The sequence below is a fragment of the Clostridium amazonense genome, assembly GCF_056431285.1.
In genome coordinates this window covers 1-115,343 of sequence record NZ_JBWKMH010000024.1, presented here as the reverse complement: position 1 = coordinate 115,343, position 115,343 = coordinate 1, and the positions used below count along the sequence as shown (strand labels likewise).

Genomic DNA, 115,343 nt, shown 5'->3' with positions numbered 1-115,343 from the left:
CTATAGTTGAAGATAAATAAGTTGATATATTAATATTACCCTCATATCTATTATTAATTATATAATCATTGTTTACAGCAGAATAATATGGAGGAATAGCTCCTATTATTACTATAGGATGATTTATATTACACTCCTTTACCAACCTAGTTATTAAATATATGCTGCTTTCTTGTAAGTTCATTTGTTGTGAGTTTACTTTATTATCAATTTCTTTATATATAGATGATAATGTGCAATTTATATTCTTCAATTTATTTAAATAAATATTTTTGAATTCTCTATAACTTAAAACCTCTATATGAGGAACCTCTAATGAAGTATCATTAAAATTTTTATATACACCTTTAAGTTTAAATAAATAGTTTTTTACTGTTTCTTTGGAAAGCTCTAGTATTTTATCTAAAATGTTTTCTATAGGTACATTCTTAAAGAAATTCATATTAAAATATGCTGCACTCATTTCAGGTATAGATACATCATAACTTTGTCTTAGATCTTTTACACCCAGAACTGTAGGTGGTGATGTTAAAGAGCCTTTATCACTAAAACAAAAATCTTTATTTAGATCTAATCTATTAACTAATTCATTTAATAATGGTATAGGATTTAAACCAGTAAGTATATTGCTTACATGACTTACTTTTCCCTTAACAAAAATTAAAGGCATTATTTTCCCAACAGAACCACAATGTATATTAAAGGTATTTAAATTTTTTCGCTGATGAGGTTCAGTTAATATAAGTAGTTTGTAATTCAAGTTATATTTTTCTTTTAAATCATAAAGAAGATTAGTTGCACTTCTCATTCCACAAGATATATTTTCTTCATCAGGAACAGAAAGAAATAAGATATTATTTTTTTTACTTTCATTAGTAAGTATTGTATTCAAATTTATAGCAATTCCTGATTTCATATCACAAGAGCCTCTTCCCCAAAGCCAATCATCATTTTGTAAATCTTTTTTTGCTAAATCATCTAAATCTATACTTTTGAGCTCTTTTCTTAACATTTCAGGGTTTAAAGCATACTTAGCAAGTGGACCATAATTGTCTATAGGTGCAGCATCATAATGTGATATTAGTATTATAGTATCTTTAACATAATTATCTTTAAGTGCCCAAACTACATGCCTATTTAAAATATCATTTTCTCCGTATAAACCTAATAAATCAGTATTTTTTGTAAAATAAGGAGAACTTTTTAAAATGTCAAATATATAGTTCTCTATATTACATTCTTTATATGTTCCAGTATCACTTTGTATAGAGATTAAATCTAATAATATTTTCTTTATATCATAATTCATGATGAGTGTTACTAAAAACTATTTAAAATATATGTTTTTGTAACATTTTCACCTCCTTAATATAAATACTTTAAATGTAAATTTATATTAATTTTACCACTTATATCTTTTATAGAATAGTCCATGGTAAAATTTAATATATATATATATTTAATATTAGAAAAGGAGTACAGTTTTTATGGCATATAAAAATTTTAAACAACCTGAAATTATTTATATAAGTGAAAATCTTAGATTGAAAGCATATAAAGATGAGTATGAAATAGCATTATCATGGTATAGAGATAAGGAAGTTTACTATAATTCAGAAGGTATAACTGATATTTTAAAAATACCTGATGAAAACTATGTAAAAAGAATGTATGATTATTTAAAAGTAAATGGAGAATTATATTTTATTGAAATTAAAGAAAATCATAAATTTATACCAATTGGTGATGTTACATTAAAAGAAGAAAATTTACCAATAGTAATTGGAGGTTCCCAGTATAGAGGAATTGGCATTGGAAAAAAAGTTATGGAAGCTATTATAAATCGAGCTAAAGAATTAGGTATAAAACAAATTTATGGTCAAAAGGTTTATAGCTACAATATACCATCTCAAAAATTACATGAATCATTAGGATTTAAATATGTTAAAACAGAAGGAAATACTATCATATATAACTTAAATTTAAACTAAAAGAAAAACAAGCGCTAAGAATTTTGTTTTACGCTTGTTTTTTTACTTATCTTTCACTTTCAATGAGATTTTTCATTGTTTCTTTATCTATAGCACCTGGTATATATTTACTTATGTATCCCTCTTTATTTATTATAAATGTTGTTGGAAAAGCATTTATTCCGTATTGATATACAAGAGGACCATCATTATCAAATATTACTGGGAAAGTATATTTTTCTTTTTTAAGATATTTTGATATTTCGTCAAGTGTACCCTCTCTTCCTAAATTAGGTGAAGCTACACCAAGAATAACTACATCATCATTATTTTCATTGTATTCTTTATATAATTCCTCAATATGAGGCATTTCAGCTCTACATGGTGGACACCAAGTTGCCCAAAAGTTTAAAAATACAGTCTTACCCTTATATTCGCTTAAAGTATGTTTTTTACCATATTGATCTATTAGTGTAAAATCTATTGGAGATATCTTACTTTCATCACTTGAATTTTCAGCTTTGTCATTTGTAGTATTTTTGTCTTGAGTTTCAGTAGAATTATTAGTTATATTACTGCTTTCATTATTAATAAGCAATTTATCATTTATATTTCTAAAACCATTAAAAATCATTATAGCTCCTGCTAATATAATAATAACTCCACTTACCTTTTTTATTTTATCCATATGATGTTTCACTTTGTCAAACTTAGTTAATAATTTACTATAAAATAGTGACGATATTATAAATGGTAAGATAAATCCCAATGTGTAAATTAGAATAAGTAACTTTGAAGTTAAAGCACTTTCTGAACTAGAAGACATTATTAGTACTGATGCTAGAATTGGACCAATACAAGGTGTCCAACCAAAACTAAATGTGAATCCTAGTATAAAAGCTGATAAAGAATTAATTTTATCAGTTTTAAAATTAATTCTTTTTTCTCTATTTAAAATGTTAGATTTTATAATACCAACATAAAATAAACCCATGACAATTATAATAAATCCACCTAAAATCATTATAATATCCTTATTAGCATTAAAAAAGGATGTTAGAATATTCATAGATGAACCTAATATAAAGAAAGTAACTGATATACCTAGTGTGAAAAATATAGTGTTTTTAACAAGTATATTATTTTTAAATTTTGAACTTTTTATATCATCTACACTGCTATTTGCTAACATACTTAAATATATTGGTAGTATTGGAAGGATACATGGTGAAAATATTGAAAGTAAACCTTCAACAAAAACTACAAGTAAATTAATTTTATCCATTTGATACCTCTTTTCTGTAAAGTTTCACTATTATATAAGAAACAATTTTGAATTTGAACCTTTTTAGCTGTAAATATGTTGCCTTCAAAAGAAATGTTTATTTAAAAGGAATTCCAAGATAGTCTAATTATTAAGCATATTCAAGTTTTAAATTTAATTCCTAGCCTTGTATGTAAAACTATTTGACAATTGAAATATGAATGATTTAAAGTTTAACCTTGGATTCCTATGAAAGTTGTATAAGCTTGTTTCACTATATGATAACTAAAATGAATTTGAAAGTTGATGTCTATATGATTATTGATTATTGAATGACTGCCAGTTATCAATTAAATGTGTTTATCACAATTAAGGTTATCATTGCTCCAACAAATCATCTTCTCCATAATTGGAAGAAGTTTAACACCGGAATTACTCAAATAGTATGTTGATTCCACAGTGTTGTTGAATAACTTTTTTTCATTAACTACAATTCCGTTTTCAATTAATAATTCTAATTGTTGCTTTAACATTTTTTTACTACAACCCTCTATACATTTTTGTAATTCTCCAAATCTCATTTTTTTATTATTCATTCTCCAAATTATAGCAGCAATCCACTTTTTACCTAAAATATTTGAAAGTGCCTCTATGGGGCATTGATATATAATATTATCTGCATTATACATATTTATTTCTCCTAATTATTTATAATCCATAATTATACCGTAGTTTATATCTTTTTCAAAGTTAGTATTTATGGTAAATTTATTATTTTCATCCAATTTAACTTTAAAGTATTTATAATAACAGTCTTTTTATATAGGGTTCCAAGTTCAAATTCAAATGAAAAACTTTTTTCTTTACTACTACTATTCTCATTTAATACTTGAATAATTTCATTTTTCAGCTTGTTTTCCTATATTAATTGATAAAGCAACATGCACTAATTGTATATTTGTATGAATACTATATCAAATATCATAGCATACAATCAATTAGGTACTTTTTAGTAACCACCAAAATAATAAGAACCATATACAAATGTATACAGTTCTTATTATTAGTTATTTGATTTCTAATTATTTTATTTATAAAGTTAGATTTTAAATTTATCAACAGCTTGGTTTAATTTTTCTGAGATAGTATTTAATGATGTAGATAAGTTAGACACTTCTTTTGTCATATTAAATTGATCTTCAGCAGAAGCTGTTACTTCCTCAGCTATAGATGAGGTTTCTTCTACTCCATCTACAATTTTATTAATAGAATTTATTATATCATCTTTAACATGATTTAATCTTAAAGATTCGTCTAAAGCATCACTTATATCATTAGATAATGTATTTATTGAACTTATATTCTTTTTAAATATTTCCTCTGAACTTTCAACGGCACTATTTAAATCTTCTACTACGGATTTTACTTCCTTCATCATAATTACTGAGTTTTTAGAATTATCTTTAATTTCTTTTATGAAATTATTTATATCATTGGTAGCAAGTTCTGTCTCATTGGATAGTTTTCTTATTTCATCTGCTACTATTGCAAACCCTTTACCAGCTTCCCCAGCTCTAGCAGCTTCTATAGATGCATTAAGCGCCAATAGATTTGTTTGAGATGATATTGTTTGGATAGCATCTGTAAAGTTTTGTGCATTATTGGCATTACTAACTATTTTATCTATAATGCTTTCAAACTCTATTAATTTATCAATACTCTCATTTTTCTTTTCCTTTAACCCCTGCATTTCATCTAAAGCATTTAAACTACTAGTTTTAGTTTCGGTAGAGACACTATTAACTTCATTAATCTTTTTAGAAATGGTTCCTATACTTGTATCTACATACCCTAGATTTTCGCTAATATTAGAAGCTTTATCTGCTTGTGTTACAGTTCTTGTAGCTAAATTCTCCATAGCATTAACTACTTCTTCTGTTGTCTTAGATGAGTTTGTAGATAGTTTTGTTAAATTTAAAGATCTCTCCTCTAAGTTTAGAGTTAAATCTTTTATATCCCCTATAATAGAACACATATCATCTTTTAATTTTTTTGTAGATTTAATTAATAATGATGTTTCATCGTTTCTATTTGCTATATTTCCATCTAATTCTACACTTAAGTTACCAGAAGCAATTTCATTTAGAACTTCTGATGTTTTAATTATAGGATTTGTTATTTTATATGCTATTATTACTAAAGCTATAAAGGCAACTCCTATAGTTAACAATGCTAAAAATATTATAACTTTATTAATTGTTTTTATTATTCCATATAAAGAATCTTCTTTAATAAAACTTACTAAAGTCCTATCCAATCCATCTATTTTATTACTTTGAACAATATATTTAATCTTATCTAGTTCTGTAGTAAATGTTGAGCTATCTTTTTCTAATGCACTATCGAGATTTTTTATATTTAAATCTTTTATGGATTTAGAGGTGTTTTCTTCACTTGAATCTGCTAATATTACTCCATTTTTATCAAGTAACAGATACTTTTCACTTTCATCATTCTTCATACTTGATAAAATTTGAGAAATTCTATTGTCATAAACATCAATTCCTATAACACCAATAATCTCACCTTTTGAATTTTTAACAGCAGTAGTATTACTTACAACAAATTTATTTTCAAAATCTATGTATGGATCACTTATATTAATTTTATCTGGATTTGCAACAGCATTTGTATACCATTCTCTGACTCTTGGATCATATTTTGAACTTATTGAAGTTTCCGGCCATTGAACATAGCCACCATCTTTAGTTGCTAAATAGACATATTGAGTACCAGAATAAGTTTCTCCATATTTTTTGAAAATTTCATACAATTCTGTTTCTAATCCTCCATTTTTAGAAGGGGTCATTGGAACTTTTTCTTCTGTTCTATTCATATAAGAAGTTATAGCTCCGGTAAGATTTGTAACTTTATCATTTTTAGATAAAAGCATTATATCGTTTTCAAGAGATTTTTGAAAATTAATTAAATTTAACTGAAGAATATTTCTTTGATTATTTAATTTTTCTATGTTTTCTTCTTTTAATATACTTTTTATACTTATATTTAGTCCTAAGCTTATAACAACTGACATTCCAATTAATATAACTAAAACACTTGATATTAATCTTGTTTGAATACCTTTTCTAAACTTGAAATAATTTAAGTTTAAGCCAAAAACACGCATATACTATATTTCCTCCTAATTAATTAATAATATTTAAATTTTCTGCATTTATAAATAAGATTTTATAAATATAGAAAACTTACTATTAGTAATCGAAGAAAAATATAAAAACTTTATAATTTAACTAATAAATTGAAATTATTGTTGAATTTTGTATATAATATAAACATTTACAAAATAAATTCTAACATTAAGTAAAAAAAGCATGTTTTCACATGCTCTCTTATATATATTTAAACTACTAATTAAATTTTCAAGAATAAATCATATTTTATTAATGTATAGCAATTAATTTTTTCTTAAAAAAGTTAAAATTCACATATAATAAAATCTGCATTTTCTTTTGGAGAGCATTCTGAAAAATATATTTTTTCAGCTGGAAAATATCTTCTTTTGTATTTAGATTTAATAGCATTCTCATTACCTATATAGACATCTCTTTTTAAAACCCTCTTTAATCTAATTTCTTGTGGTACATCTATAAAAATCATAAAATCGAAGTATTCCTTTATAATAGGTCTTTGTAAAAATACACCTTCTATTATTAGAATTTCTCCCTGCTTTAAAGATAGAAATTTTTTATTATAGTTGTCATTTTCTTTATTATAAATTTCTATTGTATTTTCAAATTCATTATTTAACTTAATAGGCTTTAATATTTCTTCTAGTAAATAATCATATCTCCATTGAAGATTATAGAAGCAATACCATTCTTCATTTGAATCGTTATATCGAACATTTCTAGGTGTTATAAAATCATCGATATGAAGTATACTGCACTTATAGCCCTTTTGATTTAAGTTCAATTTTAATGATTTCACAAAAGTAGTTTTGCCAGCACCTGTTCCACCATCTACACCAATTACATATATTTTATTAGAAAAATCTTCATTTAAAATTTTGTGTAATATTTTATCCATTACATAATACCTCCTATCAATATTATAGGAATTTAATATTTTTTTGCTGAAATATATATTACAGGCATTTCAAAAACTAAATTATCTTCATCATAAAAATTTTCAAGTGCATCATAAATATCACTTTTAAAAGAATGAAATTTTTCAAGGCCTAAATTTGAAACTGCATCTATTATGTTTCTAAATGCATTAGAGTTCATTTCATTCCACCAATCATCTTTTGTTTTATAGATAACCTTCTCTAAACACTGAATAATTTCTATACTTGTAAATCCTACAGAATTTAATAAATCATTATAATTTGCTACTTTTTTAATATTATTTTGAACATGTAAATATTTGTTAACAATAGCATTTAACCATTGCTGATTTAATTGAATTCCCCAAATACTTATATTAATTTTACCATTGTTTTTTAAAATTCTAAAAATTTCATTTAAATTATTTTCATTTACTTCAATACTAAAACCACATAATACATTATCAAAATAATTATTTGGAAATGTTAAATTATTTATATTCATATTTATAAGTTCTACATTATTAAATTTGTTATTTTTAATATCTTTATATGTTTCCTTTATCATTTCATTTGAAATATCAATTCCAATGACCTTTCCATTAACACCAACTTTTCTTATGGCCGGAAACAAACTAGCACCTCTTCCAAAACCAATATCTAATATTATTGAATTTAATTTTATGTCTGAAAAAGAAACTAACTTTTCACCAAATCTATTCCAATAATCATTACCTGATTTACTAAAACTTGTAGCTACTTTGTCCCAAATTAGAGTTGAATTTGTTTTACTCATAATAAAAATCCCTTCTATGAATCTATTGAAATTGGCTTAACATCTTTTGAATATTTAAGTTTTAATTTAAGCTTCCCTTTTGCGTTCTTACCTACAATTTTAATTCTACTAGTGCCCTTCTTTATGTTTATATCTTTACTTCCAGAAGCACTTTGCTCTAAAATTGTACTAACTTCTTTTTGTGGTGATATAATTACAACTTTAAAATCACCTTTTGAAATTTTGGAGTCATAATCTATAGTTAAAACTGCATCTTTTTCTGCTTCAATTTTCCATCGTGTATCCATACCAGTAAAGTTAAACTTTATATTAGTTGTATTTTTCTTATTTTCACCACGTTCACTTAAATAAGAATAACTATCATAATCTAAAGCTATCTTGCTATCATCATCATATATAAGTAATTTATCATTAGATGAAAAATTCATTCCTGTACTTAAATTGTATCTAATAAGTAAAAATAGAAGTACAATTCCTAAAATTACTATAATAAATTTTATAAACTTTTTCATTTAAATCCTCCAGTTATAAAGTTAATATACTAAATTTTATTACTACAACAATACAATTTAGAACAAGTTAATGTTGAATTCATTTATTTTAATTTTTTAAACTTTAGTAATTTTTCTAAAAAACAAATGAAGCTTGTAAAACTAAAAAGTTACTATGATTTTAATTTAAATTGATTTTTTATAAATATATAATAATCTTTCCTTAGAGCCTTTTCATCTAAATCATTTAACTTTTTTAAATTTCGTAATGCAGCTATTAGGATTATAATTTCAGCTATACTTATATATACATCTTTCATATCAAAAGTAAAAAATCCATGTATTTTTATATAATCCAGGCTACCATTCCAAAATATTTTATCTATAATTGAACATATTGCACCTGAAAAAAAGAAAACTCCAAATAGATTACTAAATAGATTTTCTTTATAACGATAGTTGTAATACATATAAATTGAATACGATACCAATAAAATAAGAACAACCAACAGTGTAGAAAAAATCTTACTCATATCTAAATTTAATAAAGAATTAATGTAGGAATATTTAGAATTCAACGTTGGTGAAAAAGATATTAAATCTTTTATTAGTGGTTTGCTCATATTATAATAATTTTTAACTATAAGTTTAATAACTTGATCTAAAACTATTAATATAAATGTTAACATAATGTATTTCATATTTTTCTTTTTCATAAATCCTCCTTAAAGGTGTTTTTGTATATTTTAACATAATATGAAAATATATAAAATTTAAATTTTATATATTTTACTTATTAAAATTTTATATACAATTTTTATAAAATAGTATATTATTAAATTATAAAATTTGTCATATAAGGAGAATAGTTGTGGAAAGTTGTTTGAATTTATCTTCTTATAAAGATGTAGAAGATTATAAAAATGATATAGATAATGCAATTCAAGATATTTTAAATAGAAATGAGAGATTAACATTTGCTTCAGTAGTTAAGAATGTAGGTATAACTCCTATTACTATAAGTAAGTATCCAGAACTTAGAATGTACATATTAGAAAATATAAAACTAAAAAAAGAAATAAAAGTTATAGATGATAAAATAAATAGAGCTACAAGTAAAATACTTAATTCCAAAGAAAACTTAACTTTTATGGGGTTAGTTAAAAGATGTAGGTTTTCTTTAGAGCTTGTTTATAAAAATCCATATATAAAAGAAAGTTTACTTAAAGTTTTAAAAGAAAATACAATTAGGAGTTAGATGTCCTAATTGTATTTTCTTTTAAAACTAATAATCAAAATAATATGAGTTTAATAAATAGGAACTTTTATATTTTATTGCATATTCTTTTAAAACGTTCTTTACTTTATATAATTCAATTTCATCATTAACATACTTCTCAAGATACATTAAGAAAACGTTTTTATCCTCTTTGGAGGCATTTTTTTTAAAGTACCCCCATATATGTTGTAATGTGTTTATGGACTGACTTTTTACAGGCTCTAGTTTACAAATAGAATATATTTCAGCTGTAAACATATCATATGTATACATATTTAATCCAATGTTTTTACTTATATCCTTATATTTTTTATAGGATCGTTCCATGACAACATATTTATATTTTGACCAAGTAATATCTATATTTTTCCTAGAAACATTTTCATTCAAAATTAAAACCTCCTTAAAATACATTGTTTCAATTTAAATTATTTTACATATTATGTTATAGGGGTTAATTTATACTTATAAGTTAAATACAAGTTAACTTAAAAACATAAACTATATTAGAGTTAACTGTATTTAGTAAACTCTTTTAGGTTAATTATTGTGTATGGAGGAACTTATGTTTTTAACTATGATTTGTGATATTAGAAACTCAAGACATATAGAGAATAGAGAATTTGTTCAGATGGAGATTATAAGCACATTAAAAAAATGTAATAGTATTTTTGAGAAATATATAGTTTCGCCATTTATAATAACTCTAGGTGATGAGTGGCAAGGTCTTTTAATAGAAAACACACCTTATTTAGATATAATCTCATTTCTTGAACAGTCTTTACCACAAAACATTAAATTTTATACTGGAATAGGTATTGGTGCTATAACCATTCATAATTTTGAATTAACAGTAAATCAATTAGATGGTCCATCATTTTATCTTGCAAGGAAAGCTATAAAATACGCTAAAAAGAATAATTGTTCATTAATTATTATGAAAGAATAGTTTACGTATAATTAGCCCCCCTATTAATGCAGTTATAAAACTAATAAAAGTACCTATAATAAAATACTCTGCAAAACTTTCATTTTCCAACTTTTTAAATCGTGCTATAGATTTCGTTGCTAAAACAAAGCCTATTAAAGAGGGTTGATCTATAAATATTATAATTATTATAAATATTCGCTCTAATATTCCGATTATAAATCCACCATGTTCTGCGCCATTATTATTATTTGTATTAGGAATATAAATATTGTTTTTATACAGAAACTTGTACCTTTTAGTGTTTAAAGAGCTTATAAACATTTTTATAAAAATACCAGTAAAGCTTGTACATATTAAAACTATTAAAATTGAAAGTAATACTTTATTATTACAATTTAACATTGACTTAGAATTAATTATGTTCTTGAAAGTAATATTAGGACAAAACACAACTATAACAATTATATGAAGAATTTGATCTAGCACAAATATAATTACACTGCTTTTAAGCCATGAATACTTAATTATAAATAATGATTTTAGTAAATCTATAATAAAATGAAAAATTGAAATTAGTAGTATACTTATATAATAATTTCCTATGGACATTTTAGATAATAAAGAAAAAATCCAAAGCAATAAAAACATACCTAAGCAATGCAAAATACTATGAATAGTATTTCCCTTTAATATAGATATTTTATTATTATCCTTTGGAAATCTTAGATTTATTATGTATTCATTTTGTAGTGTAAAGTCAAAAATACAATGAGAAATTAAAAATATTAACAATACGCTAAAATACATTATTACTCCTCTCCAACACTTGTAAATAAGTTTTAAATAATGATCGTATCATTTTTCTATTATAAACTGTTAAAAAGTAACTACAAGAATTTAATCTTTGAGAAATATTTGATTTAGACAAATTAGAATTTATATCTATCATGTTATTATATGACCCATGTTCTTCATATAATTCTATAAACTCTCTTTGCTTATCTGTAAATTTATTTTCAATAGTTTCATTATTTTCAATTAAGTTATTTATTACTTGGTTTAAAGTTACTACATCAGTATCTTCAGTTGTTACGGCTATTTCATCTAAAATAAACTCATTATAAAAATCTGTTGGTATTTCAAGACCCTTAAAAAATACTTTATTATATTTTGATTTAATATCTTGTCCATAGAATCCTTTAATTTTTTTAGCTATATTTAAGGCTTCTCTTGCATTAATAAATGCTTCTCCATCCATTTCTCTAGTATCTTTTGATAAATTTGTAGATATTCTTCCTATACCTATGCCGCAATAAATATCTATTTTGTTTTTTAATAGATATCTTTGAAAATATTTAAATACATCATAACTTTTTTGTGGAACACTTAAAACAATTTGCCATTCATCACCTAGTGTAAAATTTATAGGTGCAACTAATATATTTTTATATTTTTCATTAGCTATTTTAAAAAACATCTTCAATTTTTCTTGAAGTTCTTCTCGTTTTTTTATTTTTCTAGAACTTACAATATCTATATTTATGACGCTGTACATTATTTTTATCTCCTTCTGAAGTTCAAATTCAAAGAATCATTAAGCTTATCTATATTAAATTCTACTTATAATATTATAATCCTTCATTTACTCACAACATTTATAGTATTACCATATTTATTAAATTATATAATAATATTATAAATTAATCCTATACATATAACTTAGCTTTCATATAGGTTTCCAAGTTCGAAGTTTAAATAACATCTTTATCAAGTTATATTATTGAGTTTACAGTTTATTCTATTATCATGTTGGAAACCAATTAAAAAGTAAGAGTGAAGAGTGAAAAGTTATAGATTAAAACTTAGAGTTAAAATTTTAAGTTGAAACATGAATAACTTTTTTATTTCATCAAGAAACAGGAATTATTTAAATTAGTATTTCTTTAAAAATTGATTTAGAAAATCTTATTAATTTGTGTTTTATTTTCAAGACCTGAACCCAAGGACGGGTTTAGCGACTGCCTAGACAGGACGTCGATTCAGCCGTTTAGTCTTGAAAATAAAATAGCAAATTCATTAGAGTTTCTTTGAAATTTTTATGAATAACGTTTTAAATAATTACTGCTTCTTGGAATAACACTATTCTCATTTAATACTTGAATAATTTCATTTTTCAGCTTGGAACTCTATAAAAATACAATTAGAATTTTAAGTTCTAATTGTATTTTAAAATTATATCATATAATCTTCAAATATGGTTTTAAAATCATTTATATTGAAAGTATCACTTTCAATTTTATATAAATTTTCATTTATACCTATTTGGTTTGTATCAAAAATCGTAATATAATAAGAAACATTATCATTATTGATGAATTGTATTATGAAACTATTGTTGGAATTTTCAATTCTCTTCAAAAATTGTTTGTTTATAACTTGCTTACTTAAATACTCAAAAAGTTCATTTACTTTCTTCTTATCTTCTATAATGTATTTATTAGAAGTTGAAGTTTCACATATTTCAATTGTATTATAATCAAATTTAGTAAGTTTATTTGAAAAAGTTGTATCTATATTATATTCACTAATAATTAGTATGCTAATTATTAGTATTAGTGGGATAACAAGTATTAAAAAATTCTTTTTACTAGTCATATTAAAAAACTCCTAATGTTAATTATATCTTTTTATAGATTCAATAAAATACCTATGTTCAGTACTATATATAGAACCATTAACTTCAATTTCTTTATTAAGTTTTAGTAATTTATCAAAGGTTTTATCTACAGTAAACTCAGGAAATTCCCAAGGAATAATTTTGGCATAGTAAACAAGAGCACCTATGTCATAGAAATATGTTTTAGGGAAAAATTCACCACTAGATAGAACTTCCAAATCACATGTCTTGCATTCATTTAGAATTTCATTTAGACCTAAATCATGGTTGATTATATTTGGAACTTCTCCAAGAAGAAATTTAGACATTTCAATATTGTTTTTCCCGCCAACTTGTTGAGTTATAAATTTTCCACCTGGCTTTAATATTCTAGTTACTTCTGATAAAGAAAAAGACTCATGTTTATTTATGATTAAATCAAAATAATTATCTTCAAAAGGTAAATTATTATCATCAGTAACTTCTCTAACTTCTATATCATAAGGTTTTAATATGTTGGTACAAAGAATTAAATTTGGTTTATATGATTCTGTTGCATAAAATCTTGCTTTTTTTCGATTTAATGATAATAAAAACTCTCCTCCACCAGTACCCATATCAAGAACGGTTATATAATCTTTAATGTTATTTTCAACTATTTCTTTATAATTCCAAGGCAATGTATCTTCACTTATTCTATTATTTATATAGGAAAAATCCCAGCCTTTAAAAGTATGATTTTCTTCATGTTTCCAGTAATTTTTTAAATCTTCTAAATTCATAAATTACACCCCTTCATTTATATTATAAGTTATAAATTTATTGTAGTGTAATGTTTGATAACATTTAAATTTAGCTCGATGTTATATTGCTATCAAATATTACACCGAGCAGTTCCCTGTTTTTAAAAGCATATTAAACTCCTCTTCTCTTTTATAAATATACATTAATTATAATATGAATAAAACATTATATATACATTTATAGGAAAAATTTACATAAAATTTAATGATATATTTAGTTTTTTATATAAAAAATACATCATAGCTAAGCTATGATGTATTAGGAATTTTACAAATTGAATTCTGTTTCTTTTATATTTTCATAAAAATAAGTGTTACTAGTTTTTACATACGGTACAAGCCATATAAAACCTATGCCACAAGTTATTATAGAAAGAATTCCCCAACCTATAAAACTCAATTGTAAGCAAAAATACTCCCATTTATGACCGTCCATCATTTTCTTACTTTTATCAATAGCATCTAATGCAGAAATTTCAGGATTATCTGCTATTATATAAAATGTCATTGAATATTTAATTTCAGCAATAATACCCGGAATTATAAGTAATAGAGTCCATAATGCTATAAATATAGTCATCAGAACTTGTGCAATTAATGCTGTTACATAATTATTAAATCCTTTAAATAAGTCCTCTAAATCAAAATCTCTAGTTCTTATAAACTTTAAAAAACAAATAGCAATACCTAGGTTTAATGGCGCAAAAATAAGTGCCTGTAAAATCCTAGGTATAAAAAATATATCATTAGATAGGTTCAGACCAAATTCAAAGTGATATATGGTAACTTTTCCAAAAATACCTTCTATTGCGCAAGTAAATAAGAATATAATTAGACATACTAAAATAGGCGCCCCCCAATGCCCCTTTAATTGATTTCGTGCTTTTTCTCTTAATGTAGAATTAGCTACATAATTAGTGCTCATTTTATACCTCCAACATTTTAAAATTTTTCATAATATAGTATATTATACAACAAATTTTAATATACTATATAACTTTATAAATATTTTATATTTTAATTTATACATTTATTAATTGATAGTATTAGTAGGAAATTTAATTCCTACTTTTTTATTTGTAATCAGTTTAGAACTATAAGATAATATATCCAAACGTCATTAGACAAGGTTGAAACAATTGCACTTTTCACTTGGTTATCAACATGATAATAGAATAAACTATAAGTTTAATAGTATCATTTGATAAAGAGATTACTTTAAATTTAAGTTTGGAACACTATAGTAATGTAAATTTATATATAATAAAAAAGTGATTTTTAGATATAAAATCACTTTTTTATTAAGCTTAGAATAGATACTTTATTTAATAAGCATATTAGTAGCTCTATTTAAAATACCAGTTATATATGCGATTAAAATACCATAATTAGTTATTGGAACGTTTTGCTCCTTACATAAGGCTATTCTATTTATAATAGTTTTCCTATTTACCATGCATCCACCACAATGAATTACTAAATCATAATCTTTAATATTTAATGGAAAATCACAACCACTTTTAAAATCATATTGAAGTTTAAGATTAGTAAATTTATTAATCATATTAGGTATTTTAATTCTTCCAATGTCTTCATGTGATGTATTGTGAGTACAATTTTCACAAATTAGAACTTTAGATTTATCATTTAAAAATTTTATACTTTTAGCACCTTCTATAAAAGTATTTAAATCTCCTTTTTGTCTAGCAAAAAGAATAGAAAAACTTGTCAAATTTATTGAAGAATTAACTATAGATGAAACTTTTTTGAAAGCTTGAGAATCAGTTATTACAAGCTTAACATCCGTAATATCATTTAATGCATACTCAAGTTCAGTATCTCTTACAACGTATGCTTTTGCACCATAATCTAAACATTCTCTTATACATTGTACTTGTGGAAGTATTAATCTACCTTTTGGAGATTCAGAGTCTATTGGGACTACTAATATAATCTTGTCATTATAAGAAAGCAAATCTCCAATTAAAGGTAACTCCTCATCTAAGTGTTTTAGATTTTCTATGAGTTCATTTTTAAAAATGTCTATACCTATATCTGTAGTAGTTGATATAAATTGGGCATTTCTAAATTTATCTTTTAGCTTCTTCAAATCTTCATCACTTAATTTATCAATTTTATTAAAAACTAATAAGTGAGGTATATTAAATTTTTTAAAATTTAACTTCATTTTTTCATAATAAGACAAATCTATATCTAAAGAATCTATAACATAAATTGCAAAGTCGGTTTTAGTAAGCATTTCTAAAGTTTTATTAATTCTAAGTTTAGAAAGTTCACTATTATCATCAATGCCAGCAGTATCTATAAAAAGTACTGGTCCTATAGGTAATAATTCCATTGCTTTTAAAACTGGATCAGTTGTTGTCCCTTTGACTTTAGAAACTAAAGAAATATCTTGATTTAAGAGTTTATTTATTATTGATGATTTACCAACATTAGCTTTACCATATATGCCAATATGTTTTCTATTAGAATTAGGTGTATTATTCATAAAATTCTCCTTAAATATATAAATCTCTATAACCTTTTTTTAATTTTTCTAAATTAGATTTAACTAAATCTTTAATGTCTTCCCTTTTTATATGATCCAAATTATTTAATATAGTTTTTTCTACTTTTTCAATAAAGGCTTTGTCGCCATAATCTAATGCATATTCCATTAAGGTTGTCATAGCATTAGGTTCGCATACATTTTGTATCTCACCAGATTTTGCAAGGCTCATAAACCTTTCACCAGTTCTACCTTTTCTATAACACGCAGTACAATAACTTGGAATATATCCATCATCTAACAATTCATTTAAAACTTCTAATGGTGTTCTTCTATCTGCAGTTTTAAATTGCTCAACATTTTCCCCATTTTCCTCTTTTTCATATCCACCTACACCAGTATTAGAACCTGCACTGACTTGAGATACACCATATTTAAGTGCTTCACATCTCATACTTTCACTTTCTCTAGTAGAAAGTATGATACCTGTAAAAGGAACTGCTATTCTTATTATTGCAATAATTTTCTTGAAAGTTTCATCATCAACTAAATGAGGAAATTGTTTCAAATCCATACCTTCAGCTTTACGTAATCTAGGAACAGATATAGTATGAAATCCAACATTAAATTTTTCTTCTAGATGTTCATTGTGTATCATTAGTGATAAAACTTCATATTTGTAGTCTGAAAGTCCAAAAAGCACACCACCACCTACATCATCAATTCCACCTTCCATTGCTCTATCAAAGGCTGTTAAATGATATTCATAGTCTGATTTAAGTGAATTTGGATGCATTTTATCATAAGATTTTTTATTATAAGTTTCTTGAAACAATATATAAGTTCCGATATTTGCATTTTTTAGTTTTCTATAATTTTCAACTGTTGTAGCAGCTATATTTACATTAACTCTTCTAATTTCTCCATTTTTATTTTGAGTTTTATAAATAGTATCTAAACACTCAAGAACATACTCTATAGGTGCATTGACAGGATCTTCCCCAAGTTCTAAAGCCAATCTTTTATGACCCATTTTTTCTAAAATTTTAACTTCTTTAGCAACTTCACTTTGACTTAATTTTTTTCTTTCAAATTTATTACATTTTTTATAACCACAATAGACACAGTTATTAACACAATAATCACTAACATAAAGAGGTGCAAATAATACTATTCTTTTACCATAAATACTTTCTTTTATTTCACCAGCTATTTTATACATTTCCTCTATTTGTTTTGAGTCTTTAATTTGAAGAAGTATAGCAATATCTTTATGAGTTAAACCTCTTTTTATCTTAGCCTTTTCTAAAACTTTTTGAATATCTTCTTTTGTTGCAGTTTTAGCATCTTCTAAAATATTTTCTATATAATTATTATTAATAAACATAAAATCCCCTACTTTCAATCTTTAATTTTACTATTACCTATACTCTCATCTATTTCAAATCCGATAGATTTAAGACTATTTTCTATTTCTAATTTACACTCTGCAGATTCCCCATTTGTATATGCTTTATTGTTATATAGTAAGTATTTATTTCTAACTTCTATTGGAGAAAGATTAGGCATAATAACATTTGCACCAGCTTTTATACCTTTTTCTCGTCCAAATTTATCTAATGTACCAAGTGCTGTCGTGGCTGGAAGTAAAATTTTAGGACTTAATAATCTAATTAATGCTAACATTACAATAGTTTTTTCTACAGTTCCAGAGCATTCATTTTTAAGCTCAGTATCTTTATGAGGAATAAAAGGACCTATTCCACACATATGTGGATTAAGCTCTTTTATATATCTTAAATCCTGAACTAAATGCTCATTTTTTTGAAAAGGAAGTCCTACCATAAAACCGGCCCCAATTTCATAACCAATTTTTCTTAAGTTTAAAAGACACTTACGTCTATTTTCAAAACTAGCATCAGGATGAAATCTATTATAAAGTTCATTATTAGCAGTCTCATGTCTCAAAAGATATCTATTTGCACCAGCCTTAAACATTTTCTCATAAGAATCATAACTTCTTTCTCCTAATGAAAGTGTAATGGCAGAATTAGGACACTCTTTCTTTATATTTTTTATAATCTCTATCATTTTATTATCATCAAAGTATGGATCTTCACCACTTTGAAGGACAAATGTTTTATATCCTAATTTATCACCAGTTTTTACAGAAGTCATAATTTCCTCTAAGGATAATCTATATCTATGAGCATATTTATTTGAGCATCTTATTCCACAATATAAACAATTTTTAATACAATAATTGCTAAATTCTATTAGTCCCCTAATATATACTTTATTACCATAAAACTTTAGCCTCGTTTCATTAGCTTTTTTTATTAAAAATTCTATATTTTCTGAATTTAAATTATCTAGTATATATAGAATCTTTTCATCCTCTAAATTATTAGTTTTATATAATTCTTCTACATATTTATTTACTTTTAAAATACTCATTTGGCTTATTTCCTAATTAAGTTCTACTTTTGATATAGATGTTTTAACTGAAACACCATTTATATTTCCAAGTTTTCCAGTAAGACTATTAATTTCATCTAAATCACCAGTTACTACTATAGATATTACAGAAACACCTTCTTCAAAAGGTATGCCCATTCTTCCACGTATGCTTCCTCTAAAATTTGTAATAATTTTATTAAATTCAATTTGACATTCTGTAGGATTTTCTAAAATTGCACTTATTACTGCTATTTTTTTCATATTAATCTCCCCTTAATAAAAAATAAAAAACCTAGTTTTCTTTATTTAAAGAAAACTAGGTTTTGAAATCATAAATAATATAAAATTCCAAGCTTAAATTTAAAATAATCCCTTTATCAAATGATAATTCTATAATCAAAGTTTATTCCTATCATGGCATTTGCAACCAATTAACAATGATGGTTAATATTATTCATTTCTAATTTTCACATTCATTGTCCATTATAAATTTTAAAAAATATAGATTAAAACTTAGCATTAAAATTATCAATTGAAATCTGAATAACTTAAAATTTAAAGTTTAAACTTGAATTCCTATAGATACAACTTTATCCCATAATTAGTTTTCTTTCAGCTTAGAAGTTTCTTTGCTGTTAGATATAGGGAAACAAGCTCGAATTTAAAACTATTTTTTTAGCTGTAAATATATTGCTTTCAAAAGAAATACTTACTGTAAAATGATTCCGAGCTGGTCTCACTCTTAAGGGTGTCCAAGTTTTTGAACTAATAATTATTAAGATGAACTTGGAACCCTATATATAAAACAAATATAAATGAAAATAAACTTATGTAAAAAGAATACTCTCTAAACATATGAATAAAATCATTTTCTGATTTCATAATAATACTTTATGAAATATATGTCAATTATATACATAAAAAATAAATTATAGGTATTATAACTATTAATCCTAACAAATTATATAAAGTAAAAACTTTAATATAATTATTATTTTCATCTTTTATTTCTTTTACATATAGTTTATATGAAATAAGGCTAGCTAAAGAAGCTATTAGGGTACCCATACCACCTATATTTACACCTAGCAATAATTCTTTTGAATAGTTTGTAAAATTTGATATAAGCATAGTTGCAGGTACATTACTTATTATTTGACTAGATAATATACTATAAAAATATGTACTTTTACTACTATTAAATAAATTTTCCATGAAAATTTTTACTTCTTCCATAGAAGATATATTTCCTATGAATATGAAAAAAGCAACAAAAGTTAAAAGTAATGAATAATCAACTTTTTTGAAAAGACTTTTATCTAAAAATACCACAAAAATTATTGTTAAAATAAAAGTAATTTTATAATCAATAATTTTAAATACTGATAAAATTACTAAAAAAAATAAAGCTACTACTAAAAATATTTTATTTTTATCCTTAATTTCTATTTTTTCTACATTGAAATTCAATTTAAAATCTTTTTCTTTAAATATTAAAATTGATAAAAAGACTAAACCTATTAATATTAATGGGAAAGTTGATTTTAAAAAAGATATTATATTCATGTTATAAAAAGAATAAATAAACAAGTTTTGTGGATTTCCCATTGGTGTTAATGCACTACCTAAATTAGCACCTAAAGTTTGAAATACTATAGTTTTTAAAGCATTAATATTTGCCTTTTTACTAGTTATTATGGTAAGTGGAACAAAAGTAATTAGAGCTACATCATTTGTTACAAACATTGCTGAAAAAAATGTTATAAAAACTAAGACTAAGTTTACTTTTCTAGAGGTTGTACATTTTTCTAGCAAAGTAATTGCAATTTTATCTAATACTTTAAATTTATTTAATGCTGCAACAATTACCATTAAATTAAATAGTAAAATTAGTACCTTAAAATCAATATATTCTAACTTTGGCATAGAAATTAATGAAGTTATTAGTGCTAGTAGTGTCGCTATTATTAGAACACATTCTTTTTTAAAAAAAATTATTATTTTATTATTTTTCATAACAGTATCACCTATATACAATTTATTTACATAAGAAAACATGCTTATTATATTTAAAAGCATGTTTTGATTAAAATTATTCTTTATCCTTATAATTTATATTAATCATTTGAGTGTCATCCATATCTTTCTTTACTTCTACAAAATCAGTATCTACTACTTTAGCTTTTTGAGTAAAATATTCACTCTCATTACTTTGTTTATTATAATTTTTATATTTAGTGCCATCACTATTTTTCACTAAATTATTTATAGTATTTATTGCAGATGAAGTTACTTTTTTAGCTACTTCACTTGTGATTTCTACACCTTTGTTAACAACTACTTCTGCTGATTCTCCTGCTTTATCTATATTACTTTTTATTTCAGTACCAAGATTTTTACCTTTTTCTGCAAATTTGTCTTTTTCACCTTCTTGTTTAGATATATTTTCTCTAACAATTCCAAAAACATCTGCAGTAGCTTCTATTCCGATTTTTGAAGCAGTACCAACAACTTTCATACCATTTTTAACAACTTTGCCCAATATAGTCATTTAAATTACCTCACTATCTATCCTTTAATATATAATTATTCATACTTTTTAAAAAAATTCTAAGTTTTTTCTTATATTTTTAATTTTAACTTATTCTTATAATTTTAATCATAATATAGGGTTTTAATTTCAAATTCAAAATGACATCTTTATCAAAAATATAATCCTAGAGTTACAAATTATTCATATTTTCATATTTGAAATCAATTTAAAATTAAAAATTAATATATCCAAATGTTGCTATGCAAGGTTGAAACCTCGCATATATGTGAATTTGCACGTTTTATTTTTCCTTTGTGGCTAAAATGTATAACACCTTAGTAGCTGAGGTTTTAACTTTGCCGGTCTTTGATTTGGATGCAAATAATGAAAATAATATATCCTAGTAACGTTTAGCAAGAATGAATTCTCGCCTACAAAGATGATAATGACATTTAAGAATAGAAATACTTAAAAACTCAATTTTAATATTTACTTTTAATTTTCCATTAAATTAATTACAATTCTCACTTGAAACATGAACAATTTTATTTTCATATTTGAACTCTATATTATTATACATATTTTTATGTACTTATATCAACAAGTATAACTGAATATAATACAAATTTAAACATTAAAATATAGATTTATTGTATAAACTACAAATAAATGTTAGAATTATTGTAAATATACTATAAAAGGAGTGCTAGTTTATGACAAATATTTCTTATAAGAAAAGTGAAAACAAATTTATAAGTAAAACTTTTCTTTATATGGCTATGGGTTTAGTATTAACATTTGCAGTTGCATATCTAGTTTCAATTAATCCATTCTTTATCAATTTAATATACTCTAATGGAATGATCTTATTTACAGTGTGTGCTATTGAAATTGGATTAGTTGTAATTATTAATAGAAAGCTTGAAGATATATCTTCTAAAGCAGCTTTGGCATTATTTCTATTATATTCTGCTGTTAGTGGAATAACCTTTGCAACTATTTTTACAATGTATGCATTAAATTCTATAATAACTGTATTTATAATATCAGCTGTAATGTTTTTTTGTGCAAGTATGATTGGTATAAAGTCTGAAAAAGATTTATCAACAGTTGGAAGAATAGCAATTATGGCTCTTATGGGGATTATAATTGCTAGTATATTAAATATTTTTATAGGTTCTGGAGGTTTGTATAATGCAATAAGTTACATCGGTGTATTCTTATTTTGTGGTTTAACTGCATATGATATGCAAAAAGTTAAGCATATACATATGAACTCATATGAACTAAGTAGTCAAGATGTAAGTAAATATGCAATAATTGCAGCATTAGAACTTTATCTTGATTTAATAAATTTATTTATATATCTTTTAAGAATAATTGGAAAAAGAAAATAGATTTATAAAGAAATAGAGATATCTTTTTTATTAAGATATCTCTATTTTTATATTGGGAACCAGTTGACAATTGAAAATTTACAGTTCTTTTAAATTGGAAATTCAATTTAAAAATTTACTGCCCATTGTTAATTTTAAAAATATAGATTAATAATTAGCGTTAAAATTCTCAACTGAAAGATGAATAACGTTTTAAATAATTCCTGTTTCTTGGAATACTACTATTCTCGTTTAAATTAATTCATCATATTCTTTTCTTAATTGTTCTCTAAAATCAGGATGAGCAATATTAATTAAAAGTTCTGCTCTTTCTCTTAAAGATTTTCCTCTTAAATCTGCAATTCCATATTCAGTAACTATATACTGTACATCATTTCTTGTTGTAGTTACAGCTGCACCTTTATCTAAGCATGAAACTATTCTGGAAATTTTACCTTTAGCTGCTGTTGATGGCATTGCTAAAATTGACTTACCACCTTCAGCCATACTTGAACCTCTAACATAGTCTACTTGTCCACCAACACCACTAAATTGTTTAGTTCCAATAGTTTCAGAAACTACTTGTCCCATTAAATCTACCTGAATACAAGAATTTATTGAAACCATTTTATAATTTTGCATTATCACTTTTGGATCATTTACATAATCAACTGGATATAATTCTACTTCTGGATTATTATCTACAAAATCATATAATTTTTTAGTTCCCATCAAAAATGTAACAATCATTTTATCTTTATGAAGTGTTTTTCTTTTATTTGTAATGACACCTTCATTATATAAATCAACAACCCCATCAGAAATCATTTCTGAATGAATGCCTAAATCTTTCTTATCCTTTAAAAACATTAAAACAGCATCAGGTATAGAACCTATTCCAAGTTGTAATGTTGAACCATCTTCTATAAGTTTTGCACAATTCATGCCAATAGCTTTTTCTACATCACTTATTTTTGAAGGTTTAAGCTCAACTAATGGATAATTAGTTTCTACTAAATAATCCATATCACTTATATGAATAAAATTATCACCAAAAGTTCTAGGCATATTTTCATTAACTTCTGCTATTATAAGTTTAGCATTTTCTGTTGCAGGTTTTGTATAGTCGCAAGAAGTACCAAAACTACAATAACCATGCTCGTCTGGTTTAGACACTTGAAGCATAACTACATCTATAGGCATATGACCTTCTTTAAATAATCTAGGAGCTTCTGAAAAGAAACACGGAGTGAAATCTGCTCTTCTTTCATTTACAGCTTTTCTTGTACTAGCTCCTATAAAAAGAGCATTGTGTCTAAAATGATCTTTCATTTCAGAATTTGTATACTCTCCTGGTCCTAGTGCAACCATATGAACTATCTCTACATTGTGATAGTTTTCATGATTAGTAACCATTGCTTTAACTAAATCTTTAGGTTCTCCAACAGCATGAGCTATAACAACTCTGTCTTCAGATTTTATATGTTTAACAGCTTCACTTGCTGATATTAATTTACTTTTATAAATTTCGCTTAAATTCATAACTGTCACCTTAATAACCCTTTATATTATTCTTTTATTCCAGCTATAGTTTTAGCAAGTTTTTTCTTAGCTTCTAAATTTCCTTGTCTAGAAATCATTATTCTTTGTGCTTGTGGAGAACCAGCTCCATGCATTGATTCAGTTCTATATCCAACAGCGGAAGCACCTAAACACATGTTTTCAATTAATCTTAAAATTCTCATTCTATCTTCTGTAGGAACAGATGCCACACCTTTAAAATATTTTTTGCATATATCTCCTACTTCTGGTGAATTAAAATCTTTTGCAGATGGCATTGTAACCATTAATCCACCGGCTATGTCTTCAGCTAATCTACAAATTTCATATGGGAATCTTGTGACATTTTGCTTACAAACGTTTGCAAGTAACAAATCAATTTCATAGTTACCAGCTTCAGTTTTCTTACCTTCAGCAGAACAAGCGATTCCACAACAATATAGTGTTTCATTTAAATGGATCATTTCTATTAATTTATCTTTAAGATGGCTTGCTTTAGGAACTCCATTATAATCTGCTGCTACTGCTGCTGCACCTATTAATACATCACCAACACCAACTTTACATCCACCGTAGCTTTGTCTATGATATCCTGCAAATCTTTCAACTAACATTCCAGCAAATTCATATTCTTCACAAAGGAATATTCTATCATTAGGAACAAAAACATCATCAAATACAACTAAGGCTTCTTGTCCCCCAAAATTTTTATTTCCTAAATCTACATCTGCATTTTCTTCAAGTTTTCTAGTATCACAAGATTGTCTTCCAAGAATCATTAATAGACCTTCAGCATCTGTAGGAATAGCAAATGATACAGCATATGCTTTATCTTCTTCTTTCATTGCAATTGTAGGCATTATTAAATGTTCATGAGAGTTTATAGAACCAGTTTGATGAGCTTTAGCACCTCTTACAACAATACCATCCGGTCTTCTTTCAACAATGTGTAAGAATAAATCAGGATCTTCTTGTTTACTTGGTGATAATCCTCTATCTCCTTTAGGATCTGTCATAGCTCCATCAACAGTTAAATCGTTTTCTTGAACAAATTTTAAATATTTCACAAAATTCTCATGATAATGAGTTCCATGAGCTTTGTCTATTTCAAAAGTTGTAGAATATACAGCATTAAATGCATCCATACCTACACATCTTTGAAAACAAGTTGCAGTTTTTTGACCAACTAATCTTTGCATTTTAACCTTTTTAACTAAATCATCTGTACTTTGATGTAAATGACAAAAACGATTTACTATTTCTCCTGTAAGATTAGATTTTGCAGTCATTAAATCTTTATATTCATCTTGTTGTGCTAAATCATAAGTCATAGCAACTGAATTTATTGATGGTCTAACAATTGGATGATCTACAAAATTTTCAACCCTTTCACCTAAAACGTAAACTTTTGTTTTTAATTTTCTTAAACTTTCAATGTACTCTGCACCTGTCATTAGTGACATAACATTCAACTCCCCTTTTAACATAATATGTTTTCATGTCACTATAACAAAGCAATTTATATGCCAACCTCATTTACTTATTAAGTATTTTCTTCGCTATATCAATTAATTCATCACCAACACCTTGTGCCAATTTTACACCTTTGATTTCTTTTAGTTCTTCTTTAAGTAGTATAGACACAGTGTCTTCAAGAGTTTTACTAGCTGATGGACAATTAGCACATGCACCTTTAAATCTAATTGTAACTATATTATCATTAAATTTAACTAATTCAGCTTCTCCACCATGATTTAACAATATTGGATTAATTTTTTCATTTAGAACTTTTTTTATATTATTTTCCATAAATAAATCCCCCATTTTTGTTGCAAAATTGCAACTTTTTTTGTAACTATCTTGTAAAAATAAAATTTAATATAATAATTTACATTTTAAGTTGAGATAAACATCATCAAAATATTAAATTTACATGAATATTGTGACTTTTCTTTATTCTAATAGTACATATTATTTTTTAAAATATAAATATTGCAACTTTGCATTTATGGTGCATTTTTGCAACAAGTATATTTTTTACATTTTAATATAAACATTTTAACTACCTCCTATCTTTATATAAAAAATGAAGGTCCTAATTTTACTTTTCCCGTATATATACAAATATGTTATCATTTAAGAATAAATTTATCAATTTTAAAATTTGCCTATTATATTTTTTTTACTTTAGTTAATAATAGTATTAATACATATTATAGTTTTATTAATTTATATAAAATTATAATAAAACTAAGGAGGAATATTTTATGGCAGAAATTTTTAAAATTAATGATGCTCATGGAAACACAGTAGAAATGGAGTTAATTGACAAGCTATTTGTAGATAATAAAGAATACATAATAGCTGGACCTAAAAATGCTAATGAAGCTTATGCTTATAGAGTTACTCATTTAGGTAGTGAAGTTCAATATGATTCTGTAAGCAAAGGACCTGAATTTGATAAAGTGTTGAAGGAATATAATAAAGCTATGTAGTTTTTAAGGAAAGGAAGATTGTTATGAAAAGTCATAAAAAAGTTGTAGAAGAAAATGAAAAATATTATAAAGAAAAATTTAGAAACTCTGGACATCTTCCAGATAAGAATACATTTGAACCAACAAAATTAAATCCGGGAGAAGCACATACAAATATAAATAAAAACTTTTAATATTTAAAGTTACATAAAAACAGCAAAGTTATTAGTTTAACTTTGCTGTTTCTATTTATAAAATATTCTCTTTTATATACTCTACTAAAAAATCATTAAATTTAATTAAGTTTTCAGTGTTTTTGAAAGTACCTTGAGCTATTTTAGGACTTCCACCACCTTTACCATCAAATTGACATATGTTTTCTTTAAATAGATTGCCACAATTAATATTGTATACTCCACTATAATTTAATAATATTTTATTATCCAATTTAGATGATAATATTATTATTAAATTATCTGTATCCATAAATTCTTTATTATATAATTGTACATCTTCAAAGCTTTCATCTTCAAATACAATATTTAAAATATTGCTATCACATTCCTTTAAAAGCTCAATGGAATTCATTTTAATAAATTTTTCTTTTAAAGTTCTTATTTGCTTATTTAAATCTTTTATAGTGTCCATTTGAGTTTTAGCTTTATTTAAAACATCTTCTTGTTTACATTCGAATAACTTTGAAATATCAGAAGCAAATTTTAGCTTATTATTATAATCATTAAAAACTCTATTACCACATATAAAATAAATTCTAGTTCCAGTTTTATTTTTTTCATATTTCAATATTTTAATATTTTCAACTTCACATGTATTTTGAACATGAATTCCACAACACCCACTAAAATCAAAGTTACCTATTTGGACTACTCTTATTGGACCATCAATATTAATTTTTTTTCTTAAAGTTATTTCGTATCTATCTAAATTATCTACAACATATGATTTAATAGGTAAATCTGTTGCAATAATATCATTTGCTAGTTCTTCTACTGATTTTATCTTAGCATCATCAATATATTGAGTATCAATATCTATACTTACGTAATCATCACCTAAGTGAAATGATGTATTATTAGTTCCTAAAATTTGGTGAAAAGCAGCTGATAATATATGCTCACCACTATGTTGCTGCATATAATCAAACCTTTTTTCAAAATTTATTTCACCATTAACTTTTTCATCTACTAATTTTTCATCCATTACATGATAGATTTCACCATCTTTTTCATAAACATAATTTACTTTTAATTTATTAATATATCCAGTATCACATGGTTGACCGCCACCTTCTGGATAAAAAGCTGTTGAATCTAATAAAACATGATATTTACCATCTATAAATTTTATTTCCTTAATTTTAGCATTAAAATGCTTTAAATATGGAGTATCATAATATATTTTTTGTGTCATATTTTAAACCTCGCAATTAATAAAATATTTTTAGTATTTATATAGACTTACAAAATTTACATTTAAATCTTTATTTAAACAAAAGCAATTAAAATATAAATTTTACCTATAATATTAAAATACGCTTTAGATTTTTTAAATTATAGCATATTTTTGAAAAAAACTTAAACATATACTTACTATATTTATTTAATTATATAAGTTACAATATATTTTATATTATAATTCCTTAAGACTTCTAAATCTGTTTTTTATTTTACTCTCATACCCAATTTCAGTAGGTTCATAATATACCTTGTTTTTTATTTTATCTGGAAGATATTGTTGCTTTACATAATGATATTTAAAGTTATGAGGATAAATATACTTTTCTTTATCACCATATAGTCTTTCAGCACCACTATAGCCCTTTTCCCTTAAATGAATTGGAACTTCCCCAATATCTTCATTTTGTACATCATTTAATGCACTGTTTATAGCATTATAAGCTGCATTGCTTTTAGGTGCACTTGCTACATATGTAACAGCTTGAGAAAGTAAAATTCTAGCTTCGGGCATTCCAATTTTAGAAATACCATCTAAACAAGCATTTGCTATTAGTAGTGCATAGGGATCTGCATTACCAACATCTTCAGATGCACATATTAAAATTCTTCTAGCAATGAATTCAATATCCTCACCTGCATAAAGCATTCTAGCTAAATAATGAACAGCAGCATTAGGATCTGAGCCCCTCATACTTTTAATAAATGCAGATATTATATCATAGTGATTATCACTATTTTTGTCATATGTTATATGTTTTTTTTGGATACATTCTTCAATAGTTCCAATATCTATGATTATAACCCCTTCTTCATTTTTATTTGTAGTTAAAACTGCAAGCTCAAGTGCATTTAATGCTCTTCTACCATCACCATTAGAAGATTCAATTAAAAACTCTAAAGCTTCTTTCTTTAATTCTATATTTAAATTTCCAAATCCTCTTTTTTCATCATTTAAAGCTTTTTTTATTAATTTTTTTATATTATCCTTAGTTAATGGATTTAATTGAAATATCATTGCTCTAGATAAAAGAGCTTTATTAACTTCAAAAAATGGATTTTCTGTTGTAGCACCTATAAGAATAATTCGCCCTTTCTCAACATGTGGAAGTAAGGCATCTTGTTGACTTTTATTAAATCTATGAATTTCATCTATAAAAACTATAGTTTTTTTATTTTCCATTTTCAAATCATCATCAGCTTTTTCTATAGTTTCCCTAAGTTCCTTTAAATTACTTGTAACAGCATTTAATGATTTAAAATTACTACTAGTTGATTTTGCAATAACTCTTGCTAAACTAGTTTTTCCTGTTCCTGGTGGTCCATATAGGATTAGAGATGACAATCTATCTGCGCTTATAGCTCTATATAAAAGTTTACCTTTTGATAGAATATGTTCTTGTCCTATATAATCATCTAGGCTTTCTGGTTTTAATCTTTCTGCTAATGGAGCATTAGAAGAATATTCTTTTTCTTCAGTTGGATTTATATCAAAAAGACTAATATTTTTAAAACTCATATTTATAAACCTTTCCTAAAATAAATTATTAAGTTTAAATGGTATAAATAAACATACCATTTATATTTTATGATATGTTTATTATATCAAATTATTTTTCCTTTAGGATAAAAATAATTTAATTAATTATATTAAAATTATTTACATAAATCTGCTAATTATAACTTTTTTATATAAATTGTATAGTCGTTATTTTTAAATTCTACATTGTATAACAACTTTTCAAAAATTTTACATGAACCAATATTGCTATTTCTAACATATGCAACTAATTCATTTACATCTTTAAATTGGTTTTTGTTATCTTTTATATAGTTTTCAGCTAATTTTATAGCATTAAGTCCAAAACCTTTATTACGATAATTTTTATCTATACTATAACTATATACCACTTTAATTTTTTCTTTAGATATTTTTATTTGACCAATTTCATAATTATTATCCATAATTATGAAATGATGTATATTGGGATTTTCAATATTTTTCAAAAAATCAAATTCAAAGCTATGTCGAAAAACTTTTTGAGTATATCTTGCATTCTTTCTTACATCTTCATCATTAATCCATTGAAATAATTTATCAAAATCTTTTAATGTAACCCTTCTTAACTCCATATATTTTCCCCCATCATAGTATTTAGTTTTTCATTTTAACTTTAAATAAATTTTGTTTCTTGACACAATACTATTTAAAATTATAACCTAAATAATTTCTTGTTTTATCATAAATTCTTAAAACATATTAAAAAATTATTTTTCTATATAAAAGCACATTAAGGAAAATAACAAATCAAATATATATTATTTGGTAAGCTATCTTCCTTAACATGCTTAGTGCTTAAAATTAAAATATTTTATTATTCTTGTTCTTGTTCACTTAAAAATTCAGTTAAGTCAGTAGAAGTGCTTTTAGCAAAGGCTAAGAAAACATCCTCATCAATTTCTTTAAATTGTCTAGTATTAACTACAACTAAATCTCTCATTAATAATTTTATGTCTATTTTTCCTACAACTTTAACCATATCAATTTTAGTTAAAGCTCCTAGTATTCCTTCAAACTCTTTTGTGTTTGAAATAACTGCATTATTTGATTTGGGGAATGAAGCTCTATCATCTAATGTAACACATCCGTAAAATTCACCAAATTCATCATATAATTCTAATGCTATATTATTCGTATTTAAGTATCTTTCTAATGCACAAGTTAAATTTAATCCTTGCCATGAAACTTTTTTATTAAATATATTTAAAGTTGCCATTTATAAAACCTCTTTCTTTGGTAATTTACTTTAAGCACCTAATGTAATCTAACATATTTACTAGTAGTATTTACAATTATATTAAATTTAATTTTATAATATACTAGTTATAGATTTATAAGTTTTAAATTTTTATTGAAGCTTTTTTCTGTATAGGGTTCTAAGTTAATTTCTAAATTTATTCATTTTCAAAATTACACATTCTTAATAGTTAATTATGATATGAATTGATTTAAATTTAATAACAAAGTAAAAAAACTATTCTTAAATTCATACATAAAATTTAAGTGAAAGCTTGTTCCCCTATATGCATCATAAATTATCACACTTATATATTATATATAATTTTTCTATATAGTAAAGTAAATTTACATAAATTTTTACTATATAATGCTAATATAATATATTTATATATTATATATAATACCAAAATAATGGCTAATTTTATACGTTGAAAATTTTGGAGTGATAAAAAACTACACTATTTTTAAGTGTAGTTCTATTTCCATTTTTCTAAAGCTTTAATCATAAAACCTTTTATGTCTAATCCATAAACTGATTTTAATTTATGCTCATCTAAAACTTCTTTAGATTTCCCACTAGATATAATTTCTCCATTTTTAATCATAACTATTTCTTCACTAAACATTTGAACTAAATTCAAATCATGAAGTACACCTATTACAGTTTTATTATTTTTTTTAGTCCAGTTATTTATATGCTCTAATATTTCTATTTGGCATTTTAAATCTAAGTGGTTAGTTGGTTCATCAAGTAATATTATATCTGGATCTTGTGCAAAAGCTCTAGCTAAATATACTCTTTGAAGTTGACCACCAGACAATTCACTTATTAACTTATCTTTATAATCCAGTAATCCTACAGTTTCTATGCAATTTAAAATAATATCTATATCTTTTTTAGATAAACTAGCAAAAACACCATCTAAATGAGCATATCTTCCAAGTGCTACAGTTTCATACACAGTATATGGAAAATATATTTGAGAAGTTTGGGTCATAAAAGCAATTTTTTTTGCTAAATCTTTTCTTTTAAAATTTTTAATTTCTTTACCATCTAAAAGTATATTTCCTTTATAGTCTATTAAATTAGCTATAGCTTTTAACATAGTTGTTTTGCCACAACCATTAGGACCAACTATGGATATGTTTTGACCGCGATTTATTTTAATAGAAACATTTTTAACAACATCTATTCCATCATAACCACAATATAAGTTATTTATTTCTAACATATAAATCACCTACTTCTCTTATTAAAGTATAAATAACCAAAGAATGGAGCACCAATTAAAGCTGTTATTGCACCTACTGGAAGTTCAGATGGTGATGCTATAGTTCTAGCTATTAAATCAGTTATTACCATTAAAGAGCCCCCAAAAACTATACACATTGGAATAACAAGTTTATGTTCTGAACCTAAGGTTTTTCTTACTACATGAGGTGTTATTAAGTCAATAAATCCAATTGTCCCACTTAGTGCAACTGCACTTCCAGTTAAAATAGCAGTTGCTATAAATAATATTTTTTTCACTTTTTTTGTTTCTACACCAACAGATTTAGCTTGTTCTTCACCAAAAGTCAAAATGTCCATTTCTCTACAATATCTTAAAACTATTAATATTCCAATTACAAAAAACGGTAATCCAACTAGAACATAAGACCAACCTTTCATGGCGAAAGATCCCATTTGCCACATAGTTATAGTTTTTATATCCTCACTAAATAATGCTGATATAGTAGTTAATATAGCATTAGTAAATAATGAAAAAACCATTCCAGCTAAAATTATAGTACTATTAGATAATCCTTTGTCTACTTTAGTTGAAAACATTATAACAAAAAATACAGTTATAACTCCAGATAAAAAACCTATGAAAGGTAAAGCAAGATTTCCTACTATAGGTATTGTAATTCCTAAAATTATGTATATGCCTACACCTAAAGACGCACCTGATGATACCCCTAATGTATATGGAGATGCTAATGGATTTTTTAATATAGATTGTACAACTGCACCACTTACAGCTAATGCTGCTCCAACTAAAAATGCAAGTAGTACTCTTGGAAGCCTAATAACCCAAATTATAGAAACATCTTTAGGTTTAATACCTTCTATTAATGGTAAATTAAAAAGTTTATTACCAATTATCGATATAATATCTGTTATATTAATATCGGAACTCCCAATGGAAGTTCCGATACAAATTACTAAAAATACTATAGGAATAGATAGTATTAAAAGCATATTTTTATTTTTATTCTTTATATTCATCTGGATAAATATCTCTTGCCATTTCTTTTAGTGCTTTAACTATATTTTGGCTTCCACGAGATGTAGTATTTTTATCAACTAAAAATACTTTATTATTTTTAACTGCATTTACATTTTCAAAACCTGGACGTTTTTTTATTGCATCTGTAGCATTTTCTATGTAACCTTCATTTGTTAATATTACATCTGGGTTAGCAGAAATTACAGATTCTTCACTAGGTGAAATCCATCCTTCTTCTTTAGCAAATACATTTTCAGCACCAATAGTTTCAATCATTTCATTTAGAAATGTTTTGCTTCCAAAACTATATAAACTTGGAGTTGAACCAATCTCAAAGTAAACTTTTTTCTTATCTTTAATTGTACTTGCAGTTTCTTTTATCTTGTCAACTTCGCTTTTCATTTCATCTACTATTTTCTTACCTTCAGATTCAGTTCCAGTTAATTTTGATAAGAAATCTATATCTTCATATATTCCTTCTATACTTTCACTGCTTGGAAGATATACAACTGTAATTCCAGCATCTTTTATTACTTTAAAAGGATCTTCAGAACCTTCTTGATTATGGCCTGATGCAATTACTATATCCGGCTCTAAGCCTATTATAGCTTCAGCATCTGGATTTCTAAAATCTATTTTAGTTATATCCTTATTAATACCTTCAATATCATCTGAGTATTTATCAATAGCAATTAGTTTATCGCCTAATCCTAATCCTACTAAAATTTCTGTATTTGATGGAGCTGTTGAAATTATTTTTTCCATCTTTTTAGGAGTAGTAAATTCATTTCCTGCTCTATCAGTCATAGTTGTAGTTTTACTACCACAACCAACAAATAAAACTGTTGACATAACTACTAATAATAAAGATATTAAAATGTGTTTTAAATGTTTCATATGTAACCTCCGTTTAAATTTTGTAATATTAATCTTAAAAACAACATTATTAATATATACATTTAATATTAAATATATGATTATATATTTAAATTTTATATGAGATACTAATAATTATTATCAATTTAAGCAATAATTATTATATTATTTACATATTATTTTGTCAATTCAAGTAATAAAAAGAAGATTTATGGAATTTATTTATTTCTGCTTAAAATCTTTTTGTAAACTGCTTGCATATGAGGTTCTTTTTTAGTTATGTCCAAAACAGCATTTACATCTATCCATCTAACATCACTATTTTCATCTTCTTTTACTCTTAAATTCTCATTTTCATCAACTTCTAATAAATATACAAGGGATATATGTAAATGTGATGATATAAACTTTCCATTCTTAATATGTGATTTAACTGGTAAAATATCTAAACTTATAATATTTTTATTTACAACACGTATATTCTTAACACCAGTTTCTTCTTTAATCTCTTTTATAGCAACATCTAAAAAATTTTCTTCCCCATCAGCATGACCACCAGGTAATGACCAATTATCATATATATTATGATAAACCATCAAAACTTTATCATGACTTTTATTAAAGGCTAAAGATGAACAAGTTATATGAGCAATAGTATTTTTTCTTGTTAATATATCATCAAAACTACTTAATAAGTTGCACATTGAAATTTTATCTGCTGATTCCTGTTCATTTATTGGTTCATATTTTTTAAGTGATTCTTTCCAATTCAAAATAAATACCTCTTTTCATAATATATAATAAAACCTTTATATTTAATATTTCTATAAAAGTACTATAGGGTTCCAAGTTCAAATTTGAAGTAATGTCTTTTTCAAATGATATTACTAAAATTATATTTTATTCCTATGTTTGTATCGTAAACCAATTAAGAACTAAGAGTGAAAAGTGAAAAGTTATGGTAGCTATTACTCTCTTTGTTCCTAATATCTAAAAATAGAAATGCTTAAAAACTACGTTTTTATATTGTTTTCCACTAATTTGCTCTGAAAATTTAATAAAAAATCATTCTTTTAAATTGGAAATCCAATATTTACATTCATTTTCAACTTTCAATTTTCCATTTTCAATTAAATTAATTAGAATTCTCAACTGAAACATGAATAACTTAAAGTTCCAACTTGGATTCCTATAGCTTTATTTTACTACAATAATTAAGATTACGAAATTCAAAAAAATAATTTTTCAAATGGAGAGATTAGAGATAATACCTTTGAATTTTCAGGAGAAATCAGAAAACTTATAACTAAAATACCATATAAAGTAAATGGAACTTTTGAAGATAACTCCCTAACTGCATTTGCAGATACAAAATATGGGTTATTATCTATAAAGGGAAAAGAAATTTAAAACATGAATTTATTAAATAAAATAGAACTTCACTAAATTTTAGTGAAGTTCTATTTTATCATATTTTCAATTGCTTTCGTTCATTAAAGAAATCTTTATAACATATGTATGTAGCAAGCATTGTTGATATTGATGAAGATGAAAGTATCATAAATGTAACCATTATCTGAAATTTTATTGCTATTAGTGGTGATGTTCCACCTAAAATTAGTCCAGTCATCATTCCAGGAAGTGATACAATTCCTAAAGTTTTTGCTGAGTCTATAGTTGGAATAATGGCTATTTTAATACTGTCTCTTAAAATATCTTTAGAAGCTTCCTTAATATCTGCACCTAAAGATAACTTTACTTCAACTTCTTCCCGTTTATTTTTAAAGTTATTATTTAAGTTTCTATAACTTAATCCAATAGCTACCATTGAATTACTTATAACCATACCAGCTACTGGTATAATTTCATTAGGAACAAATTTTATTGCACCTGATAAAACAAGTATTGTCATTGTTATTATAGTTCCTACTGCCATGGAAACAAAAGATATACTTACTACATTTTTAATGCCTTGTCCCCTTTTTCTTGTGTTTATAGCTGCATTTATCATCATTATTAAAATTAATATTATTGTACATATGGGATTTTTAAGTCCAAATATTAAATCTAAAATGTAACCTACAACTAACAATTGAATAATTGCTCTTAAAATACTTACTATAATTTCTTTTTCCAATCCTAAATGTTCCTTATAAGATATAAAAATTGGAATTAAAATTAGTATAGATGCTATAATTAGTGATATTGTATCCATTACTTAATCCTCTCTATATCTTCAATTTTACCTTCACACATCAATATTCTTTTATTAAATATTTTAGTACTTTGTTCTAAACTGTGAGTAATCCAAAGAATTGTAACACCATTTAAATTTAAATCTTTTATATAAGCTTCAACAAGTCTAGCATTTTCTTTATCTAATGCAGATGTAGCTTCATCTAAAAGCAGTATGTCTGGAGTATAAATTAAGTTTCTTATTATTGAAATTCTCTGCTTTTCACCACCAGATAAAGATTTAATATCTTTTTTTAAAATGCTTTCATCTAAATTAAATTTATTTAGCATTTCTACGATTCTATATCTATCAATAACTGCATTACGTATTTTATATGGGAATGTTAGATTTTCATATACATTATCACCAAATAAATGTGGGATTTGAATGCAATAACTTATATTTTTTCTAAGTTCTATAGGATCATATTCATTATAATTTTTTTCTTTATAGAATAAATTACCTTTAGTTACAGGAATCAAATCTGAACATAATTTTAAAAGTGTGCTTTTCCCACTACCTGAAGAACCAATTATTGATATGCAATCCCCCTTTTCTACATTAAAGGAAATATCATTTAATATTGTTGTATTATCTTTTTCATAGTAAATATTTTTTACTTCAAGTATACTCATCTTAATCTCCTTACTCTAATTATAAGTTTAATTAACTCTACATTTTTATAGTATAAAATTTATAAAAAAATATATCAACCCAAAAGCATAAAGCTGTATTAAAATAAGACAACATTTATTTTAATACAGCTTTAAAACTAGTTTAAATTTTCAATTCTATAACCAATTTCTTTATTTGCAAGTCTATAGCATTCTAATAACATATCTTCTCTTGAAATTGAATTTTCAAAAGTATCTAATGTAAGTTGTTTTCCACCTTTAAAATATTTATCTAAAAGACTTTCTTCTATAGCTAACTGATATGCTAAAGAATAATCATGTAAAATATGTTTTACATGAAAACCTTCTTCTGTTAAAGCTTTACCAACTAATATACTTCGATGACATCTTAAAGGTTCTTGCATAGCACCTAAAAGTGCAATTTTATATCCTTTTTTAATACCTAGTTTTAAACGTTCTACACCATTTTTAAAGTCTATTTCATTTATAACTTTTTCAAAATCAGCATATCCATAACTATTATATGAGGTTTTAGTCTCTCTTTTAGCACCAAATTCCTTAGCCATATAAATATAAGTAAAACCTAAGTTTATTAGTGTGTGTTTTATATTGTCTTTATTATATTGAATATTATACTTAGAATAAGGTGTAGCTCTAATATCTACAATACAATTAATATTATAATGTTTTAACATATCAACTAGACGGGTTAATTCATAATTTGAATGTCCTATTGTATAAATATCCATACACTCACCTTCACTTTTTTAATTTAGTTTATTAAATTTTACATAGATTTATATTCTTTTGCTTCGTTTATATAATGTTGAGCAGAAGTTTTAAGTGATGCTAGTTCATTTTCAGTAAGATTTCTAATAACTTTTGCAGGAGATCCCATACACAAAACTCCAGAAGGTATTTTTTTATTTGAAGTTACAAGACTACCAGCACCAATTATAGTATTTTCACCTATTTCAGCATTATTAAGTATTGTTGCTCCCATACCAATTAATGTATTATCTCCTATTTTACAACCATGTATAATTGCATTATGACCAACTGTTACATTTTTCCCAATTTGTACGCATTCTTTATGTCCTACATGTACTGTAGAATTATCTTGTATATTAGTACCACTTCCTATAAATATTGGATTACAATCACCTCTTAATACTGCTCCAAACCATATACTACAATTAGACTCTATTGTTACATTCCCTATAATATCTGCACTAGGTGCTATAAAAGCACTTTTATCTATTAGGGGATTACTACCCTTATATTTGTATATCATAAAATTCATCTCCTAAATTTCATCATTTGTTTAATTTTATTATATACTAATAAAAATAGTTTTAAATAGAAAACTATTTAAACGGAAAAGTTTAAAAATTCTAATAAAAAAGAATAAATTCAACAAAAATAAATTTATTTTTGTAATTTTTTCAAGTTTTATTGAGAATATGTAAATATTGCAATATAATTAGTTTATTAATTAAAGTATATAATTAAATTTACTTTTTAAAACCTGTGTATTGAGGTGAGAAAAATGTGTTATAAAAATGATTTTTTAAAAAAGGGATATACTTTGGAAGATTTAGAAAGCATATTAGATGCCATTCCTAATGAGATATGGCTTAAAGATGAAAATGGAAATTATAAATATGTAAATAAAGCTTTTGCTGAACAAATGAATAGAAAAAAAGAAGATATTCTTGGGAAAAATGATTTAGATTTTGGTGATAAGGATATTGGAACTAAATCTAATAACAATGATAAAGAAGTTATATTAAGAAAAACACCTACATTTCAAGAATCTAAAATATCTATTAATGGGGTGGAAAAATGGTTTGAAACATATAAAAGTCAACTTTATAGAACTGGAAAAAAATCAAAATGGATTATGGCAATGGCTAGAGATATAACTTTATATAAGAGTATTGATGAACATATTAAGAGAGAAATAGAACAAGATTCTAAAAATATACTTGCTAATTTGGATTTTTCTACTGAACTATATGATATAAAAAAATTTAAAAATACTGATATAGAATATAAAGAAAGAATAAATACAATCATTGTTAATTTGCATAATACTTTAAAATGTGATGAAGTCAGCATTTTTTTATATGATAAAAGTTTACAAAGTTTAGATTTATATCTTAAAACTGGTTGTTATTTAAATTTAGAAGATGATTTTAAATTAAAGCTAGATGATACAACAAAAAATTTTTTTATTAATGAAGATATATGTCATAATTTCACTTATGTAATGAGTAATTTAGGTTATCATACAAATAATGGAGAAGTCATAACTTGCAGTTTAAAATGTAAAGAAAAATTAATAGGTATCATAAATATTTATTATGATTATAATAATAAAACTAATACCAATTATATAAAAGATGATTTCATTAAAAATTGTTGTTACAAACTTGGATTGTTATTTAAAAATAGATTTTTATTTAACAAATCGAAGGATGAATTTGAAAAAAGAATTGCATCAGAGTATGAATTAGAAATGTTTTTAAATACAGCTACAGATTTATGTGCAATTATTGATGAAACTGGTAAATTCATTAAAATTACAGATAAGTGGACAAGTACTTTAGGATGGACTGAAAATGAACTTTTAAAAATGAATATATTAGACTTAGTTCACCCTGATGATTTAGACAATTTCACAAGCATTCATGAAAAATCAATAAAGAAAGAATTGGGTGTATTAAATAAATATAGATGTAAAAATAATGAGTATAAAATACTTGAATGGAGTTGGAATTATATAAAAGATTCTAAATGTACTATTCTTACAGCTAAAGATAAAACTAATCAATTTAAATTAGAAAAGGAAAAAAAATTATTAGAAGATGCTATTGCACTTGAAAGTTTAAAAACAGAGTTTTTTGCTAATATTTCTCATGAGTTTAGGACCCCAATAAATATAATACTTACTACTATTCAATTAATTTCTAAAAATCTAGATAATTGCCCTTGTTTAGATGAAAAAGAAAAACTTTTTAAATATATTAAGAGTATAAAACAAAACTCTTATAGAATATTGAGACTTGTTAATAATTTAATAGATATAACTAGAATAGATGGTGGATATTATGAATTAAAATTAATCAATTGTAATATAGTTTACCTAATAGAAAATATTGTTTCTTCTGTGGTTGATTATATTGGAACTAAAGGACGAAGTATAATTTTTGATACATCAGAAGAGGAAATAATAACAGCTTGTGATCCTGAAAAAATAGAAACTATAATGTTGAATTTATTATCAAATGCTGTAAAGTATACAGAAAAAGACGGTGAAATACTTGTAAATATAGATTATGATAAAGAAAATAGTAATTTAATTGTATCTGTAAAAGATGATGGAGTTAAAATAGATGAAGAACATGCTAAATCTATTTTTGAAAGATTTACACAAACTGATAATTTGCTTAATAGAAAGTGTGAAGGTAGCGGAATAGGTCTCTCACTTGTAAAATCATTAGTTGAATTACATGATGGAACTATATGGTTAAATACTGAATTTAAAGATGGTGCAGAATTTATATTTACTTTACCTATAAAAAAGGTTAAAGATAAAGAAAATGTAGACATTCAATCAAAGGTATTAGATTCTAAAATTGATAGATGTAATATAGAATTTTCAGATATATATTCTGTTTAATAAAAAATTATATATAATAAAAAAACACATATTCAAATTAATGAACATGTGTTTTTTTTGGGTAGTTCAAATATAAAATTAAAATAGTTGAATTATTAAATTACAAATTTGCAGACGATGAGGCAATGTTTATTTACAAATTTGTGTTTTAATTTTATCAATTATTTTTCTTTATATGCATTAATACAGATTTTTGTATAATTTACCTATTTCTTCTTTGCTAAGTTCTACATAGTTATTAGCTAAAAGTCTTTGTTGTGTTTCTATTACACTGTTTGTAAAAATCTCTACTTCTTCTTCTTTCATACCGTAAGAATTTAATTTTTTCTTATTTATTAAATTTTCCAAAAGATTTTCTAGTTCTTCATATACATCTACATTTTTATCTGTTTTCATTACTTCTTTTAATAGTTCATTTACATTTTTTATTTTCCCATTAGGATTCTTTTTATTATAACATTTAAATACTTCTATAAAAAACTGGTAATTAGCTTCTCCATGTGGAACATGATAAGTAGCACCAAGTGGATATGACAATGCATGCACTGCTCCAACTCCAGCATTTCCAAAAGATATTCCTGCATAATTACTTGCAATTAGAAATTCTTCTATTATTTCTTTTCTATATTCTTTACCATTTTCTATTATTTTTTTATATCCATGCAGTATCATTTTAATTGCTTCTTTACTAAACATTTCTGTATATGGGTTTGCTTTTGGTGATACCAATGATTCTATAGCATGAATAAGTGCATCAATTGAACTATATACAAAGAATTCATATGGTAAATTTCTTACAAGCTCTGGTATAAGAATAGCATAATCTGCATATAATTCAGGAACTGCAAGCCCTATTTTAGTTTTTTTAGATTTTATTTCAGCTATAGATATATTTGTAACTTCACTTCCAGTTCCACAAGTTGTTGGTATAATTATAAGTTCTTTTTCTTTTACTATTGGAAGTTTCTTTTCAAATAACTCACAAGTAGTGCCAACTTCTTTAAGTGATAGCACTTTAGATATATCTATTATAGAGCCCCCACCTATAGCTATAACTCTTTTTATATCTTTAGGTGAAATTTCTTTTATTATTTTATCTATTATATCATCAGAAGGTTCTTTTAAATTATAGTCTTCTTGAAAAATATAACAGTTTTTAAGATTTAGATTTTTAAGAAAAGTATCATATAAAAACCTATTAGTAAATATTAAATCATTTTCACATACAGAAAATTCTTCACAAAATTCTTTAACTAAATCAAATTTTAAAATTTTAGGTCTAAGTTCTAATAAATTCATAATTTTATCCTTCTTTCATTAATATCTTATGCCCAAATTTCTTCATCACTTGGAACTTTTGCATCACTATTAAAGAAACCTATTCTTGAAACATTTATTAAGTGTTTGTAATCTAAGTTCTCTGAAATACTGTTATTTCCCCAAGATCCACAGCCTAAAGTAGTTGTTGGCGCAAATCCATTATATAAACTTCCACCTGCTGATGTTGATGAAGGTTGATTTACTACAAGTCGACTAACAGTTAAATGCTTTCCTGCATATTCAATATGCCCCTTATTATTTGAGTGTATTGCACAAGAATGTCCTTTTCCTTCAAAATTTAAATCATTTTGTGCTAATTTAACTGCATCTTCAAAAGTATCATACTCAAAAGAAATCATAACTGGACACATTTTTTCTTTACATAATACATCTTCACGACCATTGCCTCTGGCTTTTAAGATTATTACTTTTGTGTTTTCAGGAATTTTAACACCTGCTAAATCAGCAATAAATTGAGTACTTTGTCCAACTATTTTTCCATTTATAGGTCCATTTTCTGGGAACATTACACTTGCAAACTTTTCTATAGTTTCTGGATCTTCTGTGTAATATGCTCCATTTTTCTTAAATTCTTCTATTATTTCATTATAATTTTCTTTAGGTGCTATAATACTTTGTTCACCTGAGCATATTATTCCATTATCAAATGTTCTTCCTGTTATTATTTTAGGAACAGCTACACTTATATCTACATCTCTATCTATAATACATTGAACATTTCCTGCGCCAACACCATAAGCAGGTTTTCCACTACTATAAGCTGATTTTACCATTCCCATACCACCAGTAGCTATAACTACATCAACTTTCCCCATAAGTTCTGAAGTTAAATCTATTGAGGGTTCTTCTATAGTTTGAATTAAATTTTCAGGTGCACCTAATTCTTTTATAGCTTCATTAAACAAATCTACTACATATTTATTACATTTTTTTGCTCTTGGATGAGGTGCTACTATTATAGCATTTCCACCTTTTAATGCAAACATTGCATTACACATAGGTGTAACTATAGGATTTGTACAAGGTGTAACTGCCGCTATAACTCCTTTTGGTTTAGCAACTTTTATTATTCCTGTACTTTTATCCTCTTCAAGAATTCCTATAGATTTTTTTGTTTTTAGATTATTCCATATAGTTTTTGATTTACCTTTATTTTTACTTACTTTATTTTCATATACACCCATTCTTGTTTCTTCTACAGCCATTTTTGCAAGTTCTTCTGCTCTATCATAAACAACTTTTGCAATTGCTCTAACTATTTTATCTACTTTTTCTTGACTAAATTTTGAGTATTCCTCTTGTGCTAGTTTTGCATTATTTATTAACTCATCAATACATACTTTAGTTTCCATCTTTTATTTCCCCTTTTATTTAATTTATTCAAATTTATATTTTTTTAAATAGCAATATCCACCATATTTATTCCGGCATTAAATGCATCTAAATTTTTATTTATAGTTGATTTTGGAACATTATCGCAAATTGCTTTTTCTATATTTTTATAATTTATTTCTTTAGTTAAAGCTGCCAATATTCCAAGGCATAATATATTTATAGCTTGAGAATTTTTTAATACATTCTCTGTACAGTTAAATATATCGAATTTTCTTACATTTTTTTCATTAGGAGCATCTATACTCTTATCAGTAATTATAATTGTGTTTTCATCTGCGTTTTTTATGAATTTATCAAGTCCACTTTGACTTAAAGCAAGAATGATGTCAGGATTTTCTACTCGTGGGTAACATATATCATTATCTGAAATTATTACATCAGCTCTACAACAGCCCCCTCTTGATTCAGGACCATAGTTTTGAGTTTGTATTGTGTGTTTACCTTCCAAAACTGCTGCTTCTGCTAGAATAACACCTGATTTTACAATTCCTTGTCCACCTAAGCCAGTAAATAATATTTCTTTTTTACTCATTTTAAATTCCTCCTAAACTTAACTAAATATTATTGATGTACTCATTTATATACTCAGGTTCCCTAGTATCTTTTAATATTCCTATTTTATATATGTCAGTATTATTTTTAACTTTTTCTTTAATATCATTTATCATACTAGATGGTGTTTTTAAGGAGTTTCTTCTTCCAAATTGCACTGGACAAGGTGTCAAAACTTCTACTATAGAAAATCCTTTATTATTAAAACTTTTCCTTATCATATCTACCAAATGATTGTAATGTGCAACTGTACTTCTTGCTATGTAAGTTGCTCCAGCAGCTTCTGTTAACTTGCAAATATTAAAATCTCTACAAGTATTTCCTGTTTCAGTAGTTGTTGTTCTTGCATTTAATGGCGTCATTGGTGAACATTGTCCACCTGTCATTCCATAAATATTATTATTGAAAACAATAACATTTAAATCTATATTTCTTCTGCATCCATGTATTAAATGATTACCACCAATAGCAGTACAATCCCCATCACCTGTTAACACAATAACTTCTAATTCTGGATTGGCAAGTTTTATGCCCTCTGCAAAAGGAATTGCTCTTCCATGCAATGTGTGTATAGTATCAAAGTTCATATATTGAGCTGCTCTTGAAGAACATCCAATACCTGAAACTATACATATTTTATCTTTATCTATAGTTAAAGAATCAATAGCTTCAACTAAAGCACTAACTATTATTCCATTTCCACAACCTGCACACCAAATATGAGGAAGATGTTCCTTTCTTAAATATTTATCAATCAATTCTTCCTTCATTTTTAATCCTCCTTTAGTGCATCTTTAATTTCATTAATATTGAAAATTTCTCCACAATATTTGTTTAAAGCTACAACTTTACATTTATCTCCAACAATTGCTTTAACTTCAGATACTAATTGTCCTGCGTTTAATTCTGGAACAATTATTTTATTTATTTCATTTTCTTCTAATATTTTTAATAGTGCTTTATCTGGGAAAGGCCAAATTGTATATGGTATAAATAGTCCTAAATCTTCAATTCTCTCTTCTAAGACAAGCTCTTTACACACTCTAGCTGTAGAACCAAATGTAACAATTAGTGTTTTACAATGGTCCGTATTTATTTTTTTATACATAGAAATATCATCTTTATTTTTTTCTATTTTATTTAACAACCTATCAATTAAATTTTTTGCAATTTCATTTGAATTAGAAGGATAACCCGTTTCATCATGACTAAGTCCTGTTACATGAAATTTATATCCTTCACCAAGTGGTGCCATTGAAGGTACAAAATCTTCTGTTAATTCATGCGAAATAAAGTTTTCTTTACCTTTGGGAATTTTCCTATTTATAATTTCAATGTCATCTTTCAGTTCAACACTTTCCCTCATATGAGCAATAACTTCATCTAAAAGTAAAATTACAGGAACCCTATACTTTTCAGCATAATTAAATGATTTTATAGTAAGTTCATAAATAGTAGCTACACTATCTGGAGCAATAACTATAACTGGATGATCTCCATGAGTTCCCCATTTACTTTGCATTACATCACCTTGAGATACAGATGTTGGAAGTCCTGTACTTGGTCCCCCTCTCATTACATCTACTATTACACAAGGTATTTCTGCCATAGAAGCATATCCTATTACTTCTTGTTTTAATGAAAATCCTGGTCCACTTGTAGCAGTCATTGATTTTATACCTGTTAATGCTGCTCCAACAGTTGCTGCTGCTCCTGCTATCTCATCTTCCATTTGTATAAATCTACCACCCACCTTAGGTAGTTTAACTGAACTTATTTCTGCTATTTCACTTGCTGGACTTATAGGATATCCTGCATAAAACTTCATTCCAGCTTTAATAGCACCTTCAACACAAGCTTCATTTCCTTGCATTAATACTAATTTACTCATTTCTGTCCCCCCTTACATGTATTGCAAAATCAGGACAAATATTTTCACATATGTGACATTTTATGCAACTTTCTTCATTTATTACAATTGCCTTTAATTGTTGTTTACCTAAAACTTTCTTTGGGCAACTGTCTACACATAATCCACATCCCTTACACCATTTTTCATTTATATATATCATGATTAATCCCCCTATCTACAGAACTAGATTTATTTATGAATTTTATAGTAAATAAAATAATCAAATTCTTTTTTAAATCTTTTTTCCCATTCTTCTATAAGTTCTGCTCTAAATTTAGGATGTGCTATGTTAATAAGTGCTCTAGCTCTTTCTTTTAAAGATTTACCTTTAAGTTCTGCTATTCCATATTCGGTAACGATATATTGAATAGCATTTCTTGATGTTGTTACAGCTGTACCTTTTTCTAAAAATGGAACTATTCTAGATACTTGTTCATTTTTAGCAGTTGATGGCATAGCTATTATGGACTTTCCACCATCTGACATATTGGCACCTCTTATAAAGTCAACTTGTCCCCCAACGCCACTAAATTGTTTCATTCCTATAGATTCTGATGCAACTTGACCCATTAAATCTACATGGATACAAGAATTAATAGCTACCATATTCTTATTTTTGCTTATAATATTTGGATCGTTTACATAATCTACAGGATAAGTTTCAATCATAGGATTATTATTAACAAAATCATATATTTTTTTAGTTCCCATTATAAAACTAACTACAATTTTATTTTTATGAATAGTTTTTCTTTTATTAGTAATAACACCTTTTTCTATTAAGTTTAAAACTCCATCAGATATCATTTCTGAATGAATTCCTAAATTTTTTTTGTTTTCTAAACACATTAATACCGCATCTGGTATAGAGCCTATTCCAAGTTGCAATGTAGAACCATCTTCTATAAGACTTGCACAATTCTTACCAATAGCTTTTTCTATATCAGTTATATTACTTTTATTTATTTCTATTAAGTCGTAATTTACTTCTACAATGTAATCAATGTCATTTATGTGTATAAATGAATCTCCTAGAGTTCTTGGCATATTAGGGTTTACTTCAGCAATTACTAACCTTGCACATTCTGCAGCTGGTTTTGTATAATCATTAGATATTCCAAAGCTACAAAATCCATGTTCATCTGGTGATGAAACTTGAATTATAGCTACGTCAACTGTTAAGTAGTCATCTCTAAACATTCTTGGTATTTCTGAGAAAAAACAAGGTGTAAAATCTGCATTTCCATTAGCTATCGCCTCTCTAGTTGTTGGTCCAGCAAAAAATGAATTATGTCTAAAATTATTATTGTTTTCTTTTTTTACATAGTCACCTAAACCCATACCAATCATATGAACAATTTCAATGCCTGAATATTTATCCTTTTCATTAACCATAGCTTCTACAACTTTTTTAGGTTCTCCAGCAGCATGACCTATAACGACTCTACTGCCATTTTTTATTTTTAAAGCAGCTTTTCTAGGTGATAAAAGTTTTTCTTTGTATAAATTTAACCACTCCATTTTTACTCCTTGTAATTACAATATTTTATTTTTAAAATTTAAATTATTTATTAATCAGTTTATAGTATTTTTTATTTTATCCCCCCTCTTACCAGCCCACTTATTTTAAAAGCAATTACTATGCCAATTTTAATTATTAAAAATAATGCTTACTTTTAGCCATTTAATTAATATTAATATAGATATAAATTTAAATATTTGATGATTATTTGCAATCGTTATTTTTTTAACTCTTTCTAAAGTTGTATTTACAATATGTTTACATATGTGTATGCAAAAATGCAATTTTTCATATTTGCAACTATTTGTTCATTTTTATTGATAATGTGAATCAAAACACTTTTTTAAATATGTGTTTAATTAAAAAGAAATAAGACTGATGATATTATAATCAACAGTCTAAATATGTTTATTAAAATAAAATCTAATTAAGATTTATTTTTAAAATATTTTTGCTTTTTCCTAATTAACGTAGATGGATCTATTTGTAGCGCTTTTGCTGCTGTTCTTACATTACCATATCGCTCTAATGCATCTTCTATAATTTCTATCTCAATTTTATCTATTATTTCTTTTAAGCTATATCCTTTTATAGAGTAATTGTTCATACTTAACATGTAATCTTGTTCAATTTTTGTATTTTTTATTTCTTGATCTAAATTTCTCTTGTATATAATATTTGATTCATTCATTATAATTTGCCGTTCCACTATATTTTTAAGTTCTCTTACATTTCCAGGCCACTCATAATTATAAAGACACTCTAATGCATTTTCACTAAAATTACATTTGGTATTATATTTTTCATTTATTTCATTTGTAAAGAAATCTATAAGTAACTTTATATCTTCTTTTCTTTCTCTTAATGGTGGTATTACTATAGGAAAAACACTTAATCTATAGTATAAATCTTCTCTAAATAATTTCATATCTATTAATTTTTTTAAATCTTTATTTGTTGCAGCTATTATTCGTATATCTACACTTATAGATTCAACACCACCAACTTTTTCAATTTGCTTTTCTTGAAGAACTCTTAAAAGTTTAACTTGAGTAGTTAATGGTAATTCGCCTACTTCATCTAAAAATATTGTCCCTCCATCTGCTAATTGAAATAAACCAATTTTCCCACCTTTGTTTGCACCAGTAAAAGCACCTGGTTCATATCCAAAAAGTTCTGATTCTATAAGATTTTCTGGAATTGCACCACAGTTTATTGTTATAAATGCATTATCTTTTCTTTTACTATTATAATGAATATATTTAGCTATTCCTTCTTTTCCTACACCTGTTTCACCTAATATTAACGCTGTAATATCTGTCTTGGATATTTTACTTGAGTTCCTTAAAACATCCATCATCGAGTTAGATTCTATTGACATTCCACTTATATTAAAAAGATTTTTCTTCATAACCTGTAATTCTTTGTCATATTCCATGGAAGAGTCATTATAAAAAGTAACTTCATTATTATCCATATTTCCCTCCATAAATTAAATAAGTTAGCTTTTAAATCCATACCCTAGTACTTCACATATATTGCTTACTGTTATAAAAGCATCTTTATCTACTTCATTTATATAATGCTTTAATTTGCCTACTTCTCTTCTTCCGATTACTACAACTAATATGTTTTTTTCTTTATTTGTGAATCCACCTCTTCCATTATAAAAAGTAGAGCACCTATCTAAATCTTTTATTATAAATTGATTAATTTTTTCATATTCTTTGCTAACTATAGTAACTTCCTTACACATGTTTATACCTTCTAATACTGCATCTATAACAAAACCATTTATTATTACACCTAGCATTGCATACATTGACATTTTTATTCCAAAAGCAAATGCAGCTGCAACTGTTATACTTAAATCAGATAATAATACAGCCTTTCCCAAATTAATATGAAAAAACTTATTTAAAATCTTTGCAATTATATCTGTTCCACCAGTAGATGCATTTTGATTGAAAACAATCCCCATTCCAGCTCCAGATATTAAAATTCCAAATATAAGTTCTAATAATATATCTCCAGTAAGTGAACCTTTTAAGTTTATAGTTTTTTCAAGAATTAAAACTGCAAAAGAAATTCCAAAACTAGCATAAATTGTTTTAACTCCAAAACTGCTACCAATAAATATAAAAGCCACTATAAATAAAACTATGTTAATAACAATCATAATAATCCCAACAGGTACTTTAGGAATGAAGTGATTTATAACTATGGCTAAACCATTTGCTCCACCTGTTGCTAGGTTATTATTCATTAAAAAGAAATACATTCCACATGCAACCATTATAATACCTATGTTTATAAGTAAAAATTCTTTTAATTTTTTTATCATAAAACTCCCCCTCTTATAACTTTTAAAAGTTAAATTATTAACTTATTTTTTTAAAACTAAATACTTAAAATGGTGAGATGCTATAGGGAAACAAGCTCGAATTCAAAACTATTTTTTAAGTTGTAAATATATTGCTTTCAAAAGAAATACTTACTATAAAATGATTCCGAGCTAGTCTCACTCTTAAGGGTATCCAAGTTTTGGAACTAATAATTATGAAGATGAACTTGGAACCCTATATTAAATGTTTAAAGTATTTTAAGTAAAATTTAAAATAAATAAAGCCCCTAACTAAACGTTAAGGGGCTAAAAATAGCACAACTATAAAATATATAAACTTCAATTTATATATATTTGTTGACACCCCCCATCTGCCGTAGAGTATTGGTGTATAAATCAAGGCAGGTCTTCTGACTCTGAATCATAAAATTACTTTAGCCTTCCCAATTTAAATCAGTGGCACTAATTTAAAGTAATTCTCCTCATTACAGCGGCGGGACCGTATAAGACTTTCACTTATTTCCCTTTTAAACAAAGCATAAAACTTTGTACCTTAATCTACTATATTCAATTAACTACGTAATAAAAAACAATTTTTTCACAAACCAAATCAAAATTTTCTTAATTTTCTCACCTATTCCAGTATATACCTTTCTCATATATTTATTCAAGTGCTATTCTAGATTTTTAATAAATATTAATTGCTTTATATAACCATATAATAAAACCTCCTCATTAGTAAATTTAATGAAGAAGTTTTATAAGAATAAACTGTAAGATTAATAGTATCATTTGATAAAAAGATTATTTTAAATTTTAATTTATCGATAAAAAAACTTTTTTTCATGAAGGGGTTGTATCAAAATAACTTAGTTAATAAATTAATTAATAAGTTTAATTTAAAATTATAAACTATATTATTAAATTAATGAAAAATATAAGGCTATTGGTAAACTTTAAATACCAATAGCCTGTTTCTTATAACACTACCATTCTCATTTAATATTTGAGTAATTTCATTTTTCAACTTGAAACCATATATTTTAACAAAAATATTTTTGATACAGCCCCTTGGAATAATACTATTCTAATTTGATAGTCAAAAAATCTCATATTCCTATATAATTTAAAAATTATGACATTCCTATAACCATTCCAATAATATAAGGAATTAACCAAACAATCCATACTAATAAACTAAATTTATGAAATGCTAATTTCTTTTTATCGTCTCCTTTAAATAATACCCATGTTGCCCAAATTGCATGAAATAGCATTAGTATAATAGCTATCATTCCTGTTATTCCATGAAGTGAAATTCCAGAAGCAGCATTACTTACTTCATTTAAAGATGCTATACGTTCCATAGTCAATGTGCCTGTAGTATCAAAAACAAGTCCTAACCAAAATGTAATAACATGCCATTTTCTTAGTGTTTTAGATTTTCTTTCTGAAAAAACACCTATAGTATAAAATACTAAAGCTAAAGTTATTGTGATAATTGCAAATATCAATTTCCCATCCATTTTTATCTATCTCCTCTTATTTTATTTCTTAAATTTAGTAAGTTATTTTTAACTTCTTTTATTTCTTCATCTGTAAAATTTTCAAATACTTTATCAAAGCTTTTATTAATTTCACATCTAAAATTTTTAGCAAATTCTATACCTTTATCTGAAAAAGTAACATATGTATTTCTTTTATCTTCATCATCTTTAATTTTTTTTACATAACCTTGTGATTCAAGTCTTTTGACTATACCAGACACAGTTCCCTTTGCTAAAAACATTTCATCACATAACTGAGATATATTAACCTTACCATTATGAGCTATTAACTTAATAACCATTATTTGCTGATGAGTAAGTCCACTTTCTTTTAAGTTATTACTAACTATTTCAATGGTACTTGCATATATCTCCTTTATAAGCATAGCTATTTCAAAAGAATTATAATTCATATACTTATTTCATCCCCATTCATAAATTAATTTTATAAACTATATTTAGCTTTAGTTTTTTCAAATTTTATAAAACTTATTAAAAATAATACACCAGCTATAAATAACGCAAATCCAAGGCCCATATAAAAGGAACCTAAGTATATAGGATTTACTATTTCTAAATTTCTTATAGTTATTCCAAAGAATATCATAAATCCCATTATGATATAGCTTTTAACATCGAAAAATGAAAATATACAATGTTTCTTTAAATTACTGTTTATAATTCTTTTAGTATGCTTTTCAAACATTTTACTAAATATAAATTTAAAAAATAGATAAAATATTATAGCTGAAAATAATGCACTTAAAATCAAGTTTCCATCATTAGTTTTTATATCACCTACTCCTAAAGTAAATACTCTAAATCCTGCAAACCCCCAAATAAGTCCCACTACAAGTAATAAAGTTTTCTTTTCTACTTTTAAAATATTCATTTTCTTTTCTCCTTATAGTTTGCATGCGAATCATTTAGTTTCTATGCAAACTATTTTATTATGTTATAAACAGCTTGTCAACATGAAATATATGTAAAGACCTCAAATAATACTTTTTATATTACTTGAGGTCTTTAATATAGGATTTCAAATTCAAATTTTCACATTCACTGTCCATTGTCAATTTTTTAAAATATATACCTTACATTTCAAATTGTTTAGAATACATATTATAATATGTTCCTTTTTTATTCATAAGTTCAAAATGATTTCCCTTTTCTACAATTTCACCATTATCTATTACCATTATAGTGTCAGCATCACGAATTGTACTAAGTCTATGAGCTATAATAAAACTACTTCTACCTTTCATAAGTTTTAGCATAGCTTCTTGGATATTAAGTTCTGTACGAGTATCAACATTACTTGTAGCTTCATCTAATATTAATATAGATGGATTAGATAAAATCACTCTAGCTATAGCTAAAAGTTGTTTTTGACCTTGACTCAAATTTGTTCCATTCTCTAGGAGTATTGTATTGTATCCATTTTTCATATGTCTAATAAATGAATGAGCATTTGCTATAATAGCAGCTTCTTTTACTTCATCATCAGTAGCATCTAGCCTTCCATATCTTATATTCTCCATTATCGTTCCTGAAAATAGATAAGTATCTTGAAGCACAATTCCAAATGCTTTTCTTAGACTGTCTCTTTTATAATTTTTTATATCAACACCATCAATTAAAATTTTTCCTTTAGAAACATCATAAAATCTTGATAGTAAATTTATAATTGTAGTCTTACCAGCCCCTGTTGGACCAACTAGTGCAATAGTTTCACCACTTTTCACATGAAAATTTATATTTTTTAAAATTAATGCTTCTTCACTATATCCAAAATATACATTTTCAAAAGTTATATCACCATTAATATTTGAAAGCTCTTTTGAATTTAAATTATCTTCTATCTCTTCATTTTCATCAAGAATTTCAAAAACTCTTTCTGCTCCTGCAAGGGCAGATTGAAGAGTATTAAATATATTTGCAAGCTCATTTAAAGGTCTTGTAAATTGTCTAGAATAACTTATAAAGCTTGCTATAACTCCAACAGTAATCATATTTTTAACAGCTAAAATTCCACCTACACCAGAAGTTATTGTAAAACCTATATTGTTAATAACATTCATAAACGGCATTAAAAATCCTGATAGAGTTTGTGCTTTTATTCCTACATCACAAAGTTTGTTATTTATATCATTAAATTCATTAATAACTTTATCTTCTTGATTAAAAGCTTTTATGACAAAGTTGCCGGATATAATTTCTTCAATATTGCCATTAAGTTTACCAAGTTCTGATTGTTGATTTTTAAATAATACTTTAGTCTTTTTTGCTATAGTTCTTGTTAATAAGAATACTAACGGTATTGTTACAAGACTTGCAATTGTAAGATATATATTTAGTACTATCATCATTATGAAAGAACCTATTATAGTAATGGCACCAGACATTAATTGAATTGTTGATTGAGAAATAGTTGTGCTTATATTATCTATATCATTAGTAAGTCTACTCATAACATCCCCATTACTATGTGTATCAAAAAAAGATATAGGTAATTTTTGAAGTTTATTAAATAATGATTTTCTTAAATTTTTCACAATTTTTTGAGATACACTTGCTATGATATAACTCTGCAAAAAATTTGTTACTGCATCAATTAAATATGAAATTATTAAAACAAAAATTATTATTTTCAATGCTGTAAAATCTACAAGGTTATTTTTAATAGACATGCTATCTATAGCTTTACCTGTTAAAAATGGAACTAATAAACTTATTAATGAAGTTACTATTATAAAAAGAAATACAATTATTAAGGATTTTTTTTCATCTAAAAAATATTCCCACAGTCTTTTGAATGTTCCTTTAAAGTCTTTTGGCTTTATTACTGGAGATGAAAATCTTCTACGTCCACCACCAAATCCATTTTGAAAATTACCTACTGGTCTAGTATTCATATTACATCATCTCCTTGCCAACTTGTGATAAAAGTATTTCCTTATAAACTTCACAATTCTTTGATAATTCTTCATGTGTTCCAATTCCAGCTACACAACCTCCATCAAGCACTAATATTTTATCAGCATGCATAACAGATGTAATACGTTGAGCAATTATTATTGATGTAAGAGAATTAGAATATTCTTTAAGGGAATTTCTAATATTTTCTTCTGTAACTGCATCTAATGCACTTACAGAGTCATCTAATATTAAAATTTCTGGATTTTTGACTAATGCTCTAGCTATAGATATACGTTGTTTTTGCCCACCTGATAAATTTACTCCACCTTGACCTAATGTAGTATTGTATCCATCTTTAAATTCTTTAATAAAATCATGAGCATTTGCCAATATGGATGCTTTTTCAACTTCTTCATATGTAGCAGAATTTTTGCCTATTTTTATATTATCAATGATAGTTCCAGAAAAGAGAACAACCTTTTGAGGAACTATTGAAATTTTATTTCTTAAATCTTTTCTATTTATGTTTTCAATATTTACATTATTTATTTTTATATTTCCTGAATTAGGTTTATAAAACCCCATAATTAAGTTTGCTATAGTACTTTTACCTGAACCAGTAGAACCAATTATTCCTAGAGTTTCAGAAGTGTCTAAAGTAAAATTAATATTATTAAGAACAATATCATCATTTTCGTCACAATAAGAAAATGATACATTATTAAATTCTACTTTTCCTTTTATATTGTTTTCTTCTAATTTTATATTAACTTCATTTTCATCAATCTTCTCGGAAAAAATTTCATTTATCCGCTCACAAGATGCACTAGCTTTTACAAATACTGTGAAAACACGAGATATTATCATTAAGGAAAATAGTATATGTGTCATATAATTTACAAATGCAATTATTTCTCCAACTTGCATTGTTCCATTGTTTACTTTAGTTCCTCCTATCCAAAGTATTAATACAATACATAAATTAACACTAAGAGTAATTAATGGTGAAAATATAGCCATAATTTTTAGTGTTTTAGATGAGATATTCGTTAAGTTTTCATTACACATTTCAAATCTAGATGTTTCATAATCAAATCTATTAAATGCTTTAACAACCCTAACTCCTTGCAAATACTCTCTCATAACAGAATTAACTTTATCTAAAGAATTCTGCACTTTTGTAAACATTGGATAACCAATTTTCATATTAATTGCTATTAATATGAAAATTATAGGTATAATTGCAAAAAAAATTAAAGACATACGCCTATTAAGTTTTATAGCCATAATAAGACTTCCTAAACATAAAATCGGAGCTTTTGCAAATATCCTCATAAGACCATTAACAAAATTTTGAATTTGTGTTACATCATTAGTAAGTCGTGTTACTAATGATGCACCATCATATTTATCTATGGTTTTAAAAGGTAGTTTTTGAATTTTAGTAAAAAGATCAATTCTAAGTTCTGTGCCAAATCTTTGAGATACATTGCTTGCAATAATATTACGCCCAGTGGCACCAATTGCACCTAATCCAGTAATAACTATCATCAACATAGATTTTGAAAGAACAAAGTTCATATCATTTTTTGCTACACCTATATCTACAATTTTAGACATTATAGTTGGTTGAATAAGGTCACATACTGTTTCAAGTATTAAAAAAAATAATGCACTAAAAAACAATTTCCAATATTTTTTAATGTATTTGTTCAAAAATTTCATATGTCATCACCTCTTAAATCTAGATAATATAGGGTTCAAATTTTAAATAACATTTTATAAAATGATAATTCTAGAGTTATAAGTTATTCCTATTTCTATATTGGAAATCAATTACGAACTAAGAAGTAAGAGTGAAAAGTGATGGTAGATATTACTCACTTTGTTCCTAATGTCTAAAAATAGGTTAATTTTTGTACAGTAGTTTAAATGTATCTTTCTCAACTAAAGCATGAATAACTTAAAGTTCTAAATTTGATTCCTATATAATTATATGTAAAATATAATTTATATAATTCTATAAAAAAAATATATATCCTTTAAAATAAAAAATAGAATCAATCTATATTTTGTTTAAATAGATTGATTCTATTAAATTATATATATTATATCTTAGTTTTTATAGTTCTAAATAATTAATTTTTAAATCTAAGTTTCAGGACTTGTTATAAACTTAGATGAATCTGGATAGTTTCTAGCTGCATTTGATACATTTGCATAAGCAGTTAAATAAGTCCATACTACTTTGTTTAAACTTAATGCAGTTTCACTTTTAAGGGCAAGTAAAGTTAATTCTAATGCTACATCCATTTCATTTCTTCCTGAAGAATCCATTTAAACACCTTCTCTAAATAAAATATTTATCACTAATTAATATATAGTTTATTAATATTTTGGGTACTCTATAATTTACATAAACGGAATATTATATTATGCATATTTAAATAAATCTTTAGTGAAAATATTAGTTGATGATATAATTAATAGAAAATAGTGATTTAGATAGGAGTTAATTATTATGAGTGAAAAACTTTACTTTAATGGTGACATATTAACTATGGAAAATGAATTATATGTTGAAGCTTTGCTTATAAAAAATGATAAAATATTTAAAACAGGATCAAAAGATGAATTAATTAAAGTCGCAAGTAAAGAAGTAGAATTTATTGATTTACAAGGTAAAACATTAATGCCTTCCTTTATTGATAGTCATAGTCACTTTTCAGGATATGCAACATCCCTTTTACAAGTTTCAGTAGAAGAAGCAACCAATTTCAATGATATTATAGATTCTATTCAGAATTTTATTAAAAAGAATAATATAAAATCTGGTGAATGGATTTCAGTTAAAGGATATGATCATAATAACTTAACTGAAAAAACACACCCGACTAAAGAAATTTTAGATAAAGCTGCTCCAAATAATCCTGTAGCATTGCAACATCAAAGTGGACATAATGGTGTATTTAATTCTAAAGCATTAGATATACTAAATATCAAAAGTGAAACACCTAACCCTTCTGGTGGAATTATTGAAAAAGAAAATGGTGAACCAACAGGTTATGTTGAAGAAAATGCATATGTAAATAATATTCAAAAAGTACCTATGCCTTCTATGGAAGACCTTTCAACAGCACTAGTAAAAGCACAAGATACATATGCAAGTTATGGAATTACAACAATGCAAGAAGGCATGATAGTTCCAATGCTTGGTGATATATTAGACTTATTAAGAGTAAAGAAATTGCTTAAGCTTGATTTAATTGGATATATAGACTTAAGAGATTATGAAATCCTTGTTAAAAGATTTAATAGTTGTATTAAAAAATATGAAAATCACTTAAAAATTGGTGGATATAAAATTTTCTTAGATGGGTCACCTCAAAGCCGTACAGCATGGATGTTAGAGCCTTATAAAAATGGTGAAGCTAACTACATGGGATATCCTATATATGAAGATAATGCTTTAACTGAAAAGGTAACATTAGCAATAAAAGATGATATGCAGCTGCTTGCTCATTGCAATGGAGATGCTGCTTGTAAGCAATATATAAATGCATATAATGATGCTATTAAAAATGCTCATACTAAAAATGATATAAGACCAGTCATAATACATGCTCAGCTTTTAAGAAAAGATCAGCTAGATGATGTTAAACGTCTTAACATGATACCATCTTTCTTTGTTGCTCATGTATATCACTGGGGTGATATACATGTAGAAAACTTTGGATTTGAAAGAGCAAGTTCTATAAGTTTAGCAAATTCCGCACTAAAAAAAGGAATTAAATTTACATTTCATCAAGATTCACCAGTAATAGAACCTAATATGTTAGAAACAGTTTGGTGTTCTGTTAATAGAATAACTAAAAAAGGTATTGTACTAGGTCAAGATGAAAGAATAGAACCATTAGAAGCATTAAAAGCAGTTACAATAAATGCAGCATATCAATACTTTGAAGAAGATTTAAAAGGAAGTCTTAAAGAAAATAAACTTGCAGATTTAATCATATTAAATGAAAATCCATTAAAAGTAGATAAAATGGATATTAAAAGCATAAAAGTACTTGAAACAATTAAAGAAGGTAAAACCATATTTAAATTATAATAGTAAAAAACTACTCTTATCTCAGGAGTAGTTTTTTACTATTATCTTATAGAAATATATATGTGTATTTCTTGATTTTTTAAATCACTATTTTCATTTTCTTGATATTCTTCAAAGTCATAACTATACATCCTATCTAAATTCATTTTCCATAATTTACACCAAAATAATGCTACTGACTTTTGAATGTCTCCTTTTATTATGAACTTAGCATATTTTCCAGCAGGTATTCTTTTATATACCAAAGGATATTGCACTATAGATTCACTATTTACTTCAACACAAGTTAAAAAATTAAATGGTTTTGTAAAATCTCCTTCATAGTCTGTATATAATCCAATAGTTTTGTTATTAACTTTTCCAGATATTTTTGAATAGTAATTATTATTAAAAAAATTACTCCATAAAGCTCCAATATCTTTAATTGATTTTTCTTCTTCATTAGTTGTATTTTTTATTAACCCAACAATATGCTTTTCATCTAAATTTACTATTTCATAATTCATAAGTATATACCTCGCTTACTTTTTTATTAAAGTATAACGAAACTAATATGACATAAGTATGTCATATTAGGAAAACATACAAAAATAAAAGCTAGATATTTAGTATATCTAGCTAATGTATTTTAATTTATTAATAATCAATTATGCTTTTTTAACAAATTCAGATTTTAAAGACATTGCTCCAAATCCATCAATTTTACAATCAATGTTATGATCTCCATCAACTAAACGTATATTTTTAACTTTAGTTCCGATTTTTATAGAAGATGAAGCACCCTTTACTTTAAGATCTTTTATAACTGTTACAGTATCACCATCTTGTAAAATATTTCCGTTAGCATCTTTTACAACTAATACATCATCAGTGTTTTCATTTTGTGATTCTAAGTTCCATTCGTGTGCACATTCTGGGCAAACAAAAAGACTTCCATCTTCATAAGTGTATTCTGAATTACATTTTGGGCAATTTGGTAAATTACTCATTAAATTCCTCCGTTCATTACGTTAATTATGTTTAAAATTTATAAGACGATTTATATAATAACATATTATTTTTACACTTACAAATATTTTTATAAAAACCTAAGATAATTCCCACTTTATTGTTATTTTTAGATTATGATTTTCCATGGATGAATATAGACTTGCACCTAATCCTTTTGTAAATGATTTAACTATGCTAAGACCTATTCCAGTAGTTTCATTAGTTCTAGAATTGTTTCCTGTATAAAATCTATTGAATATTTTCAAGCAGTCATCTTCTTTTAATGATGGTGCATAATTAATAAATTCTGAAATTATATAATTATTTTCTTTTTTTAAGGATATTTTTACATACTTTTCACCATATTTTAAGCTATTATTAATCAAGTTTGAAAATATTCTATTTAGAGCATTTTTATCAGATATTATAGAATCCATATTATCATCAATATCTATTATTGGATCTATATTTTTTACTATAAAATCATTATAAAATAATGCAATATTTTCACATAAAACATCTTGAATATTAACTTTTTCAAAATTAAATTTATACTCGTCAGATTGAATTCTTGATAAATCATAAAAATTATTAATTAAATTTTGTAGTGTTTTTGTTCTTTTCTCAATAATACTAATGTATTCATTTTTATCACTACAACTTATATTATCACTTTTTATTAACTGCATATATCCAATTATAGACGTAAGAGGAGTTCTTAAGTCATGTGACATATTTGTAACACTAGTTTTTAGCTCTTCTTCTATATTTTTAGATTTAATATTTATCTTTTGATTTTCTTCATATAGTAAATTTATGTTACTTGCAAGTTCATCTATATATTTAAAGGATGTTTTTGTTTTTAAATTTTTGTATTCACTTAAATTGTCTTTAATTTGAGCTGATATATATTTTAAATCTTTTAACATGAGAATAATAAAGGCAAGTAAAATTATTATAATTATTATTAATATATATATTACCATTAAATTACTCACCTCACTTTCTATTTACTTAATATCTTGTTTTTTTAACATGTAAGTTCCCAAAATTAAAGAAATTATAGTTGATACTAAACTTATTACAATACATTTTATAGTTTGACTGTTAGTTGCATTAATTGAAATTGCTACTGCTGAATTATAAAAAGGAGTTAACTCATATATTCTATCAAACCATGTATAACTTCCATAGAAAAATGATGCTATTGTAGGAAGTAAAATAAATATACCAACAGATACTCCTATAACTGCTCCATTACTTTTTAAAATTGTAGAAACTAACATTATAATTCCAACAACAGCACTATATGATATTACTGAAACTAAAAATGTTTTTAAAATTGTGATTAACTGAACAAACTTAAATTCCTCACCCCAACCACGGATAAATGTATGACCTATAGTAGATATACCAACTTGAATAGCTATTACAATTATTACTCCAATAAGTATAGATAAAAACTTTGAAAAATAGAAATACTCTCGCTTTTTACCATAAGCTAATGTGTTTTTTATAGTTCCCTCACTATATTCTTTAGCCATTAACGCACCAACCAATATACCTATAAAGATTTCTATAACACCTGATCCAAAAGATGAATAAAAAACTTCTTTTGATGTAGGGTTAAACTCATCACTCCATGCACTACTATTAAAGCCTAACTGACCTGGATTTATAGGTGTATCGCTTTTTTCTTCTTGTCTTATATTTTCAATTTGTTCAGTTATTTCTTTTTCACTAAGATTTTTCATAGAGCTTTTTGCTAAATCTTCACTTAAAGATACTGACATAGCTAACATTAAAGTTGATAATATTGCTGCTATAATACAGACTACTTTAAAAGATCTATTTTTAAATAATTTATATAATTCTGCTTTAAATAATCTAATCATTTTATTTTCCTCCAACAACATTCATAAAATATTCCTCTAAATTTTCGCCTTCTAATGAAATGTTTTCAACTATTACACCTGACTTTGAAATAGTTGAATTTATCAATCCTATTTCATTTAAATTGCTAAATATTTTTATCATGTTATCTTCTAGAACTTCATAATCCATAATATTTAAATTTCTTTCTAAAATAATTGATGCTTTTGATAAATCATCAACTTTAAGAAGAATATATTGTCTACATATAGCTTTTAATTCAGAATCTGAAATTTCTTTTATTAATTCTCCATTATTAATTATTCCATAATGAGTTGCAAGCTCTGATAATTCTCCAAGTATATGACTTGATATTAATATAGTTGTATTTTTTTCCTTATTTATCTTTTTTAAAAGTTCCCTTATTTCTATTATTCCCATAGGATCTAATCCATTTATTGGTTCATCTAATATTAGAAATTTAGGATTTCCAAGTAGTGCATTAGCGATTCCTAGCCTTTGTTTCATACCTAATGAAAAATTTTTAACTTTTTTGTTCCTACTATTATTTAATCCAACTAATTCTAAAATTTCATCAATACAATTTTTATCTGGAATGTTTCTAACTAATCTTGAAATTTCTAAATTTTCCTTTGCAGACATATTACCATAAAAAGCTGGATATTCTATTAAGCTACCAATAAATGTTCTAGCTTCATTTAAATGATTCTCATTAGTTCCTCCAAATAATTCTATTTCACCTTTAGTTTTGTGAATTAACCCTGTAATCATACGAATAAGAGTAGTTTTTCCTGCACCATTTTTACCAATGAATCCATATATTGAGCCTTTTTCTATTGTCATATTTACATTAGCTACTACATATTGATTTTCATATTTTTTAGTTAAATTATGTGTCTTTAATATTATATCTCTCATTTTATACTTTCCCTCCTTTATTATGATTACATTTTAGATTTGCTATTATAAACAGTTTTAAAGAAAGTATTAAGAAAGTATAAAGTTTGCTATTTTAATTTAAAACCTATGCCCCATACAGTTTGAATGTACTCTTCCTTTGTTAATTTGGATAATTTAGCTCTTAAATTACTAATATGTACATTTACTGTATTATAATCGCCTAAAAAATTATCTTTCCAAACTGATTCAAACAAATTTGCTCTAGTAAAAACTTTATTTGGATTGTTAATTAAAAGATATAAGATATCAAATTCTCTAGAGGTAACAATCATTTCAATTTCATTAACGAATACTTGTCTACTTTCATTATTCAATTCAATTTCTCTATATAAAATTTTATTATTAGAATTTAATGCTGGACTAAAATCTTTATATCGTCTTAATTGAACATTAACTCTAACTAAAACTTCTTCAACATCAAATGGTTTAACTATAAAATCATCTGCTCCAATTTTTAAAGCATTAAGTCTATCATCTTGTTTTGTTTTTGCTGATATAACAATTATAGGCATAAAATTAACTTTTCTTATTTCCTTTATTATATTTTCACCACTGACACCAGGTAACATTAAATCTAGCAAAACTAAATCATACTTATATTGTTCTAAACACATCATAGCTTCTGTTCCTGAATAAGTGCACCTAACATTATATCCTTCTTTTATAAGGATGCTATATAATAATTTATTAATATCTTCATTATCTTCAACTACTAAAATATTTATATTTGAATTCATAATACACCCCACTTCCTAAAAAAAATTATATCATTTTTATTAAGTATGAGTCATCATTTATATCTATTAATAATGAATCCTATTATTTTTTAAAAATTTATTAATTTCATAATAAAATTTTAAAGAATCTTTACATGAATATATATTGAACTATATGTAAAATATTGTTAATATGTAATTATACTTTAATTTCTATAAAAATTAATATACTTAAAAAACTTATGATAATAAACAGGATAACAAAACATTAATTTTTGTATTTAGTTATCCTTTTTTTTATACATAAAAAAATAAGGAGGGATTTTTTTGTTTAGTATAATTGCTTTTTATTTCAAAACTTTTTTTAAATCATTTAAAAATTGGATTCCTATATTACTATTAAGCTTTGGCATTATCAGTTATTGTATTTTCTTTAATAAAACTGTTCAGGGAAACATTGTTTTTGAATCTGAAGTTGGGCATGCACCTATTCAGCGTGTGACTTTTGGAGATGATAAACTTACCAACCTTGAAAGTGAAATAGACACTTATTATTCAGATGAAAATTGGAAAGCTTTTTATGAAAAAACTATTGAGTATTATAAAAGCATTTTAGAAAATAATTCAAATAGTACTAATAAAGACATGGTTACAGATATGGAAAAATTTCAATATCTATTAGATAACAACTTACCCTTTATAGATGAATTTAATCATAATGATGGTTTGCTTTTCCTTAAAAACCTTATGATGGAGCCTATAGTTTTACTTATTGTTATAACTATAATAATTTCAAGCTCTCAAGTTTTTTCAAGTGAGATGGAAAATAAGACTTATAAACTTTTATATACTCAGCCAATAAGCAAAACCAAAATCTTTTTCTCTAAATTAATTTCAAATATTCTTGTTAATTTTTTCATTGTTATTGCGCTTATGTTAGTATGTTTCATTTATCAATGTATCACTAAAGGAATAGGATGTACAAAATTTCCAGTTAAAGCATCAATTTCAAATGAACTTATGTATCTTCCACTTATTAAATATGTACTTTATGAATTTATACTTTTGATTATATTAATAATTTTTTCATGTTCTATTGGAACTTTAATTTCTTTATTAATTAATAATTCAGCTGCTGCTATTTGTGTATCTACAGTATTTTATGGTTTACTATATATTTTATTTAAAAATAGCCCTACAGCAGTGATTCAAAAATATAATCTTGGTGCTTATTTTGATATTAATAGAATCTTATCATTAGCACCACTAAGTGGTCTTAAAACTATACTGCCTTCTAATTCTCAAGGTGAATCACTAATTGAAGGAGCTCTTACAAATATAACCTTTTTAAATGGGATTATTATACTTAGTGTAATGATAATAATATTTATAACTATAGGTATATTTTTATCAAATAGAAAGAGAATGGATAATTAAAAGGAGGAATTTATATGGAAATATTATCAGTTTCTAATCTGAATAAATCATATAATAAAAAAGTATTAGATAATTTAAATTTCACTATAAATAAAGGTGAAGTTGTTGGATTAATAGGACCTAATGGAGCTGGTAAAACTACACTTATGAAAATCTTATGTTTACTTAGTAAAGCAGATAGCGGAGAAGTTAAGCTATGTGGCATTTCTAATAACAATAAAAAAGATAGAGAAAAATATTTAGCTAATCTCTCTGCAATTATAGAAACACCTGCTCTTTATGAAAATTTATCTGGCTATGATAACATAGACTTTATTAGAAGAATAAATAAAATTTCTAAAAAACGAATGGAAGAAATGATAAAGTTTATTAACATTGGTGATATGATTAATAATAAGGTAAAACAATATTCTCTAGGTATGAAGCAACGCTTAGCTATTGGAATAGCACTTTTAAGTTCTCCTAATTTATTAATTTTAGATGAGCCAACTAATGGATTAGATTATGATGGAATTATAGAATTCAGAAAACTTATTTCAGATGTAGTAAAGGATAATGATGTCTCTGTTATAATTTCATCACATATATTATCTGAAATAGAAAAATTATGTCAAAGAATACTATTCTTAAAGGATGGCAAATTAATAGATGAAAAGATATCAAGTGATTCTATTGACAAGATGTATGAATCTGTTTACAGAGGTGAGTAAATGGGTGCAACATTTTTATTTGAAATAAAAAAAATATTCAAAGATATTAAAAATATTATTTGTATTATTTTCTTTATTGTTTTTATGATTGGATTTATTTATGTTAACTCGCAAATAAATGCTAAAAGAAATATAGAATGGAAAGATAATTTATATAATCAAAGTTCTTTTTTATCAAATGAAATTTCAGAATTATCTATGGCTAAAGAAAAAATGTCACCTAAAGTAGATAGTAGACTTGATAAAAAAATTAAATTTTTAACAGATCATAATTCAATAATGTCAGATATAATAACTGAATATAACAATAAAAATCTTAATGGTTACCTTAATAAAACAAAAGAATTAGATACGCATTCCATAGAAGGTATAAAACAAAACATTCAATTTAGTAATGTAAAATCTATAGATGCTTATGAAAAGCATATTAAAAAGATAGATATTATGCTTAAGAAAAACATTACTCCTATTTTTGAAGAAAATAGTATGGAAGGTTACAATTTTTTAAGACTTTGTTCTTCTAATGTTGTTATGCTTATATTAATAGTGGTTATGTTAAATTTTACTATAGAATGTTTTTCATCAGAATATGAAAAAAAGACATATAAGCTACTGTTTACACAACCTATAAGTAAAACTAAAATATTTTTTTCAAAATTCTTTGCAAGACTAATTGTGTCTTTTGCAATATTAATTTTAGTTATATTAACTTTATTCTTAATCTTAGGTTTTAAAAACGGTTTTGGAAATATAGAGTACCCTACTGAAATATATGTAAATGGTAAACTTGTTTTTGTTTCTTTACAAGAGTATTTTAAAAAATCAATACCTACTTTGTTAACTTGTTTATTCTTTATATTTAGTTTTTGTATTTTTGTATCTTCTATATTTAATACTACAAGCATAGGACTATCATTTACAATCTTAATATCAGTTACTCTTTTATGTTTAGGAAAAGTAATAAAAAATTTAGTGCCATTTATTCCATTTTCCTATATAAAAATAAATGATTTTCTTTGTAGCAGTGATTTTGTTTTAAAAAAGTCAGGTATATTATCACCTAATACATTTGTATTTCCTAACAATATATACTATCTTCTAATTATAAGCATAATTTTTATAATCTCCTCTATTGTCATTTTAAATAAAAAGGATATCTAATAATAAAACTAGACACCTTATATAACACATAATAAAAGAGGATTTCTATATTTTTAAAAATAACATTTTAAATATATTAATTTCAAAAGAAATGTTTATTTTATAACAATTCCAAGTTGGTCTCACTCTTGGGGGTATCCAAATTCATCTTCACATATAAGAAATAAAGCATGTTTTTACACATGCTTTATTCTTTTAATATTCATATTAAATTATTCTTTTTAGCTCCTTAAATACATCACTTTTAGATATTTCTTCATAATCTCCAATTTCAATTATTTTTCCATTTTCCATCAAAATAATTTTGTCAAATTCTTCTAAAATTTCAGATAAATCATGTGTTACTATAATTACAGTTTTATCTTTCATGTTAAGTAAATTATGTTGTAAAAGTTTAGTAGTATTTACGTCTAGAGCCGAAAATGGTTCATCCATAATGCATATAGGCGATTTTGATGTTAACATTCTTATAAATGCTAATACTTGCTTTTCACCTCCACTTAATGAATTACTATAAGGCTCACTCTTTATTCTATTAAATATTCCACACTTAAATTTTTCCATTACATAATTTAAATTTTCTTTAGGATATGATGAAAATAACGTAGTATTATTATAAAAATCATCTTTAAATATATGCTCGTGCTGATTAATAGTGCATACAATGTTGTCCATATTTAAATCTAATACATTTTCTTCATCAATTAATATTTTCCCACTTAATGGTTTTGTGTATTTCATAATCATATTAATAAGTGTAGATTTTCCTGAACCACTATGACCAATTATTGCATATTTTTTTCCTTTTTCAAACTTACAACATATATCATCTATATTAAATTTATTATAGCTAAAATTTACATGATCAAAAACTATATGATTTTTAAAATCATTTTTATATTTCAAAGTTGTATATTTATAGTTGTTTATATAATCTATAACTTTATTCTTTGTATCTTTTAAAGAACTAATTGAGTTAATTGAATACAATATATCATTTAGTGGTGATACAAAACAATTCACATATCCAAAAGTAGCAACTGCTGTACCTATACTTATTTTCCTGTTAAATAAAAGTATTCCTACTATAATAAATGTAGCCGCATTTAAAATATTTAATAAAAGTTCACTTAAACTATATGTAAAACTTTTAAATTTACCGTATATAAATCTTTTATCTTTTACATTGTTAAGTGCTTTTTCATGTTCAGCATTAATTTTACTTATTGTTCTAGAGTTAATTAATTTAAAACCTTGAAGAAAATCTGTAATTTTTGATACATATAATCCCATCTCATTTAAATAATTATTTCTCTTTTTGGATAGTGTACATGATGTAAGTTTAGGTATTACTATAGCTATACATGATATTAATACTATAGTAGTAGCGATTCTAAAGTCTACATATACAAATAAAATTATTCCATAAATTATAAGCATGTTAACAGCCTTAATAATAGTTATTATTGGTGTTAAATAATCCATTTCTAAATTTAATATATCATTTCCTTGGATAGATATATATTCACCTATATCTCTAGATGAAAAATCTTCATAATTATAATTAAAAACTGATTTAAAAAAATCTCTTTTTAATGACATTTCAAACTTTAAAGAACATTTAAAATTATATATCATAGATAAATAAAAAAATATTGTGCCTATTAAATTACAAAATATATATATTAAAATTAAATGTATAAAACTTAAACATATTTTGTTTTCTTTTAAAACAGTATCAAATAGTAACTTTTGAAGATATGGTCCTAATGCAACAGTCAATGTAACTACTGCATCACATATTATTTGAATTAAAATTAAAAATCGTATTTCATAAAGATATTTTCTCATAACAACTCATTCTTTCTTTAATTTTATATCATTGAATTTAATCGTTCTATTTCTCTTAGAGGTTTATCAACTGATTCACCACTTAATATATGATAATCTTCTTTTAAAATTTTAATTTCATGTTTTCTTGCATTTATTGCTAACTTATAATCTCCTATTAATTCTGCAATTTCTGCTATGGCTATATCAGCATCAATCATTCTAGGGCTTTTGCTATAATCTATGGATTTTCTATAATGTTCTATAGCTTTCTCATATTTAGATAGTTTTAAATATCTTTCTGCACGTATAAAATAAGCAGCCCAATTGTTATTAAATTGTTCTAATGCTTTGTCCCAAATTTCAGAAGCTTTATCTAGGTTGCCCTTTTCAAACTCTATATCACCTTCAAAAAAACTATGTTCCACATAATTTTCTATAGATTTCATGTGATTTAAAACTTCACTTGCCTCATCAAGTCTTTTATCATGAATTAATTGGTCAAAAAGAAAAGCATGACCTGCTATATAATTTGGATATTTATTTGTAAACTCCTTGTAAAACTTAATTAATTCAAAGTTACAACTACAGTACCAATCCCCTGCTGCTCCATTTTCAGATTTTACAAGAACTGAATGATAATCTTTATCAAAAGGTTCATAATTCAAAGCTTGTTTTATATAAATACTAGATATTTCTTTATCGCATTCAGATCTTTTTAAATATAATGATGCTAAAACATAATATGCTTTTGAATTTTTCGGTTCATTTCTTATAAGTTGAAGTAAAAAAGACTTATAAGAATTAAATTTCTCATCACTTATAAAGTGAGTTTCATCTATGGCATTTTCAATTCTTTTTAAGTTTTCCTCAGTAGATATTTTAAATAATTCATCTATTGTAACACCAAAATAAGAAGCTATATGTGGTAAAAGTTGAATATCTGGTGATGTTATATTATTTTCCCACTTTGAGATTGCTTGATATGATACACCAAAGTATTTAGCTAATTCTTCTTGTGTTACACCCTTCTCTATACGTAATCTTTTTATTTGCTTTCCAATCTCTAAATCCATTTTTAAAAGCCCCCTTTTATTTATCTTATATTTAAATTGTATAGTATAAAAATTTTTATAACAATAACTTATATTTTTAGATAACATCAACCATTAGTTGAGTTAGAAATAAAAAAATATATCAATAAAAAATTATTGATATATTTTTTTTATTTTAGTTATTATTTTTTATAGCTTAATATTTCATTTGATATTGATTTTATATAAATTGATTTTAATATTACAAAATATATAAAATATATTACAAAAAATATTATAGGAACTAGCAATCCTTTTAGTCCAATTAAGCTTCCATTCATTGACTTTAAAATCAATATTGCAAACACAGCATTTAATGTAGCAATTATAAATGGAATAAAGAATATTGAGCTCATTTCTATGTTTAAGATTTTTTTCATCTCAGTATAAGATAATCCAATTTTAGATAAATTTTTGTATTTTTCTTTATCAAAAATTAAGTCAGTGTAAAATCTAAAATATAAGAAACTACAACTACCTATGAAAAATATTATGCCTATAAATGTCCCAACAAATAACATAGTTTTTGTTGATGTAAGTTCAACTTGATAAACATCTGTTAATGTAGCAAAATACTCATAATCAAATTTTCCCATTTCTCCAAATGCATTGTCAGCATTTGTTTTTCTTTCATTATTTAAATTATCAATCATTTCAAGACTATCTTCCCAACCATTATAATTATATCCATATCCTGTCCATGAAATGTTTGATTTATTAGTTTCTAATATTTTATACATATCATCACTAACCACTAGCATATTATTATAAAATCCTTCAGCTAGTAATGGACCTTCTACAATGAATTTAACATGCAAATTCACATCTTGTATCTTAAATTCATTAATTGTATTAAGGGATTTTATAGAATTTGGTGAACTTTTTGTTGGTATTAATGCAGCTTCATCACTATTTAAACTAATCTTTTTATATCCAAGTACATCTCCTATTTTATTAAACTCAGAATTATTAATTACATATTGTCTATCATTTGTATTTAAAAACTTGTATTCATATTTTTTAAAATTATACTTATTTTTATCTAATGTGTTTTCTATAAGTTTCATTTGTGAATCTGATATTTTATTATTTTCTGTACTCATATAAAATATATTAAAGGGAAAACCACTTTTAGATGCTTCTAATTGCTTTTCACCAAGTGAAGATAAAACACTTATAGATACTAAGGTACCTGATAACAAAATACTTATTAAAAATAATAATCTGCAATTATCTTTAATTTTATATATTAAATTACTTATCCATAATACATTTATTTTATTTTGATAAAAACTTCTTTTTCTTTTTATCATTTTTAATATTAAAACAAAAAACTGGCTAAAAAATAAATAAGTTCCTAACATTAAAGCTATAAACATTAAATACTCCATATTTTCTAATTGAAAAAGGACAACCATATAACTTCCAGATAGTAACACCACACTTGTTATAGCTAAAAATATTGACGTCTTAGGTTCTGATTTTGGCTTTTTAGTACCTTTTAATAATTCTATTACATTTTTATTTTTTATTAGAATTATAGTTACTGGGCTTGTTATTATAAATAATAATGTAAATACAATGAATGTCAGTATTATTGCAGTACTTGGAAAGTATAATGTATCTGACTTTGTCTGAAATAAATCACTTATTAATTTTAAGAATGGTTTTGCAAATATAAATCCTATTAAAATGCCTGAAACTATAGATGCAAATCCTATTATTAAATTTTCAAGTAATACAAATTTTTTAAACTGTTTTGGTGACATACCTAATATAAAAAGTGTTCCGAACTCTGTATATCTACTTTTTACAAAAGTTCCCAAAGAGTAAACAATAAATAGTAAAGAAAATAATGCAATTATAGTTTCTGTAAAGGTAAGAGCCATGCCAAGTGAACTATGAAATTGTATTCCAACACTTGCAACAGATGGATGAAACATTGACATAGCAAAAATAAAAAACATCATTATAGATATAGTGGAGCTAAAATAATAACCTAAATAAGATTTGAAATTTCTTGTAACACTATTATATGCAAATTTTTTAAAATTCACTATCTGGCACCTCCAATGTGAGCTACTACTTTCAATATTTCCTCATAAAACTCTTCATTAGAACTACTTTTATGTATTTCTTTATATATTTCCCCATCTTTTATAAATACAACTTTTTTACAAAAACTTGCTGTGTATGGTTCATGTGTTACCATCAGTGTAGTTACTTTGTTATTTGTATTTAAATGCTCAAATATTTTCATAACATCATTAGTAGCTTTTGAATCTAAGTTTCCAGTTGGTTCATCTGCAAGTAATATTGATGGGTTATTAATTACTGCTCTAGCAACTGCGGCTCTTTGTGCCTGTCCGCCTGAAATTTCAAAAGTTCTTTTATTTAATATATTTTCAATACTTAAATCTTTAGCTATTTTTTCAAGTCTTTTATCCATTTCACTTATAGATATTCCTTCTAATGTTAGTGGTAAAACTATATTTTCTCCGATAGTTAATGTATCAAGCAAATTAAAATTTTGAAATACAAATCCTAATTCATTTCTTCTAAAATTTGATAAAGCTTGACCTTTTAATTCATGTGGATTTTTTGAATTTATAATAACTTCTCCACTTGTTGGCATGTCTATTGTTGAAATTATATTTAGCAAAGTAGATTTACCACTTCCACTAGGTCCCATAACAGCTACAAAATCACCTTCTTGTATAGATAAATTTATATCTTTTAATGCTTTATATGAAACCTTTCCAGTATAAGTTTTATTAAGATTGTTAATTTTTAATATTTCCATGTTTATTCCTCCGATTTTTATAAAAACATTATATATTTCGTAAGAATAGTTTACTTTTATCTAAAAAGAATATACATCGATTAATATTTCAACAACATTACAATGTTGTAAGGTTCTAATAAAAAAATCCCCTATCTTTAAGTATAAACTTTATAGATAAGGGATTTCTATTTTATTCAATAAATGTTAAAACATCTTCCAATGGTTTTCTTGGTGGCTTTGGAGGTGTATTTTCCTCAGGTACACCTAATGAAATCATAGACATTAACTGATATCCATCTTTTTCAAAACCTATAAGATTTTCAATTTCTTTTTTAGCATGTGTAGGACCTGTCATATAGCATGTGCCATATCCCATTTCTGTTGCAGCTAATAAAATATTTTGAACTGCAGCTCCTATTCCTTGAGCAGCAGATTGTGGAGATACTAATACATCAAGAATTTCTTTTGGTGCATTATTTTCTTTTAATATCTTATACTCTATCATTTTATATTCACATGAATAAACTAAAATTACTACTGGAGCATCTTTAAAACATGTATAATAATTAATTACACTCATATGTTTTTTTAAATCTTTTTCATTTTTTGCAAGCTTACCTATATTTTCATGACTTCTAGTAACTATATCAGCCATTTTATTTATAATATCTTTATTTTGAAGTATAACAAAATGCCAGTTCTGTTGGTGCTTAGGTGATGGTGCACTAGTACCAGCTTTTATTAATTCAATAATATCTTCTTTTGGTACTGCATCATTTTTAAATTGTCTTATACTTTTACGATTATAAATTAAATCCAAGTTTCTCATACTTTTTCTCCTTAGTAAGTTATTTTATGAAATCAATTCTATACTCAAAATTATTTTGTGTCAAACAATATAGGACTTGAGCCCCTCTACAATTTAGTTAAATGATTTATAAAATTCACCATTTTTATTTATCATTCCTTGAATTTCTGAAAATGGTATTTTAAAAGTAATAAAGCCAGCAGAATATGGTCCAATTTCATATGGTGAAAAATAAATATATAAGTTATCTTGATCTACATAAAAATCTTGATCAAATTTTATTCCTTTGAAATCTTCTTTAAACACATAATCATAATCTTTATCTGTGGCTATTATTTTTTCAATAATTTTATTTATCTCTCCAAGCCAATACACACCACCCATAAATAAATCACCTATTGTATAAAACTTACCTGTAACTAGATTTATACTTGGTGTCTTTCTTGATGGCATTCCATGTGCAGCCCCTATTGGATAATAATATCCTGTTATATCTAAAATTAGTAAATCCTTTTTAAAAAACTTAACACTAAAATCTCCATAATAGTCATAATTTAATATATCATTTTTAGTTATTACAGTACTCTGATTATTATCATCTGATTCACCATAAGGCTTGAAATAAGACATTTCTTTTAATTTAGAATTTATACTTCTTTCTACCTTTTTACTTTTTACACCTTCTACTTTAGGATAATAAATCAAATAATTTATATTAGGTTTATATTTCATATTAATCACAAAATACTTATTATTTAATTTAATAATTTCGCTAGGCTTATACATTATTTTACCTGATTTATATAAATAATATGGCTCATAATCTATATATGAATAAATTATATTATTTTCTATAGAAAGTTGTCCGCTACCTTTAACAATGGGAAGATTTTCAACCATTTTTCCAGACTTATCTATGAAAAATGTATATTCTTCATCTGAAGCATAAGAAATATTATCTTTATATTCTCCAACTTGTAAATAAATAAAATCAGTTAGAATTTTGCCCTTAGTAGTTCCTATAGCATATATCTTTCTATTTACAAACTTATCTTCACCAATAGATTTTCCTAGTGCTATCATTTCTTCACCTAACATTTTTATATCATCATATATAGGTTTTAATATATACTCACCTTTTAAATCAATTAATCCATAAGGTCCGTTAAAATCATTACCCTCACTAACTATAGCTACATTATCTTTAAAACCTTCTGCTACTTCATATATTGGTTGTATAACTACATTACCTTTTTTATCTACATATCCATATGGTCCTTGTAAATCTTTTGAAAACACCATTAATCCATTTCCATATCCAAACACAGTGTTATATTTATAAGTACTTTCTATTTCACCATTAAGATTAATCAATGCATACTCATTATCATTTATCTTAACTATTGAAAAACCCTCATTAAATTGACTTGCAGATTGATATTTAGGTTTTATAATTTCATTACCATTTAAATCAATATAACCATAACTATAAAATCCACCTTCTGATGAAATTCCAACAATAGCCCTCCCTTCATTATAGTCACTTATAAATTGATATTTACTTTCATTTATAATTTTCCCTTTTTCATCAATTACACCCATAAAATTATCTAAATTAAATACAGCTCTGTTTTCTTTAAAATTAGATATACTATCAAATTTAGGATAGATAATATATTGTCCCGTATTATCAATTAATCCGTATTTATTATTTTTCTCAACTATAGCTATATTTTTATCCGTGAAATTATATGCATTGTTGTACTTAGGTTTTATAACCCATTCACCTTTCACATTAACGTATCCATATAACTTTCCATTCCTTTTATTAATTAAAGCTGGATATAACTTTTTATTAGAATTCATTTTATATTCTCCATATAACAGTATTATTTATTATTATATGTAACACTATGTAAAATTCTAATAAAATCCATTTATACAAAGTAATTATTAAAAATACTCACTGAATCAATGTATTTTATATCGGCTTCCAAGTTCAAATTCAAAATAACAAATTTATCAATTGAAAAGCTTTTTTCTTTCATCAAGAAACATGAATTATTTAAATTAGTATTTCTTTAAAAATTGATTCAGAAACTCTTATGAATAATGTTTTAAATAATTACTATTTCCTTTACTACTACTATTCTCATTTAACATTTGAATAATTTCATTTTTCAGCTTGGAACCCTATAGTTCAGTGAGTATTAATTTGTTCAATATTATTTTTTAAATGTTTTTATATTATGTAATTGGGTAGATTTTGAAATTGTAACTATTACTTTACTAGTTTCCTTAGCTATTACATTATGTTCTATTGTTGCATCAAAAGGTAAAAAATCACCTTCTATTAATTCAAACTTATTTCCATCCTTAAAACTAATATCTATAGTTCCCTTAACTACTTGGATTGTAGCAAAACCATTGTGTACATGATTAGGTAGTCCTTTGCCTTCATCAAATTTGAAATATATACTTTTAAATTTGTCATTTTCACATAAAATTTCTTTACTTTTTTCTATATTATTTATGTTTATATTCTCCATAACGTCACTTCCTTTAAATACAATTAAAACTCTTTGTGTAATTTTTATATTTATAATATACCTTATTTAAATATTTTATTCTGTAACATAAGTTACATAATAAAAGCACCTAAAAATTTAGGTGCTTAAAGTAACTATTCTTTATCTAAAATTATTTTATTTCTAGTAAAAAAGACACTTAATAAGAATAAAAATGTTATTAATAATAAAAATGCAATTATTATAGGTAATATTCCTTTTAAATTTTCTCCTGCTTGTAATTTTTCTATAGCAAGAACTATCCACCTTGGTGGCAGTATTGAACCTATTTTTTGTACATTTTCACTCATCATTTCAAAAGGCCAAAAACATCCACTTAACATGAATATTGGTATCATAAGGCATGAATTGACTAAGGTTAACACAGTTTTCTTTTTAATTAAAGAAGCAAGCAATACACTAAATACTACAGCAAATAATGAAAATAGTAATACAAGTAATAGTAAAATAATTCTATTTTCAAATCCAAATTTGTAATTTAATAATGTACATATTAAAAAATATTCTATAGCTGGCATTGAAGTAATAATAAAGAATAAAAATGTTAATCCTCCATAATACTGCTTTTCATTAATTTTTCCCATTAATATTCTATCTTTTGTTCCTCCTAACTCATCTTCCAACAAAAATGAACAACTTAATCCGGCCACTATAAATATTATATAAAAAATAGTACCTAAAGAATCTAATATGCTAGCTTTTTTACTTTCTATACTTTGCACTTCATACTTAGGTTGTGACATTGAGAATTTATCTAATACTTTTTCCAGCCCAACTGTATTTACTTCAATATTATTACATATAGTATAAATGCTTTTAACTTCATTATTAATTATTTTTTCAATAGTTGGTTCCATATCACTTTGAGCTATAGATTTAATATTTATTTTATTAAGATTACCATTTAAAATGTCTTCAGTAAAATTTTCATCTATTGTAACTATCATTTCAAATTTATGAAATATTAAATCACTCTTGTAATTTTCATCATTTTCTAATGGTATAACTTTTATAACATCTGTATTATTTAGTTTTTCTTCAATAACACTACCTATTTTACCTTTATCATTATTTATAAATCCAATTTTGTATTGAGAAGAGGCAATATTTAACTGTGATATTGAAATAACTAATATTAATGGTAATATTAGTGAAGTAATAATAAAACCTTTTCTTTTATAAAATATTCTGAATGTATTTTTCATTATACTAATCATTTAAAAGTGCCTCCTTTTTTCTAAGGATTAATTTATATACTAATAACAAAAATAATGATAAAAATACAATTTCAATAAGTGCAATAATATATGCATTGGACTGTACATTACAAACCATAGTACTTGTAGACACATTTATCCAATAAATTGGACTTAAATACATAACTTTATTTATTACTGGAATTGCTGTAATAACAATTAATGGCATATAACATCCACCTAATAAACACAAAATAAATATAATTATATTTGCCATTCCTGCAACACCATTATCTCTCTTTACAACTAGTCCCATAATTGCGCCTATAATAGATGAAAGTAATCCTAAACATATAAATAATAAGATAAATTTCAAGGTGTTATCGCCCCAATTAACTTTTAAAACTATTGATGAATAGAAATATACCAATATTGTTTGCAAAATTGATATAAAAACTCCAAACATTACTTTGGCTACAATTATAGAGCTTTCTTTAACTTTAGATAATTGTATTCTATTCATAGTTCCTAATTTATTTTCTTTATAAACGCTTTCCCCAACAACTTGAGATACAAATAATATAATTAAGGCTAACTCTGCAAAAGTATAATATTCAGATGAGGTAACTTCTCTAGATGAATTTCTTTTATCTAATTCTATATACTCATCATATTTATTTTTCACTAAATTCTCAAAAGCCTTAGGATTAAATTCTCCTATGGTTTCATAAACAGCGTATTCATTTAACATATTTTCAAATATGCTTCTAAATACTTTACTTTTAGTTTTTTCACCATTTTTAGAAGTATAGATGCTAAATCCATCTTTTTCTATATTTACATGTAAAATAGCTTCATTTTTATCTATATCATCCATAACACTTGATTGTGATTTAACTTCTTTAAATTTAATATTTACATCATCTTCTAAAATATTTTTAAAGTTTATAAATCCATCTTTATATTTTGAATTATTATCCATTGTATAATATACCATGGAAGGATTATCCTTAGTACCAAAAACATTTTGACTTGTCATCATGTTTTTTAATCCCATACTTAAAGCGGTTATTAAGACAATAGGAAATACAAACATCATTATGACATCACTTTTTGATCTAAAGAAATGTTTAAATTCCTTTTTTATCATGGATAAAAACATATACATACCTCCTATTCTCTTAATTTTTTTCCTGTTAGTCCCAAAAATACTGTTTCTAAATTTGGATCTTCATTTAATATATTTTGAATATCGCCACCATTACTAGTTATTTTACTAACTAAATCTACTATTAAATTACTACTTTTAAGTGTAGAAATTTTATAACTATTTTCACTAAATAACACTTTTTCAACACCAGTTATCTCTAAAAGTTTATCTTCTAATTTATCAATTTTTTTTGATACTGCAATATTAAATATTCTTTTATCACCTATAAGATTTTTTAGCTCTTCACTAGTTCCCTTTGCTATAATTTTTCCATTATCCATTATTGCAATTTGATCACAAATATCATCAACTTCTTGCATATAATGTGATGTATATATGATGGTAGCTCCTTCTCTTTTAAGTTTTAATATAGATTTTAAAATATGATTTCTTGATTGTGGATCAATGCCTACTGTAGGTTCATCCATTATAATAAGTTTAGGTGAATGAGCAATGGCACATCCAATATTTAACCTTCTTTTCATACCACCTGAAAGTTCTGATGCCTTTCTATTTTTCATATCATAAAGTTCTACAAACTCTAAAGTTTTTAAAGTCCTTTTTTTTAATTCCTCACCTTTAAATCCATATAATGAACAAAAGAAACTTATATTTTCTTCAACAGTTAAATCCCAATATAATGCAAAATCTTGGGGAACTATACCTATATTTTCTTTCCATTTTCTAATTTTTGATGTGGTTTCTTCATAAATTACTTCACCAGAATTCTTTTTTATAAGTCCACATATTATTCCGATTAAAGTGCTTTTTCCAGCACCATTAGGACCTAATAATCCAAAAATCTCACCTTCTACAATATCTAAGTCAACTCCATCTACTGCAATATGATTTCCATAGTCTTTATATATCTTTTTTATTTCTAACATCTTCATAACTTAAACCTCCCTATCTCCTATAAATTAAGTATATAAAAAAAAGATGCCTATCTCTAGTTAGAAATATCACCTTTTAACATTACAATTGTCATATTAAATTATGAAAAACTATAAATTCCCTTTTAAATAATTAACTGCAATAGCAGTTCTATGCTCTAATCCTGTTTTATTAAGTATTGTTGTTATATAGTTTCTTATAGTGCCTTCTCCTATATATAATTTCTTGCTAATTTCTTTATTGTTAAGTCCTTCAGCTATAGCTTTTATTATATCTTTTTCTCTATCTGTAAAATCATATTTATTAAATGATGGCTCTGAACTTTTAACTTGTAATTTTTTTAATATGTTTTCATTCATAACAATTGTATTATTATGAACAGAGATAATTGAATTAGCTATTTGTTCTGGAGAGTTGTTCTTTAATATATAACCTTTTGCACCATAACTAAGAGCTTCATTAACATAATCTTGTTCATCAAAAGTTGTAAGTATCAAACATTTTGTATTAGTTTTTTTAGTAATTTCTTTAACAGCTTCAACACCGCTTAAAATTGGCATTCTTATATCTATTAAAGCAACATCTACATTATTATTTAAACAGGCATTTATGGCTTCATTTCCATTTCCCGCTTCAGCTACTATTTCTATGTCTCCCTTTAGCGGTAATAGTATTTTTAGACTTTCTCTAATTAAACTATCATCATCACATATTAATAATTTTACGCTCATTATACTCCCCCTAAATTTAACATCATGTTAATTACAAAACCATTTTCACTTTTATAATTAAGTCGTCCACCAATCCCTTGCATTCTTTCTTCCATTCCTCTTATTCCAAGTCCTTTTTTAAGATTTAAGCATCCTTCTCCATTATCATGTATTTCTATTCTTGCAATTTTATTATATATATAAAATGAAACAATAACTTCTGTGGCATTTGAATACTTTGCTATATTCGTTAATGCTTCTTTTAAATTTTCTTCTATAATAATCCAAAAATTTAATTTGATTTTTTCAGTATTGCCTTCTATTCTTAGCTTAGTCTTTATTCCAGAGGTGTACGCAAAATTTAAAAGTTCTTCTTTAATATCTTCTATTGCCATAACTTTATCTCGTGGTTTAATATTCTTTAAAACTTTTCGAATTTCTTCCATACCATCTCTTAAATTTTCCATGGCACTTATTAAATATTTTTTACTTAGTTCATTGTCAGTTCCCAGTGTTTCTTTTGTAACTTCAAGTTGTAAAAGTGAGCTAGTTATTCTATGCCCTAAATGATCATGTAATTTTTGTGCTATAAAATTTCTTTCCCTTAAACTTGCAGTAATATTATTTTGTTCAAGATATTTTTCAAGATTTCTAATCTTTTCCTCCATAATATGTCGTTCATATCTTTGACCCTTATTAAATTCCTTTAATTCCTCATTGTTTATATGTTGTTTTTTCACTTCATATAAATATAATAGAATTATTATTGTATAAATTGTTATATTAAATATGTTTTCTTTTAAAATTGAATATGGTATTAATAAACTAATAATTGTGCATACAATTGGATTTATTTTATGATTTAAAATCTCAAATATTAATATAACTACTATATATTCAAATCCTGAAAATCCATGTATCATGGATAATATAGTTATAATTAATTGTATTATAGTAATAATTCTTATATATAAACTACTTAATTTTGAAATATTCTTTATCACTTCAAGTATACAAATAATTGTTATAAAACTTATATTTATAATTCTAATAATATCATCTGTTACATTAAATATAGTTGATATAGCTGCAAATATAGACATAATAAATAATAATAAACTTATATTTTTTTTCATTCTAATACCCCTATAATTTTTATTCAATATATTTATAGTATCTTAAATATTTATAGATTACAATATAAGGAAACAAACCTTTAATTAAAATAACTTTGCTAATTTATATTATTGAAAGTATGCCTTATGATTTCTATTTTTGTATTTTAACATAACTTAACAAATAATATAAAAACTTATATAAAATCATAACCAGATTCTTTTATGTTTCTTTTAATGCCTTTACTAAGTTCCTCTAGTTCATAACCTTTAAATTTATTTTTTGCATAAGCATCAGCTAAATGTAAAATTTCATTTTTCTTAAACTCTGCAAGTCTTTCTTTGCTATTTCTAGTTTGAAATAAATTTTCTTTTTGTGAATACCAATTTTTAATTTCTTCATCAGTAGGTATTTTGTAAGAATTGTAATGTACAACAGCATCTAATGGTAATCTATCAGAAAGTTTCCCTTCACTTTTAGGATAACCTAAACAGAGCATTCCTATTGGAAATGTGCCTTTAGGATTGTTTATTACATTTTTTATGTTCATAGAAGTTATATCTCCATTATAATATGTGCCAAGTCCTAAGCTTTCAGCTGCAATGGAAATGCTATGAAGACAGATTAATGCATCACAAATATTTATAATAAAACCATGAGTAGTATTTACAGGTACATTAGCATGTCCAAAAAGCTCAAACCACCTTTGAGTCCTATATGCATCAGCCAATGCTATTATTGCAAGTGGTGTATTATATACTCCTATATGATTTAATTTCTCTAAATCATCAATTACAATTAAAGAATACCCTTGTAGATTTCCACCATTAGCACTTCTAATACCTGCATTAAGTATTTGGCATAAAATTTTCTCATCAATTTTCCTATTTTCAAATGCTCTTGTTGATTTATGATTTATCAATGATCTTATTACTTCATTTTCCATTTTACATTCTCCAATCATTTTTTCTACATTATACCAATAACATATTGATAGTAACAGACTTATATATTAATCCGATTTATGGTATAATTATATTATAGAATTTAACTACTAAATTTTATTTTAAAGTATTACTAACTTCTTAATAAAAGTGATTCATATATTAAAATATAAAAAACAAGCATAAATATCCTTAAATAATGTGATATTTATGCTTATTCATTTGTATTACTAATATTACTTTTCAATTACTCCATAAATAATTGAACCTTTTTTCTTACCACCATAATACTTCTTTATTCCTAGCTTTTCAAAATCATTAAAACCATGTCGTTCTTTAATAACAACCCTTTTTTTACACACTCTAAGTGCTTCATCTAAAATCTCATTAGTTAATTCTTTATGATCTGCAAAATCTCTAAATGAATTTATGGATGTTGATTTTTTGTTTGGCTTTTTAAACATAGGGTCAAAGTATACTACATCAAAGCTATTATCTTTTTGTTTTAAAAGATAATCTTCATAGGACTCATTAACAACCTTTATATTGTTTGTGTAAGTTATAATTTCATCATTTGCATTAGTATAGTTTTCTAATCCACATTTACTTAAATAAGCTATATACTTATTAACTTCTGTACCAACCACAGATCCATTTTCTCCAACCACTCTTGAAAACACAAGAGAATCTCCTGCAAGACCTAATGTACAATCTAATATGCTCTCGCCCTCACATAGTTTTGTTGCTTCTATCATAGCTTCCTTATTCCCTTGTTCTATTGATTTAATCCTAAGTTCTGACATATTAGGATGCCAAAATAAATTACTATCTTCTCCCTTTATAACAATTTTATCTCTTTCAACTACTAATAAATAATCAAAATTCTCCTTTAAAATTGCTTTCTTTATACTAAAATTTTCTCTTTTTATATAAGGTATATTTAACTCTTTAGCTATTTCTATTGCTTTAAGATTTAAATTATCATCTGTTTCCCTTGTAGTAGTAACTGCTATTTTCATTCTTTCCTCTCTATCTTTCCTCATTGGCTATATATTTTTCGCCTTTATAAACTCTTATTAAAGAATTTATAAAGAATCTTATTATATCACATGTATAATAAATATAGGGTTCCAATCTCAAATTTAAAATAATATCTTTATCAAATTCTAATATTAATCTTACAGTTTATTCTGATATCATCATTGAAACCAATTAAGAACTAAGAGTGAAAAGTGAATAGTTATGGTGAATATTGCTCACTTCGTTCTTAATATTTAAAATAGAAATACTTAAAAACTATGTTTTTATATTGTTTTCAACTAATTTGCTCTGCAAATCTAATAAAAAATCATTTTTTAAAATTGAAAATCCAATTTTTACATTCACTTTCAACTTTCAATTAAATTAATTACAATTCTCAATTGAAAATTTTTTTCTTTTATCAAGAAACAGGAATTATTTAAATTAGTATTTCTTTAAAAATTGATTTAGAAAATCTTATTAATTTGTGTTTTATTTTCAAGACCTGAACCCAAGGACGGGTTCAGCGACTGCCTAGACAGGACGTCGTGTGAACTAAATTTAGAAGTATGTAATTGAAAATTCAATGTATATTTTTTATAAATCAAGGAAGCAGTTCACATCAATAATGGATTTTATTAATGTGAATTGCTGACAAATAGTTATGAAAAATAGACTAGAATTTAATTACATAGCCCTTACTTTAGTTCACTTATAGCCGTTTAGTCTTGGAAGTAAAATGGCAAATTTATTAGAGTTTCTTTGAGATTTTTATGAATAACGTTTTAAATAATTACTGTTTCTTGGAATACTACTATTCTCATTTAATATTTGAATAATTTCATTTTTCAGCTTGAAATCCTATAATATAGGAATACAAAGTCAAAGTTGAAATAATAAATCTAAATCCATTGTTCTATTATTTTAATCATATCTGAATAATTTTGTATTTTTCTAATTGTTTCAAAAACTTCACTTGTACTTATTTCTCTATCATCTTCACTTACACAATTTAATGCAAGTGACTGTTTTAAAATATATTCAAGCCATTGAAGCTTATTTAAGTATATAGCATATAATGCTTTTTTACACTCATCATAATTAATTTGTCTATTTTCTTTATAGCCATTAATAACATTCATAAACTTGTTTTTTCCTATGTTCCCACTTAAATTTTCAGACCAATAAAGTGCAACTTCAATTAAATCTTGCATTGGATTTACATATCCAGCTGATTCCCAATCTATAATAATTGGTTTTTCATTATTCCATAAAACATTTTTAGGGTCCATATCTCTATGACTAATTACTAAATTAGAATTGATACTGTTATATGATTTTATTGCAAGTTCATTCCATACATATAATGAATTTATTATTTCATCTAAAGTCTTAACCCATAAAGAATTGTTACTTTTTCCTTCATTCAAATAGCCTGTCCAATCAATTACACTATCATAGTAATCACAATTTTTATCTATATTAATATCTTTCCAATCAACTGAATGTATGTTTGAAAGAATAGAACCTATTAAATAACAATGCCTTAAAGTAATATCATTCATATTCATTTTTATTCCATTTATCCAATTAAAAATCATATAATTTTGATCATCTAAACAATGGATAACATTATTATTTATTACTAAAGCCGTAGATACTAAAATTTTATTTGATAAATAATTAGAAATTTTTTCTGAAACTATAGTATTATTTTTAGCATCATTTCTTGACATAATTTCTGGATTTAATGCTTTTACTGCATACTTTCCGCTAGTTGTATTAACAGAATACATTTTGTGCAAAAATCCACCTGAAACTCTTAGAGGTTTACTTACAACATCGCCTAAACCTAATAATTTACATAATTTCTCTATTTGAATGTTATACTTTAGCTTTTCCATTTGCTCCTCCAATAAATTGCTTTTAAAATCATATTTTTAAATATATAATTCCTATAAAACAATATATGAGTAATAAATATATATATGTTATATAGAGAAACAATTTTAAATATTTATATCCAAATCAAGGATCGCCAAGGTTAAAACCTCAGCTACGAAGGTGCTATAGATTTTAGCCACAAAGGAAAATAAAATGTGCCAATTCAATGTTTCAATCTTTCATTGGACATTTGGATATATTACCTTCTAATTCTAAACTTATTTCAAAAATGAATTTAAAAATATCTATAAATATCAATAGTATAATTTGATAGCTATGTTATTTAAACCTTGAACTTAGAACCTTCATTTTCATTTTTCACTCTTACTTCTTACTGGTTCCCAATATAATAATAAGAGTAAACTGTAACTCTATTTATATCATTTGATAATTATATAAACATTTATAAATAGAAATAAAAAATGAGCTAAAATAATTTTTAACTCATTTTCTATGATAATATTTAACAAGCAATAATTTCTTTAATCATAAATTCTCTACCACATAATAAATCCCAATCATTTTTTTCACATTTAGGGCATTTACCCTTATTCTCAAGTATATTGAAAACTGTATTACAATCCTTACAAATTCCGTTTCCAGGTAAAATTTCAATTTCTAATTTAGTATTTTCTAATAGTGTTCCATCCACTGCTGCTGGATAACATGCTTTAACATATCTTGGAACCATTGATGATAACTCACCTATTTGAATAACTAATGTATCTATATTACTTATATTATTGACTTTAGCAAATTTTTCAACAGTCTTAACTACTTGAAGTAAAACTCCTACTTCATGCAATTTAAATCACCACCTCTAATTAAAAGGTAATATTATTTTTTATCATCCTTACTAAAAACTGATTTTAATTTTCTTGCTGGTTTTTTTATAGCAATTCTAACTTTACGTTTAAATGCATGTTTAATAATTATTGGCTTCAAATTTGGGAACTCAACACCTTCACTATCATAAACTCTTTCTAGTTTAATAGCATCATACTTACATTTTGTAGAACAAACACCACAACCTACACATAAATATTCATCTACAACTGTAGCACCACAACCAAGACAACGTTCAGTTTCCTTTTTTAACTGTTCTTCTGTAAAAACCCCTCTTAAATCTTTAAAACTCTTCTTTTCTGTATTATCTTTACTATAATTTGCTTTTTGTCTTGGCATAGTATCATAACCTAAAAGTTCAAGATTATTTTTATCTAAAGGAGTGTAATCTCTTATAGTACGTCCTAAAATTAAACTTTGACCAGGATGAACATATCGATGAATTGAAATTGCAGCTTCTTTTCCAACTGCAATTGCATCTATAGCAAATTTAGGTCCGGTTACAACATCACCACCAGCAAATATATCCTTCTCATCTGTTTGTAAAGTAATTTTATTTGTCTTTATTGTATTATTAGGATTTATTTGAACCTTAGTATTTTCTAATATTTTTCCTAAATCTATTGATTGACCTATTGAAAGTAGTACATTTTCAGCTTTAACTATTTTTACATTATTTTCATCAAATTTTGGATTAAATCTCCTGTTTTCATCAAATACTGAAATACATTTTTTAAATTCAACTCCAACAACTTTTTCATCTTCTACAATAATTCGTTTTGGTCCCCAAGAATTATTAATTTCAATTCCCTCTTCAAGCGATTCTTCTATTTCCTCCAAAAGTGCAGGCATCTCTTCCTTGCTTTCTAAACAAAACATACTTACTTTAGAAGTTCCCACTCTTGTAGCACTCCTTGCTACGTCAATTGCTACATTTCCACCACCTATTACAACAGTATCTCCTTCTAATTCAAATTCTTCCCCTAAATTTATTTTTCTTAAAAAATCTACTCCTGTAATTACACCTTTAGCATCTTCTCCATCAATGTTAAGTTTTCTTCCTACTTGTGCTCCAATTCCAAAATAGAATGCATCAAATCCTTCTTGTCTTAAATAATTCAGACTTATATCTTTTCCTACTTCAACATTAGTTTTAAATTCAACACCTAATTCTTTTAAAATATTAATTTCAGCATTAACTACATTCTTTTCCAATCTAAAAGAAGGAATTCCAAGGGTTAACATACCACCAAGTGATTTTTGTTTTTCAAATACAGTAACTTTATATCCTTCAACTGCTAAGTAAAAAGCACATGAAAGTCCAGATGGTCCAGAACCTACAATTGCAATTTTATTTTTATATTGATTTTTTATTTTAGGTACATATCTAATTTCTTGATTTAAATCCTGTTCTGCAATAAATTTTTTAATATCATCAATAGCTATTGGATCATCAATATCTCCTCTTGTACATGCAGATTCACATTTTCTTGGACATATACGACCACATACTGCTGGAAATGGATTTTCATGTTTTATAAGCTCAAGTGCTTCTGTATATCTACCCTGAGATGCTAATTTTATATATCCTTGAATTGCAATATGTGCAGGACATTCAGCTTTGCAAGGACTTGTACCAGTGTCCAAAACAACTTTTCTATTAGTTCTATAATTAGGATTCCACTTATCTTCGCCCCATTCTGTATCACGTGGTAGCTCTCGTTTTTTCTCTAAAATAGGTGTTTTAGTACAAAGTTTTTGTCCTAATCTTAATGCATTAACTTGACAATTTTCAACACATTCGCCACAAGCTACACATTTATCTTTATCAACTTTTGCAACATAATTTGAACGTACCATATCTGTATTTAGAAACATTTCTGCCGTTCTTAAAGATAAACATGAGCATCCACAACAATTACAGATTGCATGAGTTTTTCCTGAACCATCTGTATTAGGTATTTGATGTACTAATCCATTTTCCTCAGCTCTTTTTATAATTTCAAAAGCTTCTTCTCTAGAAATTTGTCTACCTCTACCTGTACGAATGTAATATTCTGCTGCATGACCCATTTGAATACACATATCTTCCTTTAAATGCCCACAGCCTTCTCCCATAGCTTCTCTTGCTGTTCTACATGCACAATCAGAAACAGAAAAAATCTCATTATCATTAAGATATTTAGAAACTTCTTCATAAGATGCTTTTCTTGTTTCTGCTTCAATAGATTTCTCTATAGGAATAACTCTCATAAGTCCCTTTCCAACTGGAAAGTTTCCTGCTGTTTTTGGTCCTCTAATTCTGCCATATGCCTCAAAAGCTTCAGCAATTTGAGGATATTTCTCTACATTTGCTTTATTATTAACCATCATTTCCATTACACCTGGAATCCAAGTTTCAAGCCAATACTTATCTACACCATCAATCTCATTCACAAAGCAAACTCCAGCTACAGCTAAGTCCCATAAAAGTTTTGATGTTTCATCTACAGTTTTTCCACACAATAATGCGACTTCCTCAGCACTTTTAGGCTTTCTTAGCTCTAATTGAAGCCCTGCCTTTGCCATTTCTTCTGTAACAACAGGTTCTAAAATAATATACTCAGGATCTGTATATTTAATTTCTGATTTTGAGCCACGTTTTGATCTATTTATATGATTAGCAAGCTCTAATACCATTTCTTTTGACATAAATAGCCCCCTATCTAATATTTATAAGATTTGAATTTCATTCCAAATATTAATCTCACCACGCAACCAATTAGCCAGCTCATCAATTCCTTCTCCTGTTCTGGCAGATATAGGTATTATTTTAATATTAGGATTTAACTTTTTTGCATACTTTACAACTTTATCTATACTAAAATCAAAATAATCTATTGCATCAATCTTGTTAATTAACAATAAATCTGAAATTGTAAACATTAATGGGTATTTTAAAGGTTTGTCATCACCTTCAGGCACACTTAAAATCATAGCATTTTTAGATGAACCAGTGTCAAATTCTGCTGGACACACTAGATTCCCTACATTTTCTAAAATAGCAAAATCAACATCATCAGTGCCTAATTCATCTAAACCTTGTTTTGTCATATCTGCATCTAGATGACACATACCACCAGTGTGTAATTGAATTACTTTTGCTCCTGTTTTAGAAACAGTATTTGCATCTACATCTGAATCAATATCTGCTTCTAATACACCTATTTTAATTTCATCTTTAAGTTCATTAATTATCCTTAAAACAGTTGTTGTTTTTCCTGAACCTGGTGATGACATTAAATTTAATAAAAAAGTTTTATTTTCTTTTAATTCTTCTCTAAGTAAACTAGCTTGTTTATCATTATCCTCGAAAACACTTTGTTTAATTTCAATAATTTTATAATTATCCATAGGACTAATCCCCTCCAATTTGATAAAAATAGATTTTACTATTAACTTTATATTAATAATCATATATTTTATAAATAGAATTATTCTTATATAATTTTTAACAATATATAAAATATCTCTAATTATCTATTTTTTTATTTATACATTTGAATATACCATGCTTTATAATCATGCTTTTTATAGAATTTAATAATACTATCCATATCCTTAGTTGAAGAATAAATTAGTGATCTTTCAATTCCCTCCTTTTTTGCTACCTCTAATAATTTATCTATTAACTCACTTCCTATATTTAAGTCTCTAGTACCCTGACTTACATAAATATCATCTACTTCAATATATTGTTCTCCCTCATGAAATATAGACATATTTTTAGATTCATGAACTGTACCGTATATAAACCCAACAATTTTTCTATCTATTTCAGTAATATAGAAATACTTTCCTAGTTTATTTTGTAAATAATTTTTATCAGCAGATACAAATCCATAAGTAATATTTTCATTTTCCCAACTTTTTTGTAAATTCAAAACCTCTTCTAAATCTTTATACTCACATTTTCTAATAATTACATCCCCCATAATGTCCTCCAATATTTTACCTTAAAGATTAGGTATTTATAATTAATTATATATCAAATAATTATATATTTTCAAAAAATTAAGAATATAAACTAAATATGTATTTACTTTTCACTATTTATATAATATAAAAGTTAATTAGCAAAAGATATTTTATAATAAAAATGCTATCATAAATTTAAAGTAATTATAAATTAAGAAATTATTAGATGCTTTTTTATATAAAAAAAGCATGTTTTCACATGCTCTCTTATATAAACCTAAATATCAAAAGTTAGTCTTTAACAACTTATATTTCTTTAGAATGTAACTCTGCCCATACAGGTATAAATCCAGATTTAATGGCAACTACTTGAGAATATATATTGGATTCTATTGTGCTATAAAATGGGATTTTGCCTCTTTTTAAAATTTCGTTTTTAAGTAAAGAAACTAAGTTTGTCCCTATACCTTTTCCACGATATTCTTCTATAACATTAATACCAATTTGCCACATACCATCACAATCACAACTTGCTCCTGCCATGCCAATAATCTCTCCTTTATTTAAAGCCGCAACGCCTAAAACATCTGGATGCTTGTCATCAAATATAAAAGCTTCATCAAATCTATCATCATTTTTAAATTGAATAATATCCTCTTGTTCATACCATTTAATATCTGTAATAGGTTTTGCATCTTCTAATGGTTTTAATGGTAAGTAGAAATGGTGAACATCCCCTATTTCATGTCCAAATTCTAAAAGTATTTTATCTATGCTTTTAAGAAAAGGAATTAAAAATAGCCAATTAGCATCATAATCTTCTAACCTTTCTTTAAACCAAGGCATAACGTCTTTTTTAGTTGATACAATAGCTCTTCTTCCAAAACAAAGAATATGAAGTATACAATCATCATCATAAAACCTACTTCCTATTTTGTTTTGTTTCTTTACAACAGTATTTTCATTTTTCTCTAAATCTTCAACTTGACAATTAAAATCTAATGACAGTTGTTTTTTTACAATATTTAAAATTTCATTTTTAGTAAACATAAATCATCCCACCTTACTTATATCTTTTTTAATGTTATATCTAACTTTCCATTTATATTTATCATATTTGTAAATACATATTTGAAAATTTGACTCCTGAAAAAAATCCCATTTTATCATATAAACTTTCAGCTTCATTTCCAATAGTTACACATAATATTGTTGCTGGTGATATTTTATTTAAATTTGTTAAAGCTCGTTTTATCATATTTGATGCAATTCCTAAATTTCTATATTTAGAATTTACTACAATTTCTCCAATTTCAGAAAAATCATTATCACAATACCCATTAATCCCTGCGATGCAAGCTGCAATTAACTTATTACTACTTTTTTCAAAAACAAGAGTTGAGCCATCAAGTGTACTATTAGATTTATATATAGAAAGAATATCTTCTGCATCTAATGTAGACTCTTTCAAAGTATGCTTACCTAAAATTTCATAGTCTATTCCATCAGTATAACACTCTAAGAATAATTGCCCTATTTTCTGAACATCACATAGCTTTGGAGTTTTAACAATAAAATCATCACTAAAATTAATATCATTAAAGACTTCCGTTGGACGAATCATTACTTTTCGTTCATAACTTACCTTGTATCCAAGTTTATGAAAATGTTCTACATCTTTCGGAGTAACACCATAGACTCTAATATTATTAGCATTATCTTTCCATTGTACTAATGCATTAGTAAGAGCACTAATTACTGTAAATCTATCAACAATATAAGGGTTTTCCATAAAAAAACTTCCCATTAAATTAGGGCAAATGTGTACACCACCAATTCTTTTATCATTTTTAAATATCCAAAATAAATTATTATACTTCATCTTATCCCTTGTTTGTTTTTCCCAACTAAAGCGTAGCTCTAAATCTACATTTGAATATATTGTTTCATGAATTCCAAACTCAAGTTTGTCAGCGGATTTAAGTATAAATCCATTATTTAATTTATATTCTTTTAGCCCATCCTGCCATTTATTTACTTTCTCCACATAAACTCCTCCATTTTTAAAAAGTACATATTTTATTTTAAATTTAACTTTACAAATATAAATCTTTTATTCAAATTTTATATTTTGTAAATCTTTAAGATATTTATCTTCTATATGATTTTTAGTAAAAATATAAAAAACATTTGGAAGTATTTTATTTTCATGAGGTAAGAGCTTAATATCTTTATAATGCATACATGTAAGCTCGCTATTACATAAATATATATACTTTTCATATTCATCTGTATCCGAATATACTTGTACTTTGTAGTTCAAATCATCACTTCCACATAAAAAAGATGATTTAGGATAAATTTCATAATCTCGTGTACCAGGCCTGTATTTATTAATATATCCTCCATGATTTTTTACACTTACCCAACTTTTTTCTATTTCATTACCTATTTTTAAAAATGAAACATTGGTAAATTTATTAATATTCCTATAAATATCTTCATTATTAATGATTTGAGTAAAGTTTAAAACAATTGGAACACCTGGCAACATTAAAAAATATTGATTTAAATAGATTTCCTTAAAAGATTCAATATTTTTTATGTGGATACTTGTCTTTATTCCACTCCATCTATTTCCTAAAGTATCTAATTTCTCTATAAATTCTATATTTATATCTTCATTTAATAACATTTTGCCATTTTCAATCATATTCTCGGGGATATTAAGTATCCCACCTATCCATGGATTATACCAACTTTTCATTTCTATATTTGGAAAATCTGTATCTAACCATTCTTTACCTTCAAATTCCATTGAAAATATTCCAGGTGAAAACATATTAGAAGCTTTTATTTTTATAACTCCATTATCAATTGAATAGACCTTAATTCCACTAATTTCACTTATATCATGCTTAAATGGTATATTTTTAATATAAAATATAGCTTTTTTACCCTCAAAACTAAATGTTTTAAAATTAGCTTTTATAGATAAAATATCATTGTCAATGAAGTTATCTGCATGAAGTGGAATAGTCATTCTCTGTGTCTTATTTTCAATTTGTACATGAGTTTCATTAAAAGAATTATTTGAAGATTGTATTGTAACTTCTCCCTCATGTAAAATTTCTTTATTTTCTATAATTTTAATATTAAAATTTTCCTTTACAAAAGGATTATAATCATTAATATTTAATTCAAAATCATCTAATACAAATGTGTTTTTTATATGATTACATTTAAGTGCAAATTTTTTAACTTCTTCCCATGTTTTAAATGTTGAAAAAGCTAAGTATAGAGGCTTAGTAGTTTTAATTTCATTTCCTTTTAATATTCCTAAATCATATTCAATATTCATATGCCACCCATCAAAAGTACATTTAGAATTTTGTGGCCAAATTAAACTTTCTTCTAAGCTTGAAAATATCCAGTTTTCACTAAATTTTTCACTATTATAATAACTAGGATAGTCATCTCTAACTTCATTAGATTTAATAATTTTGTTGTCATAGGGAATTATTGCACCTTCTATTCTGTAGTGAAAACTTTTTTCTATACTTATATTTTTTGTAGGTTCATTTGATTTATTTTGAACTTTATAGTAATGCTCAATTAATCCATTTTTATAAAGTTTAAATATAGTTTTTACTATAACATCTTTGTGTACTGTTGAAATATAATCGCCAATAAGAATCATTTTAGAATCCTTGTTATAAAGCTTAACATTTTCAATTGAAGTATTGCTAAATTCATCTGAATAAGGCATTCCTATTCTAGGATATAAAATATAAGAATTCATTTTTTTATTACCAACAAATATATGAACTTTATTAGAACTTTTATCCATAATCAATTTGTAAATATCATTTACAATAACATATTTATTATCTAATTCTCCACCAAATGAATTATCATATCCTTGAAATACTTCACCAATATATTTCTTAAATTTAATACATTCTCCATTTTCTAATGTTGCTTTAATATTAAGTTCTTCATGATATAAACATGGCTTTCTCATTATGACTTCTATAGGAATTTGTCTTTTCTCATTTGCTACCATTTCAATTTTGAAATTATTTTGTGAAAATTCTAACTCATCTACTTGAGGCAGTACAAATTCAAATACAGAATTTTCATTTGTACAATTTTCAATATCAATATATAGATTAAATTTTTCGTCATTACATCTTAATACATTATCATAAAACAAAGAAACCTTTGCTGGAAATTGTGGTGATATACCTAAACTAAATACTGCTTTTTTCCCATTAATTAATACATCGGCTGTAAGTTTTGGATAAATGCTAAAGTTATTAAACTCCTTTTGAATTTCTTCTACATAAAAATCACCTTGAATAATTTCTTTTTTTAAAACATCTATTTTTTCATGAAATAAAAATTTAATATTTTTATTATTTTTTCCTATTACTTCTACTGTTAATGCCTTTCCAGACTTATTTATAATTTCATAAGTTGCATTATAAGTTCTATTAAAAATTAAATTTTGTTTAGGTGCTGATAATGTTATTTTATAATCTTCAGTTTCTATAAGTCTAAGCCCTCTGCCTTTTCTTTCAAAATCCATTCTTAATTTCTGATTATTTTTCTCCCAACAATATTCATATATTTCAAAACCATCGATAAACCCTCCATCAGGTTCCATGTTAATGGTTCTTTTCATATCATCATACCAGTTTGCTGTTTTAAAAAATTCATTGACTGCTTCAGTTTGCATTACTGTAGGAATAAAATTCATAAGATGAATCTCATCTTCTCTATTTTCAAAAAAATATCCACATTTTTTATAAAGTGGCATGGCTTTTGTATTACTTGCCCAAGTATTTATATCAATACGTGGATATTTAAGTTCTATAGTTCTTTCTATAGCTTTTTTTACTAATGCTTTACCAATACCCATTCCATGACAATCATATCGAGCATTTAATAATTTAATATGCAAAGTATCTTCGTCTTCTAAAGATTTTGTAAATGAACAATATCCAACAACTTCATTATTTAATATAGCAAGATAAGTATTTATATTAGCTGAATTTTTATGTTCAGCAATAATACTTTCCTCAGTTTTATTTCCATTTTCACCATTCCATCCTTCAGTACTTCTTCTCCACATATCCGCAATAGATTTTGCATAGGATTCATTATATTCTACAATTTCAAGCCCTTTCATAATATCACCTCTTATCAATAGATAATTTTACTTAAAAGTAAATCACTATAGGTTTCCAAGTTCAAATTTTAAATAATACATTTATCAAATGATAATTCTAGAGTTGAAAGTTATTCATGTTTTTATATTTGGAACCAATTAAGAACTAAAAAGTAAGAGTGAAAAGTTATGGTAGCTATTACTCACTTTGTTCCTAATATCTAAAAATAGAAATATATAAAAACTAGTTTTTATATTGTGTTTAAATATAGGGTTCCAAGTTCATCTTCATAATTATTGGTTTCAAAACTTGGATACCCTTAAGAGTGAGACTAGCTCGGAATCATTTTAAAGTTAGTATTCCTTTTGAAAGTAATATATTTACAGCTAAAAAAATAGTTTTGAATTCGAGCTTGTTTCCCTATAATTTGCTTTGAAAATTTAATAAAAAATCATTCTTTAAAATTGGAAATCCAATTTTTACATTCACTTTCAATTTTCAATTTTACATTTTCAATTAAACTAATTAGAATTCTCAACTGAAACATGAATAACTTAAAGTCTCCTTGGATTCCTATATATACATTAATTTTATTATTTTAAGATACTTTTTTATATTGCCAATATATTTCGGTATTAAATTTAAACAAAAAATATACAGAGTATATAAATAACTCTGTATATTTTAAAATAATTTATAACATTAAATGCATTCATTTGAATTTTATAACACTAATTCAGATTTAAATACTATTATAGCATTTCCTGAAACTTTAACTTCACTAGGTTCATTATCTTTTATTGTCACTTCAATTTCAATAATACCTGCTCTATTTATAGCTTCTCCTTGTTTAGCTTTAAATTTGAATATAGAATTATTATGCTTAACAAGATTATAATGCACAAGATAAGCACCTAATGGTCCATTGGCATTTCCAGTAACAGGATCTTCATTAATTCCTATTGCAGGTGCAAACATTCTACCATGTATTAAAATATCATTTTCTTCAGAATCCATTGTGAAAATATAGTACCCATTACAATTAATAATTTCACTTAGTTTAGAAAGTTTGTTGTAATCTGGCTTTAAATTGTTTAAAATTTCAATACTTTTTATTCCAATCATAACTTTAGAATGCCCTGTTGAAACAATTTGAATTTTACATTTTTCATTCAAGTCAGTATCTTTTATATTAAGAGCTTCTAAAAGTTTTATTTTATTTTCACCTTCAATAATATTTCCGAATTCAATTTTACCTTGAGTCATAACAATTTTATAATCATTATTTTCATTTATAATATCTACAGGTAAAATTCCAGCACCTGTCTTTTGGTAAATTCTCGATGTACTTAAATTGTTTTCAATGGCACGAGCATAGTGAGCAGCAATAGTAGCATGACCACATATAGGCACTTCATTTTTAGGAGTAAAAAAACGTACATGAACATCATACTCATTACTATTGGAAGAAAAAATAAAAGCTGTTTCAGAATTATTAAGCTCCCTTGCAATATTTTTCATTTCATCATCTTTAAGTCCATCTGCATTTATTATTACTCCCGCTGGATTACCCATAAATTTTTCTTTAGTAAATGAATCAATTTGATATACTGTATATTTCCTTTCCATAAAATCACCTCAATAAAATACTTTTATTAATTCTATTTTTTCACTCTCATATCACTTTTAAGTTTTAGCATTTCATAATTACATTCTTCTTTTATTTGCTCAGCTTTATAACGCAATGATAACCATTCAATAACTTCTCTAAATTGTTTTAACGTTATAACATCCACTTGTAATAGCTTCATAGCTGTATCTTTTACATATTTTACATCTCTATTAGTAATTTCAGATGAATTTCTTTTTAAAATATCTAGGATATCTAAAGTTCCATCTTTCTTAAAATCCTTATCTGTTATTTTTATTTTTAACAAACTTTCTAATTTAGATATTGCTTCCAATGCCTCTTTAGTAAGTTCTTTTTTAGAACATATTTTATTTTTTAAGTCTTGGGCATTTTTTAAATTAATTCTAAAATCTATTTTAGAATTAATTTGATTAAATTTGTTTCTTTTTGAGTTTGAAATTTCTTTATTTATGATATTAATTTCCACAACACATTCATCTCCTAAAAATCATAAGTTTTAAATTTAAATCTTGCATTTTTATTATCGAATTATTATTTACCTTATTAATATATATTTTACAATATTTTCTTTAATATTAAAAATATAGTACTATATTTTTAAAAGTTTACCTTTAAATTAGTTATGCTATAATAAATCTATATTAGGAGGTGTTTTTTATGAAGGTATTAAATAATACATTCAGCTATAAATCAGTTTGCTCCTTGCAAGGAACACAAAAAAATCAGCTATGATTTGTTTGGAGCCTAAGCTGTTAAATTAGCTGAATATGCATATATTTTAGGTTCTGTAACACATAGCATTTTAATGTTCTTTGCTTTAATACTAAGATATAAGTAGAGGAGTAAGGAAATGAAATATGTAAAAGCACAAGATGTGTTACCAGAAGAAATTGTTAAAATAATACAAGAACATGTAGATGGAAAATATCTTTATGTACCTAGAAAACATGAAAATCATAAATCCTGGGGAGAAAATAACGGTACTAAAAGTATGCTTAAAGTTAGAAACATTGAGATTTATAAAAAATATGTTAATGGTGCAACTATTAAGACGTTAACAGAAGAGTATTATTTATCTGAAAAAAGCATACGTAGAATAATATATGAAGAAAGAAATAGATGCTCATAATCATTACAGTATTATTTATTAGATTGAATACCTGTTTTAAAACATGATATTATTTCATTGTCACATTACAATGAAAGTTTTCAAGCAAAGTTTTCAATTTTAAAATATTAGTTTGACTTAATAATTATGATTATGGACTATATTTAAAATTAAGATAAATGCTGTTACTTTTAAAATTAGTAATAGCATTTATTTTTTATGTTTTACAAATATATTAGAAATGAGGTATTAATATTTATGAATGCTTTTATAAAAAAACATCAATATAATTATATAAAAAAATGCTTATTTGACTTAAATAATGCTTTTATAAATTGTGAAGATACAAATATCATTAATGCGACGAAAGGATATTTGCAAGAAAAAATATTTAATATTTTTAAGGAGTTATCTACTGAACAAAAAGAAGTCCTTAATATTAATGGAATAACTGAGCCTATGTACATTAATATATACATAAACAGTTTAGACAAATATGTATATGGGATGCCGCCTGTTACAAAAGCACAAATCAATAAATTATTTAAAAAAGAAAAAAAATTACAATTACCAAATGAAGAGTTACAAAATTCAAAAAATGTATATTTAGGATGGATTGATAACTCTATTAGAAAATTACTTATAGTTTATAATATGAATGGTAAGCTTATAGGTATGGCCTGTAGGCTTCCAAATTCTAAACCCAATACACCTTATGTTTGTGCACTTTGTAATCATATAGGGATTGAAAATGAAGTGGCATTTGTTTCACCTGTATGTAAAGGTTCTAAAAATATAGAAGGTAATTATAGATCTATAGGCTTTCATGTGTGTTTAGACAGTGCTAAATGTAATGAGCGAATTATATCTACAGAAAAACTTGAAAAACTTTTAAAAGATGTTAACAACCTATAATTTAAATAAGCATAAGAATGCTTTAACAAAAGATGTTTTAAATATTTTGATTATAATGAATCTATTATTTATCCAATGGATAAATGGGAACTCTAGTTTAAACTGTATGTTAATCTTAGAGTTCCTTTTTAGTTAGTGTTATCATAAAATTTATATTTAATTTATTAATCACTAAACCCCAATTAGAATAAGCTCTTTTATATTATTTTATAATTTGTTAAATTTGTAAATAAAACATTGCACTATACTTTTATCATTTGAAAATATTATTTCTTTCTTTTTATTTTTATTGTCTTGAATACTTGCATATATATGTTTTTAAATTTTAACTGTTTTAACAACTTCAATATATCAGTTTTTATTTTGAAATTTATAAATTTTACAAATTGATAAAGTAGTGCACATTATTGAGCCTATCAGTGCTAAAATATCAACGTATAAATAAGTTTTAGGTTGATATGGACATTTTATGGCATTTATAACTGAAATTATCCATAATATATTAAATATTATACATATAATTAGTGATCCTTTTCTTAAAGGTTTCTTACCTATTAAAATAATTAGAAATGATATTAATAATAATATAGCTATAAGTTCATAATCTTCACTATGAACATTGGGCGGAATATCACCACCAACAAGAATACTACATATAAATGCATTAAGTAATGAAAAAAACAATAATACTTCTTTAATCATACATACCCCCAGAAATTTGATTAACTATATTGTTATATATTACTAATTATAATGATAGTCTTGTCATTATAATTAGGCAAGCATATTAACCTATAAATTAAATAACCATCATAATGATTTAAAATAAAAGCCTCCATTAATTTCTCATAGTATTAATGGAGGCTTTTCTAGTTTTTTAAATAATTTATTTTATGTTTTCAAATTGATTCAAAATAACTTCTAAAGCTTTTTCATAATTCTTTTCCTCATTGTTATCTTCTTCATTCAATCTATATTCTACTATCATTTTTAATCTATTTAATCTATTTATTTTTGAGTTTTCAGAAAGATTTTCAAATTCATCTGGAATTTCACCCTTTGAAAGACTCTCAATGATCATTTCATCCTTTTTATTAGCTAAATCACTTTGAAGCATTTTTAAAACATGAAGAAGATTCTCTTCTATCTTTGGGTTAGCATCATCCTTTAAACTATCTATTTTTTCAGATATATACCCTATCATTTTCTTTTTTTCAGTATTAGTAGTGTTTTTAGGAAGCTCAACCTTAGCTCCTCTAGTAATTCCTTTTATATAAGTAAGTGTTTCTTCGTTTATTGTTGTTTTCATAATTTTCTCCTAAGCATTATAAATTTCTTAATATAGCTTATCATAAATATAGAAAAATAATATCATTTTTTGAAAACTTTTTATTAAATTTCTACATTATTATAGGAAAATAAGTTGAAAGTGAATGTAAAAATTGGAAATAGATTTTTTATTATATTTGCAAAGCAAATTCTTTAAACACAATATAAAAATTTAGTTTTTAGGTATTTCTATTTTAAATATTAAGAACGAAGTGAGTAATATTCACCATCACTATTACTTTTTAATTGGTTTCCAACATGATAATAGAATAAACTGTAAGATTAATAATATTACTTGATAAAGATGTTATTTTAAATTCAAACTTGGAACCCCATAAAATAATTTGATTGTAATATTTTTTGATTTTTTTCTAGAAAACTTTTCAATTTAACTTTATTTTTTGATATTTACTAAAATTTTTTTCATTAGTTATTATTGTAATCATTGAAAATAGTTATAATATAACCTTTAATTAAAATGAAAAAAACATTATAATTATTAGTAAATATGTTACTTATATAGGAATCCATAGTTGAAAGTTTAAGAATAGTTAACTTGGAACCCTATAAATACTACATTAAGGGGTTTTTTATATGAGAAAAAAAGATATACTTGAATTAAAAAAGAGATTTAAAAAAGACCATTGTACATTCACTAAAATGTGTGGTTGTTATGTTAATAGTGAAAAACATGTTATTTTAAAATTTAGAGAAACCTTTTTAAATTTGGATGATGATGAATACTTTAAATACTTAGAAATTGCTAAGAAAGTGCTTTCAGGAACCATTGGAAATAATATTCTTGAACTTAACTTTCCACTTAACGAGGAACTTACGAACGAAAGACAGCTTTCTCTTATGCAATTGAAAAAAAGCCAACTAAAAGATGATACTATTCTTGATGGATTTTATGATTTAATTATAGATAACTTTAATTACACCGGTAATTTTTTGATACTTCTATTTCATGATGCTTATGATGTAATTAGTAAAACTTCTGATAATAGAAAAATAGATGAATCAGAAGAAGTTTATGAATATGTTTTATGTGCAATATGCCCTGTTTCACTTTCAGAACCTGGTCTTAGATATTCTGAAAATGAAAATAAAATAAAAGCTAGAATTAGAGATTGGGTTGTTGATCCACCAATTAATGGTTTTGTATTCCCTGCTTTTATTGACCGTAGTTCTGATGTTAATTCTGTCATGTATTATACTAAAAATGCAAAAGACACTCATCCTGAATTAATGGAAAATGCTTTGGGATGCTCTTCAAAACAAACAACTACTGTCCAAAAAGAAGCTTTTCAATTAATAATTAAAGATTCCTTTAGTGCTGATGAGAAGAAAGCAGATAAGATTTTTATGGAAGTACAAGAAAATTTAAATGCTATGGTAGATGAATATAATTCTATATATGAGGACACAGATTGTGAACCTATAACATTAACAAAAAAGGATATTCAAAACCTATTGTTGGATAGTGGTGTTCCAGAGGATATTACAACGGAAATTGAAAAATCTTATGTAGAAAATTTTGGTGATGACCTTCCATTAGCAGAAAATTTAATTGATACAAAAGCACTTAAAGCAAATGCTCAAAGACGAAAAGAAAAACATCTTGAAAAACAAGTAGAACTACTTAAAAATGAACTTGATGAAATAAAAAGCGAAGCATCTTTAGACCCTGAAACCGAAAATACTATATTGCAAAAAACACCTAACGATTCAGATGATATAAATGAAGAATCTAAAGAAAGTGAGATTTCATCAATAGATGAACCTGAAAATGTTTCATCAGAAAAAGATAATGATGCAAATTTAAATCATAATGATGAAAGTAATTATGACATTATACTTCAAGTAAAACCTGAAAAAGTTCCTCAAATAAAATCTCAAATAATTGATGGGGAAAAGTGTATAGTTATTCCAATGAAAGAAACTGAACAAGCCACAGTTAATGGATTAGATAATTTACTTTAAAATCTATAAATTAAAATCAATCATAACTATGGGGTTCCAAGTTGGAATCAAAAATAATAGTTTTATCAAATAATGCTAATGATATTACAGTTTATTCTATTATCATATTTGGAACCAATTAACAATTAACAGTTAGCAATTAACAATGATGTTGAAATAATTTGCGTTGCAAATCATTATAAAAATTGATTAAAAAAACTGAGATTTCAGTTTTACCCTTCATTATTAATTGTTAATTTTGTACTACACTTTAAACTACTTCTTTGAATAATAGTAATGTTATTCAAAGAAGTAGTAATTATTTAATATTACATAGTTATGATTTCAAATTTCAATATTTTTTTAGTTAGTTTCACAATAATCCCAAGAGGGAAAATTATGACTGTGTTGTTTTGAGTTATTGTTAAACATTAAATTGTTGTGTTCTGTTTCTTTATAAGGAATCCTGAATGGAGTTTTATAGTGTATATAATTAAATATACTAATACCATCACAGTTATTATCTTTAAGATTTAATTCATATAGCACATATCCTCTTTGAGATTTTGATCCAAAAGGATAATTTACAGCACCAGTGATTTTTTCTGTTTCTCTTTTGCCACCAAACCAATCTTCTTCTATATTAGTTTCATTTTTTAATCTTGGTATAGTTGCAAAATAGTTTTCTTCATTTTTTTCATATAATAGCTTTCCACTTACAATTTCTGTTTTCTCCGAACAACTAATAGTAAAACCATCATGCCAATAGGCCTTTCCATCTAGCCATTGAAAATATTCAAGTGCATACATTGTATTATTTTTCAACTCAATATAAATGTGTGTTGATTTTAAATTCATTCTACCAGGTTTTGTAATATTGTTATATACACCCCACTTATTCTTAACACTCTTTTCTTTACTATCAAACATTAAAATTTCATCAGATACATCTATTTTTACAGCATTTTTTAGCAAATTAACTTCCTCATCTGACATATCTTTAATAATATAATCTGGAAATTTCATATTTATAAGTTTATATCTTATCTCTTCAGCATTTTTTAAAGCAACTTTTTTACTTTCTAATTTAATATGATTAAATGATAAGTTACAAATAATAACTATAAGAAAGCAGAATAGTACATATACAAAAATATATTTATTTGCATTAATATTTGCAGATTTATTTAATTTTTCAATATTACTTAAATCATCTTTTAGTTTATAAAGTGAGTGTAAATTATAAAAACAGAAAAAAAGTATTGGGATAACTACAAAAAAACTACTACCAATTCCTGTTGTAGCACAAATTAAAATAATGATTTCTAAAATAATCATATATAAAATTGGATTTTTACGTTGAATTACATTGGCATTTTTAAAAATATTTTTTAATCCATTTTGAAATATAATAAGAAAGCTTATGTTAAAAACAATTAAAATAATAGTCATTATGATGCTTCTTTGAAATTTAATATTTAATGGTGTACTTATAAATATTAGTTTTAACATATGAATTATTATATTTATTATAGAAAAAATCCATGCAATGTTAAGCGCTTCATTTTCCTTACGTAAATTATAGAATCCAATATATAATAAAATAGCACCTACTGTTGTTAATATATATTGCAGATTTAAAAAATTAAAAGTTATTAAAGTAAACATAAAACCCCATGTAATATTACTTATAGGATTATGCCAAGGGTTTATAGATTTATTATTTAAATTGTCATTTTCCATTTATACCCTCTTTCATTATATTAATATATCTATACAAGTTACTTTATACATCTATCAGATATGTTATACTTTTCTAACTAAAATTATTTTTAATATACATACTTTTAGTTAACCCATAAAGATAACTATCTTGAAAACCCATATTACAATAATAGTAGTCTTTTGCATGACCTTCTAATATCATACCTGCCTTTTCTAACACCCTGCCTGAAGCTTTATTATTTACAGAATGAGAAGCCTCAATTCTATTTATGCCTATTTCAATAAACATATATTTTAAAACTGCTTTTACAGCTTCTGTTGCATATCCATTAGACCAAAAGTTTTTTTCAATGCAATACCCCATAACTGCTTTTTGATCAAAATCATCAACATTTACAATACTAATGGAACCTATCAACCTTTTATTTAATTCTATGCCCCATTGGTATGTATAATCAGATTTATAATCATCAAATACTTCAATAATATATCCACGAGTAAAATCGCTATTTTTATGGACATTCCAACGTTCATATTTGCATACTTCTGGATCGCTCATCCATTTATAAACCATTTCAGCATCTTCTGGAAATATTTTCCTTAATATTAATCTCTCCGTCTTTAACATTTTAGTGCCTTTATGATTTAACATAATCTTACCTCCATATTTTAAATTAAAATAATTATAAGGTTTAATTATAAAACTTCTTTTTAACTATATTTAATTTAAATCAAGTCTATAAGTATAATTCTCATATATAATGTCCGTTCCATTCTTTTTAAAAGTACTCTCTTTTTCAATGTAGAATTTAAGTTTTCTTAATAATGCATTAGATGCTGCATTTTCTTTTGCTACATCAGCTGTAATTTTTCTTCCACCGTTAATATAGCAAAATTTAATTAGTCCATTTATCATTTCTGTACCATAACCTTGCTTCCAATATTTTTTATGAACACTATATCCTAAATCCCAATGTTTATTATCTTCACTTGGAACTGTGCTACATGCTCCAATATAATCTCCTGTTTCTTTTGAAATTGCAATAAAATAGTAGCAACCATCATAAATTTCTATATCCTCTTTCCACTTTAAATAAGTGTCACCAGCTTTATCTCTTGGTGGATCTGAAAGATATTTGCCCATCTCATCATCTAACCACATATCTAAGCAAAATGTTGTATCTTCTTTCTTAGTACTTTTCATAATTAATCTATCTGTTTGAAATTCTTCTATAATCATATAATCTATACCCTCTTTTCCTAATTATTAATATTTTGTTATAAACACTAATTTTATTATCAATAAATTTCTTTATTTATAGCTTTCTTGCTAAATACAAATCTATTGTGTCATATATATTTATTTTGCCACCAACTTCATCAATTGAAGATTTCATATCTCTTTCAAAATTATTCTTTAAATCTATTTGTAATGCACGATGATCTGAATATGTATTTAGTAATTCTATATACTCATCAGATGTAAGCGTTCTTTTTCTATGATATAACTTACATACAACATCTTTAAATCCAAATTTATTTAGCTTGTCAACATATATTTCACAATCTTTTTTTGAAAATTCTTCTATCTTCTTATTAGTAGGTCTATATTTATCATAAATTTTTCTATTTACAATATTACTAATGTCATCTTCTCTATTCGGAAATGGATGGTTCCAAAATAGTGCTATAGTACCGTTCATTTTTAAAATATTCTGTATTTTTGTAAATGCTTCCTCTTCTGGAAGCCAATGAAATGCAGTTGCTGAATATATAAAATCAAGAGATTCACTATCAAATGGATACTTCATAAAATCATCATTAAGAACATTAAAATTACTATAATTGCCAAATTTATCCTTTACATGCTCTGCAAGATTATTTCCTAATTCAATTGAAGTAACATTGCACCCAGATTGCAAAATAGGCATAGTTGCCTTTCCAGTGCCAATTCCGATTTCTAAAGCCTTATGTTTAAAATTGATATTTGAATAATTAATTATATCTAAAAACATTTCTTTTGGATAACTGGGCCTGGCTTTATCATAATTATATACGTCCTCATTAAACTTTAATCTCATATCCATAGTCACTTACTCTCCTTACAATGTCTAACATACTCGCTTGTACACCAACTTAATCTTTGGAAAATATGTTTTACTTTTATTTTAAATTTTTTAATTCAAAAAATTAAGACTTTTCAATATAAACTTAAGTATTATTTATATCTTAATTATACCAACACTTATATAAATTTATATTAAAATCTGGATTAGAGTTGAACCTATTTCCATCATAAATAAACCTCAAATTTTCTTCTAATTTAATATCAGCTATAAATATATTTTCTTCTTTCAATAATTTAGAATTGCAGTAATAATGAACTGGGCACTCATTTATTGTATCGGGTCCAACAACACAGCTCCCACCTAAAAACCTCTCATTATTTTGAACTCCACAAACATTTGAACTAGCTAAATATATACCATTACTTTGAACATGATATTCCATTATTCTTTTTATATAATCTTGTGATTCTTTTATATTGAATAACTTAATAGCCCATATATTGATATAAAGGTTTACACCATTATAAGCATAATATCTAATTAATTCTGGAAAGCTTACTGTGTCATAACAAATTCCAAAACCCAATTTACCATATTCAGTGTTTAAAATTAGTGGGCGTGTACCTTTTGAAAATATCTTATGTTCATCACCATATAGATGAATTTTATTATATACTTTTACAATTCCATTTGGACATACTATAATTGCTGAATTATATATTTTTTCTTTAATAAAATAAGGAGAACCAAAACAAATATATATATTATTTTCTTTTGATATTTTTAAAAATGAGTTTATTATGCTACTTAATTTTTTTTCATCTAAAACTTTTGTATCTGTCATATAATACTCATATCCAGTCAAACATAACTCTGGAAATATAATAAAATTAACTTTATATTCTATTGCCTTAAATATATATTTTTTCATTAATAAAACATTCTTGTAAATATTATTATTAGAATTGAAATTAACTACTGCAATCTTCATTCTTAAATCCTCCAAATAAATTAAACTCTCATATAGTAAATTTATCTTTTAAAATTGCTAATCATGAGCTATTTTGTTATATAGAGTAATAATTTTTATCTTAATTTACCATTGTTATCAAATTTCTTTTTTAATGCTCGTTCCACAATGAAAATTGAACCTATAAGAACAATGCATTGAACTATGCAAACTATTCCACTAGTAATTCCTACAACATTTATAGCTTTACCTATTACAACTAACATTGCTATAATGGAAAACACTAATGTTATCCATCCACATTTAATCCATAACTTTCCGCAGTAATGATGTGCAAACTCCCAAGTATCTTTATTCTTTTTTGACATAGATGTTCTATATCCAAAAATATCATTAATTTCTTTTGGTGCATTTTTGCTAGAGTATTTTCCAAATCCCAACATAGTAAATGGAATTAATAAATTTGTAATCATCATAAATATCCAAAACCCCATATTTAATTCCTCCAATTTATATCTCATGTATTTTTAAAACAAAATATACTGTTATTATATTTTATGAACAATATATTTTGTAAATACTATAAAATATACTTATAAATAATATTTTTAGGAAAATCTTTTAAATTACATGTATTCTTAACTTGTACATTAGTTAGAAGAGTCTTTTAATTAAATTATAGTATTCTTATTACATAAAAGAGTTTAATATAAAACAAAATACTACAAATTCATTTCTGAGTTCTGTAGCACTTTAATGTAGTGTGTTTCATCAAATTAATCTCTTGTACTAATTTCATTCATTATTAATGATTTTGAAATATACATTGCATCTATTATCTTCTTAAAACGCTTATAATAAGATGTACCCTCCTCAAATTTTAACTGTGCTTTTTCACATTTACTTATAATTGAAGATACTGGTGGTAGCGCTTTTACTAATTCTTCTTTTGTATATTTTTCTATAGTATTTTCATTTGCTATTACTGCTCTTGAAATATACATAGCCTTTATCCTATTTCTAAGAAGTGTATGTTGAGATGTGCCTTCTGCAAACTTGGGTTGCATTTTTTCACACTTACTTATAGTTGAGGATACAACTTTTAGTGCTTCTATCAATTCTTCTTTTGTATATTTATCCATATTATTTCACCTCAAATTTTAGTTTATATAAATTGTATTATAATACAATTGCCTTTAGCTGAAAATATAAGATTTTAAAGCATTTATCTTTTTCTTGCTAAATACAAAAGTATATCACTCTGCTTCGTGAGTTCTTCTAATGCTTTTTAATTTTTCTATATTCTATTACTTCTAATATTCTATTTTTCTAGTTTTTTATTTTCAATAATAAGACTTACAGAAAAAAACATTTGAAATAATATCATCATAATAGCAAGAATAAATGGCTGAAATTTAAGTCCAATTAATAATGAACATATAGGAATTATAATGGATAAAACAAAATATACTTTTGATTTATATAACCAACTATAAGGCATTAGATGTGCTCCAAAAATTATAGCTATAACCATCAACATTTTATCTGGTACTGTCGGATATACCCACATAGCAATAAGCAAGTACAACATTTGATTTACTGAAAACAATATACCTAATTTAGTCAAAGGATTTTTCTTGTTTTGAAAATCTATTTTAATAACTTTTGAAATACCATATGAAATTGGTAATAATGGAGCTGTACAACAAAATGTAAATAAATTCTTAGTTAAAATATTTATTGAAGATAAGTGTATACATAAAATAGCTACCCATATAATAATTGAAGCTATAATAATATGAAGTCCCCTTTTTTGTTTTAATGCACAATCCAACCTTAATTCATCTAAACTCATTTTAATCCTCCATAAATTTATATTATTTGATTTGCTATCTTTTTTAATAATTCTGTTCGTCCATTATATTCTGAAATATTTAACATAGCTAATGTAGATATATTACATATTTCACCTACATCTATTTAAACATTTCATCAGGTTATACATTTAAAATCTACCCTATCCCTATTGTAGATTTAATTATCATAATTTTTTACATTTAAATTCTGTAATTTGATAACTAATATTCATACCATATTACAATAAATATTCATTATTTAAGATTTATTTATGTTCTTGTAAAAAAGGAAAATAATAAGATTTACATTTTTTATATAACTTAAATCCACACTTTTCTGCAATTTTCTGAGAACTTATATTTTCTTCGTCAGTGCTCCAACATGGTGTAATATTATTTAGAATGCAACAATCTATAAATGCTCTAGATACAGATGTTGCAAAACCTTTTCTTTCATTTTCTTCTCCATAAGTTCTAATAACAATATCATGAAATTCTCCACTTACATATCCACTAAAGCAATTGCTAATAATTTTATTTTCTTTTAAAACGCAAAAACCAATACCTTTGTCTAAAAAGTTATCAACTGAAATCCAAAAATCACCTAAAATATCATTTACAATTAAATTTTCCAAGTCATTATTAATAATATCCTTATCAATTCTTTTAATTATATATCCTTCTGGTAAATCATTTTCATAATTTTTATATTTATTTTTATCAAAAACATAGTAATAGCGATATTCTTTGTATGGATTTCTATAATTAAAAATAGCATTTAGATTTCTTGTCCACTTATTTTCATCTTGATAAATAGTAATTCCAAAATGAGTGCCACCACAAATTGCTAAACTATCTGGTCCAAGTACATTTGTAATAAAAGTATCTAAAGAACTATTAAAGTCTTCATTATCTGTATCGCCAATAATATAATACATACATCCTATTGCCCAAATAATTGCAACTCTAGGTTTATCTAAATTATCAACATATATTTTTCCACGATTATTTTTATCAATAATTGAATTTATAGTAACATTTATATCTTCTTGCCCCTTAATCAAAGATCTTATTTTATGATATTCATTTTTACTAAGTTCACAAATCATTTTATTTATCAAGCTCCTACACTTTTATTTTTTGACATTAAATGAAGTTATAAAAAATAGACTAGAATTTAATTACATAGCTCTTAATTTAGTTCACTTATAGACGTTTACTCTTGGAAATAAAATGGCAAATTTATTAGAGTTTCTTTGAAATTTTTATGAATAACGTTTTAAATAATTACTGCTTCCTTTACTAACACTATCCTCATTTAATATTTGAATAATTTCATTTTTCAGCTTGAACCCCTATAATATACTTATCTCTTATTTCCTATAATGCAAATCAAATTCATATATTCACCATTATCTGCTTTAATCATAGCCCTATCTTCAAGTGCAAATTTATTATCTGTATTTAACCAAGCTTGCCATGCATCATCAAAGCAATCCATTTCTTGAATTTTTTTAATTTCAAAACTAGTTGATTTTAATAATAAATTTTTCCACCAATCGCAAGAATTCCATGTTGCAAGTGCCTCTTCTTCCCAGTAAGATTTCATTTTATCTGGAATACGATTATGTATTTCAGACTTCATGCCAGGAATACCAATAGCAATTAATGCATCTTTTTTCAATAATTTTGATAAGTATTTATCAAAATATGTTTCATTACTTCCAAAATAATGATATGCATCTACACTTATGACAGCATCAAAATACTCATCTGCAAAAGGCAACTCTGTTGCATCTGCATGTATTGGTATAATTTGATTTTCTAAGCCCATACTTTTAAATCGTTTATAGTTTTCACTTGCTGAAATCCATAAATCTACTGCAAATACTTGCACTCCATATTCTTTTGCTAAAAATATTGATGTTAATCCCTTACCACAACCTAAATCTAATACTCTCATATTGCTTTTTAAGTTAACATTCTCCAGCAATTTTTCCAATATTATCATTGAATTAGGACCCATCATATTTTCTTTTAGAAATTCATTGTTGTATTTTTTACTTTTTAAATATTTCATTTTTTCCCTTTCTCAATAGTAGTATTACACTATTAAATGTAACGTATAAATAAAATACAAAATAACATACTAAATATTCGTAAGATAAAAGAACTTATCTTTGGATAATATACCCTTAGATCTAAAACCTCTAAATTTAAGGTGCTATGCATTTTATTCACTTTGATTAATTATCATAATGATGAAACATAATCTTAAAAAATTAAATTAGCACAAAAGATTAACTTTAATTTCTCTTAGTTCTTTAACCCAATCACTTATTATTGATTTTGCAATACAATATTCGCTGCTTAACTCAACTAATGCCATTCCTGACTTATAAAGCCTAACTATCATCTCTTTGTAATCATCTGTATATCTTTTGCTTCTACTCATCTGTGAACACTACTTTATACTAACATCAAAATCGGTTGGTATATGTTTATACGTTTAATGTCACCTATACTGCTAAACTACTATTATCCATTGTGTAAACAAATTTCTGTCTTATTTTACTATCTCTTCTTGCAATACTACATATGAAGTATTCTACTGTGCGTCGGTGTTTTATGGACTCTCCTATTCTTTCTTACACTCGACCACCTCTAGTTCGCATTTCCTGAAGCTATTGCTTCTTGATGTGTAATCTCAACCGACTTCACCGAGCTTATCTTACTAAAATTTCACTAATCGTAGTATCAGAGAAGCCCTTCAAGATGTTACCCTCCCATTTGACTTTTCAAGTTATCAGTTCTCTTACTCTATCGGTTAATGGCTAATCTTTTCAATTAGCAATGTGTCACACCTTTATATTTTTTATTTTCATAAGCATATAGCCATTTATTAATTGCTTGTCTTATATCAATAAAAGTTTCCTCTTCAAATGGTGAAGAAATATTTGCGCTTTTTATTAAATTTAAAAAAGATAGACTTCCTCCTTTTTTACAAATATCCAAATAAACTTCCCATGCTTTATTTTTATCTATTTCACATATTGACCATAATTGTAAAACACATATCTGAGCTAATGCATAATCTATATAATAAAATGGAAATGTAAATATATGTGATTGTTGTTGCCAAAAGTTACCTTCTTCTAGATATTTATTGCCATCATAATTTAAATATGGCATATACTTTTCCTCTAATTGTCTCCATTTTAATTTTCTTTCTTTTATCGTTATTTGTGGTTTACTGTATATATATTCTTGAAATTCATCAATACATGCTCTATATGGTATCCACTTAACTACGTCCTTTAAATGGTTAAACTTATATGTCTCCGCCTCTTCCATAATCCCATTAAGATAAGGCCAAATTAAAAATTCCATAGCTATTGAACTGAATTCTGCAGCTTCTTTTGTAGGTAAAATATATTCTGGTATGTCATTTTTTTCATTAAAAACATACATTTGAAAAGCATGACCAAATTCATGAGCTAAAGTTTTAAAATCTTTTCTTATTCCTGTTAAACTTGCGATTATATATGGATATTTAAAATCACATAAATAAGTAGACATTGAAACTTTTGCTTTTCCTTCTTTAGCTTCTAAATTCATCAAATTATTTTGCTTCATAATTTCAAATAATTCCTTAGTTTCTATAGATAATGTTTCACAAACTATTTCAAATTTATCTTTAAGCCACTCTACGTCTTTTACGTTATTTTGCTCATATTTTATGCTATCCATTTCATCATCATAATATTTTAAACAATCTATTTGAAGTCTTTCTTGCTGTTCTATGTTAAGTTTAGTGCATAATGGAACAATATACTTTACTACCAAATTTCTAAAACTTTCTATATCTTTAGATGAATATCCTGTTCTATTTAACCTTGCATAAGCGAGCTCAATAAATGAATTATATCCAAGTTTTTCAGCAACTTTAACTCTTACTTTTATTAAAGAATCTAATATATTATCTATTTCCAAAGAAATTTTCCCAAATAATTCATATTTTTTCTCATTTGCTTCCTTCCTAATAATTCTATCTTCAGATAAACAAAAATATTTAAGTTGGGATAATGTTCTAAGCTCTCCCTTATACTGAATTTTTGCTGATGCTATAACTTTGGTATAATCTTTCTGTAATTTATTTTCTAATTCTAAATCTCCTAACACATCTTCAGTTACAGTATTAATGCTTGATTTTGCAATATTCATTAATTGTTCACCATAGGTATCAATGATATCCTGATAGAATTTAGAATTAATTAATTCCTTATAAAAATTTGAAACAGTCAATTCATATACAGGCCATTTTTGGTTTATATATTTTGATTCTTCATTATACTCCTCATCTTTAATGTTTATAAGATTCCTAAATTCCCCCACCATCGCCATTGTAAGAACATTATTCCTTAATGAGTTTATATTGTAAATTATCTCCTTTTGATTGTCTAAAGATTTTGAAATCTTAAATCCTTCTAATAGTTTCGACACTTCTTTTGCAAACCCATCTATATCAGGTCTTTTATAATTTATATCCTCAAACTTCATTATAACACTCCCTTAACATATTATTGCTACCACTACTCTTCTTTGTATATTTTTAAGTTTATCTGCTAATGTACGAAAGTTTTGTCAATTTGATAGTAAAATTCCTAATGAAATATTTTTCAGCAGATTTAAAATTTAATTAAAAAAACAAATTGCCGAACTCTTTAATTTCAATGACTCTTAAAGTTATTGAAATTGGTGATAAATTTGATGAGAATTTGCCTAAGGATTCACCAAACAAAGGTCATAATAGCAAACTCATCTATGATACTTCATGTTTAAAGCCAAAAGTTAAAGAGAACAATCCTAAAACTCTAGTTTCAGAAATAAATAAGCAAAAGCTATTGATAATAAGGATTTCAATCCCCCATAATTCAGAAGTACCATTATCTGCATGATATTTTAAAGAATGGCCACTACCATAACCAATTTCAAGTAATTTTAACCCTTTTACATCACCAAATAGATATAAATCATCTTCTTTAATAATTCTGTTCTTCCATCATATAATTATTATATTTTCTAAAGTTTTCTCGCTTTAAATACAAACGATAATGGCAACATTTTTGCTTTTTCCATTTTGGGTGAAATATCCCCAAATAGATTTAATATCTTTTTATCTGTCTCTTCAACCATTTGTTCAATTATGAATCCAGATTTTGATAATGCATTAATATAAGTTGAAATTTTACGACTACAAAGAATTGCATTACTTTCACCAACCATTGATTGTATAAACCATGATTCATCAAAGTAAGATTTTTCAAATAAAAATCTATTGTCATTTACACTAACACAACTATGTAGAGGATGCTGCCAACTGAAAATAAAAATTCCATCTTTCTTTAAATAAGATGCTATTTTTGTGAATGTATTTTCAAGATTAGTTGTCCAACCAATAGCATAAATTGAGTACACAAAATCAAAATAATTTGTTGGTATTCCACATTCTTCTTCCATAGGTGAACAAATTAGTTTTGCAGTATAGTTGTTTTTTCTTAAATAATTATTAGCATTATTTAATTGTTCATTAGACATGTCAATACCCCATAATTCAGAAGCACCATTATCTGCATGATATTTTAAAGAGTGACCACTACCACAACCAATTTCAAGTAATTTTAACCCTTTTACATCACCAAATAGATGCAACTCATCTTCTGTAACAAAAGAGTTCCATATTGTGGTAATGCTGTAACACCAAACCATTCATTAGCATGTTTATTCCAATAATTCTTATTAATTTCATGTATTATTTTATTATCCATCTATGTTTTCTCCATAATGTACATATATACTTTTTACTAACTCATTGTAAACTGAACTACCATCAAATATATTTTTGTATGTGCTTGTCCAATAAGGAATTAATCCAGCCCTATGTGCTACAGTTTGTGATGCAATATTAGTTGATGAAGCACAGTATATTGGCACAATATTTTTACGTAATATTTTGTTCATTAAATGATTTACAAGAACAGTTGCTAATCCATTAGTTCTATAATTTTTTTTAACATCTATGCCTATTTCCCACATGTTATCATATTCATTTGATGCACCTGCAAGTCCTACAATTTCATTATCTTTCATTGCAAAAAATACAATTGTAGTAGCTATACTTCCATCTTTATCAAATTCTAATGAGTTAGAAAATTCTTTAATATCTTTTAATTTTTCTATATCTTTTCCCTCTAAATAAAAATATTTATATTGTGGCAATAAATCATGAATTTTTAAACTTTTTATATCAGGGATATAATAAATAGATTGTCCATATATTAAAGGACATTCAAATAACTCATCTCTTGATTTTTCAGTTAATAATGGTTTTATATTATTTATTATTTCATTTGAAGCTGAAACAATAACAGCTTTTTCAATACTTGTTATCTCTAAAAATGGATTTTGTTGAAATTCATTTAATTTATTAGGTGTTTGAAAAACTACTCCACTTTCTTCAAAAATTTCTATTTTACAATCTAAATATTTACTAAGATTTTCTTTCACTATTTTTCTTATTTCTTCTTTATTCATTTTTATTCTCCTAACTACTCTCAATATTATCTTTAATTCATATAATAGATTTATTGTCTTCTATAGATTTATACTGACATCCTATCAATACTCTTTCAATAGGCGCCCATCCAATATATTTAGGATTACCTAATATAAAATTTTCATTTAAATTTTCAACATCTAAATAATTATCAATTCTAATTACATCCCATGAGTGTATCGGATTGGCCCCATAAAAGTAGACTCTAAATGCTAATTACTAGCTTATTCTTAAAATTACTATTTTTTAGATTATAGAACTCATTTGGGGTTCTATAATCAATTGAAGAATGTATTCTTTTAAAG

General features: G+C 25.2%; 111 protein-coding genes and 1 riboswitch (1 of these 112 running past the window's edge). Of the genes, 14 read left to right on the top strand and 97 right to left on the bottom strand.

Going from position 1 to position 115,343, the window contains the following annotated elements; genetic code table 11:
* A protein-coding gene (locus AC07E4_RS09890) for a M20/M25/M40 family metallo-hydrolase (protein ID WP_478216286.1) crosses the window boundary here: on the bottom strand, positions 1–1,309 show its 5' portion. 299 nt of this gene lie to the left of the window's left edge; only the first 1,309 of its 1,608 coding nucleotides appear in the window; it begins with the start codon at positions 1,307–1,309; its stop codon lies beyond the left edge, outside the window.
* 178 nt (positions 1,310–1,487) lie between these two features.
* Between AC07E4_RS09890 and AC07E4_RS09885 the strand changes: the two genes are divergently transcribed.
* A complete protein-coding gene (locus tag AC07E4_RS09885; protein WP_478216285.1) occupies positions 1,488–1,991 on the top strand; it encodes a GNAT family N-acetyltransferase in 504 nt (167 codons plus the stop codon).
* 46 nt (positions 1,992–2,037) lie between these two features.
* On the opposite strand, the gene AC07E4_RS09880 is transcribed toward AC07E4_RS09885, so the two are convergent.
* The 7 genes from AC07E4_RS09880 to AC07E4_RS09850 form a co-directional block, all read right to left on the bottom strand.
* On the bottom strand, positions 2,038–3,255 hold the full coding sequence (locus AC07E4_RS09880) for a redoxin family protein (protein ID WP_478216284.1): 1,218 nt from the start codon (positions 3,253–3,255) through the stop codon (positions 2,038–2,040).
* 329 nt (positions 3,256–3,584) lie between these two features.
* Positions 3,585–3,923, bottom strand: coding sequence for a winged helix-turn-helix transcriptional regulator (locus tag AC07E4_RS09875; RefSeq protein ID WP_430829217.1), 339 nt, complete (start codon positions 3,921–3,923; stop codon positions 3,585–3,587).
* A gap of 410 nt (positions 3,924–4,333) precedes the next feature.
* Positions 4,334–6,421: a methyl-accepting chemotaxis protein gene (locus AC07E4_RS09870; RefSeq protein WP_478216283.1), complete on the bottom strand. Its 2,088-nt coding sequence runs from the start codon at positions 6,419–6,421 to the stop codon at positions 4,334–4,336.
* Between the two features lie 308 nt (positions 6,422–6,729).
* Positions 6,730–7,341, bottom strand: a complete 612-nt coding sequence (locus AC07E4_RS09865) for a P-loop NTPase fold protein (RefSeq protein ID WP_040328971.1) — start codon at positions 7,339–7,341, stop codon at positions 6,730–6,732.
* A gap of 32 nt (positions 7,342–7,373) precedes the next feature.
* Positions 7,374–8,156 carry a class I SAM-dependent methyltransferase gene (locus AC07E4_RS09860; protein WP_478216282.1) on the bottom strand — a complete coding sequence of 261 codons (783 nt, stop codon included), beginning with the start codon at positions 8,154–8,156 and terminating at the stop codon, positions 7,374–7,376.
* Between the two features lie 14 nt (positions 8,157–8,170).
* Positions 8,171–8,668 (bottom strand): lipoprotein, encoded by a 498-nt coding sequence (locus AC07E4_RS09855; protein ID WP_478216281.1) that lies wholly within the window; start codon positions 8,666–8,668, stop codon positions 8,171–8,173.
* Between the two features lie 152 nt (positions 8,669–8,820).
* Positions 8,821–9,363 carry a signal peptidase II gene (locus tag AC07E4_RS09850; protein WP_040328975.1) on the bottom strand — a complete coding sequence of 181 codons (543 nt, stop codon included), beginning with the start codon at positions 9,361–9,363 and terminating at the stop codon, positions 8,821–8,823.
* Positions 9,364–9,518: 155 nt separating this feature from the next.
* Between AC07E4_RS09850 and AC07E4_RS09845 the strand changes: the two genes are divergently transcribed.
* Positions 9,519–9,905 (top strand): hypothetical protein, encoded by a 387-nt coding sequence (locus tag AC07E4_RS09845; protein ID WP_478216280.1) that lies wholly within the window; start codon positions 9,519–9,521, stop codon positions 9,903–9,905.
* 27 nt (positions 9,906–9,932) lie between these two features.
* Here AC07E4_RS09845 and AC07E4_RS09840 read toward each other — a convergent pair whose 3' ends face one another.
* On the bottom strand, positions 9,933–10,316 hold the full coding sequence (locus tag AC07E4_RS09840; protein WP_478216279.1) for a YbgA family protein: 384 nt from the start codon (positions 10,314–10,316) through the stop codon (positions 9,933–9,935).
* Positions 10,317–10,491: 175 nt separating this feature from the next.
* On the opposite strand from AC07E4_RS09840, the gene AC07E4_RS09835 reads away from it, so the two are divergent.
* Complete coding sequence (locus tag AC07E4_RS09835; protein WP_430829212.1) at positions 10,492–10,875, top strand: SatD family protein; 384 nt, start codon at positions 10,492–10,494, stop codon at positions 10,873–10,875.
* Here AC07E4_RS09835 and AC07E4_RS09830 read toward each other — a convergent pair.
* From AC07E4_RS09830 to AC07E4_RS09780, 11 genes are all read right to left on the bottom strand, one after another.
* Positions 10,855–11,664 (bottom strand): DUF3307 domain-containing protein, encoded by an 810-nt coding sequence (locus tag AC07E4_RS09830; RefSeq protein ID WP_478216278.1) that lies wholly within the window; start codon positions 11,662–11,664, stop codon positions 10,855–10,857. The genes AC07E4_RS09835 and AC07E4_RS09830 overlap by 21 nt on opposite strands.
* Complete coding sequence (locus tag AC07E4_RS09825; RefSeq protein WP_430829210.1) at positions 11,654–12,412, bottom strand: SatD family protein; 759 nt, start codon at positions 12,410–12,412, stop codon at positions 11,654–11,656. Before AC07E4_RS09825 ends, AC07E4_RS09830 begins: the two co-directional genes overlap by 11 nt.
* A 677-nt stretch (positions 12,413–13,089) precedes the next feature.
* Complete coding sequence (locus AC07E4_RS09820; protein ID WP_478216277.1) at positions 13,090–13,512, bottom strand: hypothetical protein; 423 nt, start codon at positions 13,510–13,512, stop codon at positions 13,090–13,092.
* An 18-nt stretch (positions 13,513–13,530) separates the two neighbouring features.
* Positions 13,531–14,295, bottom strand: coding sequence for a class I SAM-dependent methyltransferase (locus tag AC07E4_RS09815; RefSeq protein ID WP_478216276.1), 765 nt, complete (start codon positions 14,293–14,295; stop codon positions 13,531–13,533).
* Positions 14,296–14,584: 289 nt separating this feature from the next.
* On the bottom strand, positions 14,585–15,241 hold the full coding sequence (locus tag AC07E4_RS09810; RefSeq protein WP_430829207.1) for a DUF975 family protein: 657 nt from the start codon (positions 15,239–15,241) through the stop codon (positions 14,585–14,587).
* A gap of 396 nt (positions 15,242–15,637) precedes the next feature.
* A complete protein-coding gene (gene hydF / locus AC07E4_RS09805) occupies positions 15,638–16,828 on the bottom strand; it encodes a [FeFe] hydrogenase H-cluster maturation GTPase HydF (RefSeq protein ID WP_430829206.1) in 1,191 nt (396 codons plus the stop codon).
* 10 nt (positions 16,829–16,838) lie between these two features.
* Positions 16,839–18,215: a [FeFe] hydrogenase H-cluster radical SAM maturase HydG gene (hydG, locus tag AC07E4_RS09800; RefSeq protein WP_430829205.1), complete on the bottom strand. Its 1,377-nt coding sequence runs from the start codon at positions 18,213–18,215 to the stop codon at positions 16,839–16,841.
* A gap of 14 nt (positions 18,216–18,229) precedes the next feature.
* Entirely contained in the window at positions 18,230–19,285 is a 1,056-nt protein-coding gene (hydE, locus tag AC07E4_RS09795) for a [FeFe] hydrogenase H-cluster radical SAM maturase HydE (RefSeq protein WP_478216275.1), read from the bottom strand.
* 12 nt (positions 19,286–19,297) lie between these two features.
* Positions 19,298–19,549: a TM1266 family iron-only hydrogenase system putative regulator gene (locus tag AC07E4_RS09790; protein ID WP_040327466.1), complete on the bottom strand. Its 252-nt coding sequence runs from the start codon at positions 19,547–19,549 to the stop codon at positions 19,298–19,300.
* Between the two features lie 648 nt (positions 19,550–20,197).
* A complete protein-coding gene (locus tag AC07E4_RS09785; protein ID WP_430829203.1) occupies positions 20,198–21,304 on the bottom strand; it encodes an SLC13 family permease in 1,107 nt (368 codons plus the stop codon).
* Between the two features lie 76 nt (positions 21,305–21,380).
* Positions 21,381–21,839: a hypothetical protein gene (locus AC07E4_RS09780; protein ID WP_040327464.1), complete on the bottom strand. Its 459-nt coding sequence runs from the start codon at positions 21,837–21,839 to the stop codon at positions 21,381–21,383.
* Positions 21,840–22,534: 695 nt separating this feature from the next.
* Between AC07E4_RS09780 and AC07E4_RS09775 the strand changes: the two genes are divergently transcribed.
* On the top strand, positions 22,535–23,218 hold the full coding sequence (locus AC07E4_RS09775; RefSeq protein WP_040327463.1) for a Bax inhibitor-1/YccA family protein: 684 nt from the start codon (positions 22,535–22,537) through the stop codon (positions 23,216–23,218).
* Between the two features lie 231 nt (positions 23,219–23,449).
* Here the strand turns inward: AC07E4_RS09775 and AC07E4_RS09770 are convergent, their stop codons facing one another.
* The 3 genes from AC07E4_RS09770 to AC07E4_RS09760 all read right to left on the bottom strand — a co-directional run bounded on the left by AC07E4_RS09770 (position 23,450) and on the right by AC07E4_RS09760 (position 26,566).
* Entirely contained in the window at positions 23,450–24,739 is a 1,290-nt protein-coding gene (locus AC07E4_RS09770; RefSeq protein WP_040327462.1) for an acetyl-CoA hydrolase/transferase family protein, read from the bottom strand.
* Between the two features lie 26 nt (positions 24,740–24,765).
* Positions 24,766–26,220 carry a 4-hydroxyphenylacetate 3-hydroxylase family protein gene (locus AC07E4_RS09765; RefSeq protein WP_478216274.1) on the bottom strand — a complete coding sequence of 485 codons (1,455 nt, stop codon included), beginning with the start codon at positions 26,218–26,220 and terminating at the stop codon, positions 24,766–24,768.
* Positions 26,221–26,293: 73 nt separating this feature from the next.
* Entirely contained in the window at positions 26,294–26,566 is a 273-nt protein-coding gene (locus tag AC07E4_RS09760; RefSeq protein ID WP_040327460.1) for a NifU family protein, read from the bottom strand.
* A gap of 458 nt (positions 26,567–27,024) precedes the next feature.
* Between AC07E4_RS09760 and AC07E4_RS09755 the strand changes: the two genes are divergently transcribed.
* Positions 27,025–27,252, top strand: a complete 228-nt coding sequence (locus AC07E4_RS09755) for a DUF1292 domain-containing protein (RefSeq protein ID WP_040327459.1) — start codon at positions 27,025–27,027, stop codon at positions 27,250–27,252.
* A gap of 23 nt (positions 27,253–27,275) precedes the next feature.
* Positions 27,276–27,425: a hypothetical protein gene (locus tag AC07E4_RS09750; RefSeq protein ID WP_158644462.1), complete on the top strand. Its 150-nt coding sequence runs from the start codon at positions 27,276–27,278 to the stop codon at positions 27,423–27,425.
* Between the two features lie 55 nt (positions 27,426–27,480).
* Here AC07E4_RS09750 and AC07E4_RS09745 read toward each other — a convergent pair whose 3' ends face one another.
* The 12 genes from AC07E4_RS09745 to AC07E4_RS09690 all read right to left on the bottom strand — a co-directional run bounded on the left by AC07E4_RS09745 (position 27,481) and on the right by AC07E4_RS09690 (position 38,820).
* Complete coding sequence (locus tag AC07E4_RS09745) at positions 27,481–28,662, bottom strand: alanyl-tRNA editing protein (protein ID WP_478216273.1); 1,182 nt, start codon at positions 28,660–28,662, stop codon at positions 27,481–27,483.
* A 219-nt stretch (positions 28,663–28,881) separates the two neighbouring features.
* On the bottom strand, positions 28,882–30,225 hold the full coding sequence (locus tag AC07E4_RS09740) for a replication-associated recombination protein A (RefSeq protein ID WP_478216272.1): 1,344 nt from the start codon (positions 30,223–30,225) through the stop codon (positions 28,882–28,884).
* A gap of 158 nt (positions 30,226–30,383) precedes the next feature.
* Positions 30,384–30,839: a GNAT family N-acetyltransferase gene (locus tag AC07E4_RS09735; RefSeq protein WP_478216271.1), complete on the bottom strand. Its 456-nt coding sequence runs from the start codon at positions 30,837–30,839 to the stop codon at positions 30,384–30,386.
* Between the two features lie 242 nt (positions 30,840–31,081).
* Positions 31,082–31,483 (bottom strand): hypothetical protein, encoded by a 402-nt coding sequence (locus tag AC07E4_RS09730; protein WP_478216270.1) that lies wholly within the window; start codon positions 31,481–31,483, stop codon positions 31,082–31,084.
* Between the two features lie 499 nt (positions 31,484–31,982).
* Entirely contained in the window at positions 31,983–32,738 is a 756-nt protein-coding gene (locus tag AC07E4_RS09725) for an ABC transporter ATP-binding protein (RefSeq protein WP_040327455.1), read from the bottom strand.
* Positions 32,739–32,743: 5 nt separating this feature from the next.
* Entirely contained in the window at positions 32,744–33,778 is a 1,035-nt protein-coding gene (locus AC07E4_RS09720; RefSeq protein ID WP_040327454.1) for a FecCD family ABC transporter permease, read from the bottom strand.
* Positions 33,762–34,676 (bottom strand): ABC transporter substrate-binding protein, encoded by a 915-nt coding sequence (locus AC07E4_RS09715; protein ID WP_040327453.1) that lies wholly within the window; start codon positions 34,674–34,676, stop codon positions 33,762–33,764. Before AC07E4_RS09715 ends, AC07E4_RS09720 begins: the two co-directional genes overlap by 17 nt.
* A 197-nt stretch (positions 34,677–34,873) precedes the next feature.
* Positions 34,874–35,428, bottom strand: a complete 555-nt coding sequence (locus tag AC07E4_RS09710; protein WP_040327452.1) for an NUDIX hydrolase — start codon at positions 35,426–35,428, stop codon at positions 34,874–34,876.
* Positions 35,429–36,123: 695 nt separating this feature from the next.
* Positions 36,124–36,870 carry an ABC transporter permease gene (locus AC07E4_RS09705; RefSeq protein WP_430829192.1) on the bottom strand — a complete coding sequence of 249 codons (747 nt, stop codon included), beginning with the start codon at positions 36,868–36,870 and terminating at the stop codon, positions 36,124–36,126.
* Complete coding sequence (locus AC07E4_RS09700) at positions 36,870–37,526, bottom strand: ABC transporter ATP-binding protein (protein ID WP_430829191.1); 657 nt, start codon at positions 37,524–37,526, stop codon at positions 36,870–36,872. The genes AC07E4_RS09705 and AC07E4_RS09700 overlap by 1 nt, the downstream gene beginning before the upstream one ends.
* 137 nt (positions 37,527–37,663) lie before the next feature.
* Positions 37,664–38,275, bottom strand: a complete 612-nt coding sequence (locus AC07E4_RS09695; protein ID WP_430829190.1) for a DUF488 domain-containing protein — start codon at positions 38,273–38,275, stop codon at positions 37,664–37,666.
* A 38-nt stretch (positions 38,276–38,313) separates the two neighbouring features.
* On the bottom strand, positions 38,314–38,820 hold the full coding sequence (locus AC07E4_RS09690) for a gamma carbonic anhydrase family protein (RefSeq protein ID WP_478216269.1): 507 nt from the start codon (positions 38,818–38,820) through the stop codon (positions 38,314–38,316).
* Between the two features lie 255 nt (positions 38,821–39,075).
* Between AC07E4_RS09690 and AC07E4_RS09685 the strand changes: the two genes are divergently transcribed.
* A complete protein-coding gene (locus AC07E4_RS09685; protein ID WP_478216268.1) occupies positions 39,076–41,211 on the top strand; it encodes a sensor histidine kinase in 2,136 nt (711 codons plus the stop codon).
* 180 nt (positions 41,212–41,391) lie between these two features.
* Here AC07E4_RS09685 and AC07E4_RS09680 read toward each other — a convergent pair whose 3' ends face one another.
* The 15 genes from AC07E4_RS09680 to AC07E4_RS09610 all read right to left on the bottom strand — a co-directional run bounded on the left by AC07E4_RS09680 (position 41,392) and on the right by AC07E4_RS09610 (position 57,080).
* Positions 41,392–42,510: a 4-hydroxybutyrate dehydrogenase gene (locus AC07E4_RS09680; protein ID WP_478216267.1), complete on the bottom strand. Its 1,119-nt coding sequence runs from the start codon at positions 42,508–42,510 to the stop codon at positions 41,392–41,394.
* A gap of 26 nt (positions 42,511–42,536) precedes the next feature.
* A complete protein-coding gene (locus AC07E4_RS09675) occupies positions 42,537–43,904 on the bottom strand; it encodes an aldehyde dehydrogenase family protein (protein WP_478216266.1) in 1,368 nt (455 codons plus the stop codon).
* A gap of 44 nt (positions 43,905–43,948) precedes the next feature.
* The gene (locus AC07E4_RS09670) at positions 43,949–44,479 is read right to left on the bottom strand and encodes a 2-oxoacid:acceptor oxidoreductase family protein (protein WP_040327444.1); all 531 of its coding nucleotides are present in this window, start codon (positions 44,477–44,479) and stop codon (positions 43,949–43,951) included.
* A gap of 22 nt (positions 44,480–44,501) precedes the next feature.
* Positions 44,502–45,269: a thiamine pyrophosphate-dependent enzyme gene (locus tag AC07E4_RS09665; RefSeq protein ID WP_040327443.1), complete on the bottom strand. Its 768-nt coding sequence runs from the start codon at positions 45,267–45,269 to the stop codon at positions 44,502–44,504.
* 2 nt (positions 45,270–45,271) lie between these two features.
* Positions 45,272–46,390 carry a 2-oxoacid:acceptor oxidoreductase subunit alpha gene (locus AC07E4_RS09660; protein WP_478216265.1) on the bottom strand — a complete coding sequence of 373 codons (1,119 nt, stop codon included), beginning with the start codon at positions 46,388–46,390 and terminating at the stop codon, positions 45,272–45,274.
* Positions 46,383–46,571, bottom strand: coding sequence for a 4Fe-4S dicluster domain-containing protein (locus AC07E4_RS09655; RefSeq protein WP_040327441.1), 189 nt, complete (start codon positions 46,569–46,571; stop codon positions 46,383–46,385). Before AC07E4_RS09655 ends, AC07E4_RS09660 begins: the two co-directional genes overlap by 8 nt.
* A gap of 29 nt (positions 46,572–46,600) precedes the next feature.
* Positions 46,601–47,932 (bottom strand): acetyl-CoA hydrolase/transferase family protein, encoded by a 1,332-nt coding sequence (locus tag AC07E4_RS09650; RefSeq protein ID WP_478216264.1) that lies wholly within the window; start codon positions 47,930–47,932, stop codon positions 46,601–46,603.
* Between the two features lie 428 nt (positions 47,933–48,360).
* On the bottom strand, positions 48,361–49,410 hold the full coding sequence (locus AC07E4_RS09645; RefSeq protein WP_478216263.1) for a sigma-54 interaction domain-containing protein: 1,050 nt from the start codon (positions 49,408–49,410) through the stop codon (positions 48,361–48,363).
* Between the two features lie 24 nt (positions 49,411–49,434).
* Positions 49,435–50,277: a YitT family protein gene (locus AC07E4_RS09640; protein ID WP_040327439.1), complete on the bottom strand. Its 843-nt coding sequence runs from the start codon at positions 50,275–50,277 to the stop codon at positions 49,435–49,437.
* Positions 50,278–50,660: 383 nt separating this feature from the next.
* A riboswitch (cobalamin riboswitch) is annotated at positions 50,661–50,848 on the bottom strand.
* A 562-nt stretch (positions 50,849–51,410) separates the two neighbouring features.
* Positions 51,411–51,803: an HsmA family protein gene (locus AC07E4_RS09635; RefSeq protein ID WP_040327438.1), complete on the bottom strand. Its 393-nt coding sequence runs from the start codon at positions 51,801–51,803 to the stop codon at positions 51,411–51,413.
* A gap of 2 nt (positions 51,804–51,805) precedes the next feature.
* Complete coding sequence (locus AC07E4_RS09630; RefSeq protein WP_040327437.1) at positions 51,806–52,237, bottom strand: MarR family winged helix-turn-helix transcriptional regulator; 432 nt, start codon at positions 52,235–52,237, stop codon at positions 51,806–51,808.
* Positions 52,238–52,269: 32 nt separating this feature from the next.
* Positions 52,270–52,716 (bottom strand): hypothetical protein, encoded by a 447-nt coding sequence (locus tag AC07E4_RS09625; protein ID WP_478216262.1) that lies wholly within the window; start codon positions 52,714–52,716, stop codon positions 52,270–52,272.
* A gap of 202 nt (positions 52,717–52,918) precedes the next feature.
* Entirely contained in the window at positions 52,919–54,739 is a 1,821-nt protein-coding gene (locus AC07E4_RS09620; protein WP_478216261.1) for an ABC transporter ATP-binding protein, read from the bottom strand.
* 1 nt (position 54,740) lies between these two features.
* Complete coding sequence (locus AC07E4_RS09615) at positions 54,741–56,468, bottom strand: ABC transporter ATP-binding protein (protein WP_478216260.1); 1,728 nt, start codon at positions 56,466–56,468, stop codon at positions 54,741–54,743.
* 426 nt (positions 56,469–56,894) lie between these two features.
* Positions 56,895–57,080 carry a hypothetical protein gene (locus tag AC07E4_RS09610; RefSeq protein WP_040327433.1) on the bottom strand — a complete coding sequence of 62 codons (186 nt, stop codon included), beginning with the start codon at positions 57,078–57,080 and terminating at the stop codon, positions 56,895–56,897.
* Positions 57,081–57,264: 184 nt separating this feature from the next.
* On the opposite strand from AC07E4_RS09610, the gene AC07E4_RS09605 reads away from it, so the two are divergent.
* Positions 57,265–58,854 (top strand): amidohydrolase, encoded by a 1,590-nt coding sequence (locus AC07E4_RS09605; RefSeq protein WP_478216259.1) that lies wholly within the window; start codon positions 57,265–57,267, stop codon positions 58,852–58,854.
* 41 nt (positions 58,855–58,895) lie between these two features.
* Here the strand turns inward: AC07E4_RS09605 and AC07E4_RS09600 are convergent, their stop codons facing one another.
* From AC07E4_RS09600 to AC07E4_RS09575, 6 genes are all read right to left on the bottom strand, one after another.
* Positions 58,896–59,360, bottom strand: coding sequence for a GyrI-like domain-containing protein (locus AC07E4_RS09600; protein WP_478216258.1), 465 nt, complete (start codon positions 59,358–59,360; stop codon positions 58,896–58,898).
* Positions 59,361–59,501: 141 nt separating this feature from the next.
* Positions 59,502–59,843 carry a zinc ribbon domain-containing protein YjdM gene (locus AC07E4_RS09595; protein WP_040327430.1) on the bottom strand — a complete coding sequence of 114 codons (342 nt, stop codon included), beginning with the start codon at positions 59,841–59,843 and terminating at the stop codon, positions 59,502–59,504.
* A 99-nt stretch (positions 59,844–59,942) separates the two neighbouring features.
* Positions 59,943–60,830: a sensor histidine kinase gene (locus tag AC07E4_RS09590; protein WP_478216257.1), complete on the bottom strand. Its 888-nt coding sequence runs from the start codon at positions 60,828–60,830 to the stop codon at positions 59,943–59,945.
* A gap of 24 nt (positions 60,831–60,854) precedes the next feature.
* A complete protein-coding gene (locus AC07E4_RS09585; protein ID WP_478216256.1) occupies positions 60,855–61,739 on the bottom strand; it encodes an ABC transporter permease subunit in 885 nt (294 codons plus the stop codon).
* 1 nt (position 61,740) lies between these two features.
* Complete coding sequence (locus AC07E4_RS09580; RefSeq protein ID WP_478216255.1) at positions 61,741–62,655, bottom strand: ATP-binding cassette domain-containing protein; 915 nt, start codon at positions 62,653–62,655, stop codon at positions 61,741–61,743.
* Positions 62,656–62,744: 89 nt separating this feature from the next.
* Entirely contained in the window at positions 62,745–63,434 is a 690-nt protein-coding gene (locus tag AC07E4_RS09575; RefSeq protein ID WP_478216254.1) for a response regulator transcription factor, read from the bottom strand.
* A 306-nt stretch (positions 63,435–63,740) separates the two neighbouring features.
* On the opposite strand from AC07E4_RS09575, the gene AC07E4_RS09570 reads away from it, so the two are divergent.
* The 3 genes from AC07E4_RS09570 to AC07E4_RS09560 are packed head-to-tail and all read left to right on the top strand — an operon-like array spanning position 63,741 to position 66,721.
* On the top strand, positions 63,741–64,850 hold the full coding sequence (locus AC07E4_RS09570; RefSeq protein ID WP_478216253.1) for an ABC transporter permease: 1,110 nt from the start codon (positions 63,741–63,743) through the stop codon (positions 64,848–64,850).
* A 14-nt stretch (positions 64,851–64,864) separates the two neighbouring features.
* Positions 64,865–65,560 (top strand): ABC transporter ATP-binding protein, encoded by a 696-nt coding sequence (locus AC07E4_RS09565; RefSeq protein ID WP_478216252.1) that lies wholly within the window; start codon positions 64,865–64,867, stop codon positions 65,558–65,560.
* Positions 65,561–66,721: an ABC transporter permease gene (locus AC07E4_RS09560; protein ID WP_040327423.1), complete on the top strand. Its 1,161-nt coding sequence runs from the start codon at positions 65,561–65,563 to the stop codon at positions 66,719–66,721.
* A 207-nt stretch (positions 66,722–66,928) separates the two neighbouring features.
* Here the strand turns inward: AC07E4_RS09560 and AC07E4_RS09555 are convergent, their stop codons facing one another.
* The 24 genes from AC07E4_RS09555 to AC07E4_RS09440 form a co-directional block, all read right to left on the bottom strand.
* A complete protein-coding gene (locus tag AC07E4_RS09555; protein ID WP_478216251.1) occupies positions 66,929–68,572 on the bottom strand; it encodes an ATP-binding cassette domain-containing protein in 1,644 nt (547 codons plus the stop codon).
* A 23-nt stretch (positions 68,573–68,595) separates the two neighbouring features.
* Complete coding sequence (locus AC07E4_RS09550) at positions 68,596–69,627, bottom strand: helix-turn-helix domain-containing protein (RefSeq protein ID WP_478216250.1); 1,032 nt, start codon at positions 69,625–69,627, stop codon at positions 68,596–68,598.
* Between the two features lie 161 nt (positions 69,628–69,788).
* Positions 69,789–71,702: an FtsX-like permease family protein gene (locus AC07E4_RS09545; protein ID WP_478216249.1), complete on the bottom strand. Its 1,914-nt coding sequence runs from the start codon at positions 71,700–71,702 to the stop codon at positions 69,789–69,791.
* Positions 71,702–72,448 carry an ABC transporter ATP-binding protein gene (locus AC07E4_RS09540; protein ID WP_478216248.1) on the bottom strand — a complete coding sequence of 249 codons (747 nt, stop codon included), beginning with the start codon at positions 72,446–72,448 and terminating at the stop codon, positions 71,702–71,704. The genes AC07E4_RS09545 and AC07E4_RS09540 overlap by 1 nt, the downstream gene beginning before the upstream one ends.
* A gap of 172 nt (positions 72,449–72,620) precedes the next feature.
* Complete coding sequence (locus tag AC07E4_RS09535; RefSeq protein ID WP_040327419.1) at positions 72,621–73,259, bottom strand: nitroreductase family protein; 639 nt, start codon at positions 73,257–73,259, stop codon at positions 72,621–72,623.
* 93 nt (positions 73,260–73,352) lie between these two features.
* Positions 73,353–75,104, bottom strand: a complete 1,752-nt coding sequence (locus tag AC07E4_RS09530) for a WG repeat-containing protein (protein WP_478216247.1) — start codon at positions 75,102–75,104, stop codon at positions 73,353–73,355.
* Positions 75,105–75,463: 359 nt separating this feature from the next.
* Positions 75,464–75,787, bottom strand: coding sequence for a cupin domain-containing protein (locus tag AC07E4_RS09525; protein ID WP_430829163.1), 324 nt, complete (start codon positions 75,785–75,787; stop codon positions 75,464–75,466).
* Positions 75,788–75,921: 134 nt separating this feature from the next.
* Positions 75,922–77,043 (bottom strand): ABC transporter permease, encoded by a 1,122-nt coding sequence (locus AC07E4_RS09520; RefSeq protein WP_478216246.1) that lies wholly within the window; start codon positions 77,041–77,043, stop codon positions 75,922–75,924.
* The gene (locus AC07E4_RS09515; protein WP_040327415.1) at positions 77,036–78,184 is read right to left on the bottom strand and encodes an ABC transporter permease; all 1,149 of its coding nucleotides are present in this window, start codon (positions 78,182–78,184) and stop codon (positions 77,036–77,038) included. The genes AC07E4_RS09520 and AC07E4_RS09515 overlap by 8 nt, the downstream gene beginning before the upstream one ends.
* 11 nt (positions 78,185–78,195) lie before the next feature.
* Positions 78,196–79,125 (bottom strand): ABC transporter ATP-binding protein, encoded by a 930-nt coding sequence (locus AC07E4_RS09510; RefSeq protein ID WP_040327414.1) that lies wholly within the window; start codon positions 79,123–79,125, stop codon positions 78,196–78,198.
* Between the two features lie 111 nt (positions 79,126–79,236).
* A complete protein-coding gene (locus tag AC07E4_RS09505; protein ID WP_040327413.1) occupies positions 79,237–79,857 on the bottom strand; it encodes a response regulator transcription factor in 621 nt (206 codons plus the stop codon).
* Entirely contained in the window at positions 79,857–80,972 is a 1,116-nt protein-coding gene (locus tag AC07E4_RS09500; protein WP_478216245.1) for a sensor histidine kinase, read from the bottom strand. Before AC07E4_RS09500 ends, AC07E4_RS09505 begins: the two co-directional genes overlap by 1 nt.
* A gap of 176 nt (positions 80,973–81,148) precedes the next feature.
* Positions 81,149–81,898 (bottom strand): nitroreductase family protein, encoded by a 750-nt coding sequence (locus tag AC07E4_RS09495; RefSeq protein ID WP_478216244.1) that lies wholly within the window; start codon positions 81,896–81,898, stop codon positions 81,149–81,151.
* A gap of 234 nt (positions 81,899–82,132) precedes the next feature.
* On the bottom strand, positions 82,133–82,915 hold the full coding sequence (locus AC07E4_RS09490; protein ID WP_040327410.1) for a class I SAM-dependent methyltransferase: 783 nt from the start codon (positions 82,913–82,915) through the stop codon (positions 82,133–82,135).
* 903 nt (positions 82,916–83,818) lie between these two features.
* A complete protein-coding gene (locus AC07E4_RS09485; RefSeq protein WP_478216243.1) occupies positions 83,819–84,820 on the bottom strand; it encodes an aminoglycoside phosphotransferase family protein in 1,002 nt (333 codons plus the stop codon).
* 503 nt (positions 84,821–85,323) lie between these two features.
* Complete coding sequence (locus AC07E4_RS09480) at positions 85,324–85,665, bottom strand: hydrogenase maturation nickel metallochaperone HypA/HybF (protein WP_040327408.1); 342 nt, start codon at positions 85,663–85,665, stop codon at positions 85,324–85,326.
* A gap of 32 nt (positions 85,666–85,697) precedes the next feature.
* A complete protein-coding gene (locus AC07E4_RS09475; RefSeq protein ID WP_478216242.1) occupies positions 85,698–88,397 on the bottom strand; it encodes an FAD-dependent oxidoreductase in 2,700 nt (899 codons plus the stop codon).
* A 21-nt stretch (positions 88,398–88,418) separates the two neighbouring features.
* The gene (hypB, locus tag AC07E4_RS09470; RefSeq protein WP_478216241.1) at positions 88,419–89,099 is read right to left on the bottom strand and encodes a hydrogenase nickel incorporation protein HypB; all 681 of its coding nucleotides are present in this window, start codon (positions 89,097–89,099) and stop codon (positions 88,419–88,421) included.
* A 134-nt stretch (positions 89,100–89,233) separates the two neighbouring features.
* The gene (locus tag AC07E4_RS09465; RefSeq protein ID WP_478216240.1) at positions 89,234–89,680 is read right to left on the bottom strand and encodes a GNAT family N-acetyltransferase; all 447 of its coding nucleotides are present in this window, start codon (positions 89,678–89,680) and stop codon (positions 89,234–89,236) included.
* 289 nt (positions 89,681–89,969) lie between these two features.
* On the bottom strand, positions 89,970–90,713 hold the full coding sequence (locus tag AC07E4_RS09460; protein WP_478216239.1) for a GNAT family N-acetyltransferase: 744 nt from the start codon (positions 90,711–90,713) through the stop codon (positions 89,970–89,972).
* Positions 90,714–90,774: 61 nt separating this feature from the next.
* Positions 90,775–91,710 (bottom strand): GNAT family N-acetyltransferase, encoded by a 936-nt coding sequence (locus AC07E4_RS09455; protein WP_478216238.1) that lies wholly within the window; start codon positions 91,708–91,710, stop codon positions 90,775–90,777.
* 66 nt (positions 91,711–91,776) lie between these two features.
* Entirely contained in the window at positions 91,777–94,857 is a 3,081-nt protein-coding gene (locus AC07E4_RS09450; protein ID WP_478216237.1) for a GNAT family N-acetyltransferase, read from the bottom strand.
* Between the two features lie 703 nt (positions 94,858–95,560).
* The gene (locus AC07E4_RS09445) at positions 95,561–96,466 is read right to left on the bottom strand and encodes a PhzF family isomerase (RefSeq protein WP_478216236.1); all 906 of its coding nucleotides are present in this window, start codon (positions 96,464–96,466) and stop codon (positions 95,561–95,563) included.
* A gap of 32 nt (positions 96,467–96,498) precedes the next feature.
* Entirely contained in the window at positions 96,499–96,954 is a 456-nt protein-coding gene (locus tag AC07E4_RS09440; protein WP_478216235.1) for a hypothetical protein, read from the bottom strand.
* Positions 96,955–97,338: 384 nt separating this feature from the next.
* On the opposite strand from AC07E4_RS09440, the gene AC07E4_RS09435 reads away from it, so the two are divergent.
* Positions 97,339–97,617 (top strand): CD3324 family protein, encoded by a 279-nt coding sequence (locus tag AC07E4_RS09435; RefSeq protein WP_478216234.1) that lies wholly within the window; start codon positions 97,339–97,341, stop codon positions 97,615–97,617.
* A gap of 237 nt (positions 97,618–97,854) precedes the next feature.
* Complete coding sequence (locus AC07E4_RS09430) at positions 97,855–98,511, top strand: FusB/FusC family EF-G-binding protein (protein WP_478216233.1); 657 nt, start codon at positions 97,855–97,857, stop codon at positions 98,509–98,511.
* Positions 98,512–98,862: 351 nt separating this feature from the next.
* Here the strand turns inward: AC07E4_RS09430 and AC07E4_RS09425 are convergent, their stop codons facing one another.
* Together AC07E4_RS09425 and AC07E4_RS09420 are read right to left on the bottom strand one after the other, a co-directional pair.
* On the bottom strand, positions 98,863–99,213 hold the full coding sequence (locus AC07E4_RS09425) for a hypothetical protein (RefSeq protein ID WP_478216232.1): 351 nt from the start codon (positions 99,211–99,213) through the stop codon (positions 98,863–98,865).
* 184 nt (positions 99,214–99,397) lie between these two features.
* Positions 99,398–99,820 (bottom strand): hypothetical protein, encoded by a 423-nt coding sequence (locus tag AC07E4_RS09420; protein WP_478216231.1) that lies wholly within the window; start codon positions 99,818–99,820, stop codon positions 99,398–99,400.
* A 614-nt stretch (positions 99,821–100,434) separates the two neighbouring features.
* Between AC07E4_RS09420 and AC07E4_RS09415 the strand changes: the two genes are divergently transcribed.
* Positions 100,435–101,823 (top strand): DUF4317 domain-containing protein, encoded by a 1,389-nt coding sequence (locus AC07E4_RS09415; RefSeq protein WP_478216230.1) that lies wholly within the window; start codon positions 100,435–100,437, stop codon positions 101,821–101,823.
* A gap of 342 nt (positions 101,824–102,165) precedes the next feature.
* On the opposite strand, the gene AC07E4_RS09410 is transcribed toward AC07E4_RS09415, so the two are convergent.
* The 15 genes from AC07E4_RS09410 to AC07E4_RS09340 form a co-directional block, all read right to left on the bottom strand.
* Complete coding sequence (locus AC07E4_RS09410) at positions 102,166–103,545, bottom strand: hypothetical protein (protein ID WP_040327396.1); 1,380 nt, start codon at positions 103,543–103,545, stop codon at positions 102,166–102,168.
* 73 nt (positions 103,546–103,618) lie between these two features.
* A complete protein-coding gene (locus AC07E4_RS09405; protein WP_040327395.1) occupies positions 103,619–104,179 on the bottom strand; it encodes a GNAT family N-acetyltransferase in 561 nt (186 codons plus the stop codon).
* A gap of 69 nt (positions 104,180–104,248) precedes the next feature.
* Positions 104,249–104,767: a GNAT family N-acetyltransferase gene (locus tag AC07E4_RS09400; protein ID WP_478216229.1), complete on the bottom strand. Its 519-nt coding sequence runs from the start codon at positions 104,765–104,767 to the stop codon at positions 104,249–104,251.
* A gap of 76 nt (positions 104,768–104,843) precedes the next feature.
* The gene (locus AC07E4_RS09395) at positions 104,844–105,614 is read right to left on the bottom strand and encodes a methyltransferase domain-containing protein (protein WP_478216228.1); all 771 of its coding nucleotides are present in this window, start codon (positions 105,612–105,614) and stop codon (positions 104,844–104,846) included.
* A gap of 142 nt (positions 105,615–105,756) precedes the next feature.
* The gene (locus AC07E4_RS09390; RefSeq protein ID WP_478216227.1) at positions 105,757–106,587 is read right to left on the bottom strand and encodes a carbon-nitrogen hydrolase family protein; all 831 of its coding nucleotides are present in this window, start codon (positions 106,585–106,587) and stop codon (positions 105,757–105,759) included.
* A gap of 95 nt (positions 106,588–106,682) precedes the next feature.
* Positions 106,683–107,060 carry an SdpI family protein gene (locus AC07E4_RS09385; protein WP_478216226.1) on the bottom strand — a complete coding sequence of 126 codons (378 nt, stop codon included), beginning with the start codon at positions 107,058–107,060 and terminating at the stop codon, positions 106,683–106,685.
* Between the two features lie 282 nt (positions 107,061–107,342).
* Complete coding sequence (locus AC07E4_RS09380; RefSeq protein ID WP_478216225.1) at positions 107,343–107,708, bottom strand: hypothetical protein; 366 nt, start codon at positions 107,706–107,708, stop codon at positions 107,343–107,345.
* 179 nt (positions 107,709–107,887) lie between these two features.
* Positions 107,888–108,421, bottom strand: coding sequence for a DUF7010 family protein (locus AC07E4_RS09375; protein ID WP_040327391.1), 534 nt, complete (start codon positions 108,419–108,421; stop codon positions 107,888–107,890).
* A 267-nt stretch (positions 108,422–108,688) separates the two neighbouring features.
* On the bottom strand, positions 108,689–109,531 hold the full coding sequence (locus tag AC07E4_RS09370) for a GNAT family N-acetyltransferase (RefSeq protein ID WP_478216224.1): 843 nt from the start codon (positions 109,529–109,531) through the stop codon (positions 108,689–108,691).
* Between the two features lie 257 nt (positions 109,532–109,788).
* Complete coding sequence (locus AC07E4_RS09365; RefSeq protein ID WP_478216223.1) at positions 109,789–110,502, bottom strand: SAM-dependent methyltransferase; 714 nt, start codon at positions 110,500–110,502, stop codon at positions 109,789–109,791.
* Between the two features lie 207 nt (positions 110,503–110,709).
* The gene (locus AC07E4_RS09360) at positions 110,710–110,877 is read right to left on the bottom strand and encodes a transposase (RefSeq protein ID WP_478216222.1); all 168 of its coding nucleotides are present in this window, start codon (positions 110,875–110,877) and stop codon (positions 110,710–110,712) included.
* 392 nt (positions 110,878–111,269) lie between these two features.
* Entirely contained in the window at positions 111,270–112,982 is a 1,713-nt protein-coding gene (locus tag AC07E4_RS09355) for a M3 family oligoendopeptidase (RefSeq protein ID WP_478216221.1), read from the bottom strand.
* 522 nt (positions 112,983–113,504) lie between these two features.
* Positions 113,505–114,134, bottom strand: coding sequence for a class I SAM-dependent methyltransferase (locus AC07E4_RS09350; RefSeq protein WP_478216220.1), 630 nt, complete (start codon positions 114,132–114,134; stop codon positions 113,505–113,507).
* The gene (locus tag AC07E4_RS09345; protein WP_478216219.1) at positions 114,113–114,250 is read right to left on the bottom strand and encodes a hypothetical protein; all 138 of its coding nucleotides are present in this window, start codon (positions 114,248–114,250) and stop codon (positions 114,113–114,115) included. Before AC07E4_RS09345 ends, AC07E4_RS09350 begins: the two co-directional genes overlap by 22 nt.
* On the bottom strand, positions 114,243–115,016 hold the full coding sequence (locus tag AC07E4_RS09340) for a GNAT family N-acetyltransferase (RefSeq protein WP_478216218.1): 774 nt from the start codon (positions 115,014–115,016) through the stop codon (positions 114,243–114,245). The genes AC07E4_RS09345 and AC07E4_RS09340 overlap by 8 nt, the downstream gene beginning before the upstream one ends.
* Between the last annotated feature and the right edge of the window lie 327 nt (positions 115,017–115,343).

Coding starts and splice junctions, on each gene's coding strand:
- AC07E4_RS09760 (WP_040327460.1), bottom strand. CDS start 26,566: ATGGAAAATAATATAAAAAAAGTTCTAAATGAAAAAATTAATCCAATA.
- AC07E4_RS09870 (WP_478216283.1), bottom strand. CDS start 6,421: ATGCGTGTTTTTGGCTTAAACTTAAATTATTTCAAGTTTAGAAAAGGT.
- AC07E4_RS09875 (WP_430829217.1), bottom strand. CDS start 3,923: ATGTATAATGCAGATAATATTATATATCAATGCCCCATAGAGGCACTT.
- AC07E4_RS09460 (WP_478216239.1), bottom strand. CDS start 90,713: ATGTTTACTAAAAATGAAATTTTAAATATTGTAAAAAAACAACTGTCA.
- AC07E4_RS09495 (WP_478216244.1), bottom strand. CDS start 81,898: ATGGAAAATGAAGTAATAAGATCATTGATAAATCATAAATCAACAAGA.
- AC07E4_RS09815 (WP_478216276.1), bottom strand. CDS start 14,295: ATGAATTTAGAAGATTTAAAAAATTACTGGAAACATGAAGAAAATCAT.
- AC07E4_RS09405 (WP_040327395.1), bottom strand. CDS start 104,179: ATGTTAAATCATAAAGGCACTAAAATGTTAAAGACGGAGAGATTAATA.
- AC07E4_RS09510 (WP_040327414.1), bottom strand. CDS start 79,125: ATGAAGATGTTAGAAATAAAAAAGATATATAAAGACTATGGAAATCAT.
- AC07E4_RS09635 (WP_040327438.1), bottom strand. CDS start 51,803: ATGGATGGGAAATTGATATTTGCAATTATCACAATAACTTTAGCTTTA.
- AC07E4_RS09475 (WP_478216242.1), bottom strand. CDS start 88,397: ATGTCAAAAGAAATGGTATTAGAGCTTGCTAATCATATAAATAGATCA.
- AC07E4_RS09360 (WP_478216222.1), bottom strand. CDS start 110,877: ATGAGTAGAAGCAAAAGATATACAGATGATTACAAAGAGATGATAGTT.
- AC07E4_RS09650 (WP_478216264.1), bottom strand. CDS start 47,932: ATGGAGTGGTTAAATTTATACAAAGAAAAACTTTTATCACCTAGAAAA.
- AC07E4_RS09375 (WP_040327391.1), bottom strand. CDS start 108,421: ATGAGTTTAGATGAATTAAGGTTGGATTGTGCATTAAAACAAAAAAGG.
- hypB (WP_478216241.1), bottom strand. CDS start 89,099: ATGGATAATTATAAAATTATTGAAATTAAACAAAGTGTTTTCGAGGAT.
- AC07E4_RS09835 (WP_430829212.1), top strand. CDS start 10,492: ATGTTTTTAACTATGATTTGTGATATTAGAAACTCAAGACATATAGAG.
- AC07E4_RS09410 (WP_040327396.1), bottom strand. CDS start 103,545: ATGGAAAATGACAATTTAAATAATAAATCTATAAACCCTTGGCATAAT.
- hydE (WP_478216275.1), bottom strand. CDS start 19,285: ATGAGTATTTTAAAAGTAAATAAATATGTAGAAGAATTATATAAAACT.
- AC07E4_RS09715 (WP_040327453.1), bottom strand. CDS start 34,676: ATGAAACATTTAAAACACATTTTAATATCTTTATTATTAGTAGTTATG.
- AC07E4_RS09395 (WP_478216228.1), bottom strand. CDS start 105,614: ATGGATATGAGATTAAAGTTTAATGAGGACGTATATAATTATGATAAA.
- AC07E4_RS09585 (WP_478216256.1), bottom strand. CDS start 61,739: ATGATTAGATTATTTAAAGCAGAATTATATAAATTATTTAAAAATAGA.
- AC07E4_RS09615 (WP_478216260.1), bottom strand. CDS start 56,468: ATGAAATTTTTGAACAAATACATTAAAAAATATTGGAAATTGTTTTTT.
- AC07E4_RS09490 (WP_040327410.1), bottom strand. CDS start 82,915: ATGAAAATAGCAGTTACTACTACAAGGGAAACAGATGATAATTTAAAT.
- AC07E4_RS09690 (WP_478216269.1), bottom strand. CDS start 38,820: ATGATATACAAATATAAGGGTAGTAATCCCCTAATAGATAAAAGTGCT.
- AC07E4_RS09620 (WP_478216261.1), bottom strand. CDS start 54,739: ATGAATACTAGACCAGTAGGTAATTTTCAAAATGGATTTGGTGGTGGA.
- AC07E4_RS09705 (WP_430829192.1), bottom strand. CDS start 36,870: ATGGATACAATATCACTAATTATAGCATCTATACTAATTTTAATTCCA.
- AC07E4_RS09365 (WP_478216223.1), bottom strand. CDS start 110,502: ATGAAATATTTAAAAAGTAAAAAATACAACAATGAATTTCTAAAAGAA.
- AC07E4_RS09445 (WP_478216236.1), bottom strand. CDS start 96,466: ATGGAAAGGAAATATACAGTATATCAAATTGATTCATTTACTAAAGAA.
- AC07E4_RS09885 (WP_478216285.1), top strand. CDS start 1,488: ATGGCATATAAAAATTTTAAACAACCTGAAATTATTTATATAAGTGAA.
- hydG (WP_430829205.1), bottom strand. CDS start 18,215: ATGTTTATTAATAATAATTATATAGAAAATATTTTAGAAGATGCTAAA.
- AC07E4_RS09820 (WP_478216277.1), bottom strand. CDS start 13,512: ATGACTAGTAAAAAGAATTTTTTAATACTTGTTATCCCACTAATACTA.
- AC07E4_RS09550 (WP_478216250.1), bottom strand. CDS start 69,627: ATGGATTTAGAGATTGGAAAGCAAATAAAAAGATTACGTATAGAGAAG.
- AC07E4_RS09415 (WP_478216230.1), top strand. CDS start 100,435: ATGAGAAAAAAAGATATACTTGAATTAAAAAAGAGATTTAAAAAAGAC.
- AC07E4_RS09555 (WP_478216251.1), bottom strand. CDS start 68,572: ATGAGAAAATATCTTTATGAAATACGATTTTTAATTTTAATTCAAATA.
- AC07E4_RS09500 (WP_478216245.1), bottom strand. CDS start 80,972: ATGAAAAAAAATATAAGTTTATTATTATTTATTATGTCTATATTTGCA.
- AC07E4_RS09535 (WP_040327419.1), bottom strand. CDS start 73,259: ATGAGAAACTTGGATTTAATTTATAATCGTAAAAGTATAAGACAATTT.
- AC07E4_RS09655 (WP_040327441.1), bottom strand. CDS start 46,571: ATGATATATATAAATGAAAAATGGTGTAAGGGATGTGGATTATGTGTA.
- AC07E4_RS09515 (WP_040327415.1), bottom strand. CDS start 78,184: ATGTTTTTATCCATGATAAAAAAGGAATTTAAACATTTCTTTAGATCA.
- AC07E4_RS09700 (WP_430829191.1), bottom strand. CDS start 37,526: ATGAGTATACTTGAAGTAAAAAATATTTACTATGAAAAAGATAATACA.
- AC07E4_RS09770 (WP_040327462.1), bottom strand. CDS start 24,739: ATGAATTTAAGCGAAATTTATAAAAGTAAATTAATATCAGCAAGTGAA.
- AC07E4_RS09505 (WP_040327413.1), bottom strand. CDS start 79,857: ATGAGCGTAAAATTATTAATATGTGATGATGATAGTTTAATTAGAGAA.
- AC07E4_RS09695 (WP_430829190.1), bottom strand. CDS start 38,275: ATGGATATTTATACAATAGGACATTCAAATTATGAATTAACCCGTCTA.
- AC07E4_RS09660 (WP_478216265.1), bottom strand. CDS start 46,390: ATGAGTAAATTAGTATTAATGCAAGGAAATGAAGCTTGTGTTGAAGGT.
- AC07E4_RS09430 (WP_478216233.1), top strand. CDS start 97,855: ATGAATGCTTTTATAAAAAAACATCAATATAATTATATAAAAAAATGC.
- AC07E4_RS09790 (WP_040327466.1), bottom strand. CDS start 19,549: ATGAAAAAAATAGCAGTAATAAGTGCAATTTTAGAAAATCCTACAGAA.
- AC07E4_RS09485 (WP_478216243.1), bottom strand. CDS start 84,820: ATGGAAAAGCTAAAGTATAACATTCAAATAGAGAAATTATGTAAATTA.
- AC07E4_RS09385 (WP_478216226.1), bottom strand. CDS start 107,060: ATGGGGTTTTGGATATTTATGATGATTACAAATTTATTAATTCCATTT.
- AC07E4_RS09595 (WP_040327430.1), bottom strand. CDS start 59,843: ATGAGTAATTTACCAAATTGCCCAAAATGTAATTCAGAATACACTTAT.
- AC07E4_RS09830 (WP_478216278.1), bottom strand. CDS start 11,664: ATGTATTTTAGCGTATTGTTAATATTTTTAATTTCTCATTGTATTTTT.
- AC07E4_RS09630 (WP_040327437.1), bottom strand. CDS start 52,237: ATGAATTATAATTCTTTTGAAATAGCTATGCTTATAAAGGAGATATAT.
- AC07E4_RS09580 (WP_478216255.1), bottom strand. CDS start 62,655: ATGAGAGATATAATATTAAAGACACATAATTTAACTAAAAAATATGAA.
- AC07E4_RS09765 (WP_478216274.1), bottom strand. CDS start 26,220: ATGTCACTAATGACAGGTGCAGAGTACATTGAAAGTTTAAGAAAATTA.
- AC07E4_RS09745 (WP_478216273.1), bottom strand. CDS start 28,662: ATGACACAAAAAATATATTATGATACTCCATATTTAAAGCATTTTAAT.
- AC07E4_RS09390 (WP_478216227.1), bottom strand. CDS start 106,587: ATGAAGATTGCAGTAGTTAATTTCAATTCTAATAATAATATTTACAAG.
- AC07E4_RS09425 (WP_478216232.1), bottom strand. CDS start 99,213: ATGATTAAAGAAGTATTATTGTTTTTTTCATTACTTAATGCATTTATA.
- AC07E4_RS09850 (WP_040328975.1), bottom strand. CDS start 9,363: ATGAAAAAGAAAAATATGAAATACATTATGTTAACATTTATATTAATA.
- AC07E4_RS09560 (WP_040327423.1), top strand. CDS start 65,561: ATGGGTGCAACATTTTTATTTGAAATAAAAAAAATATTCAAAGATATT.
- AC07E4_RS09720 (WP_040327454.1), bottom strand. CDS start 33,778: ATGAATATAAAGAATAAAAATAAAAATATGCTTTTAATACTATCTATT.
- AC07E4_RS09575 (WP_478216254.1), bottom strand. CDS start 63,434: ATGAATTCAAATATAAATATTTTAGTAGTTGAAGATAATGAAGATATT.
- AC07E4_RS09860 (WP_478216282.1), bottom strand. CDS start 8,156: ATGAGTAAAACAAATTCAACTCTAATTTGGGACAAAGTAGCTACAAGT.
- AC07E4_RS09380 (WP_478216225.1), bottom strand. CDS start 107,708: ATGGATAAATATACAAAAGAAGAATTGATAGAAGCACTAAAAGTTGTA.
- AC07E4_RS09735 (WP_478216271.1), bottom strand. CDS start 30,839: ATGGAGTTAAGAAGGGTTACATTAAAAGATTTTGATAAATTATTTCAA.
- AC07E4_RS09465 (WP_478216240.1), bottom strand. CDS start 89,680: ATGGGGGATGTAATTATTAGAAAATGTGAGTATAAAGATTTAGAAGAG.
- AC07E4_RS09780 (WP_040327464.1), bottom strand. CDS start 21,839: ATGACTATATTGGGCAAAGTTGTTAAAAATGGTATGAAAGTTGTTGGT.
- AC07E4_RS09730 (WP_478216270.1), bottom strand. CDS start 31,483: ATGGCAACTTTAAATATATTTAATAAAAAAGTTTCATGGCAAGGATTA.
- AC07E4_RS09810 (WP_430829207.1), bottom strand. CDS start 15,241: ATGAGCACTAATTATGTAGCTAATTCTACATTAAGAGAAAAAGCACGA.
- AC07E4_RS09645 (WP_478216263.1), bottom strand. CDS start 49,410: ATGGATAATAATGAAGTTACTTTTTATAATGACTCTTCCATGGAATAT.
- AC07E4_RS09355 (WP_478216221.1), bottom strand. CDS start 112,982: ATGAAGTTTGAGGATATAAATTATAAAAGACCTGATATAGATGGGTTT.
- AC07E4_RS09785 (WP_430829203.1), bottom strand. CDS start 21,304: ATGAAAAATAATAAAATAATAATTTTTTTTAAAAAAGAATGTGTTCTA.
- AC07E4_RS09525 (WP_430829163.1), bottom strand. CDS start 75,787: ATGGAGAATATAAACATAAATAATATAGAAAAAAGTAAAGAAATTTTA.
- AC07E4_RS09725 (WP_040327455.1), bottom strand. CDS start 32,738: ATGTTAGAAATAAATAACTTATATTGTGGTTATGATGGAATAGATGTT.
- AC07E4_RS09435 (WP_478216234.1), top strand. CDS start 97,339: ATGAAATATGTAAAAGCACAAGATGTGTTACCAGAAGAAATTGTTAAA.
- AC07E4_RS09680 (WP_478216267.1), bottom strand. CDS start 42,510: ATGAATTTATTAGAACTTAGACCTAAAATTTTAAAATTTGATTTAGTT.
- AC07E4_RS09750 (WP_158644462.1), top strand. CDS start 27,276: ATGAAAAGTCATAAAAAAGTTGTAGAAGAAAATGAAAAATATTATAAA.
- AC07E4_RS09625 (WP_478216262.1), bottom strand. CDS start 52,716: ATGAATATTTTAAAAGTAGAAAAGAAAACTTTATTACTTGTAGTGGGA.
- AC07E4_RS09520 (WP_478216246.1), bottom strand. CDS start 77,043: ATGATTAGTATAATGAAAAATACATTCAGAATATTTTATAAAAGAAAA.
- AC07E4_RS09345 (WP_478216219.1), bottom strand. CDS start 114,250: ATGGATAATAAAATAATACATGAAATTAATAAGAATTATTGGAATAAA.
- AC07E4_RS09610 (WP_040327433.1), bottom strand. CDS start 57,080: ATGGATTCTTCAGGAAGAAATGAAATGGATGTAGCATTAGAATTAACT.
- AC07E4_RS09775 (WP_040327463.1), top strand. CDS start 22,535: ATGACAAATATTTCTTATAAGAAAAGTGAAAACAAATTTATAAGTAAA.
- AC07E4_RS09825 (WP_430829210.1), bottom strand. CDS start 12,412: ATGTACAGCGTCATAAATATAGATATTGTAAGTTCTAGAAAAATAAAA.
- AC07E4_RS09565 (WP_478216252.1), top strand. CDS start 64,865: ATGGAAATATTATCAGTTTCTAATCTGAATAAATCATATAATAAAAAA.
- AC07E4_RS09605 (WP_478216259.1), top strand. CDS start 57,265: ATGAGTGAAAAACTTTACTTTAATGGTGACATATTAACTATGGAAAAT.
- AC07E4_RS09420 (WP_478216231.1), bottom strand. CDS start 99,820: ATGAAAACAACAATAAACGAAGAAACACTTACTTATATAAAAGGAATT.
- AC07E4_RS09370 (WP_478216224.1), bottom strand. CDS start 109,531: ATGATTTGTGAACTTAGTAAAAATGAATATCATAAAATAAGATCTTTG.
- AC07E4_RS09340 (WP_478216218.1), bottom strand. CDS start 115,016: ATGAATAAAGAAGAAATAAGAAAAATAGTGAAAGAAAATCTTAGTAAA.
- AC07E4_RS09670 (WP_040327444.1), bottom strand. CDS start 44,479: ATGAGTAAAAAAGAAATATTATTTACTGGCTTAGGTGGACAAGGAATT.
- AC07E4_RS09540 (WP_478216248.1), bottom strand. CDS start 72,448: ATGGAAATATTAAAAATTAACAATCTTAATAAAACTTATACTGGAAAG.
- AC07E4_RS09590 (WP_478216257.1), bottom strand. CDS start 60,830: ATGGTAATATATATATTAATAATAATTATAATAATTTTACTTGCCTTT.
- AC07E4_RS09855 (WP_478216281.1), bottom strand. CDS start 8,668: ATGAAAAAGTTTATAAAATTTATTATAGTAATTTTAGGAATTGTACTT.
- AC07E4_RS09740 (WP_478216272.1), bottom strand. CDS start 30,225: ATGAGTTTTAAAAATATTAGTCTTTTTGATATAAATCCAACTGAAGAA.
- AC07E4_RS09685 (WP_478216268.1), top strand. CDS start 39,076: ATGTGTTATAAAAATGATTTTTTAAAAAAGGGATATACTTTGGAAGAT.
- AC07E4_RS09865 (WP_040328971.1), bottom strand. CDS start 7,341: ATGGATAAAATATTACACAAAATTTTAAATGAAGATTTTTCTAATAAA.
- AC07E4_RS09530 (WP_478216247.1), bottom strand. CDS start 75,104: ATGAATTCTAATAAAAAGTTATATCCAGCTTTAATTAATAAAAGGAAT.
- AC07E4_RS09665 (WP_040327443.1), bottom strand. CDS start 45,269: ATGAAGGAAGAATTGATTGATAAATATTTAAGAAAGGAACATCTTCCT.
- AC07E4_RS09640 (WP_040327439.1), bottom strand. CDS start 50,277: ATGATAAAAAAATTAAAAGAATTTTTACTTATAAACATAGGTATTATA.
- AC07E4_RS09755 (WP_040327459.1), top strand. CDS start 27,025: ATGGCAGAAATTTTTAAAATTAATGATGCTCATGGAAACACAGTAGAA.
- AC07E4_RS09675 (WP_478216266.1), bottom strand. CDS start 43,904: ATGGAAACTAAAGTATGTATTGATGAGTTAATAAATAATGCAAAACTA.
- hydF (WP_430829206.1), bottom strand. CDS start 16,828: ATGAATAATACACCTAATTCTAATAGAAAACATATTGGCATATATGGT.
- AC07E4_RS09880 (WP_478216284.1), bottom strand. CDS start 3,255: ATGGATAAAATTAATTTACTTGTAGTTTTTGTTGAAGGTTTACTTTCA.
- AC07E4_RS09600 (WP_478216258.1), bottom strand. CDS start 59,360: ATGAATTATGAAATAGTAAATTTAGATGAAAAGCATATTGTTGGGTTA.
- AC07E4_RS09450 (WP_478216237.1), bottom strand. CDS start 94,857: ATGAAAGGGCTTGAAATTGTAGAATATAATGAATCCTATGCAAAATCT.
- AC07E4_RS09400 (WP_478216229.1), bottom strand. CDS start 104,767: ATGATTATAGAAGAATTTCAAACAGATAGATTAATTATGAAAAGTACT.